97 protein-coding genes, 14 pseudogenes, 3 riboswitches and 3 other annotated features (2 of these 117 only partly in view) are annotated in these 115343 nt (G+C 40.8%); of the genes and pseudogenes, 69 read left to right on the top strand and 42 right to left on the bottom strand.

Translation table 11 applies throughout. The features are described from left to right. The 5 genes from CJ483_RS01960 to solA all read left to right on the top strand — a co-directional run. On the top strand, positions 1 to 149 hold the end of the coding sequence (locus CJ483_RS01960; RefSeq protein WP_120031430.1) for a CdaR family transcriptional regulator. 772 nt of this gene lie to the left of the window's left edge; the window shows 149 of its 921 coding nt (coding positions 773-921); its start codon lies beyond the left edge, outside the window; its stop codon occupies positions 147 to 149. Continuing rightward, positions 68 to 436: a PucR family transcriptional regulator gene (locus CJ483_RS25630; RefSeq protein ID WP_120031428.1), complete on the top strand. Its 369-nt coding sequence runs from the start codon at positions 68 to 70 to the stop codon at positions 434 to 436. The genes CJ483_RS01960 and CJ483_RS25630 overlap by 82 nt, the downstream gene beginning before the upstream one ends. A gap of 181 nt (positions 437 to 617) precedes the next feature. After that, positions 618 to 1868: an NAD(P)/FAD-dependent oxidoreductase gene (locus CJ483_RS01950; protein ID WP_120031426.1), complete on the top strand. Its 1251-nt coding sequence runs from the start codon at positions 618 to 620 to the stop codon at positions 1866 to 1868. A gap of 30 nt (positions 1869 to 1898) precedes the next feature. Beyond that, on the top strand, positions 1899 to 3350 hold the full coding sequence (locus CJ483_RS01945) for a sodium:solute symporter family protein (RefSeq protein ID WP_120031424.1): 1452 nt from the start codon (positions 1899 to 1901) through the stop codon (positions 3348 to 3350). Between the two features lie 426 nt (positions 3351 to 3776). After that, positions 3777 to 4922 carry an N-methyl-L-tryptophan oxidase gene (gene solA / locus CJ483_RS01940; protein WP_120031422.1) on the top strand — a complete coding sequence of 382 codons (1146 nt, stop codon included), beginning with the start codon at positions 3777 to 3779 and terminating at the stop codon, positions 4920 to 4922. Between the two features lie 595 nt (positions 4923 to 5517). Here solA and CJ483_RS01925 read toward each other — a convergent pair. Then, on the bottom strand, positions 5518 to 5985 hold the full coding sequence (locus tag CJ483_RS01925) for a hypothetical protein (protein ID WP_120031416.1): 468 nt from the start codon (positions 5983 to 5985) through the stop codon (positions 5518 to 5520). Between the two features lie 327 nt (positions 5986 to 6312). Here CJ483_RS01925 and CJ483_RS01920 point away from each other — a divergent pair, with 327 nt between their 5' ends. The 6 genes and pseudogenes from CJ483_RS01920 to CJ483_RS01900 all read left to right on the top strand — a co-directional run bounded on the left by CJ483_RS01920 (position 6313) and on the right by CJ483_RS01900 (position 11223). Further along, positions 6313 to 7185, top strand: coding sequence for an AraC family transcriptional regulator (locus CJ483_RS01920; RefSeq protein WP_120031414.1), 873 nt, complete (start codon positions 6313 to 6315; stop codon positions 7183 to 7185). Positions 7186 to 7418: 233 nt separating this feature from the next. Beyond that, positions 7419 to 7505: riboswitch (cyclic di-GMP riboswitch) on the top strand. Positions 7506 to 7525: 20 nt separating this feature from the next. Continuing rightward, positions 7526 to 7900 (top strand): annotated as a pseudogene (locus CJ483_RS25625) (PAS domain-containing protein); the annotation flags it as partial. Positions 7901 to 8011: 111 nt separating this feature from the next. Then, positions 8012 to 8326, top strand: a pseudogene (locus tag CJ483_RS25620) (methyl-accepting chemotaxis protein); the annotation flags it as partial. Positions 8327 to 8664: 338 nt separating this feature from the next. Then, positions 8665 to 9042: an SDR family NAD(P)-dependent oxidoreductase gene (locus CJ483_RS01910; protein WP_259455536.1), complete on the top strand. Its 378-nt coding sequence runs from the start codon at positions 8665 to 8667 to the stop codon at positions 9040 to 9042. Between the two features lie 335 nt (positions 9043 to 9377). Beyond that, positions 9378 to 10025, top strand: coding sequence for a DsbA family oxidoreductase (locus CJ483_RS01905; protein ID WP_120031410.1), 648 nt, complete (start codon positions 9378 to 9380; stop codon positions 10023 to 10025). Between the two features lie 64 nt (positions 10026 to 10089). Next, positions 10090 to 11223 (top strand): NADH:flavin oxidoreductase, encoded by a 1134-nt coding sequence (locus CJ483_RS01900; RefSeq protein WP_120031408.1) that lies wholly within the window; start codon positions 10090 to 10092, stop codon positions 11221 to 11223. Positions 11224 to 11640: 417 nt separating this feature from the next. Here the strand turns inward: CJ483_RS01900 and CJ483_RS01895 are convergent, their stop codons facing one another. After that, the gene (locus CJ483_RS01895; protein WP_120031406.1) at positions 11641 to 13089 is read right to left on the bottom strand and encodes a serine hydrolase domain-containing protein; all 1449 of its coding nucleotides are present in this window, start codon (positions 13087 to 13089) and stop codon (positions 11641 to 11643) included. 441 nt (positions 13090 to 13530) lie between these two features. Here CJ483_RS01895 and CJ483_RS24305 point away from each other — a divergent pair, with 441 nt between their 5' ends. Beyond that, entirely contained in the window at positions 13531 to 13701 is a 171-nt protein-coding gene (locus CJ483_RS24305; RefSeq protein ID WP_182916933.1) for a hypothetical protein, read from the top strand. A gap of 167 nt (positions 13702 to 13868) precedes the next feature. Here the strand turns inward: CJ483_RS24305 and CJ483_RS01890 are convergent, their stop codons facing one another. After that, entirely contained in the window at positions 13869 to 14093 is a 225-nt protein-coding gene (locus CJ483_RS01890; RefSeq protein WP_120031404.1) for a helix-turn-helix domain-containing protein, read from the bottom strand. 167 nt (positions 14094 to 14260) lie between these two features. On the opposite strand from CJ483_RS01890, the pseudogene CJ483_RS01885 reads away from it, so the two are divergent. Together CJ483_RS01885 and CJ483_RS01880 are read left to right on the top strand one after the other, a co-directional pair. Continuing rightward, positions 14261 to 14533: pseudogene (locus CJ483_RS01885) on the top strand (MFS transporter); the annotation flags it as partial. A gap of 314 nt (positions 14534 to 14847) precedes the next feature. Continuing rightward, a complete protein-coding gene (locus tag CJ483_RS01880; protein WP_120031400.1) occupies positions 14848 to 16068 on the top strand; it encodes a C40 family peptidase in 1221 nt (406 codons plus the stop codon). A 486-nt stretch (positions 16069 to 16554) separates the two neighbouring features. On the opposite strand, the pseudogene CJ483_RS24830 reads toward CJ483_RS01880, so the two are convergent. Then, positions 16555 to 16680, bottom strand: a pseudogene (locus tag CJ483_RS24830) (site-specific integrase); the annotation flags it as partial. Positions 16681 to 16843: 163 nt separating this feature from the next. On the opposite strand from CJ483_RS24830, the gene CJ483_RS01870 reads away from it, so the two are divergent. Continuing rightward, positions 16844 to 17299, top strand: coding sequence for a PH domain-containing protein (locus CJ483_RS01870; RefSeq protein ID WP_120031398.1), 456 nt, complete (start codon positions 16844 to 16846; stop codon positions 17297 to 17299). Between the two features lie 463 nt (positions 17300 to 17762). Here CJ483_RS01870 and CJ483_RS01865 read toward each other — a convergent pair whose 3' ends face one another. The 3 genes from CJ483_RS01865 to msrA are packed head-to-tail and all read right to left on the bottom strand — an operon-like array spanning position 17763 to position 20881. Then, a complete protein-coding gene (locus tag CJ483_RS01865; protein WP_120031396.1) occupies positions 17763 to 18833 on the bottom strand; it encodes a DUF3900 domain-containing protein in 1071 nt (356 codons plus the stop codon). Positions 18834 to 18862: 29 nt separating this feature from the next. Next, a complete protein-coding gene (pdxR, locus tag CJ483_RS01860; protein WP_120031394.1) occupies positions 18863 to 20284 on the bottom strand; it encodes a MocR-like pyridoxine biosynthesis transcription factor PdxR in 1422 nt (473 codons plus the stop codon). 51 nt (positions 20285 to 20335) lie between these two features. Then, a complete protein-coding gene (gene msrA, locus CJ483_RS01855) occupies positions 20336 to 20881 on the bottom strand; it encodes a peptide-methionine (S)-S-oxide reductase MsrA (RefSeq protein WP_120031392.1) in 546 nt (181 codons plus the stop codon). Between the two features lie 186 nt (positions 20882 to 21067). Here msrA and ytvI point away from each other — a divergent pair, with 186 nt between their 5' ends. From ytvI to CJ483_RS01835, 4 genes and pseudogenes are all read left to right on the top strand, one after another. Continuing rightward, entirely contained in the window at positions 21068 to 22099 is a 1032-nt protein-coding gene (gene ytvI / locus CJ483_RS01850; RefSeq protein ID WP_120031390.1) for a sporulation integral membrane protein YtvI, read from the top strand. A 292-nt stretch (positions 22100 to 22391) separates the two neighbouring features. Next, positions 22392 to 23134: pseudogene (locus CJ483_RS01845) on the top strand (metal ABC transporter ATP-binding protein). Then, positions 23135 to 23992, top strand: a complete 858-nt coding sequence (locus CJ483_RS01840; protein ID WP_120031388.1) for a metal ABC transporter permease — start codon at positions 23135 to 23137, stop codon at positions 23990 to 23992. A gap of 21 nt (positions 23993 to 24013) precedes the next feature. Next, the gene (locus tag CJ483_RS01835) at positions 24014 to 24976 is read left to right on the top strand and encodes a metal ABC transporter substrate-binding protein (RefSeq protein ID WP_120031386.1); all 963 of its coding nucleotides are present in this window, start codon (positions 24014 to 24016) and stop codon (positions 24974 to 24976) included. Positions 24977 to 25107: 131 nt separating this feature from the next. Here CJ483_RS01835 and CJ483_RS01830 read toward each other — a convergent pair. From CJ483_RS01830 to CJ483_RS01820, 3 genes and pseudogenes are all read right to left on the bottom strand, one after another. Continuing rightward, positions 25108 to 26588, bottom strand: a pseudogene (locus CJ483_RS01830) (sodium:solute symporter family protein). Continuing rightward, a complete protein-coding gene (locus tag CJ483_RS01825) occupies positions 26585 to 26791 on the bottom strand; it encodes a DUF3311 domain-containing protein (protein ID WP_120031384.1) in 207 nt (68 codons plus the stop codon). The pseudogene CJ483_RS01830 and the gene CJ483_RS01825 overlap by 4 nt, the downstream one beginning before the upstream one ends. Positions 26792 to 26829: 38 nt before the next feature. Continuing rightward, positions 26830 to 28026 (bottom strand): amidohydrolase, encoded by a 1197-nt coding sequence (locus tag CJ483_RS01820; protein WP_120031382.1) that lies wholly within the window; start codon positions 28024 to 28026, stop codon positions 26830 to 26832. Between the two features lie 266 nt (positions 28027 to 28292). On the opposite strand from CJ483_RS01820, the gene CJ483_RS01815 reads away from it, so the two are divergent. Together CJ483_RS01815 and CJ483_RS01810 are read left to right on the top strand one after the other, a co-directional pair. Then, positions 28293 to 29696 carry a sigma-54 interaction domain-containing protein gene (locus CJ483_RS01815; RefSeq protein ID WP_120031380.1) on the top strand — a complete coding sequence of 468 codons (1404 nt, stop codon included), beginning with the start codon at positions 28293 to 28295 and terminating at the stop codon, positions 29694 to 29696. 78 nt (positions 29697 to 29774) lie between these two features. Beyond that, a pseudogene (locus CJ483_RS01810) lies at positions 29775 to 30451 on the top strand (DUF3885 domain-containing protein). 87 nt (positions 30452 to 30538) lie between these two features. Here the strand turns inward: CJ483_RS01810 and CJ483_RS01805 are convergent. Continuing rightward, positions 30539 to 31219, bottom strand: a complete 681-nt coding sequence (locus tag CJ483_RS01805; protein ID WP_120031378.1) for a hypothetical protein — start codon at positions 31217 to 31219, stop codon at positions 30539 to 30541. Between the two features lie 263 nt (positions 31220 to 31482). Between CJ483_RS01805 and CJ483_RS01800 the strand changes: the two genes are divergently transcribed. After that, a complete protein-coding gene (locus tag CJ483_RS01800) occupies positions 31483 to 32058 on the top strand; it encodes a nitroreductase family protein (RefSeq protein ID WP_120031376.1) in 576 nt (191 codons plus the stop codon). Positions 32059 to 32229: 171 nt separating this feature from the next. Here the strand turns inward: CJ483_RS01800 and CJ483_RS01795 are convergent, their stop codons facing one another. The 3 genes from CJ483_RS01795 to CJ483_RS01785 form a co-directional block, all read right to left on the bottom strand. Then, positions 32230 to 32835 carry a hypothetical protein gene (locus tag CJ483_RS01795; protein ID WP_259455535.1) on the bottom strand — a complete coding sequence of 202 codons (606 nt, stop codon included), beginning with the start codon at positions 32833 to 32835 and terminating at the stop codon, positions 32230 to 32232. Between the two features lie 130 nt (positions 32836 to 32965). Continuing rightward, the gene (locus CJ483_RS01790) at positions 32966 to 33304 is read right to left on the bottom strand and encodes a spore coat protein (protein ID WP_120031372.1); all 339 of its coding nucleotides are present in this window, start codon (positions 33302 to 33304) and stop codon (positions 32966 to 32968) included. Positions 33305 to 33327: 23 nt separating this feature from the next. Continuing rightward, positions 33328 to 33603 (bottom strand): ferritin family protein, encoded by a 276-nt coding sequence (locus CJ483_RS01785; protein WP_120031370.1) that lies wholly within the window; start codon positions 33601 to 33603, stop codon positions 33328 to 33330. 237 nt (positions 33604 to 33840) lie between these two features. Here CJ483_RS01785 and CJ483_RS01780 point away from each other — a divergent pair, with 237 nt between their 5' ends. Together CJ483_RS01780 and CJ483_RS01775 are read left to right on the top strand one after the other, a co-directional pair. Further along, complete coding sequence (locus CJ483_RS01780) at positions 33841 to 34575, top strand: SDR family NAD(P)-dependent oxidoreductase (protein ID WP_120031366.1); 735 nt, start codon at positions 33841 to 33843, stop codon at positions 34573 to 34575. A gap of 229 nt (positions 34576 to 34804) precedes the next feature. After that, entirely contained in the window at positions 34805 to 35191 is a 387-nt protein-coding gene (locus tag CJ483_RS01775) for a VOC family protein (protein ID WP_120031364.1), read from the top strand. A gap of 196 nt (positions 35192 to 35387) precedes the next feature. Here CJ483_RS01775 and yfkAB read toward each other — a convergent pair whose 3' ends face one another. Continuing rightward, positions 35388 to 36500, bottom strand: coding sequence for a radical SAM/CxCxxxxC motif protein YfkAB (gene yfkAB / locus CJ483_RS01770; RefSeq protein ID WP_120031362.1), 1113 nt, complete (start codon positions 36498 to 36500; stop codon positions 35388 to 35390). 246 nt (positions 36501 to 36746) lie between these two features. Between yfkAB and CJ483_RS01765 the strand changes: the two genes are divergently transcribed. Further along, entirely contained in the window at positions 36747 to 37661 is a 915-nt protein-coding gene (locus tag CJ483_RS01765) for a hypothetical protein (RefSeq protein ID WP_120031360.1), read from the top strand. 233 nt (positions 37662 to 37894) lie between these two features. Beyond that, the gene (locus CJ483_RS01760) at positions 37895 to 38224 is read left to right on the top strand and encodes a hypothetical protein (protein ID WP_120031358.1); all 330 of its coding nucleotides are present in this window, start codon (positions 37895 to 37897) and stop codon (positions 38222 to 38224) included. A 49-nt stretch (positions 38225 to 38273) separates the two neighbouring features. Here CJ483_RS01760 and CJ483_RS01755 read toward each other — a convergent pair whose 3' ends face one another. The 3 genes from CJ483_RS01755 to CJ483_RS01745 form a co-directional block, all read right to left on the bottom strand. Continuing rightward, on the bottom strand, positions 38274 to 39515 hold the full coding sequence (locus CJ483_RS01755; protein WP_120031356.1) for a glutamate-5-semialdehyde dehydrogenase: 1242 nt from the start codon (positions 39513 to 39515) through the stop codon (positions 38274 to 38276). Between the two features lie 22 nt (positions 39516 to 39537). Then, positions 39538 to 40653, bottom strand: coding sequence for a glutamate 5-kinase (gene proB, locus CJ483_RS01750; RefSeq protein ID WP_120031354.1), 1116 nt, complete (start codon positions 40651 to 40653; stop codon positions 39538 to 39540). Between the two features lie 292 nt (positions 40654 to 40945). Beyond that, positions 40946 to 41608 (bottom strand): NUDIX hydrolase, encoded by a 663-nt coding sequence (locus CJ483_RS01745; protein WP_120031352.1) that lies wholly within the window; start codon positions 41606 to 41608, stop codon positions 40946 to 40948. A 185-nt stretch (positions 41609 to 41793) separates the two neighbouring features. Here CJ483_RS01745 and CJ483_RS01740 point away from each other — a divergent pair, with 185 nt between their 5' ends. The 8 genes and pseudogenes from CJ483_RS01740 to CJ483_RS24825 all read left to right on the top strand — a co-directional run. Beyond that, positions 41794 to 43275, top strand: coding sequence for a PAS domain-containing sensor histidine kinase (locus CJ483_RS01740; RefSeq protein ID WP_120031349.1), 1482 nt, complete (start codon positions 41794 to 41796; stop codon positions 43273 to 43275). A gap of 144 nt (positions 43276 to 43419) precedes the next feature. After that, positions 43420 to 43950, top strand: coding sequence for a GNAT family N-acetyltransferase (locus tag CJ483_RS01735; protein WP_120031347.1), 531 nt, complete (start codon positions 43420 to 43422; stop codon positions 43948 to 43950). A gap of 155 nt (positions 43951 to 44105) precedes the next feature. Further along, positions 44106 to 44333 (top strand) — a binding site (T-box leader). Between the two features lie 45 nt (positions 44334 to 44378). Beyond that, positions 44379 to 44606 (top strand) — a binding site (T-box leader). Between the two features lie 45 nt (positions 44607 to 44651). Beyond that, positions 44652 to 44879 (top strand) — a binding site (T-box leader). Between the two features lie 47 nt (positions 44880 to 44926). Further along, positions 44927 to 46849 carry a threonine--tRNA ligase gene (gene thrS / locus CJ483_RS01730; RefSeq protein ID WP_120031345.1) on the top strand — a complete coding sequence of 641 codons (1923 nt, stop codon included), beginning with the start codon at positions 44927 to 44929 and terminating at the stop codon, positions 46847 to 46849. A 206-nt stretch (positions 46850 to 47055) separates the two neighbouring features. Beyond that, a complete protein-coding gene (locus tag CJ483_RS01725; RefSeq protein WP_120031343.1) occupies positions 47056 to 48018 on the top strand; it encodes an ABC transporter ATP-binding protein in 963 nt (320 codons plus the stop codon). After that, positions 48011 to 48640 (top strand): annotated as a pseudogene (locus tag CJ483_RS25615) (ABC transporter permease); the annotation flags it as partial. The gene CJ483_RS01725 and the pseudogene CJ483_RS25615, both read left to right, overlap by 8 nt. A gap of 77 nt (positions 48641 to 48717) precedes the next feature. Beyond that, a pseudogene (locus tag CJ483_RS25610) lies at positions 48718 to 49526 on the top strand (glycine betaine ABC transporter substrate-binding protein); the annotation flags it as partial. A 154-nt stretch (positions 49527 to 49680) separates the two neighbouring features. Further along, a complete protein-coding gene (locus tag CJ483_RS01715; protein ID WP_120031341.1) occupies positions 49681 to 50772 on the top strand; it encodes a branched-chain amino acid aminotransferase in 1092 nt (363 codons plus the stop codon). 229 nt (positions 50773 to 51001) lie between these two features. Beyond that, a pseudogene (locus CJ483_RS24825) lies at positions 51002 to 51163 on the top strand (GNAT family N-acetyltransferase); the annotation flags it as partial. A gap of 184 nt (positions 51164 to 51347) precedes the next feature. On the opposite strand, the gene CJ483_RS01705 reads toward CJ483_RS24825, so the two are convergent. Both CJ483_RS01705 and CJ483_RS01700 read right to left on the bottom strand, forming a co-directional pair. Continuing rightward, positions 51348 to 51689 carry a DUF3243 domain-containing protein gene (locus CJ483_RS01705; RefSeq protein ID WP_120031339.1) on the bottom strand — a complete coding sequence of 114 codons (342 nt, stop codon included), beginning with the start codon at positions 51687 to 51689 and terminating at the stop codon, positions 51348 to 51350. Positions 51690 to 51766: 77 nt separating this feature from the next. After that, on the bottom strand, positions 51767 to 52261 hold the full coding sequence (locus CJ483_RS01700; protein WP_120031337.1) for a L,D-transpeptidase family protein: 495 nt from the start codon (positions 52259 to 52261) through the stop codon (positions 51767 to 51769). A 379-nt stretch (positions 52262 to 52640) separates the two neighbouring features. Further along, a riboswitch (TPP riboswitch) is annotated at positions 52641 to 52742 on the top strand. Between the two features lie 70 nt (positions 52743 to 52812). Here CJ483_RS01700 and thiT point away from each other — a divergent pair. The 4 genes from thiT to CJ483_RS24300 all read left to right on the top strand — a co-directional run bounded on the left by thiT (position 52813) and on the right by CJ483_RS24300 (position 58088). Next, positions 52813 to 53379: an energy-coupled thiamine transporter ThiT gene (thiT, locus tag CJ483_RS01695; RefSeq protein WP_120031335.1), complete on the top strand. Its 567-nt coding sequence runs from the start codon at positions 52813 to 52815 to the stop codon at positions 53377 to 53379. A gap of 425 nt (positions 53380 to 53804) precedes the next feature. Continuing rightward, entirely contained in the window at positions 53805 to 54248 is a 444-nt protein-coding gene (locus tag CJ483_RS01690; RefSeq protein WP_120031333.1) for a DUF1801 domain-containing protein, read from the top strand. A 49-nt stretch (positions 54249 to 54297) separates the two neighbouring features. Continuing rightward, positions 54298 to 57921 (top strand): dynamin family protein, encoded by a 3624-nt coding sequence (locus tag CJ483_RS01685; RefSeq protein WP_120031331.1) that lies wholly within the window; start codon positions 54298 to 54300, stop codon positions 57919 to 57921. Continuing rightward, complete coding sequence (locus CJ483_RS24300) at positions 57918 to 58088, top strand: hypothetical protein (protein ID WP_182916932.1); 171 nt, start codon at positions 57918 to 57920, stop codon at positions 58086 to 58088. Before CJ483_RS01685 ends, CJ483_RS24300 begins: the two co-directional genes overlap by 4 nt. A gap of 51 nt (positions 58089 to 58139) precedes the next feature. Here CJ483_RS24300 and CJ483_RS01680 read toward each other — a convergent pair whose 3' ends face one another. The 3 genes from CJ483_RS01680 to nagA are packed head-to-tail and all read right to left on the bottom strand — an operon-like array spanning position 58140 to position 60788. Then, positions 58140 to 58877 (bottom strand): SIS domain-containing protein, encoded by a 738-nt coding sequence (locus tag CJ483_RS01680; protein ID WP_120031329.1) that lies wholly within the window; start codon positions 58875 to 58877, stop codon positions 58140 to 58142. Between the two features lie 13 nt (positions 58878 to 58890). Further along, positions 58891 to 59613 carry a GntR family transcriptional regulator gene (locus tag CJ483_RS01675; RefSeq protein WP_120031326.1) on the bottom strand — a complete coding sequence of 241 codons (723 nt, stop codon included), beginning with the start codon at positions 59611 to 59613 and terminating at the stop codon, positions 58891 to 58893. Then, positions 59610 to 60788 carry an N-acetylglucosamine-6-phosphate deacetylase gene (nagA, locus tag CJ483_RS01670; RefSeq protein WP_120031324.1) on the bottom strand — a complete coding sequence of 393 codons (1179 nt, stop codon included), beginning with the start codon at positions 60786 to 60788 and terminating at the stop codon, positions 59610 to 59612. Before nagA ends, CJ483_RS01675 begins: the two co-directional genes overlap by 4 nt. Positions 60789 to 60992: 204 nt before the next feature. Between nagA and nagE the strand changes: the two genes are divergently transcribed. From nagE to CJ483_RS01630, 8 genes are all read left to right on the top strand, one after another. After that, the gene (nagE, locus tag CJ483_RS01665) at positions 60993 to 62879 is read left to right on the top strand and encodes an N-acetylglucosamine-specific PTS transporter subunit IIBC (RefSeq protein WP_120031322.1); all 1887 of its coding nucleotides are present in this window, start codon (positions 60993 to 60995) and stop codon (positions 62877 to 62879) included. A 156-nt stretch (positions 62880 to 63035) separates the two neighbouring features. Beyond that, on the top strand, positions 63036 to 64379 hold the full coding sequence (locus CJ483_RS01660; protein ID WP_120031320.1) for an MATE family efflux transporter: 1344 nt from the start codon (positions 63036 to 63038) through the stop codon (positions 64377 to 64379). 146 nt (positions 64380 to 64525) lie between these two features. Continuing rightward, positions 64526 to 64843: a DUF3870 domain-containing protein gene (locus CJ483_RS01655; RefSeq protein WP_120031318.1), complete on the top strand. Its 318-nt coding sequence runs from the start codon at positions 64526 to 64528 to the stop codon at positions 64841 to 64843. Between the two features lie 95 nt (positions 64844 to 64938). After that, entirely contained in the window at positions 64939 to 66102 is a 1164-nt protein-coding gene (locus tag CJ483_RS01650; RefSeq protein WP_120031316.1) for a DUF819 family protein, read from the top strand. A gap of 15 nt (positions 66103 to 66117) precedes the next feature. Further along, positions 66118 to 67200 carry a dipeptide epimerase gene (locus CJ483_RS01645; protein ID WP_120031313.1) on the top strand — a complete coding sequence of 361 codons (1083 nt, stop codon included), beginning with the start codon at positions 66118 to 66120 and terminating at the stop codon, positions 67198 to 67200. Positions 67201 to 67229: 29 nt separating this feature from the next. Continuing rightward, entirely contained in the window at positions 67230 to 68231 is a 1002-nt protein-coding gene (locus CJ483_RS01640) for a C40 family peptidase (protein WP_120031311.1), read from the top strand. 488 nt (positions 68232 to 68719) lie between these two features. Next, a complete protein-coding gene (locus tag CJ483_RS01635; RefSeq protein ID WP_120031309.1) occupies positions 68720 to 69481 on the top strand; it encodes a class I SAM-dependent methyltransferase in 762 nt (253 codons plus the stop codon). Between the two features lie 191 nt (positions 69482 to 69672). Next, entirely contained in the window at positions 69673 to 70197 is a 525-nt protein-coding gene (locus CJ483_RS01630; RefSeq protein WP_120031307.1) for a hypothetical protein, read from the top strand. 44 nt (positions 70198 to 70241) lie between these two features. Here CJ483_RS01630 and pdxR (CJ483_RS01625) read toward each other — a convergent pair whose 3' ends face one another. Further along, positions 70242 to 71645 (bottom strand): MocR-like pyridoxine biosynthesis transcription factor PdxR, encoded by a 1404-nt coding sequence (gene pdxR / locus CJ483_RS01625; protein WP_120031305.1) that lies wholly within the window; start codon positions 71643 to 71645, stop codon positions 70242 to 70244. Between the two features lie 116 nt (positions 71646 to 71761). Between pdxR (CJ483_RS01625) and CJ483_RS01620 the strand changes: the two genes are divergently transcribed. Both CJ483_RS01620 and CJ483_RS01615 read left to right on the top strand, forming a co-directional pair. Next, entirely contained in the window at positions 71762 to 72718 is a 957-nt protein-coding gene (locus tag CJ483_RS01620) for a proline dehydrogenase family protein (RefSeq protein ID WP_120037739.1), read from the top strand. Next, the gene (locus CJ483_RS01615; RefSeq protein WP_120031304.1) at positions 72711 to 73640 is read left to right on the top strand and encodes a DMT family transporter; all 930 of its coding nucleotides are present in this window, start codon (positions 72711 to 72713) and stop codon (positions 73638 to 73640) included. The genes CJ483_RS01620 and CJ483_RS01615 overlap by 8 nt, the downstream gene beginning before the upstream one ends. 313 nt (positions 73641 to 73953) lie before the next feature. Here the strand turns inward: CJ483_RS01615 and CJ483_RS01610 are convergent, their stop codons facing one another. From CJ483_RS01610 to CJ483_RS01600, 3 genes are all read right to left on the bottom strand, one after another. After that, the gene (locus CJ483_RS01610) at positions 73954 to 75177 is read right to left on the bottom strand and encodes an amidohydrolase family protein (RefSeq protein WP_120031302.1); all 1224 of its coding nucleotides are present in this window, start codon (positions 75175 to 75177) and stop codon (positions 73954 to 73956) included. 3 nt (positions 75178 to 75180) lie between these two features. Next, complete coding sequence (locus tag CJ483_RS01605) at positions 75181 to 76110, bottom strand: hypothetical protein (RefSeq protein WP_259455534.1); 930 nt, start codon at positions 76108 to 76110, stop codon at positions 75181 to 75183. Positions 76111 to 76544: 434 nt separating this feature from the next. Further along, on the bottom strand, positions 76545 to 77138 hold the full coding sequence (locus tag CJ483_RS01600; protein WP_120031300.1) for a dienelactone hydrolase family protein: 594 nt from the start codon (positions 77136 to 77138) through the stop codon (positions 76545 to 76547). Positions 77139 to 77289: 151 nt separating this feature from the next. Between CJ483_RS01600 and CJ483_RS01595 the strand changes: the two genes are divergently transcribed. Beyond that, positions 77290 to 78531, top strand: coding sequence for an acetyl-CoA C-acyltransferase (locus CJ483_RS01595; protein WP_120031298.1), 1242 nt, complete (start codon positions 77290 to 77292; stop codon positions 78529 to 78531). A gap of 60 nt (positions 78532 to 78591) precedes the next feature. Here the strand turns inward: CJ483_RS01595 and CJ483_RS01590 are convergent, their stop codons facing one another. From CJ483_RS01590 to CJ483_RS01575, 3 genes are all read right to left on the bottom strand, one after another. Then, entirely contained in the window at positions 78592 to 79047 is a 456-nt protein-coding gene (locus CJ483_RS01590) for an AraC family transcriptional regulator (RefSeq protein WP_120031296.1), read from the bottom strand. Between the two features lie 479 nt (positions 79048 to 79526). Beyond that, complete coding sequence (locus CJ483_RS01585; RefSeq protein WP_120031294.1) at positions 79527 to 80057, bottom strand: hypothetical protein; 531 nt, start codon at positions 80055 to 80057, stop codon at positions 79527 to 79529. A 210-nt stretch (positions 80058 to 80267) separates the two neighbouring features. Beyond that, on the bottom strand, positions 80268 to 80459 hold the full coding sequence (locus CJ483_RS01575; RefSeq protein WP_120031290.1) for a DUF2975 domain-containing protein: 192 nt from the start codon (positions 80457 to 80459) through the stop codon (positions 80268 to 80270). Between the two features lie 392 nt (positions 80460 to 80851). Between CJ483_RS01575 and CJ483_RS01570 the strand changes: the two genes are divergently transcribed. The 9 genes from CJ483_RS01570 to CJ483_RS01530 all read left to right on the top strand — a co-directional run bounded on the left by CJ483_RS01570 (position 80852) and on the right by CJ483_RS01530 (position 91255). Next, on the top strand, positions 80852 to 82597 hold the full coding sequence (locus CJ483_RS01570; protein ID WP_259455532.1) for a SulP family inorganic anion transporter: 1746 nt from the start codon (positions 80852 to 80854) through the stop codon (positions 82595 to 82597). 17 nt (positions 82598 to 82614) lie between these two features. Next, on the top strand, positions 82615 to 82950 hold the full coding sequence (locus CJ483_RS01565) for an ArsR/SmtB family transcription factor (RefSeq protein ID WP_120031286.1): 336 nt from the start codon (positions 82615 to 82617) through the stop codon (positions 82948 to 82950). A 613-nt stretch (positions 82951 to 83563) separates the two neighbouring features. Further along, positions 83564 to 86140, top strand: a complete 2577-nt coding sequence (locus tag CJ483_RS01560; protein ID WP_120031284.1) for a DEAD/DEAH box helicase — start codon at positions 83564 to 83566, stop codon at positions 86138 to 86140. 83 nt (positions 86141 to 86223) lie between these two features. Next, positions 86224 to 87078, top strand: coding sequence for a dimethylarginine dimethylaminohydrolase family protein (locus tag CJ483_RS01555; protein ID WP_120031282.1), 855 nt, complete (start codon positions 86224 to 86226; stop codon positions 87076 to 87078). A 130-nt stretch (positions 87079 to 87208) separates the two neighbouring features. Then, complete coding sequence (mug, locus tag CJ483_RS01550; RefSeq protein ID WP_120031280.1) at positions 87209 to 87739, top strand: G/U mismatch-specific DNA glycosylase; 531 nt, start codon at positions 87209 to 87211, stop codon at positions 87737 to 87739. Between the two features lie 5 nt (positions 87740 to 87744). Further along, positions 87745 to 88227, top strand: a complete 483-nt coding sequence (locus tag CJ483_RS01545) for a DUF456 domain-containing protein (RefSeq protein WP_120031278.1) — start codon at positions 87745 to 87747, stop codon at positions 88225 to 88227. Positions 88228 to 88346: 119 nt separating this feature from the next. Beyond that, positions 88347 to 89378 (top strand): Delta(5) desaturase DesA, encoded by a 1032-nt coding sequence (gene desA / locus CJ483_RS01540; protein WP_120031275.1) that lies wholly within the window; start codon positions 88347 to 88349, stop codon positions 89376 to 89378. 144 nt (positions 89379 to 89522) lie between these two features. Then, positions 89523 to 90653, top strand: coding sequence for a sensor histidine kinase (locus tag CJ483_RS01535; protein WP_120031273.1), 1131 nt, complete (start codon positions 89523 to 89525; stop codon positions 90651 to 90653). Between the two features lie 2 nt (positions 90654 to 90655). Further along, a complete protein-coding gene (locus CJ483_RS01530; protein ID WP_120031271.1) occupies positions 90656 to 91255 on the top strand; it encodes a response regulator transcription factor in 600 nt (199 codons plus the stop codon). 114 nt (positions 91256 to 91369) lie between these two features. On the opposite strand, the gene CJ483_RS01525 is transcribed toward CJ483_RS01530, so the two are convergent. The 6 genes and pseudogenes from CJ483_RS01525 to qoxA all read right to left on the bottom strand — a co-directional run bounded on the left by CJ483_RS01525 (position 91370) and on the right by qoxA (position 95940). After that, positions 91370 to 91495 carry a small acid-soluble spore protein P gene (locus CJ483_RS01525; RefSeq protein WP_120031269.1) on the bottom strand — a complete coding sequence of 42 codons (126 nt, stop codon included), beginning with the start codon at positions 91493 to 91495 and terminating at the stop codon, positions 91370 to 91372. After that, on the bottom strand, positions 91495 to 91662 hold the full coding sequence (locus CJ483_RS24295) for a hypothetical protein (RefSeq protein ID WP_182916931.1): 168 nt from the start codon (positions 91660 to 91662) through the stop codon (positions 91495 to 91497). Before CJ483_RS24295 ends, CJ483_RS01525 begins: the two co-directional genes overlap by 1 nt. 448 nt (positions 91663 to 92110) lie before the next feature. Further along, the gene (gene qoxD / locus CJ483_RS01520; protein ID WP_120031267.1) at positions 92111 to 92392 is read right to left on the bottom strand and encodes a cytochrome aa3 quinol oxidase subunit IV; all 282 of its coding nucleotides are present in this window, start codon (positions 92390 to 92392) and stop codon (positions 92111 to 92113) included. A 1-nt stretch (position 92393) separates the two neighbouring features. Then, entirely contained in the window at positions 92394 to 92990 is a 597-nt protein-coding gene (gene qoxC, locus CJ483_RS01515; protein ID WP_120031265.1) for a cytochrome aa3 quinol oxidase subunit III, read from the bottom strand. A 3-nt stretch (positions 92991 to 92993) separates the two neighbouring features. Then, positions 92994 to 94936, bottom strand: a pseudogene (gene qoxB, locus CJ483_RS01510) (cytochrome aa3 quinol oxidase subunit I). 74 nt (positions 94937 to 95010) lie between these two features. Further along, on the bottom strand, positions 95011 to 95940 hold the full coding sequence (qoxA, locus tag CJ483_RS01505) for a cytochrome aa3 quinol oxidase subunit II (RefSeq protein WP_120031263.1): 930 nt from the start codon (positions 95938 to 95940) through the stop codon (positions 95011 to 95013). Positions 95941 to 96361: 421 nt separating this feature from the next. Between qoxA and CJ483_RS01500 the strand changes: the two are divergent. Then, positions 96362 to 98040, top strand: a pseudogene (locus tag CJ483_RS01500) (formate--tetrahydrofolate ligase). 157 nt (positions 98041 to 98197) lie between these two features. Beyond that, a complete protein-coding gene (locus CJ483_RS25605; RefSeq protein ID WP_481747706.1) occupies positions 98198 to 98554 on the top strand; it encodes a putative holin-like toxin in 357 nt (118 codons plus the stop codon). A gap of 187 nt (positions 98555 to 98741) precedes the next feature. Here the strand turns inward: CJ483_RS25605 and CJ483_RS01495 are convergent, their stop codons facing one another. Further along, a complete protein-coding gene (locus tag CJ483_RS01495) occupies positions 98742 to 98987 on the bottom strand; it encodes a YkuS family protein (protein ID WP_120031261.1) in 246 nt (81 codons plus the stop codon). A gap of 208 nt (positions 98988 to 99195) precedes the next feature. Then, complete coding sequence (locus CJ483_RS01490; protein WP_120031258.1) at positions 99196 to 100020, bottom strand: aldo/keto reductase; 825 nt, start codon at positions 100018 to 100020, stop codon at positions 99196 to 99198. Positions 100021 to 100226: 206 nt separating this feature from the next. Here CJ483_RS01490 and CJ483_RS01485 point away from each other — a divergent pair, with 206 nt between their 5' ends. From CJ483_RS01485 to CJ483_RS01470, 4 genes are all read left to right on the top strand, one after another. Next, positions 100227 to 101843, top strand: coding sequence for a thiamine pyrophosphate-binding protein (locus tag CJ483_RS01485; RefSeq protein ID WP_120031256.1), 1617 nt, complete (start codon positions 100227 to 100229; stop codon positions 101841 to 101843). A gap of 20 nt (positions 101844 to 101863) precedes the next feature. Then, on the top strand, positions 101864 to 102097 hold the full coding sequence (locus CJ483_RS01480) for a hypothetical protein (protein WP_120031254.1): 234 nt from the start codon (positions 101864 to 101866) through the stop codon (positions 102095 to 102097). Between the two features lie 226 nt (positions 102098 to 102323). Then, positions 102324 to 103244, top strand: a complete 921-nt coding sequence (locus CJ483_RS01475; RefSeq protein ID WP_120031252.1) for an HNH endonuclease — start codon at positions 102324 to 102326, stop codon at positions 103242 to 103244. Positions 103245 to 103389: 145 nt separating this feature from the next. Continuing rightward, positions 103390 to 104262, top strand: coding sequence for an AraC family transcriptional regulator (locus CJ483_RS01470; protein ID WP_120037735.1), 873 nt, complete (start codon positions 103390 to 103392; stop codon positions 104260 to 104262). A gap of 89 nt (positions 104263 to 104351) precedes the next feature. Here CJ483_RS01470 and CJ483_RS01465 read toward each other — a convergent pair. After that, positions 104352 to 105697 (bottom strand): annotated as a pseudogene (locus tag CJ483_RS01465) (aminotransferase-like domain-containing protein). Positions 105698 to 105863: 166 nt separating this feature from the next. Here CJ483_RS01465 and blaOXA point away from each other — a divergent pair. From blaOXA to CJ483_RS01445, 4 genes are all read left to right on the top strand, one after another. After that, a complete protein-coding gene (gene blaOXA / locus CJ483_RS01460) occupies positions 105864 to 106661 on the top strand; it encodes a class D beta-lactamase (protein WP_259455766.1) in 798 nt (265 codons plus the stop codon). A gap of 418 nt (positions 106662 to 107079) precedes the next feature. Further along, positions 107080 to 108702 carry an amidohydrolase gene (locus CJ483_RS01455; protein WP_120031250.1) on the top strand — a complete coding sequence of 541 codons (1623 nt, stop codon included), beginning with the start codon at positions 107080 to 107082 and terminating at the stop codon, positions 108700 to 108702. A 179-nt stretch (positions 108703 to 108881) separates the two neighbouring features. Continuing rightward, on the top strand, positions 108882 to 109073 hold the full coding sequence (locus CJ483_RS01450) for a DUF3311 domain-containing protein (protein ID WP_120031247.1): 192 nt from the start codon (positions 108882 to 108884) through the stop codon (positions 109071 to 109073). After that, complete coding sequence (locus CJ483_RS01445) at positions 109073 to 110569, top strand: sodium:solute symporter family protein (protein ID WP_120031245.1); 1497 nt, start codon at positions 109073 to 109075, stop codon at positions 110567 to 110569. The genes CJ483_RS01450 and CJ483_RS01445 overlap by 1 nt, the downstream gene beginning before the upstream one ends. Before the next feature lie 1598 nt (positions 110570 to 112167). Here CJ483_RS01445 and CJ483_RS01435 read toward each other — a convergent pair. From CJ483_RS01435 to CJ483_RS01425, 3 genes and pseudogenes are all read right to left on the bottom strand, one after another. Further along, on the bottom strand, positions 112168 to 112563 hold the full coding sequence (locus CJ483_RS01435; RefSeq protein ID WP_259455530.1) for a sporulation protein: 396 nt from the start codon (positions 112561 to 112563) through the stop codon (positions 112168 to 112170). Between the two features lie 33 nt (positions 112564 to 112596). Beyond that, positions 112597 to 113911: pseudogene (locus CJ483_RS01430) on the bottom strand (TrkH family potassium uptake protein). 149 nt (positions 113912 to 114060) lie between these two features. After that, a riboswitch (cyclic di-AMP (ydaO/yuaA leader) is annotated at positions 114061 to 114201 on the bottom strand. Between the two features lie 343 nt (positions 114202 to 114544). After that, complete coding sequence (locus tag CJ483_RS01425) at positions 114545 to 115147, bottom strand: LysE/ArgO family amino acid transporter (RefSeq protein ID WP_120031239.1); 603 nt, start codon at positions 115145 to 115147, stop codon at positions 114545 to 114547. Positions 115148 to 115245: 98 nt separating this feature from the next. Between CJ483_RS01425 and CJ483_RS01420 the strand changes: the two genes are divergently transcribed. Beyond that, on the top strand, positions 115246 to 115343 hold the beginning of the coding sequence (locus CJ483_RS01420; RefSeq protein WP_120031236.1) for an aminotransferase-like domain-containing protein. The gene runs 1330 nt beyond the window's last position; only the first 98 of its 1428 coding nucleotides appear in the window; the start codon lies at positions 115246 to 115248; its stop codon lies off the right edge, out of view.

The raw sequence follows: 115343 nt of genomic DNA, 5'->3' as shown, positions 1-115343 counted from the left end.
CCGCCTCTATCGGAATTGGCGCCATTGCAAAGAATATGAATGAATTAAGCCAATCCTATAAAGATGCATGGAGAGCTTTGAAAATTGGAAAAAAGCTACATGCTTCTTCAGGTGTTTTTTTATTCAAGATTTGTTTTTTGAAGACTTAGTATCAAGCATCCAAAAAGATCTATCGAAGCGCTACATATTAAGTATGTTAACGTCTTTGAAGGAACAGTCTGATTGGGAAGATTTATCCAAAACAATTTGTGCATGGTGTGAATCTGGATTCAACCAGAAAAGTGCCGCGAATAGGTTATTTATTCATAGAAATACACTGCAATATCGCTTGAATAAAATTTATGAAATTAGCGATATCGATCTTAAAAATTACAAGAATGCATTTATGCTCTATCTCGCTGTAATGATGGAGAATATGGGAACATCGGACATGTAGGCAGGCTGTATAAAATGACTGAACAAAGTATGACTGTGCAAAAAGTAAAAAGTTTCTTGTGAAAAACTTCTGAATATTAGGCACATGAAACAATGTACAATTCCGCCACTAATAATAAAATTAAATAAAATTATCAGAAAATTCAAATGAATTGCTGGTGAATGGAAAGGAGCATTTAGATATGAAAGAGAAAGTAGTTATTATTGGAGGCGGTGTCATTGGTCTTAGCAGTGCCTATTATTTAATACAAGCAGGCTACGATGTGACTGTCGTGGATAAAGGAGAATTTGGAGAGGCGTGTTCAAGGGGAAATCAGGGGTGGATCTGTCCAGCTTTACACGAACCCGTCCCAGCCCCCGGATTAATGACAGAATCATTTAAAATGCTGCTCCAAAAAGACAGTCCTTTGTATATTAAGCCATCCGCACTTCCTCAGTTATCCGGATGGATGAGCCAGTTTATGAAGTATTGTAACGAACGCGATTTTGAAGATGGAGAAACAGCCTTGTTAACACTGAGCCAATCGACATTGAAATTATTTGATTCACTTCAGTCTGAAGGATTGGACTTTGAATTACACAGAAAAGGAATCTTATTCGCTTTCTTGCATCAAGAAAATCTTAACAATAAAATTAAGCGGCTGGAAAATGGAGCGGCTGTTCATGGACACGAATCACCAGTTGCCCTGAGTGCTGCAGAAGTGAGAGACCTAGAACCCAACCTGTCTAATCAAGTAATTGGAGGAATTTTACTTTCAAAACAATATCATATTCGACCAGAATCTTTTTCTAAAGCGCTTACAAGAAAGCTGGCCGCTTCCGGTGCAGAACTATTGCCCCACACAGAAGTCATCGACATGGAAAGACAGGGACATGAAGTGATAGCCGTACACACAAAATCAACTCGGATTGAAGCAGATCACTTCTTGTTAGCAAATGGAGCATGGTCTGGCACTTTAGCCAAGAGAATTGGTTATGCTCTTCCCTTAACTGCTGGAAAAGGTTATAGCATTACCGCCACTAACCCAAAGATTCATATCCAGCGGCCCCTTTATTTGGGGGATGTCAAAGCAGGAATCACACCATTTGATGGTGCGGTAAGAATGGGTGGCACGATGGAATTGTCGGGAATTAACACGAAACTTGATAAGAAGCGGCTGCAAGGAATCCGCTCCGCTGTCTCAGGTTACTTAAATGAAGATTTAACGGGTGATATGGAGGAAGAGTGGACAGGAATGCGGCCGATGACACCGGATGGCTTACCTGTTTTAGGGAGAGTTCCAGACTATAAAAACCTGTTTGTTTCAACCGGACATGGCATGGTCGGCATGGCCATGGCGCCTGCTACAGGCAAGATAATGTCAGATTTAATTCATTCCGGGCAAACCGAATTTAATATACAGCCATTTGAACCGAATCGCTTTGCTGTATGAGTAACGATAAATGAAAATACAGGAGGGATTATGATGCTAAGTGGGCTGGACCTTACCATACTAGTTGTTTATATGTTAGTTGTTTTATGGATCGGTTATTTCACAATGAATAAGATTACATCCTTCAGTGATTATTCTGTCGCAGGGAGATCTATGCCATTTGCTTTGATTTTTGCGACTATCGGGGCTACATTAGCCGGCGGTGGGGCAACAGTTGGCAGAGTTTCTTTCGTTTATGAAACTGGTATTGTTGTTTTCTTGGCACTTCTAGGAGTGGTCATCAGCCAAATTCTGATTGGATTTTTCGTAGCACCGCGCATAAGTAAGATGGAAAATATATATACGATTGGCGATATTATGGAGTTTTATTTTGGAAGGTCAGGCCAGCTTATAGCCAGTATTATTGCATTCTTGTTTATGGCAAGCATGTTTGGTGTTCAGGTTTTGGCGCTCGGTCGTATTTTAGAGCCGGTTATCGAGTTGCCCTTTATCACTTTAACCATTATTGGTGCGTTAATAACAATCATTTATACATGGGCGGGAGGGATGCTAGCAGTTATATATACGGACGCTATTCAGTTTATTATTCTTGTGGGCAGTATGGCTACAGCCGCCGTCATAGGTGTTAACAAAATGGGAGGCATGACACAGATTATTGATCAAGTAGGTGCCATTGATACAGAGCATTTGGTCTTTTTTGGAGGACCTTGGACAGTTGGTATATTTATTGCAACATTCTTAAGTTTTTTATTAGGAGAGGCGCTAGCGCCGCACTATATCCAGCGATACGCATCTTCTAAAACATCCAATATTAGCAAGTGGAGCACTGTATCTTTTGCCGTTATGTACATTTTTCTTACCATCGTAATCATGGTAATCGGTCTGATTGGATTTGTTGAATTTCCAGGTTTAAATGGAGATGTGGTATTTGTTACTTATGCACAGGAGTATTTACCGATCGGCATTGTGGGGTTAGTATTTGGTGGATTGCTTTCAGCTGTCATGTCGACAGGAAGCTCTATCTTAAATACGGCAGCCGTTATTTTTACAAGAGATATTTACGGCAAGATTATTAACAAGAGTGCTGATGACAGCAGCTTGTTAAAATGGACAAAATACTCCACTTTGATAGTTGGAATTGGCGGGATTATTGTATCGTTATTTATCCCTAGTGTAATGGGGCTCATGTTATACGCTTTTCAGCTATGGGCTCCATCGGTCTTGCCACCACTATGTATAGCTATACTTTGGGAAGGGCCTTCGGAGCGCAAAGTATCTCCATATGCTGGGCCGCCAGCCATTGTAGCGGGCCTGCTTGTCACGATCCTATGGCTGAACATTTTAGGAGAACCTTTTGGCATTCCGGCCATTGCAGTAGGGATCGTCGTAAATTTAGTTGTTTTTTGGGTTACTCACTTTATGACGTTGCATAAAATGCCGCGAAATTATCAAAACATGCCTACGGAGAAAGTAGATGCATAAACAAGAACAGCGGAAATAGCGAAAAATCTAATTACTTACTGAAAGAGGGGGTCACACAATGGGTATATGGGATTTTATCGTTTATTTTTCAGCTAGTGTTTGCTATATAGCAGCAGCAACAGTAATAGTGGGCTGGGTAAAGTATGCCAGAGGCAAATAGACTTATTTTACATTCTTTAAAAAGTATTTCCTTCTCCTCTCATTCCCGGCTCCTTTAGTTGAAGGGGTAGAGTAAGACAATCCAGGAAGGAAGAGGACAAATGCGAGGGAAAGGTTTAGCATCCTTTCTGTGACGTTTTTTATCTTAACCATGTTGTTTTAGCTTTGGTTTGGGGATTGTTGCTTACAAATAGCCCGCAAGTTCATGATGTCTGGGAAATGAGAGTTCCAGAGTATTGATCAGAATAGAAAGGGAGACTCTCCGCTATGAAAAAGCATTACAGTGTCGTTATTGTTGGTGCCGGCTCTGTCGGAATGGCCACAGGCTGTTATTTAGCTAAGAAGGGGATCGATACTTTATTAATCGAGGCGTTTGATCCTCCACATGGCAGGGGAAGCCATCATGGGGAAACTCGGTTAATCCGCCATGCCACTGGGGAAGGCGGCCATTATGTAAGCCTCGTTCTCAGAGCACAACAGTTGTGGAAGCAGTTAGAAGAGGAAGTGGGTCAGATGCTTTTCATTCCATCTGGTACTCTGATGGTGGGAGAAGATGATGCTCCCTTTATAAAAGAAACAGTCAAAAGTGCTACAGAGCATTCTTTATCCTTAGAAAGGATGAGGGCGAATGAAATTCAAAAAAGATGGCCGGGTTTTTCAATTCCTGAACATCTTGTTGGCTACTTTGAATCCTCCTCTGGAGCTCTTCTTAATGAACAATGTATCCTTGCATACAAACAGTTAGGTCTAACATATAATATGTCACTAAAGAATAATACAAAAGTAGAATCCATTGATTTTTCAACTAGTGGAGTGGCTGTAAAAACCACAAATGAGACTGTTTATGCTGATAAAGTGGTGATTTGTGCAGGAGCTTGGACAGGTAAACTTCTTTCGTCATTAAGGTTGCCGTTACAGCCAATGCGTAAAACATTAGGATGGTTTGAAGCGAATAGTAAGAATTATGAACATCCTTTGCTGCCTTGCTTCTATTTTAATGTAGAAAATCAAAAATACTATGGGTTTCCAAATATAACAGGTGGTGGTGTGAAAGTTGGCCGGAATGATTCGGAGAGAGAAACAGATCCAGATGCAATGAGTCAGGACTTTGGCAAATACCTTAATGATGAAGGAGATTTAAGAAACTTTTTGGAAAAGTTTTTGCCAGGAGCAGCCGGCAAACTTATAAAGGGCAGCTCCTGTATGATTACAAAAACCCCCGATAAGGACTTTATTATAGATCAGCACCCTGGATTTTCGCACGTGATGATTGCCGGTGGGTTTTCGGGACACGGCTTTAAGTATAGTAGCGTTTTAGGAGAAGTACTAAGCGAGATAATCATTCATGGGCAAACGATTCATGATATTTCAATGTTTTCCATTTCAAGACCAGCATTAGCGACTGTAAGATGAAAAGTTGTTTTCTCATTTGATAGCCTAGAACTTGTTAGTTTAAAATAGATACGGATTAAAAGTAGTCTATAAATATTGGTTTAAAAGAAAAAACTCATTTGTATTCCAAATGAGTTTCAGAATGTAGACAAACTTAATGACATTAGAGCTGAACGGGGACTGTTGATTTCCATTCCAGACGCTTCGCTTTCCGCGGGGCGGGCGGTGAGCCTCCTCGTCGCGAAAGCGCCTGCGGGGTCTCACCTGTCCCGCTGATCCCGCAGGAGTCTTCGCGCCTTCCATTCCAATCAATAGGGCTTGCAAAATTAGGGTAGCCGTACAACTATACTTGCTTTAAGATGAACTTGGAGAGGGATATCTTTCTCTCGAATGGCTTTAAAACTAATGAAAAATCAAAAGGGGTTCAGAATAAGACCATTCCGAACCCCTTTTGTTGATAAAATGAAACTCATTCATATCCAAAATGAGTTTTTTGTGTTGTTGAAAAACAACTTGGCAAAGGAAATTCCTGTTAACTTTCACAGAGATTTTTATGTTTTTTTGTTTTTAGAATGAATTAAAGCTTCTTGTTGAAATATTGATTTTAACATTTCTATTACTGAGTTAAGTGTTTAAAAGAATTCCTACTGATTTTTGGAACAGTAATTTCTTTATTTGCTCTCTCTACTAAATAACTTGCAAATTCACTTACCTTCTCGAATTCATTAGGATAACCAAACTCCAGTTCTTTATCAATAGTGTAAACATCCATAAAATAAGTGGTATCTGGTTTATAATCTAACATGCCGTCAACAAAATTTAATATTTGTCGAAATTCACTATCATATTTCTCATGGTGAGTTTCAAAATACGAAAAGAACAAGACAGCAATATGATTAGCTCTAGCATAATCTTCAAATTCCTCCTCACTCATCCCACTTTCGGATAAAACCGTATTATCACTTAAGACAGTTTTCCGGTGAGTATCATAAAATATTAAGTATCCTACATCATCAAAGTCAGGAGTAATAACTCTATAAAATTCAAAGTCTTTGCTGGCTATTAATCTTTGAAAAGTTAACATTATCATCTATCCCTTTCTTCATGGAATGGTTACGAACGCTTTTCATTGTGCAAAAGTTCTAGTAGCATCAGTTTTGTAGTGTTGCATGAGTCTATCTTCTATAAAACATCCAGTTGTCGACTTACAATAAAGTCGTTTAATTATAAGTAAAGATGTTACATTAAAGATAAAGTTATTTGAAAATTCTTCTTCTGTTATTCTTCAATTGGACTATTTTGTTGAATAACACGTTTTATTATCTATAAATTAACCCTACATAATTGTGCACGAAAAGCCGGATGGATGCATTTGATTCTTGCTATTCTTTTGATAAAGGAGGTCATATCAATGGATTTGCTTAAAGACATGAATGGCGCATTACAATATATTGAAGAAAACCTTACGAATGAGATTGATTTTAAAGAAGTAGCAAGACGGGCTTTCTGCTCCGAATATCACTTTAAAAGGATGTTTTCCTTTCTTTCAGGTGTTTCATTATCAGAGTACATCCGGCGCAGACGGCTTACTCTTGCCGCGTTTGAGCTTAAAGACAGCTGCGCAAAGGTCATTGACATTGCCGTAAAATATGGATATAATTCCCCCGATTCTTTTGCACGGGCTTTTCAAAATTTGCATGGCATCACACCTTCAGAGGCTAGAAGTAATGGCCATTCACTTAAAGCTTATCCACGAATGACCTTCCATTTATCAATCAAAGGAGGAAATGAAATGAACTATCGAATGGAAGGAAAAGAGGCATTTCGCATCGTGGGTATGAAGAAAAGAGTTCCTATTATTTTCAACGGAGTTAATCCGGACATTGCCTCTATGTGGAAAAGCTTAGATGGTGAAACGATAAATACTCTAAAAAAACTTTCTAATGTCGAACCTATAGGACTTCTTAGTGCATCCACCAACTTTTCTGAAGGCAGGATGGAGGAAAAAGGGGAACTTGATCACTATATTGGCGTGGCAACAACGAAAGCGTGTCCTGATCATCTAACACAGCTTGAAGTTCCTGCTCTATCGTGGGCTGTATTTGAAGCCATCGGACCATTTCCGGATACGCTGCAAGATGTATGGGGACGCATTTATTCTGAATGGTTCCCATCCTCAAATTATGAACAAATAGAAGGTCCAGAAATCCTGTGGAACGAAAATAAAGATGTAACTTCACCCACTTTCAAAAGTGAAATATGGATACCAGTTTCAAAAAAGTAATGATAATCAATTAGAAAATCAGCGTATCAGTTATCTTTCAAGCGCAGTAAAGCATCTTCTATCGAATTACCCCCGTTCTGAAGTCTGAACGGGGGTATGCTTGTTTGACGTTATAAAATGAAATAACTTTATTTTCATCTTAAAGCAGTAGCCTGACAGTGATTTTTTTATTTTCTACAAAATTTTACAACATTGCCAATAAAAAGACTTATAATATAACTATTACTTATTAAAAATGTGAAAAGCAAACTTGTCGAAAGATTAGGACGCAAAGCCGACAGGTCTAAAACCAAATGGGTTATGATGGCTGGGCTGCCTCTACAATGAGAGGGGTAAAATAATGACTTCGCAAGTATTAAACGAAGCAGCTGTTGTAACGGCATTGGAGTCCAACTTAGCAATGATAGAATTTAATTTGAACAGAGAAGTGATTTGGGCGAATGAAAACTTTGCAAAGACTTTGGACTATACAGCCAGTGAAATGAAAAATATGAAGCATGAGCAATTTTGCAGGCCAGCGTTTAGAAACAGCAGGCAGTATGAAGACTTGTGGATGAACCTTGGAAAAGGAGTCAAATTCCAAGAGAAAATTCAGAGAGTAAGCAAGCGGGAAAATTTACTATGGTTCGAAGCGACCTATATTCCGGTTCGAGATGCGGACGGGGAAGTGGAAGCTGTTCTAAAAATCGCCACTAATATTACAGAACGAGAAAATTATACAAGGGAAATCATTTCTCAATTAAAAGATATGCCCGTAGAATTAGTCAATATAATTGTCACCAATTCTTCTGAAAAAATTCAGGCCATCGAATCATTAAAAACGCAAACAGATCTAATCAGTGAGATATCTAAACTTATACGCAATATTTCCTCACAAACGAATATGCTAGCCTTAAATGCAGCTATTGAAGCTGCCCGGGTGGGAGAACATGGACGAGGTTTTAAGGTGGTCGCTGATGAAGTGCGGAAATTGGCTGGTCAGGTTGATCATGCCGTTAAAAATATGAATATGAATGTAGAAAACATTTCAAACGAAGTAAGAAGGATTAGCCAAATAACCGATGATTTACAGCAAATAATCATAGAAACGCAATCCGAATTTAATAAGGGTATTGAAGAATTCGAGAATATGATGAAATAAAAAACAATTCGTCGATCGTCATAAGAACAGATCACAGTTAGTAGAAAGGGACAAACCAAATAACGTCTAATTGGTTTAACGTTTGTTAAAAGATTTCTAATACTAAAGAATCTGGAAAAGATAAGAATAGAACTATGGAGAGGATGACTTGAGAAAAGCGATAGTTGTAGGTGCAAGTTCCGGAATAGGCGAAGAATAGGCGAAAATTTTATCGAATAAGGGATATATTGTCGGGTTAGCCGCTAGAAGGGAAGATAAGCTCCTTGCTCTCCAAGAACAACTAATACATAAGTCGATTGTCAAAGGAGGCAATAGATGAGAATGTTTCAGGTTTTGTAATGACAGTGAACGTGGCATATCAGCATTTTCTAGCGAAAAATGCAGGTCATTTATTCGGCCTATCATCGGTTGGAGCATTAATGGCTAATCCGGTTGCTCCTTTATACAATGCCTCAAAAACTTTCGTATCCAACTACTTGATGAACATCCGAAAAAAACTAAAAATGCAACAGGAAAACGTGTTTGCCACGGACGTTAAATGCAGATTCATTGATACGGAAATGGCTAAAGGCGAACCTGATAAACTGTTTTGGGCAGCATCTCCAGAAGAGGCTGCTTTGCAAATATATCATAGTATCAAAAAGAAGACAGTATATGGAACTAAACGATGGCGGTTTATTGCTTGGGCGTTAAAAATTCTTTCTTTATCCAATTAAAATTCCTCAGAAATGCGCTGAACAGCTTAACAAACCGTTGAGCTGTTTTTTATGCTAATCAGCTAAGACTATAAATTTTTAACTAATTACACATTGTGTAAAATTCAAATAAAAAATTTATAAAAACATACAAACAAGATACCTTACTTGAAAATACACATATAAGCAATGATTAATGAGTGTAAAGGTGCATATGGCGATGTTTAGAAAAATGCACAACAAAATAAAATACAAAAGTAGGTGGAGAATAATCGAATGTGTGATGAATTTCCTTCACAGTCAAGGGAATAGGTCAGATGTGCGACACAATCATGCAAGAAAAGGAGAAGATCGCAATGATTATAAAGATTAAGGTATATTCAGATTATGTATGTCCTTTTTGTTTCTTGGCAGAAAAACCGTTAAAAGAAGCGATCAAAGGGAAGGATGTAGAAGTAGAATGGATGCCTTTCGAGCTGCGTCCTTATCCAAATGAAACGTTAAAGCCTGAGGGAGATTATTTGCAAAGTACCTGGAAGCAATCGGTCTATCCGTTGGCTGAGCGTATGGGAATTTCTATCGTCTTGCCAAGCATATCACCACAGCCATACACACATCTGGCGTTTGAAGGATATCAATATGCAAAAGAGAAAGGAAAGGGCAACGAGTATAATGATCGGATGCTTCGTGCCTTTTTTCAAGAAGAACAAGATATTGGGGACATTGATGTGCTAACAAAAGTAGCTGGAGAAATTGGGCTTAATGAGTCGGAGTATCGGACAGCCTTGGAGAGAAGAACCTATAAAGAAGCACACCAAAAGGCGCTAACACATGCCTATGAAGAAGTGAACATTACGGCCGTGCCAACATTCGTCATTGGGAACACGACTATCGGAGGAATACGATCTAAAGAAACGCTTGAGCAAGTTATAAATGAAGAGATTCAAAAGAAAAAAGCAGCTATTTCAATCGAAGGCATGTCTTGTGATATGGATGGGTGTTAACGAAAAAATTTTATTAAGTGGAGCATACTGATAAGTGACTTTATCGAGGAAAGGAGTTTTAAATTTGAGAGACACCCAGTTATTATTTGAAACAGTAACGGTAGGCAACATCACACTAGATAACAGGGTAGGAGTGGCCCCGATGACGCGTACAAGTGCCACCTCCGAAGGACTGGCAACTGAGCAAATGCTCTCCTATTACACATCATTTGCCCGCGGCGGCTTTGGGCTCATTATTACGGAGGGCATTTATCCGGATGAACAGTATAGTCAAGGGTACTTAAACCAGCCGGGCATTGCTAACGGCGAACAAGCACAAGCATGGAAGAGAGTAGTAAACTCTGTCCACCAAGCGGGCGCAAAAATAGTTGCCCAGCTGATGCATGCGGGCGCCCTTTCTCAAGGAAACCGTTTTGTAAAGGAAACCATCGGACCTTCTGTTGTTCAGCCAAAAGGAGAGCAAATGGAGTTTTACGGAGGAAAAGGTCCGTTCCAAACACCGAGAGAAGCAACAAAGAAAGAGATAACAGAAGTCATCCATGGATTTGTGAATGCGGCTAAACGCGCCAAAGAGGCGGGATTCGATGGTGTAGAAATTCACGGGGCAAATGGGTATATACTCGATCAATTCCTGACGGATTATACAAATGAGCGCACAGATGAGTACGGCGGCTCTACTGAAAATAGGGTACGTTTATTAACGGAAGTATCAAAAAGTGTCCGGGAGGCGGTTGGACAAGATTTTACGGTTGGCATTCGCATCTCCCAAGGAAAAGTGAATGATTATGAGCATAAGTGGGCAGGAAAAGAAAAAGATGCAGAGATTATTTTTGGACAGTTAGGTCAGGCTGGTCTCGACTTTATCCATGTGACGGAGTATGAAGCATGGCAGCCCGCATTTCCAGAAGGAGAGGGGACCGTTGCTACTGATTCAGCCTTTGGTGATGGTGGTCCCTCCTTAGCAGCCTTAGCAAAAAAGTATGGCAACGTTCCGGTTATCGCTAACGGCCATTTAGAAGATCCCGAAAAAGCAAAGGAAATCATTGAAAAAGGCGAGGCCGACGTTATTACCTTAGGAAAGGGCGCTCTTGCCAATCATGACTGGGTCAATAAAGTAAAAAATGGCGAGCCGTTAGCAAAGTTTAATCCGGAAAAGGTATTAAGCCCGGATGCTAAGATAAAAGATTTTGAAGCCTAATTCTTATACTGGTTATCCCGGCAAAATTGAATCAGATGGGCTGCCAAACGTTTTACCTTTTAGTTCAGAGCCAAAGATTGATTCTTATCATAAAGGAGACTGAAACAAAAAAGCTCATGCCGGATGAGCGGATGAGCAAACAGTGACAAGCCGTGATCCCTTTTCATCTGAACTGATGGGAAAAGAGCTGGTAAATGTGTTTGAGAAAAGAAATAAATAATTTACAATAAAGTCATTTAAAAAATAATATAGTTGTTTAAAAATCCTTCTTCTACTAACGGGGCAGGTTAGTGAAAGAAATAGCAAGTGGGTTTAACTAGGAGAAGTGTCGATGACATTAAAGAAGACACCGAGGTGTCTTCTGTTTTTTAAATTAAGAATATCGATAAATTGGGATTTATTTACTTAACATTATACCTATTTTCGGACCGGGGCATCTAATCGATGAGTATATACAAACCAAGTAATGCTTGCTGTTAATAATGTTGACGAAATTAAAGCTGTAAGAACACTATATGTTTGCCAAATAAGTATCGTTGACCAATCGAAGGCAAAAAACATTATACACTGGGCAATCGTAGCGATTAGGAAAATAATTGTTACGATTGTTCTCTTTTTTGTCATTGGCAGCTGCTCATTCGTTTTCCTTTTTCTTAATCCTAAGAGAAATAACAGAACGGCCAATAGGCAAAGAATAATTGTGGTAGACGACAAAATGATGTCCAAAAGCTGTGTGCCGCTTATCTCATATGACTGAGTTAGATTGCCGTTTAATATATTTTTAACTTTTAGTACCAGGTTTATATTGGTATTTGCGCCGTTGCTCAGTAAGCAGATGGCTGTTCTTTCATTTGGCAGTATGGCTACTTCGGTACTAAAATTTGGATTACCCCCAGTGTGTTCTATAAACGTTTGTTCGGCGTTTACCAACCAACCTGCCGCATAATACATATCATTGACAGCCGAAACAGACATATCACCCCTATGTGATTTTTCGATAACCCTGTGAAATATTTCGGGTATGTCCTGCACGATACCCATCTGTATGCCCATCCAACGCGCCATATCTTTTGTATTAGAAATGATATAGCCGGCAGGTTTATTCCCAGCATAATCCGGAGCGTTAAATGGAGTTGTTATAAAAAAGGAAGAACGGTAGCCCTGTGCTAACTGTTCAGTGGCTTGAGCATCTTCTTTATAAACATACGTCTGGTGAAGACCTAAGGGTAGAAATACCTGTTCCTTCATAAAGTCTTCATAGCTTTGTCGTGATACAATCTCAATAACCAAACCCAATACGTCATAATTAACGGTTCCATAGTTATATTGTTCACCGGGAGAGAACGCCAATTCTGCATCTACCAGCGTTTTCACAGTCTTTTGCAACATATCAGGCGTATTACCTTGTGGAATATTTTGAATATGTCTAATATTTGTTAGGCCGCTGGTATGGTGAAGAAAGTTATTTAATGTAAGGTTTTGCATATCAACAGGTTTACCTTGATACTTTAACGTAAACCAAGGTAAATATTTTTGGATAGGGTCAGTCATTGATAGCAGCCCTTGCTCTTCCAATAGCAAAATCCCCATACCAGTAAAAGCTTTACTCACAGAAGCCAACTCATAGAGTGTATTTTCACTTGCAGACAACCCCTTTTCAAGATCTGCATACCCAGAAGAAAAGTAGAACACTTCACCATCAGCAAGTATTGAGATTGACATTCCAGGCACACCTGATGTACGACAGGCATCATCTAGCAATGCTTGTATTGCCACAGATTTCGAATCTGACAACGCATAACTTTGTGTTGTGAATCCTGAGAATAATATAAATATCGTTAATACAAAAACAATAGTCTTTTTCATACACTCTCCTTTTTGAAGAATTATAAGGGTATAAATAACTTATTTTTATAACTATAAACTAAACTCTAATTTATCTTTCTATTTACCTATATAATATGAAATAATTGTGAAGAGTTACACTTAAACTAACGGGGGCGTTAGTTCAATAAGAAGTAAACAACTTTATTATTCATTTTTTAAGTATTACATAAGCAGATGGATATAATTTGAAACAACTTTAAAGAGCCTTGCTGCATATAGAATGTAGTAAGGCTCTTATCTTTTTGAATCAAAATTCAATAACTTTATTATCACTATACACTAAAAAAACAGAGAGCCACTGTATAAACATTCTGTTTTTGATTAGTCATTACTTTGTTGTGCAAATTTTAGTTAATAAACAACTCAAAGTATATTTTTGTTCTCGTTACAAACCATATATTTATATCGGAGGTGAAGAAAGTGAAAAAAAGTAATAACAATGAGAGCATTAACTTTGAAGATGGCCATACGCCTCAGGATAAAATTATGAATAGAGTGAATCAAACTTTTGATGACATGGTGCAAGAAGTGAGAAGTATGATTAACGAAAATAACGAGGCGGTTAACAAGGAACAGTCCGAACGCTCATAATGGCGTTTTTTAAAGGGTTTTCTGTACCAAGAAGTACGGAAAAAATATTAAAAAAGAGAAAACAGCCGTTTTATAAGCGGCTGTTCTTATAGTATTCCTTCTTGGGGAAACAACAAGGAAGAGGCAGCAGGCAGCCTATTGGAGATCCAGTAGTTGCCCGCTATTTTTTATCCCCTTAGATTTATCCCATATTTTCGAATACGTCTCATCAATAAAGATTGGGTAATCCCCAGTTCATCTGCTGCTTTTCTTGTCGTTTTACATTCAGCATAAGCCTCTTCAATAATTTCCTGTTCAACACGATGTTCGGGTTTATTCCTACTTATGCCTTGCATATTGGCCTGAAGGTTAGCGACATCGGCTTCATCGTTTGTTCTTTTATGATTCCTCATGCAGCGGCCACTTTACTAAGCGGAGGCCAGCTTGCACCAAAACTTGGCGAGTGGAAAACTTTGCAGCTCGCGTTTGGCGCAACAGCGCTTTTCACACTGATCATCCCATTCATCGAAACAAAAGTTTTACTCTGTGTAGTCTTGGGACTTAACGGCTTTTCAATGGGACTGCTTTTTCCGCTTTTTTAGGAATGGCCATAGAAAGTATTTTGCCAGAAAAACGAGGAACAGCCATGGGCCTTTATCAAGCGGTGTATGCGATTGGCATGTTTGTCGTTCCGTTGATAGCCGGCATCCTGAATTCTTCTATTGGCATTGCAGCTGCTTTTTATTTTTCAGGCCTCTTGGCGCTAACCGCTTTATTCCTCATGGTCATATGGAATCTAGCTCTCAGAAAAAAGGAAACAGACTACGTCTGGCAAAGAAAACAAGTGAAATAGGCTCTTGCACTATTGATTGGCTGTAGCAGTGAACGAAATTTTATAAATAAAAAGACAGTGAGTACATATAGGCTCACTGTCAGTTTGTCGACAAACTGAAGGTTCTGCTTAAGCAGAACCTATATAAATATCTCTTTTCATTTTTGAAGACATAGTTTATTCTTAAATACGTTGATTAAAAGCTCTGGCATTACAGAGCTTTTTCTTTTTTGACAATTATTACAAATTTGAAACATCAAACACTAAACCTGTTGTTTTTAGTCGAGAAATGCCATACTCTATTGTATAGAAAATAGAAAAGAGGTTACAAGAGATTGAGGAAGAAGTCATTTAAATATACAGCATCCCTGGCTATATTAGCCACTTTTATACAAACAACAACTGTCTTTGCAAGTCCAGTAACAGAGGGGCAAATTAATAAAACCAAAGGACAGATTCAGTCTACACAGCTTCAAATTGATAATTTGGATACAAAGATTCAACAACTGGACGACAAAATCAGTGTATCAATGGATAAAAGTTCAAAACTTGATTCAGAGATAAAAACACAGCAAGAAAAAATTAAAAAAACAAAAGCAGAAATCAAAGAAGCCCAAAAAACGTTTGATGCTCATCAAGCTGTCTATTCTGAACGATTGAGAAGTATCCAAAAGCAAGGGCAAAAACCACTTCTCACTTATGCAGAGGTTTTAGTTTCTTCTCAAAATCTATCAGATTTTTTTAGCCGGGCTACCGCTGTTTCATCTATTCTTCAGAGTGATTCAGACTTAATGACTGGCTTAAAAGAAAAAGGACAAGAATTAACAGATACAAAAGAGAAATTAGATAAGCAAATGAAGAGTTTAAAACGTAAACAAGACGAATTGGCTTCTGAACAAGTAATGATTGAAAAAAATAAAAAAGAAGTCCAAAAACAATTGGCTGATTCAAAAAACACCTTAGAAGCACAACAAAGTCAACTTGTTCAACAACAAACCCAATTACGGGAACAAGAGCAAGCTCGATTAAAAGCTCAACAAGAGGCTCAACGTCAGGAGCAACAAGCTCGGCTAAAAGAACAACAACAAGCTCAACTTCACGAACAACAAGCGAAGTTAAGAGAGCAACAAGAGGCTCGACTCAGTGAACAACAAGATCAATCAGGAGAACAACAACCAGCTCAAAAATCACCAACAGCCTTTAAAACACCAAAAGTTCAAACAGCCCTTACTGATGATGACTCTAACCTAACAACTTCTTCGGATAAAGTTGAAAAAGTTATTGAGTATGCTAAGAAATATATGGGAGTTCCTTATGTATGGGGTGGAACCACGCCAAAAGGATTTGATTGCTCTGGATTTACTTCCTATGTTTTTAGAAACACCGCTGGAATCGAGCTTCCAAGGATATCAAGAGATCAACAGGATGTTGGGAAAAGAATTCCAACCAATCAAGTACAACCGGGAGATTTAGTGTTTAGAGGTAACCCTGCCTACCATGTGGGTATTTATATTGGAGGGGGAAATATATACACGCCCCACATACAGGGGATGTAGTGAAGATTTCAAACTATAATCCTTCAAGTTTTTCAACAGCTTCGAGAATACTAAATTAATGGAATGCTATACGGGTGGCTATTCATCTAACACACAAGTTTCCATTAGCATAAATGCAGATAAGACCTTCTATTGAAGGTCTTTTGCTATGTTAAAGAACGGTTTCGCAAGTGGATGGAATTATACAATTATTCAGTTCGATTTCCTTTATGAACGAGATTTTTATAAGAGTGATTCATCATTTTATAAACGCTCCTTTATTCACTTATAATATAAGGATTTTATATAAAGCAGGTGGATTTTTTCTACAGTGTTATATAACGATGTTTACAAAAAACTCATCGACTATAAAAGGAAGAAACTTGATGGATTTTTAGTTTGCCTTCTTCAATTATTTCTTCTTGGGGCAGAAGTACATCGCAAGTGATAAGAGGGTTGATATAGTAAGGCTGACGGGACTTTACAAGTCTGTGGTCATATAAATGGTCAAATGCCAATGATCTTTTCCAATTCATCTGAAACAGATTTCTGCATATTAGGCAAAACATGACTGTAGGTATTGAGTGTTGTTTCAATATGGGAATGTCCAAGCCGCTCCCATATAAGTTTCACATACGGAGCAGGTTACTGAAACAAAAATTATTAACAGTAAAAGTGATGTAAATCTTTTGATATAAATGTTTATTCTTCCATATGGGAATCTCTCCTTACATTCTAACAAAAAGGTAGTATACTAAAGTTTTGTAAGATAAGGAATTTGAGTGGAGGATATAAGGTGAGTAAGATAAAAGTAGAAATTACAATTATGGGAGAATACTCTACATTTGATGGATTAGTCAGCGAAGCGGAGAAGCTCCCTAAAACAAGCAGGGAGCATTATAGGAAAGTACTTGATTTGATTAAGAAAGAAGCGAAGGACGAGAAGTTTTACTTCCTTTCCACAGGAGCATTCAAAAACACAACCTTCGGATACTTATTCTTTACGGATACAAAGGTGATCCTCATTGAAGTGAAACCACCATTTGGTAAGTTAAAGACTCATGTATATGAGTATAAGAACTATAACGAAGTGGACTACGATATGATGAAGGCTCTGGGTATTACCAACAATATGATCTACCTTAACAAATCAGGATTATTTGGCAGCAAAAAAGATAGAGTCACACATATCTCTTCGCCAAACTTCATGGAAATATATGAATTTGTGAAAATGCACATTATAAATTTATGAATCCGCCCTCTCTTGTGGTTTAAATATAGTGACCAACACTCCACACATGTGGAATGCGGAAACAAATAGATTCAGAAGATTTTACACAAATTTTACACATGGCATCTATAAATCCCTATTAAATCAATACGTTAACCGTTATTTCGACCCCGGCCACCGGTATTAACTTTTAACTAAAACCCGCTTTTTCCGCGGTAAAACACGGATTATGAGTGTAGTCATTTGAATGAACACAATGAATGGAAAATCTTTAGAGCAGCCAATATAAAGTCATATTAATATAAATAAAAAGACAGCGAACCTATATTCACTCGCTGTCTTTTCTATTCAAAACTAAGAGATATAACTAAAGGAACTCCTTATCGACATGTTTAGAACATAAATTTTGATCACATTTTTGATCACAGAAACGACTACAAATGCATTAATAACGCTCTTTTTAATAGAAGTAGCGATCACATTATCACCTTGAAAAGCTCCCATGCTTCTCCCGAATCCGCTCAACGACCTCATCCAACTCCTCAGGCTTATGAAACTCAATAGGAGAGAAGCCTTTTTCAAAGATCACTGAATCAGCTTCCATCAGAACGACATAGCGGTCACCGATTTTAGCCAAATGAACCGATTCTCCAAAGTCCGACAGCATGGCTTTGACGCCCATATGGTCGAGCTTCATCTTCAGCTCCAAGTCAGGTGTATGCTCGACCATGCGGCTGGCGGCTTCGACAATCTCTTCTGTTGAAAACCGCTCTTGCAGTTCCCGTTTCGGACTCTCTGCCCAAATTTCCATCGCTTCTTCAAACTTCGCACGTTCAGGACTTTCATCTTCCAAGTCTTCAATGACCGTTTCCCTTACGAAATCCATGACTTGTGTTTTCACGATTTCAGGCATCGATTGTTCGTAGCCGACGTATTTTAAGAAATCCTCAAAGTAGCGGGCGTGGGAAGCCTGATGGATTTTCAGTTCGCCTTCTTCGATCATTCCTTCTTCGGGCATGTAGGGATATTGGATCGATTTCATATTTTTCGTTGTAATCGCCAGCTCGACGTGCTCGATGAGGGAGGAGGCGTCGGAGATCGAGGCCACCTTCGGTTCAAAATCGCATTTTAATACGAAGATAAAGGCATCATCGAAATATTTTCTTAGCTGTGCTTTGGCGACGATGAAGACACCGCCGCGGGCGGCACTTGTTTGTGTGTAAAGCGTGGCGAATTGTTCACTCGCTTCTTGAAACTCTAACAAGGAAAAAGCGGCCCGGGCTTTGGCAAAAAGGTTGTAGTTCGGGTTTGATGTTAAGTCATGGCCCGGTTCCGCTGTGAAAAAGCCAATTTTGGTAGGAACTTGTTCGGCTTTCGGATGACGCTCGGCCTTGCGTTTGACGATTTTCGTAAATTCTCCGTCAAGAAAGTCCCTGAGCGGGCTGCTTTCATATTCTTCTTCATTCAATGTACGAAAGTGCTGCGCCCGCTTGTTTTCTTCTTTGTCATCCACCCGGATTAAAAAGAAAGATAAGTAGTGTATTTTAAAATCCATTATTATCACCTGTTTTTTCAGTCAATCTTCTATTTGTTGTCTTCAAGGATGATTTGCCGCAGTTTTCTAATGCCTTGCTCAAATTCTTCAATGGACGCGTAACCGTAGGAAAGGCGGATCGCCTGAACCGATTCCTCTGTGTAAATACTTCCCATGTTCAAGGAAATACCTGCTTGATATGCTTTGGCATAAATGTCTTTTAACTGAATATTTTCTTTCATGCGCAGCCAGATTAAAAACCCGCCGGCAGGCACGTCCCATTCAGCCAGGTCGCTCATATGCTCATTCAATGATTTCAAGGCAGCCGCCCGGCGCTTTCTTAATTCTTCACGGACGAAGGACAAATGCTGCTCGTACAGGCCGCTTGAAATCCACTCAGCCGCCACCAGCTGCGAAAGGGAGCTGGAGCCGTAATCGGTCTGCTTTTTTATTTCCGCTAAACGGTCAATGACCTGTTCTGATCCTGCGATCCAGCCAATGCGCAGACCGGGCGTGAGCGTTTTGGAAAAGCTGCCGATATAGAGCACATGCCCGTTGGAATCAAGTGACTGGAGTGTCGGCGGTGGCGGGCTGTCAATCCAAAGCTCGCGATAAATATCATCTTCAATGACGGGCAGCCGTTTTTCCGCACAGACATCGAGCAGTTCTTTCCGGCGTTCCTCAGACATTAAGATGCCCGTAGGGTTATGAAAACACGGAATCGTATAGAGAACGGAAGAAGGGCCGTCCAGTGCTTTTTTCGCAAGGGAAGCGGGCTGTAATCCTTCTCCGTCCATCGGCAGGCCAGATAAGTTCATGCCGGCTGACTGGAAAATATGAAGAGAGTAAAGGTAAGACGGCTTTTCCAGGAAAACGGTTGACCCTTTATGCAAAAGTCCAGCCGATATTAACTGCAGTCCTTGAATCGCTCCTGATACAATTAATATCGAGGAGGGGGACACGTCTGTTCCTTGCTTTTTCATATAATCACTGATCGCCTGTCTCAGCGGCAGGTATCCTTTTGGTTCTTCGTAGCCGAACGGCTCCAGACTTTGAGCAAGCCGCATCATGACTTGCTGCATATTATCCTTTGGAAAAATATCCTGGGCCAACTCGCCTTTACTCAGTTCAATTAAATGGTCCGGCTCCTTTGTGTCATCGGTTTCCGAATGTGGGGCAGACACCGTTTTAGGGAAAGAGAGCAGGGCCGCTTCATCCCAGGACGGCGGGCTTGCGGCAAGCAAAGTCCATGTGTTGTTAACAACGAGGGTTCCTTTTCCCATGACACCCTCGATCAATCCTTCTGCTTTTAGCTCTTCAAGCGCTGTAACAATGGTTGAACGGTTGACCGACAGCTGTTCGGCCAGTTTGCGCTGGCTCGGGATTTTACTGCCGATTGGCCATTCGCCGCTGGAGATGGCTTTTTTTATATAATTCATCACTTTTTCATATTTTGCCAGGTTTGTACCCATCGCTATTTCAATCTCCCTACTATTGTGCTGCCTCTATCATATCATCCTGTTTCATTGCTTACTATCTTCTTCTGTCCAGTGTTCTTCAATAAATTCATCGCGCCCTGATTGCGCGCGGTCTGCTTGATATTCATCCGGGTTTTTCTTATAAAAATCCTGATGATAGTCCTCCGCCGGGTAAAACGGGGCCGCAGGCAGGATGCGGGTAACGATCGGCTTTTGAAATCTTCCGCTTTCCTCAATTTCTTGCTTGGAGGCCTCCGCCAGCTCTTTTTGCTCCGGTGTATGATAAAAAATAGCGGTGCGATAAGAATCGCCGCGGTCCTGAAACTGCCCGCCATCATCTGTCGGATCAATTTGCGGCCAGTACAGATCCAACATGGTTTGATAAGAAATAATAGACGGGTCATATGTGATTTCAACCGCCTCTAAATGGCCGGTTGTCCCGCTTTTTACCTGTTCATAGGTTGGATTGGATGTTTGACCGCCCGTATAACCGGAAATAACTTTATAGACACCCTCCCACTGGTCAAATGGCTTCACCATGCACCAGAAGCATCCCCCGGCAAATGTGGCTTTCTCTAATTTTTTATTCATGGATGTCCCCCGTTATATAGTTGAAATAATAGTTCATATTATCACTTATTCTCTTGGTTTGTCACGGGCCAATCAACAGGAAAAACACTTTTTCTGCAGCCTGAAAAGTGACTTTGCGAAGGAGAATAGTTTATTATAGAAATTAATACATAATGAGATATGAAGTGAGGAGCAGTAGATACGACAATGATAAAGAGATGGATTATTACAATCGCACTAATAATCATAACAATCTATTTAATTCCCTATTCACTGCCTTTTTTGCTGGCATTGATCACGGCCATCCTGCTGGAGAATTCCGTTAAATGGTTTATGATGCGTTTTAAATGGCCGCGTTTTCGGGCAGTGCTTGCCACCTTTCTGCTCTATGTCCTGTTTATTGCCTTGTTCATCTGGTTCATTGTGAAGCTGGTCATCGATCAGGCAGTCACACTTGCGGAGAAGGGGCCATCCTTTGCTAATGACTTTTACAAAGAGTCACTGAAGGGCTTTTTCGATCAGTCGCAACGGTATTTTAAATCACTGCCGGTTGATGCGTTCCAATCCTTTGAAAAAACCATCGAAAACACGTTGCAGTCAGTGACAAATATGCTGCAGGGAATCGTTGAATGGCTGTTTGGACTGGCCGCAGCGATACCGGGATTTTTAATTGAGTTTCTAGTATACTTAATTGCCGTCTTTTTGTTCAGCCTGGAGCTGTCACGATTGCGAATTAAAGCGGAGAGGCATTTGAGAGAGAGCACGAAGGAGAAGCTTTATTTAATTACTGCGCAGTTAAATCGCGCCGGAATTGGTTTTATTAAAGCGCAAATTTTCCTGAGCATTGTCACCTTTTTCATGTCATTTGTTGGACTAGCCATTTTAAAAGTGCCGTATGCGCTGCTCTTGTCCATATTAATCGTTTTTGTTGATATTCTTCCGATCTTAGGGACGGGATCTGTGCTCGTGCCGTGGGCCATCATCTGTTTTTTCCAGGAAAATCAATTTCTTGGCTTTGGATTGATTGTGCTGTTTATCGTTATCACTGTTGTCCGGCGGATATTGGAGCCAAAGGTGTTTTCAAGCAACATGGGCATTTCGCCATTAGCTGCTTTAATCAGCTTGTTTATTGGATTTAAGCTGCTTGGCTTTATCGGATTTTTCGTGGGGCCGGCTATCGTGATTATATACGATACATTAAGAGAAGCGGGCATCATTAAAAGCAGATGGAAAATTTAACAGACATACAACAAGCCAGTCGCCTCGAGCGCTGGCTTATTTTAATCACAATTTCCTTGACATAACCTGACTTATACTTTAATTTTTGTATTAAGGAAACTTTATTGGTTGTACGCATATATCATTTTTAAAATGGCTGCATACAGTAGTTTTAGAAACAATCTTTTTTTTGCTCAAAAATTTGCCTTAAGGAAACACTTTGTCTGCAAGCAAAAAAAGAGGCCTGGGATTTTTAAAAGAGAAGCCAACTCTTTTTGTTAGTAACTATGAAAACAAGTAAAGGAGAATCAAGATGGATAGTGCCCTTACAGTAAGAGATTTATTTGTATCCTATCATGGAAATGAAGCAGTAAAAGACATTAGCTTTTCTATTGATCCAGGAACTTTAGTGGGGATCATCGGACCAAATGGAGCTGGGAAGTCTACTTTAATAAAAGCCTTGTTAAATTTGATACCAAAAGATAAAGGGGATGTACAAATATATGGAAAAAGCGTGAAAGAATTAAGAAAATCGGTTGCTTATGTGCCCCAGAGAAGCAATATTGACTGGGATTTTCCTATTACAGTGTTAGATACTGTCGTCATTGGATCCTATCCGAAGCTGGGATTGTTTAAACGACCGAAGAAACAAGAAAAAGAATGGGCTCTGCAATGTCTGGAGAGGGTCGGGATGGGAGCGTTCAGCAAGCGCCAGATCGGAGAGCTCTCCGGCGGTCAGCAGCAGCGTGTCTTCTTGGCAAGGGCTCTTGCACAAAAAGCACAGATTTTTTTCTTGATGAACCATTTGTGGGGATTGACGCCGCGAGTGAAGAAACGATTATTAACCTCTTAAAAGAATTAAGAGAAAGAGGAAAAACGATTCTCGTTGTTCATCATGATTTAAGCAAAGTAAATGACTATTTTGATCAGCTTATCCTATTAAACAAAGAACTCATTGGGTTTGGAGACATTCATCAAGTATTGCAGGCTGACATCCTGTCCAAAGCTTACTCAGGTCAGTTCTCGTTTCTTGACAGATTGGGGGTACACGCATAAATGGGATTTATTGATGCTGTTATTCAATACGGTTTTTTGCAAAAAGCTTTGTTAACTTCGATTATGGTCGGAATCATTTGTGGAGTTGTCGGATGCTTTATCATTCTAAGAGGCATGGCGTTAATGGGGGATGCGATTTCCCACGCTGTTCTTCCCGGAGTGGCCATCGCCTATATGCTTGGCATTAACTTTTTTATCGGTGCCGTTGTTTCAGGAGTGGTGACGGCTGTGGCGATTGGGTTTGTCAGCCAGAATAGCCGCATTAAGAATGATATTTCCATCGGTATTATGTTCACGTTTGCTTTTGCCTTGGGGATCGTCCTGATTACGTTGATGAAGAGCAGCACAGACCTTTATCATATATTGTTCGGCAATGTTTTGGCTGTTCGTCCATCCGATATGTGGATCACGCTTGGAATCGGCATTTTCGTTCTTGCGTCTATCTATTTATTTTACAAGGAACTGCTTGTTACTTCCTTCGATCCGACAATGGGGGCAGCTTATGGATTGCCAATCAAAGGTATTCACTATTTCCTGATGACACTGTTAACAATGGTCACTGTTGCTTCCCTGCAAACGGTAGGCATCGTGCTTGTCGTAGCTATGCTGATCACACCAGCGGCCACAGCTTACTTATTAACCGATCGCTTGTGGATCATGCTTTACTTGTCGGCAGGGCTCGGGGTGATTTCGTCTGTTGTAGGATTGTATTTCAGCTTTACTTATAACTTAGCTTCTGGTGCAACGATTGTATTAGTCGCCACTGTGCTGTTTTTATCAGCATTCACTTTTTCACCAAAGCGGGGTGTGTTATGGCGGTTTATTAAAGCAAGAAGAAAGAAAGTATCTTTAATCTAGAAGACGGGGGGAGATTGAGTAATGAAACAACTATTAAAATTTTTAGCTGCGGGTGTTATGGCGGTTCTAGTTCTTGCAGGTTGCGGAAGCGGGGATAAAGCAGGAGAGCAAACAGGAGCATCAGCTGGTGGTGGCAAAGATGATAAGTTGCAAATTGTCACTACATATTCCATTTTATATGACATCGTAAAAAACATTGGCGGTGACCGTGTAGAGATTCACAGCTTAGCACCAGTAGGTTCGAATCCGCATGAATATGATCCGCTGCCATTGGATATTCAAAAAGCAACAGATGCTGATGCGATATTTTATAACGGCTTAAACTTAGAAGCAGGAAACTCCTGGTTTGAAAAACTACTAGACACATCTGGAAAATCCGGAGAGGATGCACCTGTTTTCCGTCTTAGTGAAGGGGTAGAAGCAAAACATTTAACGACAAAGGGGAAGGAAGGGGAAGAGGACCCTCATGCCTGGCTGGATATCCGCAATGGCATTAAATATGCGGAAAATGCAAAGGAAGCTCTTATAAAAGTAGATCCTGAACATAGAGAAGTATACAAGAAAAACGCGAAAGAATATATTGCCCAGCTCGAAGAACTTCACAAAGAAGCAGTAGCAAATTTCAATAAAATTCCAAAAGAAAAACGCTATTTAGTAACGAGTGAGGGTGCCTTCAAATACTTTAGTGCTGCCTATGATTTTGATGCTGGCTATATTTGGGAAATCAATGCAGAAAACCAAGGTACGCCCCAACAAGTAAAACGAATTGTTGACATAATTAAGGAAAGAAAAGTGCTGGTTTTATTCGTTGAAACAAGTATTGATCCGCGCAGCATGGAAATGGTTTCAAAAGAAACAGGCGTGCCGATTGGCGGAAAATTGTTTACAGACTCTCTCGGCAAGCCAGGGGAAGATGGAGACACTTACATTAAGATGATGGAATCGAACATTAAGGTGATCCTTGATAATTTAGAAGAAAAATAAGAGAAGTCTTCTTCATCATCGTAATAAAAACTGAAATTATTAGATTCCACTCCCTATGCTCTAATGAGATGTTTTATATAAGAAAAGGCAGGATTTTTCACTTAATAAGAGTGAGAAATCCTGCTTTTTTGTTAGATCGCTTTTTCTTTGCTTTCTTGTCCAGCAAGAGAAGAATTTTTGGGCGGCACAGCACTAACGATGCTCATTGAGATCATATTTATGACTAACGCTAAAACACCAATATTCAAATCTTTCATCACCTGCGGCATGTGAGGGAAAAGAGTTCCCATTGTCTGCTGTGTAATGGTTGTATACAAAACAACGCTAACACCAAGGGTAATGCCGACAAATGCTCCCTGTGTGGTGAAGGGGTTCTTTTTAAACAGACTGGCAAAAAAGCTGGAAACAATTGTGTGACGATGCTAAAGCCCGACAGAAACAGTACGGTTAAGGAATTACTGTTTCCCAGGGTGAAATATAAGCATAGTAAGGAGACGAGCGGAACGCAGAGCTTCGCTATTTTTCCTACTTTAACACTGCTGGCGCCAGGATCAAATAATTTATAGATATTGTTGGCTAAAATCGTTGAAGTGGTCATCAGCAAAATCGAGCTTAGCACTAGAGCGCTTAACAATCCAGCGGCTCCAATCAATCCAACAAACCAAGGGCTGAACGTTTGTACAGAAATTCTGAGCAGAGCGAGATCGCCTTCGGCCCCAACGAGTCCAGGGACTTTGAGAATGGCGGCAAAGCCCACAAAGAAAACAAACAGCAGCATGAGTGTATAAGCCGGCATCATAATGGCGTTCTTTTTAAAGGTCTTCTCATTTTTAGCGGAAAAGACGGGAACGAGTGAATGAGGCCACATATAAAGACCAAGAACGGATAAGAGAACGGTTGAAATAAACCAGGATATACTTAATCCAGACTCAGAAAAAGTAAGGAAATCTGGTTTGGCTGCACTGACTGCTTCAAACATCGGCTGCAGCCCGCCGTAATAATGATAGGGAAGATAAATCCCCAGGAAGGCAATAATAAAGAATACAAGGATATCCTTTATAACGGCCGTCCAGGCAGAACCGTGGATTCCAGATATCATTACATAAATCGTTATACATATCATCCCGATGATAACGGAAAGCGTGGGCGAAATGGTTCCATAAGACGTTTCAGACACAATGATGCCTAATCCTTTAAATTGGATAATAATATAAGGAATCATGGCAATAATGCCCACGACAGCAGTCAGCGCTCCCAATGATTTGCTTTTATATTTATAGGTAAAGAAGTCTGGTTGGGAGACAATGTTATGTTCTTTCGCGTAGCGCCAAATAGGCGGCAGCAGCCAGTAGCCAATAGCAAATGCCAGAGCCGTATAGCTGAGAACATAATAGGCAGGGACACCTTTTGAATAAGCCCAACCGCTCGCGCCAAGCATCGTGAAAGTAGAGTATCCTTCACCAGCCATTAAAATAAAGACAAACATGTAGCCAAAACCGCGGCCGCCTACAGCCCATTGCTCCATATTCATTTCTTTTCCTTTTTTCGCTTGGATTCCTAAAAAAAGACAGAAAAGGAGAAAAGCCAAAATGATCATCGTTGCTATATTCATTCCCTATCACCTTCCTTGTCTCTATTGCTTTGATCAAATGTATAGATCGTTAACATAATAAAAAAGGTGAGAACGATCCATAAAACAATCCAAAAGTGAAGAAAGGGCATTCCAAGAACGTAGGGTGTTTCTCTATTAGCGAAGGGAAGTCCGCCGAGCATTCCGATAAATGGCAACATGCCTAGTAAGTGAATGTTTTTCATGTCATGTTCTCCTCTTGAAAATTTATCTAGTGAATGAATCAATCTAACAATTTAAAGACCGCATGGAGAAAGGCTTGTACCCCGATTGGCAAGGCCTCTTCATCGATGGCAAACCGTGGGTGATGATGCGGATAAATGATCCCTTTTGCTTCATTTCCGGCGCCAATGTAAAAATAAGCGCCAGGTGCCTTTTGAAGGTATTCAGAGAAGTCTTCTCCCGGCATGATCGGTTTTGCTTTATGGACTGCTTCTGCACCAAACGCTTCTATCAGTGCTTCCTCGACAAGGGAAGCGATTTGCTGATCATTGACAACAGGGTGATAGCCTTGTTTGTATGAAAATTGATAGTTTGCGCTGTGTGCATCCGTAATTCCTTTTATGATGCGTTTCATTAAAGCAGGGATGGAGTGTAAAAGCTCCTCATTAAAGCATCTCACCGTGCCACCAAGCTCCAGTGCATCAGGAATGACATTATAAGCCGTATCCCCCTCGACAGCTCCCCCATGAATTTTGGTAATCGATAAGGCAACCGTTTCAAACGGATCAATGTTTCGTGATACAATTTGCTGCAGATTCGTCACGACCTGGGCAGCAATGGTTAAACTGTCTATCGTTTCGTGTGGAGAGGCGCCGTGTCCGCCTTTTCCTAGAATTTTAATGTCAAAATTACCTAAAGCGGGATGGAGGGGGCCGGAGTTAATAGCCAATGTCCCGACTTCCATGGTCGAGATGAGATGTAAACCAATCACCATGTCAACCCCATCCATCACACCAGCTTCGACCATTTCGATAGCGCCCCCCGGCGGGACCTCTTCGGCATGTTGGAATAGAAATCGAATTTCTCCTTTAATTTGGTTCTTCAAGCCGGATAAAATCTTAGCGCACGCCAACAGCATAGCCGTATGGCCGTCATGGCCGCAGGCGTGCATGATGCCTGGATTTTTAGAGGCAAACTCATAGCTAGTTTCTTCTTGAAGAGGCAAGGCATCCATATCCGCCCGGAGCGCAAGTGTTTTGCCGGGACGGGAGCCAATTAATCGGGCCATTACACTTGTTTTTGTCGGACGAGTAACCTCTAGACCGCCAAAGGACTGTAAAGTATCGAACACAAATTGGGAGGTCTTTTCTTCCTGGAACGACAATTCAGGGTTTTCGTGCAAATAACGCCGCCATTGCACCATGTCTTCTTTCATGTGATCAGCCAAGCATGAGAGTTGTTCAAAAGTAGTTGTCATTTTTTTACTCACCTTTCTTTATTTTGGTTCAATTTTTCATATTGCAATTTCTGTGCCTGCTTTTAATCGCTTACATGTTAGAATAGTGTGTAAATTTTAATAAATTAATACAAACTCTCAAGGGATTCATATATAATTGAACCAAATTTGGTTCAATTTTCTTGTGATTGATTTATATATGGTTCGATCGTTTGAAGGTTTTGATGGAGTGTGAAAATTCGAACCAATAGAGACTCATTTTTCACAGAAAAAAGGGGGAATGGTGAATGAAGACAGAAAACATATCAATCAGCTCAAATGATTTTTTCAAAATTTTTGATTCTTTAGATGACGCCATTTATATTGCGGATAAAAATGGGACGACTTTATGGATGAATAAAACAAGCAAAGAGTCGTTCGAAGGAATGGACATTATCGGTAAAAATGTAAAAGAACTCGAAAAGGAGAAAGTATTTCAACCGTCCATTATTAAACAGGTCATCGAAACAGGAGAGCGGATTACAAAGGTACAAACCTTAGTAAACGGAAAAAAACATATGACTACGGGACATATTATTCTGGATGAAGAGGGGGAGATCAAGTATGTGATTGCTCACGGCAGGGATATGAGCAAATTGGCTTCCAGTACCCCTCAGCTTGAGTTTGAAGAAATTAATGCACTTCTCAACCGTTACATTCAAGAATTTAGGAAACTGCATTTACATCAATTGTTCAATCAACAGGAGCTTCCTTTTATTGAACAAAGTCCGTCATCCATTCGACTTTCTCAAATTATTGAAACAGTCGCGAGTGTCGATACAACTGTTTTAATCACGGGAGAAACAGGGGTGGGAAAAAATGTAGCCGCCAAAAAAATTCACCAGCTCAGCGAAAGACATAATAAACCATTTATTTATGTAAATTGTGCTGCTATTCCGGAAACATTGATCGAATCCGAACTGTTTGGCTATCAAAAAGGGGCATTTACAGGGGCCAACACGCAGGGGAAGGCAGGACTCGTAAAGCTTGCTGAAACCGGCACGTTGTTTCTTGATGAAATTAGCGAGCTTTCGCTTCCGTTGCAGTCTAAACTCTTACAGCTATTGCAAGATAAAACGTATCGTCCAATAGGGGCTGCTCAAATCCAAAAGGCAAATATTCGAATCATTGCAGCAACAAACAGTGATTTAGAGAAGATGGTAGACGAAGGCACCTTTCGCAGTGATTTATTTTACCGCCTTAACATTCTGCCTATTGCCATCATTCCTCTTAGAGAAAGGAAAGAAGATATTTTTCCTCTCTTGCATTTTTATTTAACGCGATTTAACGGATTACATAAAAAAGCGCGATTTTTCTCGAACGAAGTGATTGACATTCTGCGAAATTATCAATGGCCTGGAAATATAAGAGAATTAGAGAATTTAGTAGAGCAGCTCGTGATTTTAGCAAAACAAGATGAAATTCTTACAGCTGATCTTCCGAAAAAATATCAACAAAAGACGAGGCCAAATACGGACTCACTTCTATCCCTTAATCTTATGGAAGAGTCTCTACAGGGCATCTTGGACCAGGTTGAAAAAGAAGTCATCCTACAAGCCTACAACCATCATAAAACCACAAGAAAAGCAGCGAAAGCATTAGGCATTAGCCAGTCTTCATTCATGAGAAGATTAAAAAAGTACAAGGGATAACTTTCTCATCAAACCGGCTATTTATGTAGAAACAAACACACCTTAGTAAAACACGATAAACAGGAAGGAAGATGAGGAATGGACGTAGCAGAATACCTTAAGAAAAAGTTCCCCCTGTCGAATTAGTCCCAAGCATCTATAATCAATGGGACATTGGCATTCATTTTTCACTTGGTACGGAAATCTATCAATTTAAAGAGAACGGCGGGCTCAATCTTGAACGATTTCGAGTGGTCTATAAGCAAGCCTTCACCATTTTTAATGAATTATTCGAACGAGAGGACGATTTGCTTCTAGTAACCAATATTTATAAGCACAAAAACCAAAAGCAACAAACCAAAAAACTGAAGGTCTATCAACCATTTTTGAAGTGTAAAAACGCTTTAAAACGAATTCAGGTGAGAACATATCCTTATCCGTTTGAGTCGGACGAAGCGAAGGATTATGAAAGGCAGCAATTTTCATTGCTTTGTAAGCGAGAGGACATACGTATGAATGAATTACTGAAGGCAGCATGTAACGAAGACTTTCCGCTGAAACCAAAGTTTGGAGAGGACTTCATTCATTATCCGGATGTTTTCTTTGTGAATACGACAAAAGATATTATTTTCTTTGTTTATGATGATCGGGGATGTGAAGTGATAGCTCGTGAAGCAGATCGAATCCGGCCGCTGTATGAGAACTATTACGATTGGATAGAGGAAGTAGATAGAAAGAAGATTGAAGAAGGACTAGGAAGGCCGGGAATGAAGTAACCAGGACAGATTGTAAAAGCTCATGTTCCCGTTCGTGCTCCTTTGCTTGTCTATCTACTTCATTCCCCAACAAGCTCTAATTTTCTTTTACTGATAATAAAGGGTCCCGCTATTCAGATAAGTCATGCTGTCTGCAGTATCATTATGGATAAGTTGAATTTTATAATTGCCAGATCCGAGTGCATGTTGAGCGATGTCCGCGAGCGGAACATTCACACTGGCGCGAAAATTTCCGATCTTGATGCTTCCTGAGGGTGTTGAATAACCTTCTTTGTATGTTTGAATGGTCAGGACATTCACTTGTTGTTTTGGAGTGACGGTGATGCTTTGAGGATTTTTAAAGTATCTTTCGCTAGCTATCGTCACACTGTTTCCGAAAGTCGTTTCATCATATCTATACACCAGATACCCTGCAGCCTTAACTTTTGCTAACGCTGCTTGTTGGGCTGTTACCGCTTTTGCATTCGATGAACCTATTAAGAGATTGTTTTCATCATAAAAATGAACATAGGAACTTTCATTAGTGTTTTTTGGTTCTGTGTTTAATAAACGCTCTGATGTCTTTGCTTCTTTCATAAGCAGTTCAATTTCTTTACTAGAGTAGGATTTACTTAGATTGCCTTTAGCATCATATTCTTCAATATAAGGCTCTTCTTTCTTTGTTTCTTGTCCAGAGGCTCTAGCCGTCTCTTGTGCAATACTTGTGGGCATGAACATGATTGAAGAGAAAAAAATGACAGCTAGTTTCGTCCACAGATTGTTTTTCATTACATACACTCCTATAACAAATTATTTATCATTCAAATTTTACCATATATGGAATAAATACTATATAAATTAAATTTCGGATAAAAGAAAATCCTCGTACAGTGAGATGGGATTTAGCGTTATATCTATCGCTATTGCGTGTATGATTAGGAGATTACTTGCAATCATGCTATACTAAGAAATAATGTAATTGAGAATGTTTTTCATGTAGGTCGATCAATTACATATACTTTTACAAAAGCTATGTAAGGGGGATGTGTAAGATGAGCCATCAAGAAGGAATAAATGCTGTTGAAGAAAACATTATAAATCGTAGAACGATTAAATCTTTTAAAAAGGAACCGATTAGTCCTGAAGTGATTATTGAGTTATTAAACGTGGCCAAGTGGGCACCCAATCATAAGTTAACAGAGCCGTGGCGATTCCAGTTATATGTAGATGAAGGAAAAGAAAAATTTATCCAAGCCTACATTCATTCACAGCCAAAAGTGGATGGTGACGTTTCAGAAAAAGTGAAGAGGAAAGCCCAATATTTCCGGGATATCCCCGTACACCTTGTCGTTATTATGCCTGAAGATCCTCGCCAAAGAAGGTGGGATGAAGATTATGGAGCGGTCTCCTCGCTCATTCAAAATTTTCAACTGGCTGCATGGGAAAGAGGCATCGGCATGATTTGGCGTACGAATGATTGGATTTATGACCCCGCATTTAGAGAGGAAATCGGTGTCGCGCCTGGGGAAAAAATAGTAGCTACGTTGATGATTGGCTACCCCCAACATGTACCGACTGCACGACCACGTACAGATATCCGCGAGTGTCTAACGATTATCGATAAGTAACACCCTGGCCCGATTGCTGACCGGGAAAAATTCTGTCCACAACACATGGCTACACATGGCTTTTTATCAAACTTTATGTCAAAGCCACACTTGTTCTACTAAAGGATCTTCAAATCGAAGATCCTTTTTCGATCTGGACAGCAGAGATTGCCTAACTCATTCTTTATCTGCCTATTCACATTTGATCACATGGGTGTCTGAAGGGAAGGAATGGCTAATAGATTCAATCGATGAAAATAACTTTTCATTTGAAATAGAAATTATGGACTGCCCGTCATAATCAACCCAGAAGACTGTATCCTTTTGTTTTAAAGAGATAACAGGCAGCTGTACTTTTTTAAGGCCGAAGAGAGTGTTCATTTCTCGCTTATCAAAGCTGAAGAGATCTTGAGAAAGAGACCATGCAGCAAAAAAATTCATGCTTCCTTGCCCGTATAGATAAGGCATAACCACTTGCAATTGAGATAAATTTGTTAACTTTGTTTTTATAAATAATTCTTTTTTAAAGTTAATATGGAGCCTTTCAACCTTGGCCAATGAAAACTCTTTTTCTATCTCTTCTTCCTGATAATCCATATATTCAAAAACAGCATAGATGGGAAAACGGTCTAATTTTTTCATCCAATCGCATAAAAAATTCTCAAATTCTTCATCAATGCTTTGATAATCTATAACATATAGAGCCTTTCCATCTATAGAAAAAGGAAAGTATCCACCTGCATCTGGTATATCTCTTATACAATTTTTCGGAAGAAAACCCACTTCAAGATCCATCATGCCGTCTCCTTTAAGAATGAATGTATTTTTAATTATAATCTATCCATTCACCCCTTTGTTTTTTTTGACATAGAGAAATTTGCTGGTTAAAAGAAAGATCCCGGCAAACTAAATGGCCGGGATCTTTCTTTTAATAGGGAAACTGCGAGGAGTAATTACTGAATTGCTTATAGGCTTGATCAATTTTTTGCTGATCCTCAGCCTCAAGCTTATACCAGCCATTTTGAAACATTAATTCGTAAAGCTCGCGGCAGCTTTGATGGGTTTCTGAAAGAATTTGAAGCATGTCCGAATACAGCTGTTCGTGGCTTGCTTCACGCACAGCAATGTTCAAGCTGTCAGTTAAGTATTTACATGTGCTGAGACCATCATTAATAAAGTCACGATCATTCATCTCTGGACTTTTGACTTTCGGCAATTGTCCTGTTTGCGGATTGGCAATTTGATTGGGATTTTGCTGATTTGACATTTCATCGACCTCCTTTTGGTTCTTTACGAATGCTGTCCCTGTTGAGGAGTAGGCAAGCTGGCTAATGCAGCATTGTTATCTACTTGCAGATGGGTAAGCAATTTTTGAAAGTGATTTTGATGCATTCTTCCTGCTTTTTCGAGCGCTTGCTGGATTTCTGGATTGCTCACCTGTTGAGCGAAAAAATGAAGCTTTTTAAATGCCAGAAGTTCCCATGATAATGCATCTTTTAAGTAAAGCAAGTCTTTCGTTGTAAGAACTCTTGGTGGGTTCGGAATCGGTGCTTGTGTATTCTGCATGAAAAGACTCCTTTCGTTTTGTCGAGTATCACAGTGTAGGATGAGCAAAGAATCGTCCTCTTATGCGCAAAAAGTGTATATACTGATTTACAGCAAAGCCCTATAAAAAAATCTTCCGTTATTTTATTTAATCATCTGTCCACGCTGCACAATAAGCGATGATAAAATAGTTTATACATTCAGTTTTTAATTTACAGGAAGGATTCGTTTAAAAGTGAGAAGAGGGGGATTTATAGAGTGTTAAAAAACAGGAAGATCATCATAACAGGTGCGGCTTCTGGTATTGGAAAAGAAATGGTGAAACAATGTTTGCAGGAAGGAGCTGCAGTCATTGCCTGTGATATAAATGAAGACTCCTTACATGAGTTAAAACAGGCCATGAATGGCCATGAATTTCTTTACACCTATCCGTTAGATGTAAGCAAATATGAAGAGGCGGTCTCATTTTTTGCCTATGTGGAGTCAGAGCATGCTGATGCAGATAGTTTAGTGAATAACGCAGGCATCTATTTGGCGAAGAATATACTGGATTATCAAGAAGATGAAATTGATCAAGTGTTAAATATAAATGTTAAGGGATTTATTTACTTCACACAGATGTTCGGCCAGCAGTTGTTCTCCAATCAGCGTAAGGGAGTGATCGTGAATATGTCTTCAGTATCAGGGATAGAAGGCAGTTCAGATGCAATTTACGGAACATCAAAAGCGGCCATACTAGGCTTAACTAAAAGCAGTGCCATGAATTTCTCACCGTATATCCGAGTGAATGCAGTCGCTCCTACGATAGTGAACACGCCGATGATGGGAGTGATACCTGATTGGAGAAAAAAAGAGTATGTAACTCACCAGCTCATTAATACGCCTGTGATGCCTGAAGATGTGGCCGATACGGTTATCTTCTTATTATCAGATAAGTCCAAGCATTACACAGGAGCAACATTCGATATAAATAATGGGGGCTATTTAAGGTAGTTTCAGTCACATTTAGCCGATACTTTGCTCCGAGAACTAAGTGCCTTGCGGTGAGAATTAAATAACTATATTTCACCCCGTTTTAAGCCTGAAACGGGGTTTTACTTGTTTAAGATTTTACACTCAAACGGCCATTCGTACAAAGTTTAGAGAAGTGCGAATTAGAAAGGGTTATCCGCACCCGTTGTAGAATTAAATATGGATATCAAACATGCAGGAGGGAAAATGAATGATTCATAAGATCGGTCAAATCATGTTATATGTAAACAATCAGGACGAAGCAGTAAATTTTTGGACGGAAAAAGTGGGATTTCATGTGATTTCTGAAGAAAATAACGGCCAAGGAATGAGATGGATTGAAATCGGTCCAACAAAGGAGGCAGAAACGACTATCCTTCTGCACAATAAGGAATTCGTGGCCAAAATGTCACCTGGATTAAATCTGGGCACACCTTCTTTAATGTTTTTTTCAGAAAACCTCGATACGTTACATAGCGACTTATTAAATAAAAAAGTTACAGTCGGAGACATTGTAAATATGCCCTCTGGCAGAGTATTTAACTTTGCAGATAGTGAAGAAAATTACTTTGCCGTCATGGAAAAAGTAAATAACTAACGTTAATCAAGCCTTATTCTAAAGAAACCACCTACTCATTTTTTTATGGGCAGGGAGAACCGTTTGCATGGCATTAAAAAACTAAAACCGCCTGACAAAATGAGCTCTTGTGGCGGTTTTAGCAATCTTCATACAGAACGGAGAGAAACAATGAAGAATAGATATTTTCTAACCTTCTGCAGGGGCTAATGCTTTCTTATTTAGCAAAAACAGCTTTTTTATTTGTAAAATCAACGTGTGGATAATAAGCATTTTTAACTAGAATATTAGGACCTAAACATTGAACGCCTGAACAATGACAATTGAGATCAGCAGCGAGCTTGGATTGATTCCATGTTTCATAAGATTTCTGCAAGGTAGTCGTCTGAACATTTCCTAAAGGCGGCGCATCCCCAAAATCTGTGACGATAATCTCCCCCGTAAAGATATTAATATTCAAGCGAGAACGGCCATCAGGATCGTTACGAACGGTCACATTCTTTTCAGTGCGCAGCCGTTTGAGCAACTGCTGTGTGCTTTCATCCGAGCTACAAGCATAAAAAGGAAGAGTACCAAACAGCATCCATACATCTGGATCACGTATATCAAGCAGGTGATGAATGGCCTCCCTGATTTCATCAAGAGAAAGCGACTCAAGCGCACTTGCGAAGTCGCTTGGGTACATAGGATGAATTTCATGGCGAGCACATTCCATTTCTTCTACGACCTGTCGGTGAATCTTTTCTAGGTAAGGGAGCGTGCTTTTATTTAACATGGTTTCAGCTGATACCATGACTCCCATGCGAGACAATTCGCGGCTGTTATCAATCATTCGCTGGAACAAAGCTTCACGCTGCTGCAATGTCGGCTTCCGCGCCATATTGGCAAAGCCTACTTCTGCAAATTCTTCTGTTGTGCCCCAGTTATGGGAAATATGTAGAACGTCTAGGTACGGAGCAATTTCCTCATAGCGAGAAAGCTCCAGCGTCAAGTTAGAATTAATCTGTGTGTATACATCCCGTTCGTGGGCATATTTTAATAACGGCAGCACATAGTTGCGAACAGAAGCTTTTGACAGCATAGGCTCGCCGCCAGTAATACTTAAGGCCCGCAAAGCAGGCACTTCATCAAGCCGCTGGATAAATAGATCGAGCGGTAAGGCATCAGGGTCTTTCGTTTGCAGCGTGTAACCCACTGCGCAGTGCGCACATCTCATATTGCAAAGAGTCGTTGTCGTGAACTCTACGTTTGATAATTGTATATGTCCAGCTTGCTGTACATCGAGGTAAGCTTCCCATGGATCAAATACAGGTGTAATCGTTTGTTTCATGTTTAACCCTCATTTCTTTATACAACGAACTATTATACTGTTATTTTCTCAATAAATGAACAGGGAAAATGAAAGGAAGCCGCCTCCCAAGGGAAACAGGGAGGAATTTTATTATGTTCTCAGAATTTGAAAATTCTCTCAGGCCGGAGTCCTATTTTTTCTATTTATTATGTAAATAGTTAGCGAAAAATTCCATGTATGTTACAATGTAGGCTGTAAGAGAAGTAAGTGAAGGGAGAGTTATCTATGAAGAAATGGTCTGCAATCCTGGGAGCTGTTTTGCTCACTGGAGGAATATTAGGGGCTTGTTCAGAAAAAGAAACGAAAGAACAGTCTACAGAGAAGCCTGCAGATAATTCCGCAGAAGAAACAACAGAGAAGCCGGTAGATAAAGAGGTAACAACTCAATCGCCAGAACCGGCAGAGGAGCCAGCGGACAATACAGACAAAACAGACAATGCGGATAATGCGGACAAGCAGCCAGCTGCACCCAAAGAGCCAGCTGCTAATATAACGGAAGCGACAGGTGTATTTAATGGCATGGCCGATCCACATACGGTAGAAATTGAGGTGGATGGACAGCCGCAATCCTTCCAGGTTGCCCCTGACAGTGACATGATGAAGAAATTTGATCAAATGGAAGAAGGGACAAACGTCACGTTCACCTATAAAAAAGAGGGGGAACAGCTGATCCTTCAAGAATTGAAAAAGATTACCGCTAAAAAAGACAGCGCCAGCACAATTATTGAAGCAAAAGGAGTGTTTAACGGTGTCGCTGATCCGCATACAGTGGAAGTTGAAGTAAACGGACAGCCACAATCCTTCCAAGTAACTCCTGGTAGTGACATGATGAAGAAATTTGACCAAATGGAAGAAGGAACAAACATCACGTTTACTTATAAAAAAGTGGGGGAACAATTGGTGTTTCAGGAGTTAAAAGCGGCAAGCAGCAATGACACAAACACTGAAGCAAAAGGAACTTTCAATGGCATGGCCGACCCACATACGGTAGAAATTGAAGTGGATGGACAGCCACAATCCTTCCAGGTTGCCCCTGACAGTGACATGATGAAGAAGTTTGATCAAATGGAAGAAGGAACAAGCATCACGTTCACTTACAAAAAAGAGGGGGAACAGCTAATCCTTCAAGAACTAAAATAAAGAGAAACCAACGGACAGAAAAAGGGAATTCCCTTTTTTTGTCCGTTTTTCTATTATGGTTCTTATGAGGGAGGCTCCGATAACGCTCAGCGACTGGAATGTATATCCACACGCCTAATGAACAAACCTTCTGTTTTAAAGAAAGTAGGTTCACTTGGATTAAAAGGCCTCTGAGAGGGAATAGGAAGTTTATATAGTTCATGACAATAATAAACAGGAAATGGAGGAGTTCGATGAATACTTCTGGGATGCTTAGAGGCTATCTAGCAAAGATGATGAGTAATGAGAGCTACTTTTACCATGTGATAAATTGCATGGATGTACAATTGAATGATTGGGGACAAGAGGCTATTTTGCTGTTTGACTGGAATGAGTATGAAGAAGTCATTTATGCATCTTTTATCATTGAGGACTATTTATATACATTCTCGCTTGACAAAGAAAAGGCGGCCGAATTACAGGAAAAGAGTCCTTATTCACTGGATCGCTATATGTGGGAAGCGCTCGTTAAACAGGGATTTCATTTACAGGAAAGCAACTACATTCATATGGCCTTCCTGTAAATGGAGAGAAAAAACCGGCAGCCCAAAATTAGAGCGGCCGGTTTTTTCATCAATGTCTAATTTGTCCGGTTCCTTCTACGAGTGACTTTACTGTCGTAAGGGCTCTTAACCCCATTGGCCCACGGGCATGAAGCTTTTGGGTACTGATGCCGATTTCTGCTCCGTATCCAAATTGTTCACCGTCTGTAAAACGAGTGGAAGCATTATGATAAAGAACTGCGGCATCAATCGCCCGGAAGAATGTTTGCACATGTTCTCTGTTCTCTGACACAATCGCTTCTGAGTGTTTCGTTCCATATGTTTGAATATGAGTAATAGCCTCTCGGACACCTGTCACTGTTTTTACAGCAAGAATCGGAGCTAGATACTCAGTGTGCCAGTCTTCTTCTTCTGCTTGTTTAACAAATGAAAATTCCTCTGCCAAATCAGCCGATCCGCGCAGCTCAACGCCTTTTTCGGCGATTGTGTGCAAGAGCTCTTTTCGGTAAGGCCAATGTATATCAATCAATAACGTTTCAGCTGCATTGCAGACAGAAGGTCGATGGAGCTTCGCATTTTCTGCAATGGCAATGGCCATATCTTTCTCTGCGCTGCCATCAATATAGACGTGGCAATTCCCTACACCAGTTTCCAACACAGGTACGGTCGCCTGTTTGATCACAGTCTGAATTAAGCCTGCTCCGCCCCGTGGAATGAGCACATCCAAGTATTCATTTAAGCGGAACATTTCAGTCGCTGTTTCTCTGCTTGTGTCTTCCAGCAATTGCAGTGCATCTTCTGGAATCGAAGAAGTTTGCAAAGCAGCTTTCATAACTTTTACCAATGCAAGATTGGACCGAGCTGCAGAGGAACTCCCGCGGAGCAGGACTGCGTTGCCTGCTTTTAAGCATAGAGCTGCGGCATCAACCGTAACATTCGGCCGTGCCTCATACACCATGCCGATCACGCCGAGCGGCACGCGGACTGTCCGAATATTTAATCCATTTTCAAGCGTCCACTGTTCTGTTGTTTCGCCAACCGGGTCTTTTAGCTTAATTAATTGTCGGACGCCATCAGTCATTTGGCCGATCCGTTCCTCCGTTAACTGCAGTCGGTCTAGTAAAGGTGGAGCAAATCCGGCAGTTGTTCCATCTTCCATGTCCCGGGCATTTTCCTGTAAAATAAAATCTGCATTGGCAAGCAACGCTTGAGCTATTCTTTCTAGCGCCTCGTTTTTTTCTGCTTCATCCAACATAGCCATTTGATAAGAAGCCGTCTTTAATAGCCTTGCTTTCTCCAGTAATTCTCCCATTATCTCCACTCCGTTCTCTTTGTTAAATAAATACTTTTGTAGTTACCCAATTATCACGATGAATGACCTCAGCCCGTTCATTGATAGAATAATGACGCGCTTGTGCACCAGCCTGGCCTTTCACTTTTTCAAGGTCTGCAGAAGAATAAAAAACCTGTCCTTTGCCGAGCACTTCTCTTTTTTGATTTAAGACCGTGACCACGTCCATGGCATGGAACAAGCCTTCAACAGATAGAACGCCAACGGGCAGAAGGCTTTTTCCTTTTGAAAGAATCGCCTGCTCGGCTCCTTCATCTACTACGATCGCTCCGTTTGTTTTTGCATGATGGGCCAGCCACTGTTTTTTCATTTGCATATGACTTTTGAAGGGAGCGCCAATGTATGTGCCTGCTCCTTTTCCTTCAAGAATATCCATCAGCTTCTCCTTGCCTGTGCCGTTGCCAACAAACACTGGCACTCCAAGAGATAGCGCTTTTTTTGCTGCTAAGAGCTTTGACCTCATTCCTCCGGTACCAATAGAAGTGCTGCTGTCACCAGCATACGACAACAGGTCATCTGTCACTTCAGGAATAAAGTGAAACCGTTTTGCTTCGGGGTTATGAACAGGGTTGCTGTCATAAAGCCCATCAATGTCGGTAAGGATAATCAAGGCATTCGCCTGGGTAAAACCGCTCACAAGTGCAGACAGCATGTCGTTATCCCCATAAGTAAGCTCCTCAATGGAAATAGAATCATTCTCGTTAATAATCGGAACAGCGCCTGCCCGCAATAATTCCGACATCGAAGTATAAAAATTATGAAAGCGACCGCGGCTGTAAAAGTCTTCCTTCGTTAACAGCATTTGAGCAGCAACGAGGCCAAAAGGAGCAAGCAAGGAAATATACTTCTGAATCAGCAAGCTTTGCCCAACCGCTGCCGCTGCCTGCTTGGCGGCTACTGCTTTAGGCCGAGAGTTATAGCCAAGAGACCGGAACCCCGCGGCAATGGCTCCAGAAGAAACGACTATGACTTCATGCCCATTTTCACGAAGCTTTGCGATTGCAGACACATGGTCTTGAACTTTTTCTTCCACAATATTTCCTTGTTCATCCGTCAGGGAACTGCTGCCGATCTTCACAACAACCCGTGATTTCTTCACAATCCATCATCCTTTTCTCGTATATAAAAAAAACAGCATGCCCCTCCTCCTTAAAAAGGACGGAGGGCATGCTGTTCCGCGGTACCACCTTTATTGGCGCATAGAAGCGCCCGCTTTAAACCCCGTAACGAGGGAAAACGGCTTATGTTGTCATAAGCGATGCTTAATAAGGGCAGGTTCAACAGCTGCCGGCGAGGAACCTTTCAGCCGGTGGGTCCCACTCTCTGGCGCCTTTCACGTGTTTACTAATCCCTTGATCGTTTAAGTATTCATGACTATTCATAATTATCTATTATTTTTTTGATTTGTCAAGAGGAGGAGGAGGCTCACAAAAGACTCCGGACTTTTTGACTATATCTAGGAAATGTTTAAGAATGCGTGCTGTTAATCCCCAAATAATCCGGTCTTCATAAAAATAAAAATATTCATCCATTGGGCGTGCCTGCCAATTATAATCTTTCCCCCCGATGATGAGATCAAACGGAAAGCCTTCCTCCGGTACCACTTTAAAGTTAATCGAGTGGCAGTCTGGGACAGCTTTCAATAAATAATCCAGCGGGACAGTGAACACCTCTTCTACTTCCTCTGGATTAGTATTTAATTGGCTGGTCGGCAACGCTCCCACAAATGGAAAGATAATAGTACCAAAAGGGGATAGCATAAAATCAAGCGGAAAAGTATGGTGTATATCTGAGGGTATAACGCCAAGTTCTTCTGCCGTTTCGCGTATTGCAGTGAAGCGCTCGTCTTCATCTTCCGGATCGCACTTTCCACCCGGAAAGCAAACTTCTCCGGGCTGCCGGCGCATCTTATGTGAGCGCACTTCAAACAGGACATGGATGTCTCCTTCTTTTTCAACAAGGGGAAGAAGAACAGCAAACTTCGTAAAATTTTCACTGCCTAAAATGGCTGGCGTCCGTTCTTGAAAGTATTCAAATAACTGCTTTATTTCCATAGCGGCACCTCTTCTTTACGATATGTTTGTCTTTATTATAGTTCATTCGATGAGAATTGTGTAAAAAGGAATCTGGGCACCTACATTCATACTGGAAATTGTCATAAAAACTCGCCATTTGTTGAAAGGTTTTTGATGAAAAATAAAAGAATTTTAGACATAGTAATAAGGGGGAGAGGATAGAAGTGAAAACCAATGAAACAGAATCCATTTTATCAAATCATTTGCCAGTTGAATGTAATAGTTGGCGTAACGCTTTTTTAAAAGCAGTTTGTGATCCTCTATGTGTCTTTGATCAGAATGGGAAAATTATTGCTGTAAATGAGGCATTTGAACAAGAATACGGCTGGAAATTAAATGAAATACAGGAGGACCTTCTGCCAGTCGTTCCCATACATTTAGAAGGTGAGTTTAGCTTTTTAAAACAAAAGCTCATGTCTGGAGAAACCGTCCACCATTTTAAAACGATTCGCCGGCACAAAGAGGGTTCTTTTCTTCATATGAAAATTTCTATGTCACCTGTATTGGATGCCAATGGACAATTCACCGCTGCGGTTTGCGTCACAAGAAATATTACTCGAAAAATTGAAACAGCCCTCTTATTAGATCGAAAAGTAGAAGAATTAAAAGAAAACGAAAAAAAATTCCTCGACATCTCAGAAAATATTAACGATATTTTTTGCGTATACGACCGTTTTACGAACCGGCTCCTTTATATCAGCCCTTCTTATGAAAAAGTGCTAGGACATCCAAAAAGTAAGATCTATCAAGACCTCAGCTCCTTCATATCAGTTATTCATCCGGAAGACCAGGAGAGATTTAAAAAGTTTGCCAGAGAAGAAGTTTACGGAGAACGAGCAGAAATTGAATACCAGGCTATTCACAAAGATAGCTCTGTTATCTGGCTTCGATCGCGTAAGATCATTGATGAGCGCTTTGAAAACCGGGTCATTGTGATCACACAAGATATTACCAGCTTAAAAGAGAAAGAAATCTTATTGAATAAGAGAGATAAATTAAGTGCAGTCGGACAACTTGCGGCTGGCATTGCTCATGAAGTAAGAAACCCCTTAACCGCTATTAAAGGCTTTACTCAGTTGTGGGGACAAGAAACTCATCATCAATACAGCCAAATTATTCTTTCCGAGCTTGATAGAATTGAGTCAATCATGCAGGAATTTTTAATGCTCGCCAAGCCAAATCAAGAAATGTTTTTTACCGAAAAGGACATTAACAGCATTTTAAGAGATACGATTGCCTTCATGGGGCCCGAAGCTGTACTCTATGGGGTAGAATTAGTTCCCATGTTAGCAGAAGGGCTGCCTTTAGTCAGAGTCGAAGAGAAGCAGATGAAGCAAGTCATTTTAAATTTAATTAAAAATGCCATTGAGGCAATGCCTGATGGAGGAAAGGTAACCATTTGTACAAAACAGGCGGCCAATGGTTCTATTTGCATTGAAGTATCCGACAATGGCATTGGCATTTCTCAAGATCGTATCCCGCATCTGGGAGAACCGTTCTATTCTAATAAAGAAAAAGGAACGGGCCTAGGATTAATGGTTAGCTTCAAAATTATCGAGCATCACAAAGGCAAAATCTTCTTTGAGAGTGAGGAAGGAAAAGGCACAAAAGTAGAAATCCGGCTGCCAGGCACTGATCTTAAATAGTGTCTTGAATGTCTTTTAGATGGTTTTTATGGAATAATCCGTAAAAACCTGTATAATAATCAAGGAATAAGCAGAAGGGACTGAATTATGCGCAGATATCAATATTTTTAACTCACCGACAATTTACCTTAGGAGGGAAAAGTATTGATTAAAGATTTGTATACAGAACGGTTACATTTAAGAAAAATGACGATTGCCGATTCATCAAGCTTATTTAAAATATGGGCTGATCCTGAAGTAACTCAATTCATGAATATCCAGCATTTCACCAATGAAGACGAGGCGAAAGAAATGATTACTTATCTTGAAAAGTTATCTCAAGATAATCAAGCGGTTCGTTTCTCTATTGTTGAGGTGCTATCCAATGAAATTATCGGCTCTTGCGGTTACAATTCCTTGGATTTTGATAATGCCAAAACTGAAATTGGTTATGACATAGCTAGAATGCATTGGGGCAATGGCTATGCAACAGAAGCCGTATCAGCCTTGATTGATTACTCCTTTAACGCGTTAAACTTTAACAGGGTGGAAGCTAAAGTGGAGCCTGAAAATGTCAATTCTATTAAAGTGCTAAAAAAACTAGGTTTCACTTTCGAAGGAACACTGAGACAATGTGAGAAAGTGAAAGACAAATTCGTCGATCTTAATCTTTATTCTAAGTTAAAGTCAGATTAACTTTTTATTTCGGTATTGGGGAAATCACCCGTCGTGTGTCCGAATGAGGCTTAATGAAAAAGGTCGAGAGACTAGAAATTTAAAATTATAGTGTTGCCATTTATGATCATTTGTTGTAGTATGTAACATAATTTCAAATGAACTGTTTAAATTTGCGAAAAGCACTGACAAGGACATGGGTTACTTTTACGGTTTTCAGAGAGGGAAGAGCAGGCTGAAATCTTCCTAACGCAGGAAAGTAGCTTACCGCCTTTGAGCTGTATTGGGGAACTTGAAGTATCCAATGCCGTTTATGCTACGTTACAGCACCAGAGCCATAAGCCATCCATTGAGCTTATGGGAAGTTGGGTGGAACCACGGGTTAATGCACACTCGTCCCTTGTTGAGGGATGAGTGTGTTTTTTTATTTTACCAACAAAAAAATAAGGATTACTGCGATGAGAAGGACACGAATTATTTTTACGGCTTTCAGAGAGGGAAGAACAAGCTGAAATCTTCCTAGCTTAGGGAAATAATTTACCGCCTTTGAGCTGTATTGGGGAACTTGAAGTATCCAATGCCGTCTATGCTACGTTACAGCACCAGAGCCATAAGCCATCCATTGAGCTTATGGGAAGTTGGGTGGAACCACGGGTTAATGCACACTCGTCCCTTGTTGAGGGATGAGTGTGTTTTTTTATTTTACCAACAAAAAAATAAGGATTACTGCGATGAGAAGGACACGAATTATTTTTACGGCTTTCAGAGAGGGAAGAACAGGCTGAAATCTTCCTAGCTTAGGGAAATAATTTACCGCCTTTGAGCTGTATTGGGGAACTTGAAGTATCCAATGCCGTCTATGCTACGTTACAGCACCAGAGCCATAAGCCATCCATTGAGCTTATGGGAAGTTGGGTGGAACCACGGGTTAATGCACACTCGTCCCTTATTGAGGGATGAGTGTGTTTTTTATTTATTTTTAAAAGGAGTGTTTAGGATGATAGGCAAGGAAAAAATCAAAGTTACACTTTCAGACGGAAACATAAAGGAATTTGCGAAAGGCACAACAGTGGAGACTATAGCCAATTCCATCAGCCTCTCCCTGGGGAAAAATGCAGTTGCAGCAAAGGCAGATGGGGAATTGGTAGATCTAAGTCATCATCTGCAAAAAGATGTGGAGCTTTCTATTTTAACACTGCACTCTAAAGAAGGATTGTCTATTTTGCGGCATACATCGGCTCATGTATTGGCACAGGCAACGAAAAGACTTTATGGAGAGGTGAAATTAGGAATAGGGCCAGTCATTGAAAATGGTTTTTACTATGATATGAAATTAAATCATAGCTTGACTCCAAAGGACTTGCTTGCGATTGAAAGAGAGATGAAGAACATTGTAAAAGAGAATTTACCAATCAAGCGAATCGACGTGTCTTACAAAGAAGCTGAAATGCTGTTTAAAGAAAGAGAAGAACCATTCAAGTTAGAAATATTAAAGGAGATCGGACAGGGTGAGAAGATCACTCTTTACCAACAAGGAGAGTTTATTGACCTTTGCCGTGGTCCGCACCTTCCTTCTACAGGATTGATCAAGGCATTCAAACTAACTCATGTCTCGGGAGCTTATTGGCGGGGCGATAGTCAAAATGACGTTCTCCAACGGGTGTACGGTGTAGCATTTAACAGAGAAAAAGAGGTAGAGGAGTATTTGAATTTCTTGGAAGAAGCAGAAAAGCGAGACCATCGCAAATTAGGAAAACAGTTGGAACTGTTTATGTTTTCTGAAGAAGCACCCGGCATGCCGTTCTATCTACCAAAAGGCCAAATTGTCAGGAATGAACTAGAGGCATTTTTGCGGGAGCTGCAAAAGAGTGCCGATTATGACGAAGTGCGCTCACCATTTATGATGAATCAGCGGGTGTGGGAACAGTCCGGTCACTGGGATCATTATCACGAAAATATGTGTTTTTCTGAAGTGGATCATGCTAGATTTGCTCTGAAACCAATGAATTGTCCGGGTCACATGCTCATTTTTAAAAATAACCTATACTCTTATCGAGATCTGCCCATTCGTTTCGCTGAGTTCGGTCAAGTCCACCGACATGAATATAGTGGTGCCTTAAACGGAATGTTCCGAGTCCGTACGTTTTGCCAGGATGATGCTCATATTTTCGTGCGAGAGGATCAAATCGAGAGTGAGATTAAGCAAGTATTTTCTCTGATTAACAAGGTATATCGCACGTTTGGTTTTGAGTATTCAGTGGAGCTTTCCACTCGTCCAAAGAATTCACTCGGCACTGACGACCTTTGGGAGATGTCTGAGGGAGCATTGAAAAATGTCCTCGAAAGCTTAGAGATTCATTACGAGATAAATGAAGGGGACGGAGCGTTTTATGGACCAAAAATTGATTTCCATATCAAAGACGCCTTGAAGCGAAGCCACCAATGTGCCACAATCCAGCTGGATTTCCAAATGCCAGAGAAATTTGGTTTAACCTATATTAATGAACATAACGAGAAGGTCCGTCCCGTTGTGATTCACCGTGCTGTGTTTGGCTCCATTGATCGTTTCTTTGGCATTTTAATTGAACACTTTGCAGGTGCTTTTCCTGTTTGGCTTGCACCGACTCAAGTCGAAATTATCCCCGTTTCATCGGTTCATCTCGACCATTGCTTGAAAGTTGAATCCGAATTAAAACAATCAGGAATAAGAGCGAGAACTGATAAAAGCGAGGAAAAAATCGGATACAAAATAAGAGAAGCCCAGATAAAGAAAACTCCATACATTCTAGTGCTAGGAGACAACGAAGTGAAAGAGAAGACAGTAAACGTCAGAAAGTATGGAGAGCAACAATCGAAAATGGTTTCGTTGGCTGACTTCAAGAAGACAATTCTGCAGCAAATAAAAGAACGCAGGAAATAAGAAAAGAGCAAGGACATTTGAGAATAAAAAAGTCGATCCCTTTAAGGAAGTCGGCTTTTTTGTTCTTACATTTGCTTACCTGATCATGCGGGACATTCATCTTACTTGATTGCTTGCAGCGGGCCTTTTCATTTGATGAAAAAGAAGAGTTTGTTAGTATGAATAGTTAGGGAAATAATTAGGAAAAAGAGAAAAGAGGAGTGAATATGATTCAATTTGAAAAGGTCTCAAAAAAATACCCTGATGGGACCATAGCTGTTCAATCTATTGATTTATCCATACGCAAAGGAGAGTTTCTTATTCTGGCCGGCCCAAGCGGCTGCGGAAAAACAACGACTTTGAAAATGATTAACCGGTTAATTGATGCGACAGAGGGCACGATTGCTATCAACGGAAAAAATATAAATGATTATAATATTCATGAGCTCCGTTGGAACATCGGTTATGTTCTTCAGCAGATTGCTCTGTTTCCACACATGACAGTCCAAGAGAACATTGCTGTGGTACCGGAATTAAAAAAATGGAGCCGGCCCCAAATAAAGAAGAGGATAGATGAGCTTTTACTCATGGTAGGACTGGACCCCCATACATATAGAGATCGAAAGCCAACAGAATTATCGGGCGGCCAGCAGCAGCGAATAGGTGTGGCTCGCGCCTTAGCCGCCGATCCGGACATCTTATTAATGGACGAGCCATTCAGCGCTTTGGATCCAGTCAGCAGGGAGAAAATGCAGGATGATATAGTTGAGTTGCAAAAACGCATTCATAAAACCATTGTGTTCGTGACCCATGACATGCAGGAAGCCTTTAAGCTGGGAGATCGAATTTGTTTAATGAAAGAGGGAGAAATTGTTCAGATCGACACCCCGGAGGCGATCTTTAACGATCCGGCCAATCAGTTTATTGAACAGTTTATCGGTACAGCTCGCCCGTTCACACTGGGAACACTCACAGCTGAACAGGCTCTTGAAAAACAACTCGTTCTTGTAAAACAGCCAGGGATCCGGACGATTCAGGCAACCTTGCCGTTAGAAGAAGCGATTGACCTGTTGCTGCAAGCCGAACAGGTCCAAGTCGAAAAAGACGGGAGAATTATTGGCGTGCTTACGAGACAATCAGCCCTTGCTTATTTATCGGACAGGCTGAAGGAGCGACGGACACATGGATAACTTTATCGATGTTTTTAATGAACGCAAGGCGGACATGCTGCACTCGCTGCTTGAGCATGTACAACTTTCTCTGATTTCCCTGTTTTTCGCGGTACTGATCGCTATTCCCCTTGGCATTTATTTAACGAGGCATAGAAAGGCCGCAGAAAGTATTATCGGCATGACTGCCGTTCTTCAAACCATTCCATCACTCGCTTTGCTTGGATTAATGATCCCGATATTTGGAATCGGTCGGCTGCCGGCCATTATCGCTCTGGTTATTTATGCTCTGCTTCCCATTCTTCGTAATACATACACGGGGATTACCGGGGTTGATCCCTCACTTTCTGAAGCCGCCAGAGCGATGGGAATGAAAAACCATCAACAGTTAATCAAAGTGGAGCTTCCACTCGCTATGCCGGTGATGATGGCAGGCATCCGGACAGCCATGGTGTTAATTGTCGGAACGGCCACATTGGCAGCTTTAATCGGAGCAGGGGGCTTGGCGATATTATTCTGCTCGGTATTGACCGCAATAATGCCTCCTTGATCGTTCTTGGAGCTGTCCCAGCCGCGTTGCTTGCTATCTTCTTTGATATTGTGCTGAAGGCCGCAGAGAGAGCTTCATTTAAGCGCTCACTGATGGTGACGGGGATAGCTGTTCTGGCAGCTTGTGTGCTCCTGCTGGCCCCATCCCTCATGAAAAACAAGCAGGAGACGCTTGTTATTGCTGGGAAATTGGGCAGTGAACCTGAAATATTAATGAATATGTACAAACTGCTCATTGAACAAGATACCGATCTGCAAGTGGAATTAAAACCAGGGCTCGGGAAAACATCTTTTGTCTTTAATGCTCTGCGCGCGAAAGAAATTGATATTTACCCGGAATTTACAGGAACGGCTCTTTCTGAATTTTTAAAGGAGGAAGCAAAGAGCACAGATCGGCAAGCGGTGTATCGACAAGCGCAAACCGGTTTGCTTGAAAAGTATGATATGGTACTGCTCCGCCCGATGGCTTACAATAACACTTACGCATTAGCCGTGCCGGATCAAACAGCACAAACATTGAGCCTAAAAACAATCTCGGATTTAAAAAAAGTGGAAAAACAAATGAAGGCAGGGTTTACATTAGAGTTTTCTGACCGTGAAGATGGCTACCGTGGCATTCAAAAAAATACAATCTCCATTTTCCATTCGTCAAAACGATGGAGCCCAAGCTGCGTTACCAGGCTATCAAGTCGGGAGATATTAATTTAATAGATGCTTATTCTACAGATAGTGAGCTGCAACAGTTCCATTTAACAGTGTTAGAAGATGACCTCCATCTATTTCCACCATATCAAGGAGCCCCATTGTTAAGAGAGGAAACATTGAAAAAGTATCCGGAGGTTGAACAGACACTAAATAAGCTGGCAGGAAAAGTGACCGATGAGCAGATGCGAGAGATGAATTATAAAGTGAATGTAGCGAATCAAGAAGCAGAAAAGGTGGCGGAGGAATTTTTAAAAGAGGAAGGACTTTTGAAATAGAAAAATCTGGTTGGACAAAAAAATGAAAATGTTTTACAATAATTTTGCACTAAACTATTGTGAAAAGATTCTAAAAAATTGTAAAATGGTACGTATATAATTATTTATCCCTTTACTTTTCACCAAATTCATATACAGCAAGGAGACAGTGCGAATGAAAGAACATACTATCCAACTCAACTTAAGTCCTGAAAGAAAGCCAAAGCCACAAGGAGAAGAACTGGGCTTTGGAAAAATATTCACGGACCATATGTTTATTATGGATTATACGGAAGGGCAAGGTTGGCACGATCCACGTATTGTTCCCTACCAACCACTTTCATTAGATCCAGCCTGCATGGTCTTTCATTATGGGCAGACTGTGTTTGAAGGATTAAAGGCGTATCTTACTGAAGACAATCGAGTGCTATTATTCCGTCCTAAGAAAAATTTTGAACGCTTGAATCGCTCCAATGAGCGTCTTTGTATTCCTTCGGTGGATGAAGACTTTGCTTTGGAAGCGTTAAAGCAATTAATCTCAGTAGAAAGAGACTGGATTCCGAGTGCAGAAGGCACGTCTCTCTATGTTCGCCCATTCATCATTTCTACCGAGCCGTTTCTTGGAGTAGCGCCATCAAACCACTATAAATTTATCATTATTTTATCGCCGGTTGGTGCTTATTACAAAGAAGGCATTCATCCGGTAAAAATACTGGTTGAAAGCGAATATGTTCGTGCGGTTGCCGGAGGGACAGGAGAAGCGAAAACAGCCGGTAACTATGCTTCCAGCTTAAAGGCGCAGGAAGTGGCTGAACGTCAAGGATATACTCAAGTTTTGTGGTTAGATGGCTTAGAAAAGAAATACATTGAAGAAGTAGGCAGCATGAATGTCTTCTTTAAAATCAACGAAGAAATTATCACACCTGCTTTGAATGGCAGTATTTTAGAAGGTGTCACAAGAAACTCTGTCATCGAGCTTTTAAAATCTTGGGGACTGACAGTAACCGAACGCCGCATTGCTATGGAAGAAATTCGTGAAGCATATAAGGCTGGACAGTTAGAAGAAGCCTTTGGCACAGGAACAGCAGCGGTTATTTCTCCAATCGGAGAATTATTCTGGAATAATGAGAAGATGGTCATTAACGAGGGTGTAACTGGTCCAATCGCTAAAAAGCTGTACAGCTCTATTACCGGTATTCAAAACGGCAAGGAACAAGATCCATTCAACTGGACAGTTGAAGTAGAACAGTATGCCGAAGTAAAATAAAAATTTTCCCAAAAACTGATAGAGTTTGATAACAAAGAAAAACTAAAGGATCGGTACACCTTAAAAGAGAAGCGATTCGCTTCTCTTTTTTTATTGCTCTCTATGCCTCAGCTCATATAGCATTAAATAGGGAGACGGGTTTCAAACTCATTCGAGTAAACCCAAGCTGTCACGAGGGAGAGGCCCTTATTACATTCTTTTTGAAAAAGTTTCTTTGATCGCTGCTCCTGACAATACAAAGAGCAGAAGCCTTCCTGAACGGTTAGGGTTTGTAGAAGAGGGGACGATCCGACAAGCCGAATGGTTATACAATCATTATGGAGGCCATGTTATTTATGGAATGTTAGCTAGTGAGTGGAAAGAGAAGAACTCATCCCCATATCAAAAGTAAGAGACAACATGCCAACCTGATTAAAGCGCTTTTCTTCTAAGATTTGAAGGGAGAAGAAGGATCAGAAACAAATGAAAAAGCCCCTGAATGCATAGAGGCTTTTTCATTGACTGTTAAATATAAGATTGCTCCATATCAGGCTTTTATCGTAAATAGTGCTTCGTTTGCACTAAAGAGAACCACTCTATTCTTGATCCACAAATTTAACAAGCATATGAGCTAGGTGGTGACGCTCATCCTGTGTCCCGACATTCCAAAGCTCTTGAAGAAGCTTCTCTTCTCTGTTTTTCGGCTCGGCATGATCAGCCAGATAGTCGGCAATTTTTTCTGTAGCAATCGCCAGTTGCTCTTCATTTAAACCGATCTTTTCAGCGAGTTCTATTCTTTTTTTCAAATAAGATTTAAAGGAATTGAAATTCTCAAGAATGCTGTCCATTCTTTCGGGGCTTATCCGTTCAAGTGTATCATCCACCATATCCGGCTGCAGTTCCCCGTCTTTATGAATCGCGTGATTTTCTTCTGTCATCAGTCATTCCTCCTTTACTGTTTCGTTATGCCCCCTTTGCTTGTTTTCAAACCTGCAACAGATGAATTTTCAGCGATTTAAGGTCTAATGCGAACTGGAGTACCGATTGGAATGGTTCTAGCCAGTTCTTCTACATCACGGTTATACATGCGAATGCAGCCTTTAGAGACAAACTTGCCGATAGAAGAAGGATTATTCGTTCCATGAATGCCATAAGATTTCTTCGATAAACTCATCCACATCGTTCCGAATGGGCCGCCTGGGTTTGGTGCTTTATTAATAATAACAAAATCTCCAGTTGGCGTTTCAGTCAGCATTTTACCAACCCCCACCGGATAGACTTTTTGTACTTTCCCCTGACGAAATAAGGTTAGCCTGCGCTGTGACAATGAAACGCTAATTGAATAAGGAAGAGAAGAAGGATCAGGAAGTCCCGGGATACGCAGCTGCTGGCCGGGATAGATAGAATGAATATTGATCCCCGGATTGGCTGCAATCAGTTGAGAAACAGGAATGCGGTAATCCGCTGCAATAGACGTCAATGTTTCACCGCTCTTAACAATATGATTCATCGGCTCACCTGATTTTATATATTTTTAAAACAAGTATTTATGAAAAGATGCTTCTCCTGATATTCACTTACGTATATGAAATAAGAGAGTAAGATATACGCTTTAAATAAAAAGAGTCAGGCACATCCAAAAGAGGGAAGAGAATATGAATAGGCCCTTATAAGATTGTATCGTTTAGTCGAAAGAATCCTTTCATATGGAACAGACAGTAACACAACTAAGCCGAGAGGCAGAGTCCAGTTTTTATGAAATCGCTGAGAAGATGGATAATTTCCTATGAAAGTCACTCTAAAAATCTAGCCATCTTTTACTACTGTAAAGCACCGGAGATGATTCCCCGTATTTCATTTTCCTTATAGTTATGCTATAGTAAGAGCAATAAGTCCACTAGGGGTGTCGTTAGACTGAGAGAGGAACCATCCTCAACTCTAAGAACCTGATCTGGTTAGTACCAGCGTAGGGAAAGTGTGACAGATACAGGAAATATTCGCATGAGCGGAAGAATCCGTTGTATCCGTACACCCCTTTGGATAAGAAAAGGGGGATTTTTTATGGAAAGAAACAAACTGGTTACGATGATCGAAATTGCTGTCATGGCAGGATTATCGCTTATATTAAGCTATGTCGAGTTTGGCGCTCTTTGGGCATTCGGGGGTTCTATCTCCCTTGTCATGGTGCCAATATTCGTCATGGCCTTTCGCCGCGGCTGGCAGGCTGGTTTTATTACAGGTCTGTTGGTTGGGCTGATCAGCTTAATGACAGGTGGATACGTTGTGCATCCAGTGCAGCTCGTGTTGGATTACCCTCTTGCTTATGCTGTACTCGGACTCGGAGGCCTTGCTGTTTTCCATAAACCAGTTACAACGGGCCGTATTTTTGCCGGTCTATTGTTAGGTACTGTATTTCGTTTTATCTGCCACTTCGTTTCCGGCGTCGTCTGGTTCGGCAGTTCGGCACCGGAAGGAACACCGGTCGCCGTTTATTCTTTCTTGTACAACCTTTCTTATTTGCTTCCGGAAATGTTAATTACGTCAGCTGTACTACTATTTTTGAAAAAGACAGCGCCGCGCTTTTACAAACAGTCCATTCCTGTTGAAAATAGTTCGGCCAGTTACTAATAAACACATAAAACAGGAGCTGATCCATTAAATTCAGCTCCTGTTTTTTTGTGCAGAGAGAAGATTTGCCGAAACCGGCTTTTTATTCTTATATTTATAGAAGAGCTGCGAATCTGTTCAGAAAATTTTTTATTAAGGGCTGCTAAAATACCAAGCCGGTCACGTTGCCATTTACAACAGGGCGTAGAGAACGTTTGATTCTTTCCTGCTTTCTCATATAGACTGTTAACTTGAGAATTTGCGCTTAATAAAGGAGTAATAAAGATTGATAGAGAAATCTTTATCGTAGCGCACTGGAAATTGGAGATGATATTTCTGATTACGTTAGTTTATTAATTTACAGCTGGTGTAGTTAAGCGACCTGCACTTCCGCAGTTATACTTGCTTTGACTGTATAAAAGTTGAAAATATAGGAGTGACTCTATATGTATGAGTTAAAAACAAAGGAAACGGATAACAGTGTGATTGAGTTTATTGAAGCTATTGAAAGCCCCAAAAAACGGGAAGATGCGTATAAATTACTAGATATTTTTACCGAAACGACGGGTTTTGAAGCAAAAATGTGGGGGCCGAGCATTATTGGATTCGGTTCGTATCATTATAAATATAAATCCGGCCATGAAGGAGACGCACCGTTAGTTGGCTTTTCACCTCGAAAAGCTAAAATAAGTTTGTATTTTGCACCGGGTGACACAAAGCGTGAGGAACTGTTAAATAGCTTCGGAAAACATACTACTGGGAAAGCATGCGTGTATATTAATAAATTAGCCGATATTAATGTTGATGTTTTAAAAGTATTAATCAAACAATCCGTAGCATTTTTAAAAGAAACCTATCCAGGAATAGGCAAAGAAGCCGAGATTACATAGGGGGAGTGCGTAAATAAAATACCGCTGAAAGCAGAAAGGAGGATGCTGCATGTTAACCGAGAAATTAAAAAACTGGCTCGCTAACCAGAAACCAACCCGGGCCTTGCTTCTGCCAAAACTAGAGCAGCTTCATGCTTTATTTTTAAAGTACGGTGACCAGCAAAGTGCCTATATATGTGCCGAACTGATCGAAAAACTGGAAAACATGGAGTATATCATCGCCTTTTATGGCCACTTTTCAGCCGGAAAATCTTCCATGATCAATGAATTAATGGGAGAAAGTTTGCTGCCATCCAGTCCGATTCCGACAAGCGCCAATATTGTCAAGGTAAAAGAAGGAGAGCCGTATGCGAAGGTTTGGTTTAAGGATGGGACTATAAAAGTGTTCCCTTACCCTTACGATATCCGTGACATTCAAGCATATTGCGTCAACGGCAATATAGTAGAAGAAGTGGAAATATCCCATCGTACAGGCCAGTTGCCTGAAGGGGTTGCCATATTTGATACGCCTGGAATTGACTCAACAGACGATGCTCACCGGGTAAGTGCTTTGTCCAAGGTTCACTTGGCCGACCTTGTTTTTTACATGATGGACTATAATCATGTGCAATCTCCTGTAAACTTTGAATTTAATCGCCAGCTTGCGGAGAGAGGAAAAGAAAACTATTTAATCGTTAACCAAATCGATAAACACATAGCAAGTGAACTGTCGCTTACTGAATTTTTAAGCCGTATTCAGCAATCATTTGTTGAGCATCGCCTTTCATATAACGTCCTTTATTTCACTTCTTTAAAAGAGGCAGACCATGCTTATAACCAACTGAGCGAATTGAAAGCTCTTTTGTCGGGAAAAATCGCTGACCGGCAACAGCAAATCACGGCTCATGTACTACAGGAAGCACTAGTCGTTGCCATGAGCTTTTTTCACAAGCAGCGGGAAAAAACAAGAACCGAGCTTGAGGAATATGATGAGCGGCTTATAGGTACGGCTTCTTTTCAGCAGCTTCAAGAAGAACGCCGAGAGTTCAATGAGCGAAAAGAAGCGATAAGAGAGCGGGACAATCTGTTTATTCCGCTGTTTGATCAAATGCTGTCAACTGTTTTTAACAATGCCAAGCTTTTAGATTATTATGCGCGCGTGTTTGTGCGCCAATTTTTAGAGTCCCGTGAACTTTCCTTTCAGGTGCGCGGCTTCTTTTCCCGCAAACGAACAAAAAAAGAAAAAGAATGGCGCTTGCAGCAGCTGTTTCAAACACTAAACGAGAATAGGCTTTCTTACATTGACATCCCCTTTAAAGAAGAGGTTATCAAGCTGCTAACCTCATTTGATGTAATAAACGATGAGCTCAGAGAGAAAGTTCGCCAATGCGAAGTGCAGTTTTCTCCAGATTTGCTCGTAAAGCTCGTCAAAAGTGGAGCAATGCTTACAGATGATTACGTATTAAACTATGCGAAGGACGTCACTTCCGAAATGAAGACCCTGTACCGCCAGGCATTTGCTGCTTTCGTTGAACCGCTGGAAGCACAGGCAAAGGAAAATAACCGCAAGAAGCGGGTTCTGCTTGCTAAAGAAGAGAAAGAGATATATCAAAAAATGGAGGATTGGAAAAAGAGGGAACAGTTAAAAGCAAACGAAACAGAGTTGTATGAAAACATCTTTTCTATCCTCGCTGTACGCGGCCAGGAAAAAGTAGAGAAAAAACCTTTTCAGGCTTTTAAAAAGACAAAACCACTAGCCAGTCAAAAAAGAAAGCCATTCGTTTCTATTGGTGAAGCCGCTAAAGAGTGGAGCAGCCGATCTGAGGAAACGGCTTTTGTTTCTATTAATCTAGACGAGCGGATTAAGGAGGTAAAAAGAAAAGCCCACCTTTTGTCGCAGGCTAATTACATGGAACAGAGAATGGAAAAGCTTCATCAGCGAATTGAGCGTTTGGAAAAAAATGAATACACTATTGCTTTGTTTGGCGCGTTTAGTGCTGGCAAATCATCATTTGCGAACGCTTTGTTAGGTGAGCGGGTTTTGCCAGTGTCCCCCAATCCGACGACAGCGGCGATCAATGAAATTCGTATGCCTGATGCCGAGCATTCCCACGGAACAGTCATACTGTTGTTTAAAACAGAAGACCAGCTGCTTAAAGATATAAATCAGGCGCTAGAGCTAAGCGGAAAAACGGTTGGCAGCATAGAAAGTCTACAGTTGCTTTTACAGAAGCATGATGAGCTGGTAGAAAAGAAGCTGACGCCGGGAAAGGAGGCGAATGGAGAGGGGGAAGAAGAGGACGAGTGGTTCAGCCCGCTTACCGCTTTGCCACTTGAACAGTTTGCCTTTCTGCGTGCCGCTCTCGCGGGCTATAAAGAAATGAAACAGTATCTCGGACAGACAGCACACAGAACGGCAGAGAGCTACATTGAATTTGTCAGCATGGAGGAAAAGGCCTGTTTTGTTGAACGTATTATTCTTTACTATTCCTCTCCGCTAACAGAGCAGGGGATGGTTCTTGTCGATACACCTGGCGCGGGTTCCATGAATGCCCGGCATACAGAAATGGCTTTTAATTATATAACGAGTGCAGACTCTATCGTATTTGTTACCTATTATAATCATGCTTTCTCGCGAGCAGATCAGGCTTTCTTAACACAACTCGGCCAAATGAAGAATTTTATCGAGAAAGATAAAATGTTTTTTATCGTTAATGCTGCTGATCTTGCTGCAACAAAAAGCGACTTATTCGATGTGCTTCACCATGTAGAACGAAATTTAGAAAAGAATGGAATTCGGCAAGCGCGCATCTTCCCAGTGTCAAGTCATTTGGCATTGCTGTCCAAAAGAGGGGCCGCTCACTCTTTAACGGCAGAAGATAAAAAACAGTATGAAGCTCTTTTGAATTTATCGGAAAATGAATATATGCCGGTTGAGCAGGCACTGGAATTATCGGGTTTCTCTTTGTTCGAGCATTATTTTTACCCTTTTACAAAGCAGGCACTGGCCGTTGCCGTACTGCATCAGGCAGAGTTGGATGCCGACGAGGCCGTGATCGAGTTGAAACGGCGGCTTCGGCTCGCTGAAGCAGACGAAACAGAACAACAAAATTATCGCCAGCGACTTTCCCAACAATTGACGGAAGCACTTCTTTACTTAAAGAATCGGTCGTTTACAGCCGAGCAGGAGGCTTTTCAACAAGAAATTAAAGAGCTGCTGTTTTATGCAAGACAGCGCCTCTTCTATCGCTATAATGATGAATTTAAGCTGATCTTTAGTCCAGCGGCTTTTGATGCTTTTGATGACACGTTCACCGCGTTGCACCGAATGACGAATGAAATCATTCGATTTGTTGCCGGGGAGATGACGCAAGAAATGAGGACTGCTGCTTTTCGATTCCAAATCTTTATGCAAAAAAGGATGGATGAGCTTTATCGATCGCTTGAGAAGGAAATGAAACAGCTGCTGCCATCGGTTGACTTGAAGGAAACAATTGTAGAAAAAGCGCCGGATTTATTTTTGAACCCGGTCTTCAAGAAATACATTCAGGCTTATTTACTTCTTTGTTTAAGGAATACAAAACGCCTCTGCAGTTTTTTGCAGAAGATGGAAACAAACAAATCAGGGATGAAATCGAGAAAACACTTATCCCGCCTGTTCACCAGTATATCCGCGAGGAAGAGGAGCATATGAAAGCAAGCTTTCTCCCGTTCTATGGCAAGCTTTTAGAACAGGCGAGAAAGGATATAGAAGAGCAAATAAAAGAGCAAGTAGCAGGAAGATTGGCGGCGCTTGCCGGAAAATCGGAAGCCGCTCACTACAAAAAACTGATTCACGAGCTGAAAATTGGACTTTTCTGAATACTAAATCAGGCTGTTCTGAAAACAGACATATTTTCAGAACAGCCTGATTTAATTTTCGAATAGTTTTATAACCGGTGAATAGCGCTGAATTAAAAAGTGATTATGCTCTTTTGAGTCTCCGGCATTGCTGCTTTTAAAAATAGGTGGCTTATAGTTATTGTCAGCAAGTATAGAAATAACTTCAGCCATAATCCCATTTAATAATGCGGCTCCCATGACAGTTGAAACAGGGGCAAACTCTGCATCGGCATGCGGATGCGCAAGAATCGCATCTCCATAAGGAGCACTATTATCAATGACCAGGTCGGCCACCTCAAACAACTTGATGCCTTCTTTATGCCTGGAAGACGCCTGCTCAGAGTAAGCAAGCGATGTCAGTGCCAGTGTTTCAGCTCCTTTTTTCTTAGCATAAAGCAGTGCATCAATTGGAACGGGGTTGATGCCCGACGTAGACACAGCAATGAAAACATCGCCTTGCTGGATCGGAATATCCTTCATAAATGAGAAGGCGAAGTTCTGCTCCTGCTCTAACGAAGAAGAACGGACGGCATCCTTATGAAGCATTAACTCTTCGATAAAAATTGGATTGATGCAAGCAAGTCCGCCGGCACGATAGAAGAGTTCTTCAGCAAGCATATGTGAATGACCACAGCCGAACACATGAATGATCCCGCCATTTTTTATAGAGGAGGCAATCGTGTGAGCAGCTTGCCGAGCACTGTCTGCTTGTTTTTGGGCAGTCTCCTGTAACAAATGTGCTACTTTTTCCATATAAGCAAGAAACATTGCACTCATCCTCTTATCGTTTAATTTCAATCATAAATTTATACCGGTCTGCCCGATAAGATGATTGTACATATTCTAATGGACGGCCGTCTTCCAGAAAAGTGTGCCGAGCCATCAGCATAACAGGCACGTCTTTTGAAACCTGCAAATATTCCCGCTCTTTTTCACCAGGAGAAATCGCTTCTATCGATTGAAGGGCATGACCGATCTTTAAGTTCAACTTTCCCTCCACATATTCGTACAAAGAGCTGATGACAATCTCTTCATTCAGATCCTTAACGAGATCTGTGGAAACAAACAGTGTCTCTAAAGCCATCGGCACATCATCTGCCAAGCGAAGACGGGTAACCTCGTATATAGGCGCGCCTTCTTTAATTTGCAAACGGCCAGCAATTTTCTTTGGGGCCGGCGCTATTTGAAATGTAAGCAATCGGCTTCCTGGCGTAAGGCCTCGCTTTTTCATATCCTCTGTGAAGCTTGTCAGGCCAGAGAGATGCTGCTCCATTTTATTCTCAGCGACAAATGTGCCACGCCCTTTCTCTCTGTATAGAAGACCTGCTATGACAAGATTCGTAATAGCTTGTCGGACAGTCATGCGGCTAATGCCGAATTCTTCCGCATAGATTCTCTCAGAAGGAAGAGCCTCTCCCGGTTTTAGCTCGCCACGTTCGATCTGCTGGCGGATCATCGTTTCAATTTGAAAATAAATAGGCAAGGGGGACTGCTTATTAATCATAAAAAATCCTCCTGTAAAAAAGCCGTTTCACCGCGGCAAATGGTCCACTGGATATCTAAATCTTCATTATATACGACTAGATCCGCATCTTTCCCCAAAGCAATACTGCCCTTACGATCAAATATTCCAATTTGGCGAGCGGGATTTTCGGCTGTCATTTTTATAATATCGCGGATCGAGCAGCCAGTATAGCTCATCATATTCTTGATCGCCTGATTCATCGTTAGCGTACTTCCCGCTAGCGTACCATCGGCTAAAGTAGCTTTTCCTCCCTCGACAGCGACAGGCTGGCCGCCAAGCTCATATTGCCCGTCTTTCAGCCCCTTTGCCCGCATAGCATCGGTAATCAGCACAGTTTTGTCAGCGGTTTTCTGGCGAAAAGCAAGCCGGACCATTTCGGGATGAATATGAATGCCATCGACGATCATTTCTATAAACAAGCTGTCGATGAGCAAAGCCCCGCCAGCTGTTCCAGGCTCTCTATGATGCATGCCCCGCATGCCATTATATAAATGGGTAACGTGCTTAACACCAGCACACTCAGCTTCAAGCAGCTGTTCATATGTCGCATCTGTATGTCCGGCAGATACGGTGATGCCGGAATGTACAAGGGATTGAACAAAGCTGATAGCACCAGGTTCCTCCGGAGCCATTGTTACCAGCCGAATCCGGCCGTTTGCCATCTGTTGCCATTGATCAAACAAGGAGGCGTCAGGAAGCATAATCGCTTCTTTTGGCTGGGCGCCGGGATGTTTTTTTGAAATAAAAGGCCCTTCCAGGTGAATGCCAACCATCTCTGAATAGCCTGGACGATCAGGTCGAAATGTTCCTGCATTTTGTAAGGCCTTTTGAATAGCATCCTGTGATTGGGTCATGGTTGTTGCCAAAAAGGAGGTGGTGCCTTCCTTTGGCAATTCTGACGATATCGTTTGCAAGCATTGTTCCGTGGCATCCATCGCGTCGGCTCCTCCAGCTCCATGAATATGAATATCGACCGCCCCTGGAATGATCAGGCTATCTTTTGGAAGCTGAATGACTGGCATTTCTGGGGATTGTTCGCCATCATTGCAGCGGCCAAATGAAGCAATTTTTCCGTTAGTTACACGGATAAAGCCATCAGAGATAGTCTCGTTCTCTGCAAAAATTGTCGCCCCCGTTAAAATATAATCGCTCATGTACGTCATCCTTTTCTATAAAGAAGTTCATTATTAATGTACCTGTTCACCATAATTTTGTCTAAATTGGTCATAAAGAATGAAAAAAAGCACATTCTAATATCATAATAAACCGCAAAATTGGTATAGACAACTATAAATGTTTTGTGATACAGTTTTCCCAACAAAAGCGTTTTCATTCATTTTAAAAGGAGATATGAATATATGCTGAATTTTTTACAAAAACTAGGCAAATCGTTAATGCTGCCGATCGCTGTTATGCCAGCCGCAGCATTAATGCTGCGGCTTGGCCAAGATGACTTACTAGGAATTCCATTCGTCGCTGCCGCTGGTGATGCCGTATTTGCTAACTTAGCCATTTTGTTCGCGATCGGCATTGCGATTGGCCTTTCGAAAGACGGAAGCGGGGCCGCTGCGCTAGCTGGTGCTGTTGGTTATTTCGTCTTGTCGAATGGGACAGAGGCTATTAATAAAGACATTAATATGGATGTGCTTGGCGGAATTATTTCGGGGATTACGGCTGGGCTTTTATATAACCGATTTTCCGGTATAAAGCTCCCAGAGTGGCTCGGTTTCTTTGGAGGCAAGCGCTTTGTGCCTATCGTTACTTCTTTTGCGATGATCATTCTTGCCGGTATTTTCGGTGTGATTTGGCCCCCAATTCAGGAAGGCATTAATAATGTAGGAGAATGGATTACAGGCGCTGGTGCCCTTGGAGCCGGTATTTTTGGTTTCTTAAATCGCCTTCTATTGCCAGTAGGGCTTCACCATGTCTTAAATAGTCTTGTTTGGTTTGTGTTTGGTGAGTTCAATGGGGCAAATGGAGACTTAAAGCGCTTCTTTGCCGGTGATCCGACAGCGGGAGCCTTTATGACTGGATTTTTCCCTATTATGATGTTCGGGCTTCCTGCAGCAGCGGCGGCGATGATTGCTGCTGCTAAGAAAGAAAAGCGAAAAGCAGTAGCCGGCATGCTCGGCGGCTTAGCTTTAACTTCCTTCTTAACTGGTATTACAGAACCGATTGAATTTCTATTCATGTTTCTCTCGCCGCTTCTGTATGTCGTCCATGCTTTATTAACTGGTTTGTCCATGGCAATTAGTGTGATGCTCGGCATTCATCATGGCTTCGGTTTTTCCGCGGGAGCAATTGACTACTTTTTAAACCTTGGTATCGCTCAAAAACCGCTTTTCCTTATACCAATAGGGATTGTATATGCTGTTTTGTATTTTGTTATTTTTTACACATTAATTAAAAAGCTCGATATTGAAACACCAGGAAGAGAAAAAGAAACCGCTGATTCAGAAAAAGAAGGACTAGCTGTTCAAGGTGACGGAACAACTGGACACAAGGCGGCTGCTTTCATCGAAAATCTAGGCGGAAAGGACAACATCACGTCTCTTGATCATTGTGCTACTCGTCTTCGCCTGACAGTAGCCGATAGCGAAAAAGTGAAAGATCAAGCTTTAAAAGCAAATGGAGCTCGTGGTGTAATGAAGCTTGGAAAAACAGGCGTGCAAGTCATCGTCGGTACAAATGTGCAATTTGTATATGAAGATATGAAAAATATCATGTCCGGACAACAACCTTCTGCTCCTTCAACGGAAAATACAATGACTTCAGTGAACCATCCTGGATCACTGACCGATTTTTCTTTGCCGATTGCCGGCCGTGTAATGCCGCTTTCAGAAGTGCCTGATGAAGTATTTTCTAATAAATTAATGGGGGATGGTTTTGCGATAGAACCAACAGGAGACGTAGTGGAAGCTCCGTTTAACGGAGAAATCGTTACTATTTTCCCTACCAAGCATGCCATTGGTCTTCGTTCAGACGAAGGGCATGAAGTATTGATCCACGTCGGCCTTGATACAGTTCATTTAAAAGGAGAGGGGTTTGAAGCGCTTAAAAAAGATGGGGATCGAATCCGACGAGGGGAACCTCTCTTGAAAGTCGATTTAGATTATATTCATGAACATGCTCCTTCAGCTGTAACGCCGGTTATTTTTACTAACCTCGAAGAAGGACAGGCGATTGAACTGAATAAAACAGGGGAGATGCGCACAGGCACCTCGGACCTCATTAAAATTGTATAATACAGATAGGCCCAAATAATCATTAGTCATCACCCGACACCGTCTAAACCAGACGGTGTTTTTTCAGCTGCCAAACATCTTGCTTTCTCTTTTGGAAGCATTTTCAGCACACCTTCCATTGTTTTTCGTTATGATAGAACAAAAAGGAGTACAAGAATGAAACAGCATGATTTCACGACAGGGAACATCTGGAGGCAGTTGCTTACCTTTTCTCTGCCAATTTTGCTGACCAACCTTTTACAGGTGTCTTATCAATTCATTGATAGCTTGTGGGTAGGAAATTTACTCGGTGCGAATGCACTAGGGGCAGTAGCTGTTTCCAGTACCGTCATCTTTACAGTGTTATCTTTTATCATTGGCATTAACAATGCCACCTTGACCATTCTGTCGCAGTTAAAAGGCAAAGATGACACTGAGCATTTAAAAAGATACGTAAATGCTTTTATTGTCCTTTTAACTTTTTTGTCCATTAGTCTAGGTATAGCTGGCTTTTTTGGGGCAGAAGATATTTTACGATTGCTGGATACGCCATCCGTCATGGTTCCTGAAGCGGTCAGTTACTTACAAATAAACTTTATTGGCATTCTTTTTTTATTCGGTTACAACTTTATTGGCACGGTTTTTCGTGCGCTCGGAAACAGCAAGACGCCTATCCGGTTTGTTTCCATGGCAGTTATATTAAACGCTGTTCTTGATCCATTATTTATCCGTGTATTAGACATGGGCATTGACGGTGCCGCCTATGCCACCATTTTCGCTCAAGGTGCCGCTTTTTTGTATGGTCTAGTAGTTAGCATTCGGTTTAAATTGATTCCGTTCACCATTCCTTCGATCCCTGCCAAAAAAGAAGTAACTCTGATCTTAAAACAGGGGATTCCAGCTGGGTTGCAAATGACGGTCATTTCTGCAGGGATGGCCGCTATTATGAGTGTGGTTGCTTCGTTTGGTGGATATGCCGTTGCTGGTTTTGGTGCTGCTCAGAGATTGGACAGCCTGTTAATCTTACCGGCCCAGGCTCTCAGCACAGCAGTCAACAGTATGGCTGGTCAAAACATCGCCGTCCAGCAGTGGAAGCGGGTAAACCAAATTGCTCTCTACGCCGCTTTGTTAAATTTAGCTATTATGCTGTTGGCCGCTCTATTTATCTTCTTATTCGCTGACTGGAGCATCCGCCTGTTTATTACTGACAAGCAAGCGGTAGCATTCGGAAGTGAATATGTAAAAATGGTGGCGTTTTTCTATCCTTTCCTCGGTTTGAATTTTGTATTAAATGGCATCGTGCGGGGAGCAGGAGCCATGTTTCAAGTGTTGGTATTGAACTTCATTTCTTTTTGGGTGTTGAGATATCCACTGACGGAATGGTTTGCAAACTGGATAGGAGAACGCGGCATTGCTTTTGGCATGGGGGCAAGCTTTATCATTAGCAGCCTTTTTGCCTTCGCCTATTTTCACTTTGGAAAATGGAAAGAAAAAAAGCTGTTTACAAAAGAAGGAGTCTAACTATTGTCTTTGAAACAAAATATTTTTAATATTGCAAATAGCGGACGGATATATTAAGATAAATGTACCATGCTTATTACGGCGAACATTTGCATGCAAAACATGTGAATGCCCCGCGTAATATCCGAATGGCAGGAGGATCACTCGTGTTTCATAAAGATACAATCTATGTAATTGGGGATAGTAAAACGGCTTCTAACAATCCGATTATGCAGCAGTTTAATTCCTATTTTATCGGACTCGTCATCGATCGGAGCAATCATAAAATATTAGAAGCTGAGTGCTCTTCAACCATTTCATTAACATCTAAATTTGTTCAATCCATTTTTAGCGGGCGATCCATGATGGAATTCGAGGATATTATTGCCGATATTGAATCCCGTTATTTTGGCGCATCACAGAAGGCTTTAATTGTGGCATTTAAGAATGCCCATATTAAATACAACCAAATTATTAGCAATTAGCTGCTTCATTTGTTTACGCATTTGAAATCCAGCTGTTAAAGGGGCTACTCTCCTTTGGCAGCTGGATTTTTTATTTTTTAAAGGAGGAATTATAGATGATTCAAGATGGTGTTATGTTTGTTTGTTTTTTGCTGACATTTACGGCTGTCATTGCCATTGCAGAAAAAACGATTGGTGGGAAGTTCTTTAAGTATGTGCCCGGCATTGTTCTCATTTATATTGGAGCTGCTTTAATGAAAACTTTTGGTTTCTTCTCTGCTAGTGAGTCTGTTGAAACCGCTTACGGGACCGTGCGCGGTTTACTGTTGCCAGCGATGCTTATGCTCATGCTGCTTCACTGTGATTTAAGAAAAATTATCCGCCTAGGACCAAAAATGCTGCTGACATTTTTCGCTGCATCGCTCAGTATTATCGCTGGATTTACCATCACTTATGTGCTTCTTCAAGGATTTTATGCCGAAGGAACATGGAAGGCATTTTCTGCACTCAGTGCGAGCTGGACAGGCGGATCAGCCAATATGGTCATTCTTCAAGGAATTTTAGATGTTCCGGAAAATATTTTTGGGTACGCCCTGATCATGGATACCGTCAATTATTCCGTTTGGGTTATGTTCTTATTCTGGCTTGTGCCGTTTGCCTTAAAGTTCAACAAGTGGACGAAAGCGGACACTTCTTATATTGATGAAATTACAGCTCAGCTGGAAGCAGAAGATAACGGCGACAAACAGCCGATCGGCTTTGTAGAGTTAATTGGCTTTCTGGCACTCGCCTTATTCGTCTCCGCAGCTGCAACGAAAATAGGAGACAGCCTTCCTGAACTCGGGGCTGCTGTCAATGCAACTACGTGGACAATCATTATCGCCTCTGCTGTTGGCCTTATATTGGCAATGACGAAGGTAGGCAAACTGCCGGGCTCTATGGAAATTTCGAAAGTAATGCTCTACATTGTCATCGGGTTGATTGCCTCCCATGCCGACTTTTCGCAATTGTTCCAGGCGCCAGTTTACATTATCTCCGGTTTCATGATTATGTTCTTCCATGGTGTAATTATGGTTATTCTGGCGAAAGTCTTTAAGTTAGATCTATTTACAATGGGAGTCGCTTCACTTGCCAACATTGGCGGTGTCGCTTCGGCACCAATCTTAGCCGGTTCCTTTAACAGGACACTGATCCCGGTAGGTATTTTAATGGCCGTGCTCGGTAGTTTGCTCGGCACATATTATGGAATTTTCACTTCTTATATTTTATCTGCGCTGTAAGGAAAGGATGTCATCATGTATATTAGCAAACTAGCTGTTTCTGTAGAAAAACTTTCATTGGTCAAACCTTTTAAAACAGCTTTACGCACAGCAACAGAAATTGACAATATCTTTGTCACAATTCAATTGGAAAATGGCCTGACAGGAGTAGGAGCGGCTGCACCAACAGTCGCTATTACGGGAGACTCAACAGAAGGGATCTCAAGTGTCATTGAACAGATAATCGCTCCTCAATTGATTGGCCAGAGAATCACCTGCCTTAATAGGCTTTCAAAAATCATTCAGCAATCATGTGCCGGGAATACAAGTGCAAAGGCAGCTGTTGAAATCGCTGTATATGATGCAGCTTGCCGTTACTGGAATATTCCTCTATACGAACTGCTCGGCGGCGAGACGAATCAGCTGCACAATGATATGACCGTCAGCATTGCCGGTGAAGCTGAGATGGTCAATGATGCGTTGAGAATTATCAAAGATGGCTTTTCCATTTTAAAAATTAAAGCGGGAAAAGACTGGGAGCAGGATGTGGAAAGAATCAGTGCCATCCGCCAGGCGGTCGGCAGTAAAATCGCTATCCGTGTGGACGCGAACCAGGGATGGTCGGTCAGCGAGGCGATCCGGACTATCAGAGAACTTGAAGATCGACAACTTAATATTGAACTGGTCGAACAACCGGTAAAAGCCTATAACATTGCCGGTCTAAAAGAAATAAAAAATAACGTTCACACATCTATCATGGCAGATGAAAGCCTCTTTTCACCGGTTGATGCTATGAAACTATTATCCGAGCAAGCAGTGGACTATTTAAATATTAAATTAATGAAAACAGGGGGGATTCGTCGGGCAGTACAAATTGCTGATATGGCAGAAGCAGCAGAAGTAGAATGCATGATTGGCAGCATGATGGAATCAATCGTCAGTGTTTCAGCCGCCATCCATCTGGCCGTAGCCCACCCGAATATAACAAAAATTGACCTGGATGCACCGCTCTGGATCAAGCAAGAGAACTTCGAAGGCATTTCTTACGAGAAAGATCTGATCAAGCTCGGAAATGCTCCAGGACTGGGGATAAAAAGGAAAGAAAACCTTTCCTTTTAAATAAATAAAAGAAAGGATGAACATTCATTATGTTAAAAAAGTGGTATGCCATTGTGTTAGCTCTTGGAACATTATTGCTTTTGTCAATCAATTCAGCAGAAGCAAAAGAGAAAGAGACAGATACTTATTATGTTGATGTATCAGCGGCGACTTTGTGGACGGCTCCAAACCTTTTACGAGAGGTGGACAAGCCTTCCTCCACTAATCCGGTTGATCTAAGAAAATGGACCACCAGCATGACTTACGAAGAAAAACTCGGCCTTGTCGGGAAACTAGAAACACAAGCCTTATACGGATCAAAAGTAACGGTACTTGAGCAAAAAGGGGAATGGGTTAAAGTGGTCGTTCATAATCAACCAACACCAAGAAATGAACAAGGCTACCCGGGCTGGATGCCGAAAGCCCAGCTTGTAAAAGGGAAAAGCTTTGAAAACAAATTGAATCGACCGTTTGCACTTGTCACGTCTCCAACAGCTTGGCTGTATGAAAACAAAAAGGGCAATCATGCGTTTATGGAGATCAGCTTTAACACTCGCCTTCCAGTTATAAAAGAATTCAAACATGAAGTGCTCGTTGCGACACCTGGCGATGGTGCCAAATGGCTAAAAAAGAGCGATGTGGCCATTTACAAAAACGAGATGGATATCCCAGCTCCGACTGGACAGGATATTGTCAATACCGGCAAGAAGTTTCTCGGTCTTCCCTATCTGTGGGCAGGCATGTCCGGTTTTGGCTTTGACTGCTCGGGATTCACCTACACGCTTTATCATGCAAATGGAATAGTGATCCCGCGGGATTCTTCTGTACAGGCCACACATGGAACACCTGTTGAAAGAGAAAATCTACAGGCCGGAGACCTTTTGTTTTTCGCCTATGATCAAGGAAAAGGCAAAGTTCACCACGTTGCTGTCTATATTGGAGATGGCAAGATGATTCACTCTCCTAACAGCTCGACTCATGTGCGCATTGATCCGATTGAAACATCGGGCTATGGCGAAGAGTATGCGGGGGCCCGCCGATATATTCAGTAATCCAATCATCCACCCGGGACTGCATATCCCAGGTGGGTGATTTTGTGTTTCCTAAAAAGGGCCCGCGTAGAGAAGGGCAGGCAAAATAGGCTAACAAGCTATCGTTACTTTTTCTTTTGCCTCTGTTAAAGATGGATGTTGATATAATCCACAGAAGAACAATTATCAGGGGAAACGATCAAGGTGAGTAAATCGTTTAGCAACTTGTTAAAGTATATAATTCCTCGGAGAGCTATAGCTATTTTATTCACCAAAAACGATTTAGGCTATTAAAAAGACTACTCTGATTTTAGGTGTGAGTTTTGGCTCTATAAAATTATACAAAATAGTTATTGTTAACAGCGTTATTTTTAGTCCCATTAACATGCCGTTTTCGGAACCCTTTAGAGAGAATGAATTGGATAAATATGTTATGGTGGAAAAGTTATGATAAAGAAATACGCTTAAACTAATAGGTAGGATGATTAAAAAGAAGAGGGGAAAGGCATATGCTGGGTTATTATAATAAACTTTCTTCAGAAGTATATGATATAGACAAGTATATCGGTCTTTCATTTGGTGATGTCGAATTTTATAGCGATAGATTAGCGTCTTGCAAGGGCAACATTCTTGAACCAGGAGTTGGAACCGGCCGTATTCTTATTCCACTTTTACAAAAAGGCTTGAAAGTCGATGGCTTCGATGTTTCAGAAGAAATGTTAAAAATATGCCGTAACAACTGCGAACAAAGAGGACTGAAACCAAAATTATTTGAAGGAAAAATGGAGTCAGTTTCATTAGACATAAAATATGAAGCTATTATCGTGCCAACTGGCACATTCCTATTGTTACATAGAAGAGAGGACTCGATTAAAGCCTTAAAAAATTTCTATCACCATCTCTCCAAGGGAGGCAGGCTAATTTTAGATATTTTTTTACAAACAGATATATCTATTGGCAAGGTATCAACAAGAACTTGGGAATCTAAGAATGGCGATATTATCACATTAGAAAATAAAGTGGTCGAAGTTGACTATATCAACCAATACACAATATCTCATAATCGCTATGAAAAATGGGGGGATGGGGAACGAATACAAACAGAATTGGAACGTTTTCCACTTCGTTGGTATGGAATTGAAGAATTCAAAATGATTCTTGAACAGATTGGATTTGAAGATATAACCATATCAGCAGACTATCAATACGGACAATATCCAACTACATCAAGTCAAATAATTACGTTTGAAGCTGTCGCTCATAAGGAATGACATTTTTTCTTATCCAACTATCCTCCTGTAGTGTAGCAAGCTAATCAAAAAAGGTCGAACCCTTCGAATACGGGAATTCGACTTTTTTAAGTTGACATTCGTTTAGCGTACAAAGTTTCCGAAATGTTAGCTGTACTCCATCATTATTTATCGAATATGTATAAGACAAACTCTTTTTGGAGGACAAAAAAGTGATAATCAAAGCAGAAATAATCAACCAGCCTTATTCAGGACAGTACAAAGAAAAAATTTATGACATAGCAAGTTCTTGGAATTCTCAAAATTGGACTTGGATAAAGTTTGAAGAAGAAAATTTTCATGAATGGTGTGGGGAGTTTAGAGGTTCACCAAGGGCTGTTGCACTATCAAACAAGCATAACAAAATTCTGGTTCTCACTTCCGATTATTTATTTCAAGTTGACTGTTATAGCAGAGAAGTAACTGCATATGAATCCCAACCTCCATATCAATGTTTAACCGTGACACCATCAGGGGACTTCATAATTGCGGATTATTATGATATTGAAAAAATAGAGTCAACATTAAATGATAAAATTCCATTAAAAAGTCCAATTAAAATGGACACAGTTACATTTCATGGTTGGTCTAATAATAAATTATTGATTACATGCGATGAATTTCTCAACTTGGGTAACCGTGTGAAGTTAGAAATGGATGGAGACACATTTGAAATAACTATAAAAGGCCTCAATTGAAGAATGGAGGAAACCCTATTGTTAGGATTTCCTTTCTTTTAAATTTAATAGTTATATATGGCTTCATGCAATCTAATTACGCCTTCATTTATTTCTTCATTTTTTAGATGGCCGTATCCTAAAATAATCCGATTTTGGTGTTTTCCTTTTTCAATTGTATGATCTTCTACTGAATATACTTTCACTCCAAATTGTTGGATGTGTTCAAGTAATTCTTTTGAGAAATGTAGCTCATTCCATTCAACAATTAGGTGTAAGCCTGTTGAATAGCCGAAGATATTAACCTTATCCGAAAAGGTTATTTTTAAACAATGAATCAGGAAATCCCTCCGATTTTTATACATTTTTTTCATTTTTGTAATGTGTCGTTCCAAATAGCCTTCATCAATGAATCGAGCGAGAATAAGCTGATCTACAGAAGGAGTGTGTAGGTCGGAAAACCATTTTAGTTTCCGACATTTTTCAATCAGATGCGAAGGGAGAACTAAATATCCCATTCTAAGAGCAGGAGATAAGATTTTACTGAATGAACCAATATATAACACGCGTTCCGGTTCCAACCCCTGCAACGAACTTACGGGGGGGCCTTCATATCGAAACTCGCTATCATAATCATCTTCAACAAGATAACAGTTTGTCTTTCTCGAGTAATTAATCAATTGGATCCGTCGTTGAATCGGCAATGTTCCTCCTAAAGGGAACTGGTGGGAAGGAGTAATAAAGACAAACTTTGGATTTTGATTGATTGGTAGCAAGGATGTCTTCATTCCATATTCATCAACAGATACGGGATAAAGAAGAGCCCCTGAATCTTTAAAGATCGTTTGGATATCATTAGTGATGGGATCCTCCATTATTACTGTATCATTCGGTGTTAAAAGTAGTTTAGAAACAAGTGTGAGAGCTTGAGTGGCACCAGAAGTAATAACAATCTGATCTGGATGACAGTGAACCCCTCTCGTTTTAAGTAAATACCGTGATAAAACCTGCCTTAATTCTGGTCGTCCTTCAGGGATATCGTACCCAAACGAAGAAGGTGAGGTGTCATTCCACGTGGCATGAGATAACTTTGCCCATGTCTTACGGGGGAATAGATCTAATGAAGGTATACCCGACCGAAAATTAATAACGGGATCCTCTTTTCTGTTTTCTTCCCTCTCATCTGAAGAATGAAATACAGGCACCTTTTTATGTTGTTCTAAAAAAGCTCCTGCAGCAACAAAGGTGCCTGCTCCCCTCCGTGAAACTAAAAAACCTTCAGCCAGCAGTTGATCGTAAGCTTCCAAAATCACATTTCTGGACACTTTTAATTCAGATGATAGTTCGCGTGTGGATGGCAGTTTTTCTCCTGAATGTAGATGCCCATTTAAAATTTGTTCCCGTATTTGTTGATACACTTGTCTAATCAAAGGTATATCTAAGGATCGGTCAATCGGTATCCAAAGCATATGTACATTTTCTCCTTTAATAAAAGTGGTACCATTAAAAATTGTGTTTAGTGGTACTAATACAAACCATTTTATCATGATAAAGTGGATGCAAATAGAAAAGGAGATGGACAATGATGACTAATCCAGAAATCGAAGTTATTCAAGCTCTTAAATCAATTGCACGTAATGAACAAATGAAATCTTATATTCAGCAATCATCCGAACTCTATCCGTTATTGTTAAAAGCTGCTAAACGGTTTGTCACAGGCGAAAATAGCCAAGAAGGAATCGAAGTAGCAAAAAAACTAATTTCAACAGGTTATTTTATTTCGCTGGAATACATAGGAGAAAACATAACTGATTTAGAGGAGTGTCAAAAAGCAAAAAATGAGTTTCTAAACCTTATAGAAGAGATGGGCTCTCTATCTATGAAGGAAACTGTTTCGCTTGATTTGTCACATATCGGGTTATCTGTGGATCCAGATACAGCTTATAGCCATTTGCTTGAGATAGCAAAGGAAGCAAATCTGCATGGGATTTCACTGATGATCAGCATGGAAGAATCAGCAAAAACAAATCACATTCTTGATATTTATAGAAAAACAGCCGAACAGTGCCCAAATGTAGGGATAACTATACAGGCACACTTATACCGATCGGACAATGATATTCAGAAACTCATTGATTATCCTGGGAAGATACGCGTTGTCAAAGGAGCTTATCAAGAATCTGCCGATATTGCCATATCTAGATCGAAAGAATTAAATGATCGCTATCTTAAACTTATAGAGCAACTAATAGAAGCCAACCACTCGGTATCCATAGCCACACATGATGAGATTCTTATCCGCGAAATGGAACATCGTCAATACCTTAATCGTCCAGACGTAGAAATAGAAATGCTCTATGGCATACGTTCAGATTTGTTAAGTGATTTAAAAAGCAAAGGTTATAACTGTAAAGTGTACTTACCTTATGGAAAAGAGTGGTACTTGTATTTATGTCATCGAATAGCTGAATACCCGGAAAATTTATATCGCGCAGTAACGGATATCATCCATTCATTAGAGAGAAGTACTCATATTGAATGACCATTTAATCCCAAGCTTGAAAATTATGTTGGCCATGATCATTGTAGGCAGTTCAGTTGTAGCAGGTAAGCTGATGGTTCAAAGTTTCCCCGTGTTCTTGGCTTCTGAACTTAGGTTTCTTATTGCAACCATTATTATGGTTCCATTACTGATTAAGATGGAAGGGATCCCGACCATTAGTAAGAGCGATTTTTTCATCCTATTTTTACAAGCATTATCTGGTGTATTTTTATTTAATATTCTGATGTTGTATGGCCTGAAACTAACTACGGCCATGGAAGGCGGCATTATTACAAGCACCATTCCAGCAGTTACCGGGGGCCTTGCTGCTCTTTTTCTTAAAGAGAAACTAACCAAAAATGTTAGCATAGGCATTTTGCTGGCAGTTTTGGGAACATCGATAATCAATGGTTTCACCTCTTTTTCATCCATTGAGCGCGGTTCCTCTCCCTTATTGGGGAATTTACTCATTTTTGGTGCCGTTATTGGTGAAGCTTTGTTTATTATATTTGGGAAATTTGTGGCACAGCGAGTTAGTCCGCTTGCTATTTCAACGATTGTTAGTTTGTTCGGGGCTGTTTTATTTCTCCCGTTTTCTCTTTATGAGAGCTCTCAATTTAAATTTAAAGAAGTGTCCATGGCGGAATGGGGATTAGTGTTTTATTTTGGTGTAGTTGTGACTGTTATTGCTTTTATTCTTATGTACCGGGGTGTTTCAAAAGTTCCGGCAAGTACAGTTGGAGTGTTGACAGGTGTTTTACCAATTAGCAGTGTCATTCTTTCTGTGCTTTTCTTAGGTGAAAAACTCTCTTTTATCCATCTTATAGGGAGTGGATTCATATTAACAGCTATTTTGTTGATTGCTAAACACCCAGAGAAAAAAGTTATTCGTCTCGATCACATTAGAAAAGGAGACACTTGATGCTGCTCGTGTCTTTCACTTAACGCTCTCTAACAAGCTTCCTCCTATTAAATTAACTGATTCATCATTAAAATAGTAAACAATCGATCCGCGCTTCAACAAACTAATTGTCAAAAAGAGAGGAAAAAGTTGATTTTCGCTGCAGGCGGGCGCTTTCCGCTACAATCAACGGCAAAAAACATCATTCATTTTTAACCATGCTCAACTTTAAAGCCGATCTTCCTTAGCGCAAGGAAAATCGGCTTTTGGTCTCCCGAAATTGTCTTGACGTATATCTTCCGTATTTTTCTGTTAGAATGCCAAAAGAAAAGGATTAAACCAAGCGATTAATCGCTTCTATTCCTCGGAAAAATACTTTCTTTATTTGTTCCACGTCTGTTATCTCCAGGCCAGGTATGCCCGCAGATACGATAAAATTAGCGTCCATTCCTTTTTCCAGACGACCGAACTGATCTCCTTTTCCTAAAAGGTCTGCGGGGTTTGCTGTTAATAAAGCTAGAATGTCATTTTCATCAAATTGATGCTCCTTCATCAATTTCATAGCAGGTTGGGCTATGAGCATCAAAGCATCTGGTCCTTGCAGTGTACGTGAATGGAAAGGAAGCCATGAAACATTCGGATAGGGGGGAAGATAAGCATCTGTCGCAATCGATACAGCTATTTTCTTTTCTACCAACTTCATAATTTCCTTCGGAGAATTGGGCGGCAAATGAGTTCCTCCCATTGGAGTGGCTACTATTTTCATGTTCTGCTTTGCTACTTTTTTAATTTGTTCATCCGTAATTCCATGAGCATGATGCAGGACATCTATCCCTGCGGAGATGGCTAATTCAATTCCTTCTTCGCCTGCCACATGGGCGCCTATTTCCTTATTCAATTGATGATAAATATCCGTTACTTGTTTCAATTCTTGCAAACTGTACATAATCTCACCAGCGCAAGGCACTGCCTCAGCAGTAAAATTGGCAGGAGTCGCATTGATGAAAACATTTTCACCGGGAAAGCTGCTTTCTTTCGCAATTTTTCGTACTAATCGTGCATCAGACAAGCGGCTTCTTTCGATAGGCTGTGACTGGGTAATAGCTGAAAAGTGTACAGGTTCATCAAAACCAATGGATATGCTCGTCGTGGCAAAAGAAATATCAATCGGCAAATCAGCTATTGATTTTCGATAATCCTTTATTGAAAAATTGCAGTTTGGATGGCCGCAAATTTGTTCTCCGAGCGCTGTAATCCCTGAGGATAGAGCATGAAAAAGAATTGATTTTCCTGCCCATAGATGAGTGTTTGGAGAAACAGGATGCAAGGAAGAAGGCGCAAATTCTAACAAGTGAGTATGACAATCAACGAGTGAAGGCGTAATGACATATTCGGAACAATCGATCACTTTAATGGTTGAAAAGCGTTTCTTTACTTGTTCCCAAGGGCCAAGTTCTTCAATTTTTCCGTGACTGATAACGAGGCATCCATCCTCTATCGTTCCGTAATCTGATACAGTAACCAGCTTTTTCCCGCGAATTAAATACCGCTCTTCCATAGCTCACCCGACCAAATAAGGAGTTAAAAATACTCCGAGTATCCAGGCTGTAATGAAGCGGATAATCAGCCCAATGAGCGCTGCTTTTAATACTTCTTTCTCGTTTAAACTAGACGATTCTACCCATGTTGCCGGCACTTGACCAAAGATGACAGACAGCGGTAACCCTGAATTGGCAATGATAAAAGAGCCAACGATGAGACGGGGGTCGAACCCCTGGCTTAATTCAGCCAATTGAGCCACTGCAAGTGTAGGAGCTGCAAGAATAGAAACCAGACCCGTCGCCGGCTCAATGCTTATGAACGTAAGGAAAGAAGATAAACACGACTCCAGCAGTTCCCATACGCCTGCAAACTTTAAAATGCCAATAAAGAAAAAAACAGCGGCCACTGCCGGGATGATAATTAAAAACAAGAGCTCTGCTCCTTCTTTTGCTGAAGAGAAAATGGTTTGAAGAAAAGGCGTTTTCGGTGTAAAGCGTGGCAGTTCTTCTAGCTCGACTTTCTTAGTGGAGCGATAAACTGTTATTGATAACAGAAAAGGAACAACAATAATTGGAAGGAAAATAGAGAGAATCACGAGCGGAAAAGCATGAATGCCAAAGGCAGCTAAAGCTATTAATCCCAGTACAAATGTTGCGAAGGATTGGGGGGACTGAATCATTGTGGCAACAGCAATTTTTTGTTCATCTTTCGTAGCACTGGCTTTCATAAGTATTGGACCCGCAATTTTTCCAGCAGCATTAATGTCGCCAAGGACATTATAGACACTTGGTATAATAACAGCTGGATTGATTCTGAACCATTTCATAACGGGCACAAACATTCGAATTAATCCATCTGTAAATCCAAGCCGCTCTAGTAGGCGGCCCATAATAACACTCGCAATGATGGCAATACCTATCTCACTCATTAAAAAAATGTCAACAACCACAGGTTTGACTTCATTTATAATGGCACTAAAAAAGTCTGCCAGCGAATTAGGCTTAAATAACAGAAGAAGCATAGAAGATAGGACAAGAAGAAGACCTAACCCCTCATAAAATTGCCACTTGGCTCGTGAATCGTTAGTCTTAGCTTCTATTTTTTTGACATAAAAGTTGCCTCCTGCCATTTTTATTTTATTGTATGAATGGTTGTAAAATAGGTGAATAGCCCAATCTTTATTAAAATACTCATTTGACTACCAGCCATTTGCTGTTTATACACTTTACCAGGAAAGGAAATTGACTCTTCTACACAGACGAAGCATAGTATACCTGTCGAAAAGAAACATGACTTTGACGAAGAACAAGCAGGTGAGCGCAGATTATCCAATAAAGTGAAAACGTCCACCTTAAATGTTGGTGGACGTTTTCATTGAGTGACTCAGCCAATAAACTTTATTACCTCGTTAAATGCTGTTTGCGCTGACTTTGTATCGTATCTTGGAGAATAAGGATCACTAAATCCATGCTGACCGTTCAATTGATGAACTTGAATAGAGCCTGTACGCAGATGTTTAATTAACTCATCTACACTAAACGAAGGCTCTTCCTGTGGGAAAAATAGCAAGACAGGGCACTGCGGTGAGATGGACAAATAATCTCTAATCCGGGAGCCATAATAACCTATTATTCCATCAACTGATTTTTCTTCGCTGCACAACCAGGCAACTGTTGCTCCCACACTAAACCCAATAAGGAAGACTTTCTTATATTTTTTCTCCATATCTATCAATAAACGTTTCATGGTACGTGCCGCTCTAACAAAGCCTACATTCTCGATGAAATGTCGATAGGCAGCAGCTTCTTCTTCATAATCAAAAGGGGCTTCTCGTTCAAGCAAATTGGGGCAAATCACGTCAAACCCTCTTTCTGTCAATAACTCGCAAAAATCTCTCATATGGCGATTTACCCCATAGATTTCATGTGCCACAATGATGACTATATCGGACTTTTTATGTATGCTCACTCTTTTCATCTCTCCTATCCAGCTATGTAGTAAGGAGTTACGTTAAATATAACTATTAGTTTCAAATTTTTTCAGGCTTTCTCGCTGATTCAACAAAAAGTGAATCACCATTCATAATATGTTATAGTAAAAGAGAAATCCAGGATGGGGGGATCACACAATGGAGTCTGTTTATTTAGTTAGTGGGGCAAGAACACCATTTGGCGCTTTCGGCGGGGAGTTAAAAGGGGTATCTGACATTGATCTTGGAGTAACAGCAGCAAAAGCCGCCATGGAAAGAAGTTCTCTATTGCCGGAGGAAATTGAAGACGTAGTATTTGGCAATGTCATACACACAACGAAAGCGGCTTCTTATTTGGCACGTCATATTTCTCTAAAGAGCGGAGTACCTGAACGAACACCAGCTTTAACAGTAAACAGGCTATGTGGTTCGGGGCTGCAGGCTATCGTATCGGCGGCACAAACGATTCTATTAGGCGATGCTAGTACCGCACTCGCGGGCGGAACAGAAAATATGAGTCAGGCTCCGCATGTACTGCGCTATACCCGTTTCGGTTCGCCATCCGGACCGCCACCGCTGGATGATATGCTGTGGTTAACACTCACAGACCAATACATCGGCTGTGGGATGGGCATTACAGCTGAAAACCTGGCACAAAAATACGAGATCAGTCGCAAAGAGCAAGATGCGTTCGCTTTGCAGTCACATCAAAAAGCAGCAAAGGCACAAGCAGCAGGACGATTTAATGAAGAAATTGTTCCTGTTCTTCTTACAGATAAAAAGAAACGAGAAAAAACGGTTTCCAAGGATGAGCATATCCGCCCGGATACAGACTTTGGGAGCCTCAGCAAGCTAAAACCAGCTTTCATTAAAGAGGGAACAGTGACAGCGGGCAGTTCAAGCGGGATTAACGACGGAGCAGCCGCGGTGGTTCTCGCTTCGGAAGCATTTTTATCGAGACGCTCGGACATCAGGCCGCTCGCGCGTATCGTTTCATGGGGAATAACTGGAGTTGATCCGAACATAATGGGAATTGGTCCTGTGCCAGCAAGTGAAGCCGCTCTTAAAAAGGCCCATTTGACATGGAATGATATGGATGTCATTGAATTAAATGAAGCATTTGCCGCGCAATCGCTGGCTGTGATGAAACAACTAGAGCTGGACCCGCAAAAAGTGAATGTCAATGGCGGGGCCATTGCGCTTGGCCATCCGGTTGGCGCCAGCGGCACACGGATCACATACTCGCTTGCCCTAGAAATGCAAAAACGCGGAGCCAAATACGGCCTTGCCTCGCTTTGTATCGGTGGGGACAGGGAATTGCGGTCGTGCTTGAAAGGGTGTAAGTATTGTAAAGTTATATGTAATGGTAGAGTGATAGCAAAGTTGATGCATCAACAATAAAGATAGGGTGTTAGGCCGCAGTGGATTCATTTGTGGCCTAACACCTTCATTTAAATTAAACTATAATGATTTTACCGGTACGCATATTTCACAATAATCGTTGTTAATCATATCACCGCTATATCTTTCAAAAATCGGTTTGTCGTCAACTTGATATCCGTTATTCTGTAGAGCTGGAAACATTTCAGCCCATGCTTTTTGGACACTTTCGGTTGTGTGTTTGACTTTGAATACAACGTATTGTCCACCAGAAAGTTCACCTTCGTAAATGGAGTCATCTAGTTGATAATCTTTTGAAATGACAATACACGCATCATATCGGCAGTTTTCAGGAAGGGTTGTTTCGGGGTTATCTTGCGGAATTCCGAGTATAATGGCTGATCCAACGAGCAAATTTTTCTTTTTAGCCCATTTTTTTAACTTTTCCATTGCTTGAATGTTGGCAGGGCCATAGGGACCCACTTGACGCACATAGGCAAGGCGATAGTTTGGAAGCACTTCGACATTCATATTCATCGTTTCATTTTCCTTTCTGTATTGAAATATTTGATACACTTCGAATGCTATCATGATATAAAAATATAATCATGACATTTTTAAAAAATGATGAAATATATGGAGTCGCGAAGTTTATTATTTATTCAACCCTCATTATCTAATGGCTTATTCTAAAGGGGATCATTGAGAACGAATCAGAAAATGCAGTGAAGGATCTTTCGTTAAAAATTAAACAGCTATATTTTATAATAAATAGGCTCTGTTAAATGTGAATGTTGATTTTTAATCGTTGATTGTAACGGAAGGCGGCTCCAGCGGGAAAAGCGTATCCTGGTGAGACCCCGCAAGAGCGCACGCGACGAGGAGGCTCACGGACCGCACGCGGAAAGCGTCCGCCTGCAGTGATCAACTAATAAATAAAGAAGAATCCGTTTCGGTGAAATTTACCTAAAACGGATTCTTGTCTAACAAATTTACATTTTAGTTTTACCGTTTGTTTAAGCGGGAACCTTTTTTTTAGAAAATCCCGTGATAACAAAACCAGTAATAAATGCTACAGTTGAAACTATGATAGCAAAAATTAATCCAACAGCTCCCATAAAAGTATCTTCTCCCGGGTAAGAAGGTGTTAGCGTTACGAACCAATAAATAAATATCAAAATCAAAAAAACATAAAAACTGCTTCCGACAGCCCCCATCTTCAAACGGTTTCCTGCCGTTCCTTGCCAAGCCTTATTCACTAATATCCATAAATAAAGGCTTACGATTACCGCTGAAAGCATCACAAATAAATGAACAAAAGGAATAAACAAATACATCAGCACATAAAGACCCAGACAGGCAAAAGAAAATAGAAATCCATTCATAAAGAATAAGAAGAGACCAGCTAACCAGTGATTTTGAAACCATGTAGCGTTTTTTAATTTATGTACAAGCTTGTTGTTTTCTCCTGTCTTTTCTATTATTGGGCCTTTAAACAATATAAAAAGTAACACTCCAAAAACTCCAATTAATAACCATGATGACATACCATCCCACCTAAAGTTAAGTTTGTACGCTCCCTTGTTACCTGCGTAACTCTAATCATTTCAAAATTGATTTTTTCAAATATAGGGTGCAGCTTATAAAATTCCCTTTGTTCCTCCGTATCTATTCCAACCCTATATCTCCGGGCTGACAGTCTATTTTCTTCTCGCTGGCATCTATCGATATAAGTGATAATCGCCATCCTTCTTACCTCAGACCGTTAAATCATTTTCTGCTTTTATATTGAGTGCACTTTTTAACAAATTCTGAAGAACCGCAGCAAAGGTAATTATAAACCCGATTATTGCTAATCCAGGGTACAACGCATTTTGGGATAGAGGGAATGTATCGCTTGTGACATATAAAACAAAACAACGACCTTTAAAAATAGCGTTATTCCTCATTCAATGAAAACACCTCAATGGTTTATCGGTAATATAAGTTTAATACGATATTTATCGTTTTTCAATAAATTTTTATCTCTTTATAATTCATTATTATTGTTTCTGATAACTTTCTCTATGTTTTTCTTTAAATAAAATAGAATATATCTTCTTTTCGGTACGAAGATTTTGATTATACTCTTTTAAAAAGTTGAACTTCATTTTTAACGGTTCCATTTTTTATAGTGGAACTTTACTTCAAAGCCGAAACTATTTGTAGTTGTGATTTTTAATTTTTTGTCGTCACTTTACACGGAGTCTTTTTTATCGTTGTAAATATATATTTTTGTTATATAATATCAATATATTCAAATATTTGAATATATTGATTAACAAGAAAAGAAGGGATGACGGTGAGCAAGCTATTGGGCTCTTTGAATAATTATTCCATTCATCATCTCCGGAAAGATTTACTCGCAGGCGTTATCGTTGGAGTCATCGCACTGCCACTTGGCATGGCTTTTGCTATTGCTTCCGGAGTAAAGCCTGAGTACGGTCTTTATACGACCATCATTGCTGGGATTCTTATTTCTATTTTTGGCGGTTCCAAATATCAAATTGGCGGACCAACAGGTGCCTTTGTGCCTGTCCTGCTCGGGATTGTTATGGCTTATGGCTATGAGAATCTGCTGATTGCCGGATTTATGGCGGGAGTCCTGTTGGTTCTAATGGGCATGCTTAAATTGGGGGCGTTGATACAATTTATTCCGCGTCCAGTGATTATCGGCTTCACTTCAGGTATTGCCGTTATTATTTTTACCGGACAGGTTGCTAATTTTTTAGGATTGAGCGATATTGAAAAGCATGAAGACTTCTTTTCCAACATGAAAGAAATGGTTATTCATCTGAATACTATCAATGTATATAGTGTAGCAACTGCATTGATTTGTTTCTTCTTTATCGTTGTGACACCTAAATTTTCACCCAAAATTCCAGGTCCCTTAATCGGCCTTCTGGCTTCAAGTGTTATAGCTACTTATCTTTTCCCAGGTCACGTAGAGACCATTGCTTCTACATTTGGTGAGATTCCTAATTCCTTGCCTCATTTCCATATGCCGCAGTTTACACTGGAAAAGATTCAGCTGCTGATCGGTCCAACTTTTACTATTGCTATTCTTGGAGCGATTGAATCTTTGTTATCAGCGGTTGTGGCTGACGAAATGACTGGAACAAAGCATAACAGCAACCGCGAATTGGTGGGTCAGGGGATTGCTAACATGATTACTCCTTTATTTGGCGGGATTGCAGCTACTGGAGCCATTGCCAGAACAGCAACTAATATTAAAAACGGGGCAGTATCCCCTGTTTCAGGTATTATTCATGGGTTAGTTGTACTGTTCGTACTCGTGCTTTTTGCCCCTTACGCTTCTGCTGTCCCTTTAGCAAGCATGGCACCTATTTTGATGGTTGTTGCCTGGAATATGAGTGAACGCAAAGCATTCTCGCGCATATTACTGACCAAAACGAGCGATTCATTTATTTTACTTACTACGTTTTTTCTTACAGTGTTTGCTAACCTAACAATTGCTGTAGAAGCAGGGCTGCTTATGTCCTTCATCCTCTTTATCAGACGGATGAGCACCTCCTTTAAAGTTAATCAAGTGCTTCCTGATCCGGCAGATAAAAAGGTACGGCCATTGCTAGATGAAGAAAAAAGTGGCTGTCCGCAAATTAGCTTGTGCACCGTGGAAGGACCGCTTTTTTTTGGAGCCGCTCAGTTGTTTGATCAAACAATCGCGGAAGCCATCCATTACCGGCCGAATGTGTTAATATTGAGAATGAGCAAGGTTCCATATATGGATATAACTGGGGAAGCGATATTAGCTAGCATAGTGAAGGATTTCCATAAACAGGGTGGGCTCATTTTACTCTCAGGTATGCAGCACCAGCCAACAGACGTTATAAAGCGGACAAAGCTATTTGACTTAATTGGAAAAGAACATGTCTTTTCTCATACCGGAGAAGCGATAGACTTCGCCCTTACTAAGCTAAACAAAAATAAATGCCTCGGCTGTAAGCAATACGCTTTTCATGAATGCCTGGAACTTTCTAATAGCAATGAAAAAGAGAAAAAGCCAGACAAAAGTCTTTTAGCTTAAAAGAATGGAGAAAAGAAATGAATACAGATCTACAACAATTTAAAGCTGATTTCTTTAAAGCTCTTTCCCATCCGTTGCGTATACGCATTTTAGAGCTGTTAGCGGAGGGAGATAAAAACGTGAATGAAATTCAGGCGGCGATCGGCTCTGAAGGCTCCTCTGTCTCGCAGCAATTAAGTGTGCTGCGTAGCAAAAATATTGTATACGGCACAAAGGATGGCAATCGCGTGGTTTATTCATTGAGAGACCCAATGATTATCGATTTGCTTCGTATTGCCCGTCAAATATTTAACAACCATTTAATTAATACAGTAAGTATGCTGGATCAATTAAGTGAGGGGAGAAAAGAATAAATGAAAAAGCTCCGGCAACTTGTCATTGTCGGAGCTTTTTTCAATGGTTAAATTTTACGTGCGTGCTTCATACTAAGTATGAAAAGGAGATATTTTCACTCTAGGATAAAATAGATATGTTCGGTATGAATACAAGGTAATAAATTGATAATTTATTCAAGAATTTTAAAAAAACGCCACACAAGAACGTGTGTTCTTCTTATCATTGTGTTATAATTAAACTAGCAATAGAATAGGCTTCTCAAGGGTGGTCGGCACACTCCTCCAATGGACAAGGAGGGAGGTGATGCCGTGTGACAACGTTTGAAACACTTATGTTTGCAATAGCTTTTGCGGGATTAGTCGTGTCAATTTTGTCATTTCATAAAAAGACTAAAACCGCCCTTGAGTTTACCCGGCTCCGGCGGTTTTAGCATGTTAGATGCTGATCTCCTAAAAGGGACCTGCTATTGCATAGCCGTTTCGATGTGTCCAGCATCGAAGCGGTCTCTTTAAAAATATGTGTTTTCTCCTAGATTATACCCCAACGTTTGAGATTTGCCAATAAGAACGATTTTCTTCCTCCTTTTATCGCCTCTATTTCTTAAAATAAACAACATGAAAGGAAACGATCATGAATTATTTTTCTGATGTCTATTTACAGGCTATTTCCCATACAAAACAAAAAGTTCATGAAGATCTCTTTACTTATCTTGGCAGGCAGGAAAAGATGCCTTTTTTCGAAGAATATATGAAAGATCGAGAACGGTACATTCAGCAATTGTGGTTAAATGTATGGCTGAATAAAGCCTCCAATGAATTAACCAGTAAAGAAAAACGAACTTTCTTAAGAGAACAGGGGTTCGTTACAAAAGATGTGGCTCGGAAATTGATCAATCAGTTATTCCGTAATGAGATTAGAAACTATCACCCATTTGATACAGAGAAATGGCTTGATGAAAAGTATAAAAATCTTTCCCCAGGAGCCTGGCAAGCCCTATATGAAAAAGCACGTCTGCATTTTCTTGCTGATCAGGAAAAAGAACACCGGGCAAAAGAACGAGAAAAAATTTATTCGCTCATTGAAGCAGAGGCAGCTAAGATTATAAAAGAAAAGAAGAAATTACTATACTTATCCTTCAGACACTCCGTAGCTAGTCGTCTTCAGAAAAATATGCAGGAACAAACAAGATTCCACCCTATAGATCCGGCTGCTCTGGAAGAGGAATTAATAGTAGATGGGGAGTTTGATCCAGAAGACTACGAAACGGTGGGAGATTTTTTCACCGAATTAACTGGACACATAGAGCAGACGCGGCACTGGGAATTCGAATATGAAACTTATTACTCCGTATATGAGCAGTATGCGGCCAATTATATATTCGATGCTGCCTTGCAGGAGATTTTAGACAGCCTTCCTGAACAGGTAAAGGAAAAATACCAACAAATAAACGATAACCCACTAACAACAGACAGTCTTCATGACTTAGTGGATCATCTGATTTCGGGAGTCGTATGGGAGTTATTTGAAGAATTAACGGAGGAGTTATTGGACCATCTGTTAGTTATTTCTTCTTCGCCATATGAGGAGGCAGTGCAAAGAAAGTTGTATCAGCAGCAACGAGCAGAGAGAGAAAGAAGAAAAGAGGAAAGACTGGCTGAAATAAAGCGCAGGCAAGAAGAGGAGCAAAGACAGATTGAAGAGATTTTTGGCCAGGCGTATCGCCCGCCTGCTGAAAGAAACGTGCACTATATTCTCCATATCGGTGAAACCAACACAGGCAAAACTCACCGGGCGTTGCAGAGGATGAAGCAGGCGAAAAGCGGCCTTTATCTTGCACCGCTCCGCCTTTTAGCGCTTGAGGTATACGAAAAGTTAAATAAAGAAGGCATTCCGTGCTCCTTGAAAACCGGAGAAGAAGAGAAAGTACAACCCGATGCGCGACACTCCTCCTGCACGGTGGAAATGTTTCACGAAAATGATCCGTATGACATTGTTGTCATCGACGAGGCACAAATGATTGCTGATAAAGATCGCGGCTTTTCCTGGTATAAAGCTATTACAGGTGCCCGTGCTGCTGAAGTACACATTATTGCCAGCAGGAATATGAAAGAAATGCTTATTCAGCTTCTCGGGGATAACGAATATGATTTATTTGAATATAGCCGTGATATCCCTCTTCAAGTAGAACCTGTTCCATTTAAATTATCCGATACAGCCAAAGGGGATGCACTCGTTTGCTTTTCAAGAAAAGAAGTGTTGGAAACGGCAGCGAAACTGAAGAAGAATCGCTTTTCTGTGAGCATGATCTATGGCAGCATGCCGCCGGAAACGAGAAAAAAGCAAATGAAGCAGTTTATCGAGGGGAAAACATCTGTCATTGTGTCTACAGACGCCATTGGCATGGGATTGAACCTGCCCATCCGGCGCATTGTCTTCTTAAAGAATGAGAAATTCGACGGGACGCGAAGAAGAACGCTTACTTCACAGGAAGTAAAGCAAATTGCCGGACGTGCAGGAAGGAAAGGAATCTATCCTACTGGAAAAGTAGCTTTTACTGCTGATATTCAGAAGATGACCTATCTGCTCGAAAAAGAAGATGAGCCCGTAAGAACGTTTGCGATTGCGCCGACAGCAGCTGTATTCGAACGTTTTCAACGATACTATCGGGACCTCGGCACTTTTTTTGAACTATGGCAGCAGTTCAAGAGCCCAAAAGGGACAAAAAAATCTGCACTTGCTCAAGAGCGTTATTTATATGAAATCATACAGGGGAGCGAAATAGAAGCCCGCCTGCCAATGACTGATCTGTACGGCTTTTTACATCTTCCATTTTCCACAAAGGAAGTGGGAATGACGAAACAATGGGTAACTACGATGCAGTCAATCGTTAACGGCAGAGAGCTTCCCGAACCGATTATTAAAAGAGGGTCGCTTGAGGACTTGGAGCTCTCTTATAAAGCGATCGGCTTGCACCTCTTATTTTTATACCGATTGGGACGGCAAACGGAAGCGGTGTACTGGGAACGGCTTCGCCAAACAATCAGCGATGAAGTTCATAAGCATTTACAGGCCGGGGAAACCAGTAGGAACAAAGCATGCAAGAAATGCGGGGAAAAACTCCCTGCTAATTTTCAATATCGGATTTGTAATGATTGTTATTCCCACAGGCGGGGAAGAAAGTATAATCGGAACAAAAAGTTCAGCTAACAGGGCTTTGTTAATGACTAGTTTACTCCGTCCTCTTTTTGGGGAATAGAGAACATATAAATTAGGTTCTCAGGAGGAAGATCATGACATTAGCATCTAGACAAAGCGAACCTGTCACCTGTGGCAGTGAATACGAAAGACTTCACAAAGTACTTCTTTGCCAGCCACGGTATATGGCTATCAAAGAAGTGATTAATGAAACGCAAGAGCAATTTAAAGAAGAGAATATCCAGGTAAAACGGGCATTAAAACAACATCAGCGCTTTTCACGCTTGCTTCAGGAACACGGGGTAGAAGTCATAGAGCTTCAACCGCAGGCCGACTATCCTGAGCAGGTATTCACGCGCGATATCGGCTTCACAATTGGAGGTCAGGTATTTATAGCCGGCATGGCGACTGATATCCGTCAAGGTGAAGAAGCCGTGCTAAAGAATTGGCTCCAGCAGGAGGGCCTCCCTCATTTCCAATTGTCTAGCGGCCCGGTTGAAGGAGGAGATATCATTGTCAACGGCCGGACAGTTTACGCCGGGATCAGCAGCCGCACAAACGAACAAGCCATCACTGAGCTTCAGTCGCAGCTGCCTGACTATGAAATCGTTCCGATTCCTTTTGATGAAAAGTATTTGCACTTAGATTGTGTTTTTAATATTTTGTCTCCTGAAGAGGCTTTGGTCTTTCCAAAAGCACTTGGAGAACAGGAAAGACAACTCTTGGAATCCCGGTTTCGTTTGATTGAAGTATCAGAAGAAGAGCAATTTACCCTTGGAACGAATGTGCTCTCTATCGGCAACAAAAAAGTGTTCAGTCTACCGGTTAATAAAAGAGTCAATCAACAGCTGGCCAAGCGAGGATATAAGGTAATTGAAGTGGATATCACTGAAATTATTAAGTCGGGCGGATCTTTCCGATGCTGCACTATGCCGTTGTTGCGCGGATAGTAACGATCCGGGCGTTCATACGCCCGGATCTTCTTATTTGAAACGATAGTCTCCATTTAACGTATAATAAAGGAATAGAAAATTGTAACTGACTACATAAAGTGTGTATGACAGAAAAGGAAGTGAGAAATTGGAACCTATAAAAGACCATATAAAAGAAAATCTGGATATTTTGTTTGTGGGGTTTAATCCGAGTCTTCGGTCCGGTGAAACGGGCCATCATTTCGCTAATCCTAACAATCGATTTTGGACCATCCTACATAGATCAGGCTTAACAGAAAAGAAATTTCACCCGGAAGAGGATGCTTCTTTATTAAATATAGGGTACGGCCTAACCAATATTGTCGCACGTCCGACAAGAAATGCGGAAGAAATTACGAAAGAAGAATATAATAAAGGAAGAATAGCATTAAAGGAGAAAATTTCCGTTTTCAAACCAAGAATCGTTTGCTTCGTCGGCAAGGGAGTGTATCAGCAGTATAGCGGGAAGAAAAAGGTACCTTGGGGAATGCAATCTGTATCTATCGTTCCAGGAGTACGTGACTTCGTTGCTCCTTCATCAAGCGGTCTGGTCAGAATGAAAATGGATGAAATTGTTGCTATTTATAAAGAGCTAACCCGATCGATTCATGAACTTCGGGAAGCAAGAAAGGGGAAGTGATTCTGATGGAGGTTGCTGCCTGGATTGGTATCACCATTTTATTTATTACCAGCTTTGCAGGTCTAGTTTTTCCGATTATCCCGTCCATTTTATTTTTATGGGGGGGCTTTTTGCTTTATCACTTTGGCATCAATAACGATGAATTATCAGTCATCTTTTGGCTGGCGATGGCCATGTTTACCATTTTAATTATCGTTGCTGATATCTTGGCTAATAGCTATTTTGTAAAAAAATATGGAGGATCCAAATGGGGGGAAAGGATCGCTGCTCTTGCTGTTATCATTGGTTCATTTGTGATCCCGCCATTCGGTATTGTACTCGTTCCATTTGCAGCAGTAGTAGTAACAGAGATGCTCATCCAAAAGGATGCAAAAAAAGCAGTTACTATAGGCTTTGCAACATTTATCGGTTTTTTAAGCGGTACAATAGCCAAGTTTATGATCCAATTTATCATGATTATCTGGTTCTTGCTGGACACAATTATTTAAAATAACATCTTTTATATGACACTTGTCATATACCTTCATATGACGGGTGCTACTGCCGCTTTTCCTCTTTCTTTCTTATAATGAATGTATTATAAGAAAAAAGGGAAAGGGAAGACTATATGAATAAAGAAAATTCAAAATGGCTGCGTAAACAAGTAGCTCCTTACGAAAAATCAAATACAGCTGCTAGTATAAGGCAATTAGTAAATACCATTGTTCCTTTTTGCCTTATCTGGTATCTTGCCTATGAAAGCCTGGCCATCTCTTATGTACTGACACTTGTCCTAGCTGCCGTTGGGGCAGGGTTCATGACAAGAATATTTATCATTTTTCATGACTGTTGCCATCACTCTTTCTTTAAAAGCAGAAAAGCCAATAAAATTGTCGGAACCATTACAGGGATTTTAACTTTTTTCCCATATAATCAATGGCAGCACAACCATTCCGTTCACCATGCAACAAGCGGAAATCTTGATAAACGGGGAACAGGAGACATTTGGGTCATGACTGTTAATGAGTATATGGAAGCGTCCTTTTGGCAGCGATTATCTTACCGACTGTACCGTAATCCATTTGTTATGTTTATTTTAGGTCCCATTTATGTATTTTTGATTGAAAATCGTTTTAACCGAAAAGAGGCTCGCTGGAATGAGCGCTTAAATACGTATATAACGAATATAGCCATTGTTGCTATTGTTTCTCTGCTTATTTGGGCAGTCGGCTGGGAAGCTTTTCTACTGGTGGAAGGTCCCATTTTTCTCATTGCTGGCTCATGTGGCGTTTGGCTCTTTTATGTGCAACATACCTTTGAAGATTCTTACTTTAAAGAAGACGAGCATTGGAATTATGTAAAAGCCGCCGTAGAAGGCAGCTCTTTTTACAAACTTCCTAAGCCGTTGCAGTGGCTGACAGGGAATATTGGCTTCCACCACGTTCATCATTTAAGTCCAAGAGTACCTAACTATCAGCTAGAAGCGGCGCACAATCAAATGCCGCCTTTACAAAATGTGCCAACGATTACGTTAGCAACGAGTTTAGGCTCCCTTAAATTCCGTTTATGGGATGAGCAAAGTGAAAAATTCGTCACCTTCCGCGCCGCCAAAAAAGTGGCCGCTCGCAGGAAGGAAAAAAGAGCATTAAAATTTAATTAAAAAGTATAAATAAAACCATGGTTTCGCTCATTGTCCGGTAGAGTGAAAGCATGGTTTTTCATCAGATGAATGATTCACTAGCTGTTCGTATTGTTTTATACTAATAAGAAAGATTGATTTTAACATATAAACGAGGTTTTTATCATGCGGAGAAGGTATTGGCCCTTTCAGAAAAGTTCCGGGATTTCTCCATATATATGGAGCGTCCTGAGCTTGTTGCCCTTTTATTTTATTTTTCAGTCATCCTCGACAGCCAGCATCTTTACGGGGATTACGCTGACGGTTTTATTTTTCATTTCTTACCGTTTCGCCTTCCTATCAAAGAAGTGGCCGGTCTATTTATGGATGTGTATTCTCATTGGCATCTCTGTGACGATGACCATTTTGTTCCAATTTGTGTATTTTGCTTTTTATATCGCTTATTATAACGGCAATATTAAAAACCGAATTGCTTTTATTGTTCTCTATATTATCCATTTAATTAGCACGATTGTTTCTTTCAACTATCACCTTGTTCTTCAAAGTCAGTTATTTCTTAAGCAGCTGCCCTTTATTATTATTGTTTGGATTAGCGTCATCTTGCTGCCGTTTAATATTTATAATCGAAAAAAGCAGGAACAGTTAGAAGAGCAGTTGAAAGATGCGAATGATCGTATTTCTGAACTTGTGAAAATGGAAGAGCGACAAAGAATCGCCCGTGATCTTCACGATACTTTAGGACAAAGGCTGTCGCTCATCGGCTTGAAGAGCGATCTGGCAGGAAGGCTTATTGCCAAGGACCCGGAGCAAGCAAGAAATGAATTAAAGGATGTACAACAAACGGCGCGAACGGCCTTAAATGAAGTGAGAAAGATGGTCTCTTCCATGCGCGGCATTCGCTTGAAGGATGAAATTGTCCTCGTAAAACAAATTTTGCAAGCGGCCCAGATTAAATTCATTGGTGAAGAAGAGCCGAAGTTAGTAAATGTTTCTTTATTCTTGGAGAACATTTTAAGCATGTGCTTAAAAGAAGCCGTGACGAATGTGGTGAAACACAGTCATGCAACCGAGTGTGAAGTGAGAATGGAGCAATCGGAAAAAGATATCTCCATTACCGTAAAAGATAATGGAAAGGGAGTCATAACTGATACAGCATTTGAAAGAGGGAACGGCCTTTTAGGAATGAAGGAACGCTTGGAATTTGTTAATGGATATTTGGATATTTCTTCGAATGAAGGGACCACGTTAATTATCACTGTTCCGAATGATGTAAAACAAAGAGAGAAGGAGAGATGAACATGATTCGAATCGTCATCGCAGAGGACCAACGGATGCTGCTTGGAGCGTTAGGCTCCCTTCTTAGCCTTGAAGAGGACATAGAAGTAGTCGGTAAAGCATCAAATGGCGAAGAGGCGATTGCTCTTGTTCAACAAATGAAGCCGGACATATGTATTATGGATATTGAAATGCCAGGAAAAAGCGGGCTGGAAGCAGCTGAGGAATTGCAAGGATTCGGATGCAAAGTCATTATCTTAACGACATTCGCCCGTACCGGCTACTTTCAAAGGGCTTTAAAAGCCAAGGTCAGCGGCTATTTATTAAAAGACAGCCCGAGTGAAGAACTGGCCAGCTCCATCCGCAGCATCATGGCAGGAATGCGTATTTATGCACCGGAGTTAATGGATGATTTCTATAGTGAAGAAAACCCTTTAACTGAGCGTGAAAAAGAAGTGCTAGCGCTTGTGGCAGAAGGGAAAAACACAAAAGAAATTGCAGATGAGCTTCTTATCAAAAATGGCACAGTGAGAAATTATATTTCCACAATATTCGATAAGCTTCACGTGAAAAATCGGATTGAAGCCATTTCCCACTCGAAAGAAAAAGGCTGGTTTAAATAATGAAGCCCTATCGTTATAAAAGAGCCTCCATACAGCACTGGGACTTTGACATATCGAGTCCATAGTGTGTATGGAGGCTTTGCATTTGTTACGGCAGCTTAATTACAGCCATCATTACATTCCATGCCCACTGTTTTTATTCTGTCTAGAGTGATTTCTGTTTTTCACTTTGTGTGATCCGCTGAGCGGCTTAGGCTGTCCAGATTGGTTCTCCTTTGTTTTCGAAGGATTTCTGCCCATTATACTCCTCCAAGCGTCACATCAGGATTATCTGCCGTATTTTCAGTAGAAAATCGTTTTTCTTCGGCTTCAGAGTATGTCGTACGATACGGGAAACGCTCAGCATGCTGGGTAACAGAATCTTTACCTTGCTGTACAAAACGCTTAGATTTGTTTCTTTTTCCCATGATCCATCCCTCCGAAGTATTTATTGGCACAGGATGCGCTGTGCTGTTCTTATTTTGTCTCAATGGCTTATTTATATAAGATGAATAAATGAGCAAACTCATACGGAAGGAATTTTTTTCTACAGCGAATACCTTTGAAAATAACGGACATGATAATAAGGCAAGGAACGAAAACTCCAATGGGGTGATGGCTTTGGACACAGATCGTACGAACCCAGAAACGGGATTTTCTATAATCACATCATGTAAATGAGGTGTTTGTCGAAGATTAAGTACAGGCTGTACAAACCATTCGTCTCTCTTGCACAAAAAAGCGAAGAGAAAATTTTCTCTTCGCTTTTTCCCTGTAACAGAAGGGAGGGAGTCTTTTGTGTCTGTCTAACGTAAAAGAGGCTGCTTGCAGAAGCCGACGCATCGACCTCTGGGACAGCCTCTTTTAATAGGGCAATTACATATCCCAAACCATAGCTAGCAATGTTCCAAATAAAGTAACAAGAGCGATGATTAATCCGTAATAGATGTTTGTATAAATGGAGGCTCTATCCTCAGTTTCGCCAGCATGCATGAATACAACGAGCTGAAGGCCTGCTTGAACAAATGCTGTGATAAGAAGAACCGTCATTCCGCTAGCAAATGACATATCCATGAAGTAAACCAAGAGAGCCACTGCCGTCAAGATCAGTGAAAACACAAAGCCCATTACTTGTTTTGCCGGGAATAATTCTTTCATATTACATCATTCCTTTCATGTAGATGAAGCTGAAGATGAAAATCCAAACTACATCTAGAAAATGCCAGTAAAGAGAGAAAATGAAAGATTTATTAGCTGTTTCCGGCGTTAACCCGCGCTTTCTAACTTGCAGGATGATAAATAATCCCCAGAAGAACCCAAGTGTAACGTGCGCTCCGTGTGTTCCCAGTGTTGTTAATAACATGGAGGTAAATGCACTAGTTTGTAAGGCTGCCCCTTCATGTACATATACGACAAAATCGTAAATTTCGACTCCTAGGAATCCTAGACCTAAAATTAATGTTACAGCAAAAAATGTTAACATCGCTTTTTTCTTGCCAAGACGCATCGCATGAATGCCAAGGCCAATGGTAAAGCTACTTGTCAAAAGCAAGAAGGTTTCAATCAATACTGGAGTGATTTCAAAAATCTCAGCTCCAGTAGGACCGTTGCCTGTGCGATTCGCTAATGTAAAATAACCAGCGAAAAGCGTTGCAAAAAGCATGATTTCGGCACCTAGGAAAATCCAAAAGCCTAAAATTTTCAACCGATTTTCTTCTGTACTATATTCCAGAGGAAGCGAGTGATCTATTTTCATTGATTAAGCACCTCGCAATTTTTCTTCAGTTTCTTTCACTTCTTTAACCGAAATGTGACGTCCGTGATCTTTTTCAAATGAACGGTGAGTCATGCAAGCAAAAATGCCGATTGTTGCTAGGATTAATGGAATCCATAGAGAGAATACAAATGAGAAGCCCCATACAAAGAAGATCGCACTCATGATAAACGGTACGCCGCTGTTATTTGGCATATGAATTTCTTTGTATTCACCTTTAAATAACTCGTGGCCGTTTTTCTTAGCATCCCATAAAGGTTCCTCTGAATTCACTTGTGGCACAACCGCAAAGTTATATTCAGGAACCGGAGTATGAGTTGCCCATTCAAGTGTACGTGCATCCCAAGGATCCGAACTGATATCTCTTGAAGCATAACGTGTGCTGTAGTAGACGTTATAAACGAGTAAGACAAAGCCTATGGCAAGTCCTAGCGCTCCAACAAAGGAAATCATGTTTAATGGTCCAAATCCAGTTGATTCTGAATATGTGTACATACGGCGCGCTTGTCCGTCTAAGCCAGTGAAGAACATTGGCATAAACGCAACAAGAGTACTGATAGCAATAATCCATGCTGTTAATTTTCCGATTCGTTCATTCAGCATGAAGCCAAACATTTTTGGCCAATAGAAAGTGAGGCCCGCAAGCATCGCAAACACAACACCAGGAATGATAACCATATGGAAGTGAGCCACTAAGAACATTGTATTATGGTACTGATAGTCTGCGGCTGACATTCCAAGCATTACACCAGTCACCCCACCGATTGTGAAAAGCGGAATGAAAAGCATCGAATAAAGCATTGGAGTCGTAACAACGATTTTCCCTTTCCAGAGGGTGAGCAACCAGTTAAAGATTTTCACACCGGTTGGAACGGCAATCGCCATCGTTGTGATCGAGAAAATACTGTTGGTTAGTGCTCCCTGACCCATAGTAAAGAAATGGTGAGCCCAAACTAAGAACGAAAGAAGGGAGATAATAACCATTGACCAAACCATTGATTTGTAGCCGTATAGATTACGGCGAGCAAAGGTTGAAATAACCTGACTATAAATACCGAAAGCTGGCAGAATCAAGATGTATACTTCAGGATGTCCCCATACCCAGAAGAAGTTCGCCCAGAGCATATCCATTCCGCCGTTTTCTGTTGTAAAGAACTGTGTTCCAATTAAACGGTCCATTGTTCCCATTGCAAGTAATACGGTTAATACAGGGAAAGCAAAAACAATAATCGCATTAGTGATAAGAGAAGACCATGTGAACATTGGCATTTTCATTAGAGTCATGCCAGGAGCTCTCATTTTTAGGATTGTCGTCATAAAGTTAATCCCTGTCATCAATGTCCCTATACCAGCAATCTGGATCGCAATCATATAATAGTTCGTTCCGACAGATTCACTAAATTCGTTGCCTGCCAGCGGGAAATATGAAGTCCATCCAGCGTCAGGAGAACCCCGACAACGAAAGAGATGTTAAATAACATTGCACCCATAAAGAATAACCAGAAACTTACAGCATTCAAACGTGGAAACGCTACGTCACGCGCTCCAATTTGTAATGGTACAACAAAGTTCATAAAACCGATAATGAATGGCATCGCCATAAAGAGGATCATAACGACCCCGTGTGTTGTGAATATTTCATTATAATGCTGAGCATCCAGCAGCTTGCTTTCAGGAGTAGCCAGCTGGGCACGCATCATGATCGCATCTACGCCGCCGCGGAATAACATCAGTAAAGCGGAAAGCAGATACATAATACCGATTCGTTTATGATCTACTGTTGTTAACCATTCGCGCCACAGATATCCCCATTTTTTAAAATAAGTTAAGCCGGCAACGATCGCAACACTTGTAAGAACAATGGCAACCATTGAGGCATAAATCGCAGGACTTGCATGCGGTATGGCAAATCGACTAAAGAAATCCATACGTTTGTGACTCCTTTCAGGAATAAATTGCTTATCGTATAAGGCTTAGTTGATTGATTAAATGATTACTAACCTTAGTGGTGCATGCCTTCATGCTCTGAAGACATATCCATATCATCCATGTTTTCATGCTCTGAATGTTCATCCGATTTTTCAGATTCATCAGAGGAGCTATGGTGATGTTCAGGAGGCGGTGAAAAACCTAAGTGAGTGCCAGTAAAAGTAGATTTTCCAAGGTGCCCCGGCTCTAGTAAATCATTAAATTTTTCTTCTGTAAGAGGCTTAGCTGTTTCCTTTACTTCTTTTACCCAATCATCGAATTCATCTTGAGGCATGGCTTTGACATCAAATGTATTTTCAGCAAAGCCTTTACCGCTGAAGTTTGCATTTCGACCCATATATTCTCCTGGCACGTCAGCCGCTAGGTGCAAGGTGGTAATCATATCACTCATTGCATACTTTTGGCCTCCAAGTTGTGGAATCCAGAAGCTAGTGATTGGTCCGTAAGAGTAAAGTTTAAATTCAAGCGGACGGTCTGTAGGAACATACAGATAATTAACTGTCTCAATGCCTTCTTCCGGATAGCTGAAATGCCACTTCCAGTTAGAGGAGGAAGCATAAACAACTAACGGTTCTTTATTTCCGTATCCTTCCGGCTTTGCCTCCACTTTATAGTTACTTTGAACAGAGACGAAGGAGAGAAACGCAACGATTATAATCGGAATCCCTACACAAATGGCTTCAACAATAGCATTCCCTTCAATGTGAGGCGGCTCATAATTTTCAGGTTGTTTTGAAGCACGATATTTGATTAACATAAATGCTAATAGAGCGAAAACAACAATGACAATGATCGACATAATTCCAATCGATAACAGAATGTCTTTAGCTTGTGTTTCAGCTTGAGGTCCTTTAGGGTCTAAGACCAGTAATCGATTATCGCAACCGGCAAGCACAGTAGCAATAGTAAAAAGTACAGATAATACGACCCATTTGAATTTCATAAATGTAACCCCTTTCCTGTAGAAATTTGAAAGCATCGCAGAATTACAGATTGTGAACAAAATGTGAAAAAATTCACAAGAAATTTCAATAAGTTCAACACATATTTCCTGACTGCTTCATCTGCTTTTATATTAGTACCGTTAACCTAAAAAAACAATTGTTATTCGCCCATGTCACAAAATGTTCATTCTCCTTGTGGAAAATTAGGGGGGCGCAGGTTGTTTTTCAATTAATTGTAAAAAAAATCTATGGTAATTATATAAAAAGAAAAATATTTTGAAATAATAAACTAATTCCATACTTATGCTCGATTCTTTTGTTCACTACATACATAAAATGGCTGGGGCAATGGTATAGTTAAACTGATACTGTTTTTTGTATTTTCAGATTATAATAAAGAAAAAGAAAGTAGGGAGAGGCATGACAAATATTCAAACTCCATCAACAGATCTTGAAATTGCCATGAAAGCTAAAATGCATCCCATCGAGGACATTGCCAAAAATGCAGGCATCCCAGATGAAGCAATTGAACCCTATGGAAGATATAAAGCAAAAATAGATGTTTCTAAATTGCCGAAAAGAACGGAAAATGGAAAAGTCGTTTTAGTGACAGCGATTAGTCCCACACCAGCAGGAGAAGGGAAGTCAACAGTTACAGTGGGATTGGCAGATTCTTTGTCTCGCTTAGGGGAGAAAACGATGATCGCTCTCCGTGAACCTTCTCTTGGCCCGGTCATGGGAATCAAAGGGGGAGCGACTGGCGGTGGGTATTCGCAAGTGCTGCCAATGGAGGAGATTAACCTTCATTTTAACGGCGATCTTCATGCGATTACAGCAGCTAACAATGCTCTTAGTGCTCTGATCGACAATCATCTTCACCAGGGAAACGCACAGCAAATCGATCCGCGGAGAATTACATGGAAACGAGTACTTGATCTGAACGATCGGGCGCTGCGCAACGTGACAATCGGGTTAGGCGGACCCACTCATGGAGTGCCGCGGGAGGATGGTTTTGATATTACGGTTGCTTCTGAGATCATGGCGATTTTTTGCTTGGCAACTGATTTGGCAGACCTGAAGGAGCGGCTGGCACGCATCGTTATCGGTTATACATATGACAAGAAACCTGTGACAGTTCGGAATTTGGGTGTAGAGGGCGCGCTGACTGTCTTGCTTAAAGAAGCATTTAAACCGAACCTCGTTCAAACAATTGAGGGGACACCAGCTCTTATTCATGGCGGGCCTTTTGCGAATATTGCCCACGGCTGCAACTCTCTTACAGCGACTAACACTGCACGGCAGCTGGCTAATATTGTTGTGACCGAAGCGGGATTCGGTGCAGACTTAGGGGCAGAGAAATTTATGCATATTAAATGCCGGCAAGGAAAATTCTCACCGGATGCGGTTGTGATTGTGGCAACCGTGCGGGCTTTAAAAATGCACGGCGGCGTTCCGAAGCAGCAATTAAAGGAGGAAGATGTGAAAGCCGTACGAGCAGGCATTCCAAATTTAGAGAAGCATATTGATACCATTCGCCGCTTTGGGATCGAGCCGGTTGTTGCAGTTAATCGTTTTATTTCTGATACACAGGAGGAAATCAACGAAATTCTTAACTGGTGTCAAGCAAATAATATTGCTGCAGCGATAGCGGATGTATGGGAAAAAGGGGACAAGGCGGATTGGAGCTGGCAGGCCTTGTTCTGAAACAATTGGACAAACCAGCTCACTTCACACCTCTCTACGATATGAATGATAAAGTCACCGACAAAATACGAACGATTGTGAGAGAAGTGTATGGTGGAAAAGATGTACAATTTACTGACAAAGCCCTGAAACAGCTTGTTGATATTGAGCAAAATGGCTGGGATACACTGCCGATATGTATGGCAAAGACACAATATTCATTTACTGATGAACCAAGGTTAACGGGACGTCCAGAGGGATTCACTATTACAGTAAGGGAGATTGTCCCCAAATTAGGAGCCGGGTTCCTCGTCTGTTTGACTGGTGACATTATGACAATGCCCGGACTGCCTAAACAGCCGGCTGCATTGAATATGGACATTGACTCTGCTGGAAATATTATCGGATTAATGTAAGGGGCACTTTCCACTTCATTCACAAAAACGAACGCTCCATACCGATTATGGAGCGTTCGTTTTTCCCTTATTATTACTTGCTCGCAGCAATGAGCAACCATGTAATGTTTACTATCTTTCTCTTAATTTTTTTAGATTTCTGCCTTTAAATAATCTCATGCACATACTAAAAAGGGCTTCTACAGTGGATTTCACCTCCATGTTCTTTTTCTGGAAGCCCAATCATTTATCCCCTAGCATGTTTTCCCTCCTTTATTTAAAAGAAGATTCTTTTATTTACCTTGATATGTGGGTATGTAAGACTGTTTTAACCAAACTGTATTTTAATGCTGCAGCAATATGCTATAATAACGGAGGCAATAGAATAGGTTTCTCAAGGGTGGTCGGCGCACTCCTCCAAGTGTTTAATTTACAAGGAGGGAGGTGTTGCCGTATGACAGTCTATGAGGCGTTAACTTTAATGATCTCGTTCGCGGGATTGGTTGTGCTAATTCTGTCAAACAAAAAAGACTAAAACCGCCCTTGAGCTTAGCGGACTCGGGCGGCTTTGGCCTGTGTAAGCGCTGATCCCCTTAGAGGGAACCTGCTATTGCATGGCCGTTCTCAATGTTACCAGCATTGGGGACGGCATTTTTTATTATTTGATGATTTAGTTTCATTATACCCGAAAGCGCCAAATTTGAAAACATTCGTACCTTATTTTACTGTATTCTTTCTTCTATCTCCTGGCACACTTCATCAGCGGATAAACCGTTGGCTTCGATAACAGGTGCTTCTGTTAAGGTATCATGAATACCCATCACATTAGAATCGATTCCTGTTATTACACAAGCTGCGCAGTTTTTTAAATCTCCAGCGGCTTTTAAATCAACCACATCATATCCTTTGGCCTGGAGTGCCTGAGTAACATTTGTAAGCGACTGTTCCACAGCAATTCTCTTTGTCATTTTACACCCTCCTTAGATTCATGACCGATTGGTTTCGCTGCCCATTAGCGGGGAAGCTGCCCGCTAATGGAAGCTTCACTTTGTAGGTTGTCTGTTTCTATTGATTTTATGCGGCATTTTTTAGAAAGGGGAAGGCATGTCAAAGGATAAAGGGAGAAAAAATACATAAGGCGCTAAAAGGAAGATCCTTTTAGCGCCACAGCTTATTTTAACGGATATTCATTTCGCTTGGTGCTGGCCCTTTGCGACGGTTGCGGTTCAATCCACTGATCTCTCTCATTTCATCTGGAGACAATTCAAAGTCAAATACATGGAAGTTTTCCTCTATCCGGGAAGGAGTGACGGATTTAGGAATTACTATTGTATTATTTTGTATATGCCAGCGCAGCACAACTTGAGCTGGTGATTTGCCATGTGCTTCAGCAATTTGCTGAATAACAGCATCCTTCAGCACCTCGCCGCCTTGCTCTAGCGGACTCCATGCTTCCACAAAAATATCATGCTTCGCACAAAATTCTTTCATTTCGGTTTGTGCAAGATATGGGTGACACTCCACTTGGTTAAGGACAGGTTTTACATCGCACTCTTTTAGAAGGCGTTCCAAATGCTCAATGTCAAAATTACAAACCCCGATTGCTTTTACACGGCCGTCATGATAAAGCTTTTCCAGCGCTTTGTATGTATCTACGTACTCATCATATTTTGGAGTCGGCCAATGGATCAAATACAAATCAACATACTCAAGACCCAATCGTTCCAAACTCTCCTCAAAAGCGCGGAGTGTATTCTCATAGCCTTGATCGCTATTCCATACCTTTGTCGTTATAAACAGCTCTTCACGAGGTACGGAAGATTGTTGAATCGCTTTTCCGACACCCGTCTCGTTTTGATAAACCATTGCTGTGTCGATCGATCTGTAACCCACTTCAATCGCTTTGGCTACAGCAACAGTTGCTTGATCGTCTTCCACTTGCCAAACACCAAATCCAAGCTGGGGCATCTTTAAGCCGTTGTTTAATGTCACAAAATTCATTAGGCATGTCTCCTTTATATGAAATATAAATGGCTTCTCCATTTCAGGTACAGTACTAAGAATAACAAGAGGAGGGATTATTTTCAATTAAGGCAAACCGGCAGACAAAAAACAAGCTTCTTTGAAATATAAGTTTAGTTATGAAGCTTTAGTGAAAGAATCAATGTAATAAGGAAACTAAAAATAAAACTGGGGGTTGATGCTTTATGGAAAAGACGACACGAACAGTAGCCGAATTGATCCTTGACCAGTTATCTTTATTCGGCGTCAAGCGGATTTATGGAGTAGTTGGGGATGCTATTTTTGGCCTTATTGATGCAATGGCCAAGCAGGATAGAATTAAATTCATCGCAGTCAAGCATGAATCAACAGCAGCCTTTATGGCATCAGCAGAAGCAAAGTTAACAGGCAATCTGGGTGTCTGTATCTCTACAATGGGTCCGGGAGTCGCTAACCTATTGAATGGGTTAGGAGACGCCTATGCTGATCAGGTACCCGTTCTTGCTATTACCGGACAAGCCCCCACTAATAAGATCGGGACAGCTTATAAGCAATATGTAAATCAGCAGGAGCTGGTGAAGCCATTTGCCTCTTACTCTGCAAACTTAGCGAACCAGGATGCAATTATTGAACTTTTACAAAAAGCAGTGCAAACCTCTATGGGCCAGCGAGCTGTGAGCCACCTTTCTGTTCCAAAAGATCTTTTAGACAAAACGACTGTTGTTAAACCAAGACAACTGCCGGCTGTGATAGAAGGAGGGGACACTTTCACTCAGGAAAGCTTGGATCAGGCAGCGGCCATCATGAAAACAGCCAAGCGCCCAATGATCCTTGCAGGTGCTGGTGCATCCACCGATCCAGAGGCAATTGAACAACTCGCTGAACAGTGGGGGGCAGGTATTCTTGTTAGCCTGGGCGGCAAAGGGTTATTGAACGAATCCTCTCCGAACCTTTTGCAGGGGATCGGCGAAGGTGGAAATCCTTATGCGCCAGAAGTATTCAAAGAAGCGGATGTTGTACTGCTTGCCGGCACTACATGGTGGCCTGAAGGATATGTGCCAACTGATGCGCGGATTATTCAAATCGATAAGAATTTTGATAAAGTGGAAAAAGGCATCCCCGTGGAGCTCGGAATTACTGGTAAAACAGAGGAAGTTGTCCCACTGTTAATAAAGAGCCTTCAAGGATTTTCACATTCTGCCGACTGGTTAGCTCGCTGCCGTGAAGCTAAAGAAAAGTGGGCTCGTCAAAATGAACAGGAAAGTCATACTTCCGGCTCTCCAGTTTATCCTTCGACCATTGTCCGGGCGATCGAACAGACAGTAGATGCAGATGCTATTCTTACACTCGATACAGGAAATGTCACTGTCTGGATGAACCGTAACCTACGGCAAAAAGACCAGACTGTTCTCTTTTCAGGGTATTGGCGAACCATGGGCTTCGGCCTTCCAGCTGCTATGGCCGCGAAGCTTGAGAAGCCGGAGAAACAAGTAGTAGCTGTTGTTGGGGATGGCGGACTGGAAATGACGCTGGCCGATCTCTTAACAGCTACACGCTATGAGCTCGACATTACTGTCATTGTAATGAATAATCATGCCCTGCAAATGGAAAGAGATAAACTGAAAGCAGCCGGTGAGGAGGAGGTAGGCGTGGAGCTGACCAACCCGGATTTTGTTAAAATAGCTGAAGCCTGTGGCTGGAAAGGTTTTCGTATCGAATCAGATTCGAACTTAGACGATGTTCTTCAGGAAGCATTCAATACGCCTTCCCCTACATTAGTAGATATTCGTACAGAGCAAGCTGTCTTCCCGGGCAGTAAATAACGAAAAGCTGTGGCCATCCATTGCCACAGCTTTTTGCTTTGAAAATAATTATTTATGATACTCCTCCTTCGGATTATCACCCATTTCCTGATAAAAATCTTCTACCCCAAGATATTTATGGAAATAGACTGCCTCAAGACCGGGCGATGTCCGCTTTCGTTCAAACCATTACAAATGTGACTTATCTAGAATCCATCGGCCGTATTAACATGCGAGAGGACAATGGAAAAATCTATTATTATCGAGAGTCTTAAGGCGATCGGAGAGATAAAATTTACTCCGTTAAGCATAAATGACACGATACTTTTGGCCGTTACTTTCCCCATGAGTCGTCCGGAGAGACTTATGAGCTTTTTGGTCTGCACAAAACTAAAGAATAGAAGGTGCCTGAAAGAGAACAGTTAGAAAGTAAAAGGAGAAATGATGTATAATCGAATGTAAATGAATTTTTTAATTTACCTATAGAATTGAGGATATCGTATGAATAGCTTTATTGTCATGCAAGGCCACACTTATCAAGAAGAAAAAGAGCAAGGTATTATTTGGTCTCCTCAAAAAGATAAAGGAGGCAATACCCCGCATTCATGGTTGCGTATGACTGAAGTGAAAGAGGGTGACAGAGTCTTTCATTACGTAAAAGGAGAGATCGTTGCGATCAGTGTTGCCTCATCAAATTGTCAAGAAGCGACCAAACCAGTTGCTATGCAAAGTTTTGAGCAATGGGGAGAAAACGGCTATTTAGTGCCGCTTCATTATCATGAATTAGAAGTACCTTTAAACATACGTACGAGTTTCGATGCATTGCGTCCTCTGCTGCCGCTTAAATATTCACCTTTCCAACAAGATGGCAACGGAAATCAAGGGTACTTATATCCATGCAATGAAGAGTTAGCCATTAAACTGTTAGAACTTATTAGCGACCTTAATATTTACGAAGTAGAACTCGAACAGCTTGAATTAGCCATGGGCATCGTTCGTCAAACAGAGCGCAATACGATTGTACCGATGATTGCTGAAACGGAAGCAGAAGCAAAAGCGAAAATTCGTTTAGGTCAGCAAAAGTTCAAACGTGAATTATTACCATTATGGGAGCATAAGTGTGCACTTTGTGGCATCGAACTTCCTGCATTATTACGAGCAAGCCATTCGAAACCATGGAAAGACAGCACTGATATAGAGCGGCTAGATCCGTTTAATGGCGTGCTTTTATGTTGCAATCATGATGCTTTATACGACAAAGGCTATATTGCCTTTGATGGCCGGGGGCGTCTGCATATTTCACCGCAAATACCCGAAATAGATTACGATAATTATAGGCTTCACCCTAAAATGAAAATTGCTCGCTACGAAGAAAATAAACCCTATTTTAGATGGCATAAAAAGAATGTTTTTCGGCAGTAACATGCTAACAGAAAAGGTATAGAGGAATTGGCCTCCTTATGCCTTTTGCTTGTTCTACATAACAACCCTGTCACAACAAAGCATGAAATGACCGGAAAAGAGTTTCTGAAATGAATAAGATGGAAGCAAGGGAGTGATGGACATTATGGCATGGATCGTATCGCTGCAGAAGGCAATCGATTATATTGAAGAGCATTTGCTCGATAGTGACCTTTCAATCGAAAGGGTGGCAGAAGAAGCGAATGCGTCTGCTTATCATTTCCAGCGCACATTCGCCATTTTGACGGATATGGCAGTTGGAGAGTATATCAGAGGCAGACGTTTGACACTGGCGGCACAGGAGCTGACCCAAACTGACAGCAAGGTCATTGATCTGGCCTACAAGTATGGATATGAAACTCCCGAATCCTTTGCTAAAGCTTTTCGCAGGCAGCATGGCATGACGCCAACTGAAGCAAGAAACTTTAGAGGAAAGCTGAAATCTTATAACCGCCTGACAATTCAGGTGAGTCTGAAAGGAGCAGAACCCATGCAATATTCAATTGTAAAAAAAGAAAGTTTCCACGTGACAGGGGTAAAGAAGGAGTTATCTTTAGAGGATGGAAAAAATCTTATCGCCATTCCAAAGATGTGGGATAAAGCGAACAATGACGGAACGGCTGACAAACTTCTTGAATTAAATGACGGCGATATTAAAGGGATTCTTGGTATATGTGTAGATAAGCGCAATACAAAGCCTGACAGCATGGAATACTGGATTGCTGCTGCTTGTGAAGGCCATGCATCTGATAAGCCTGGCAACTTTTTGAGCATGGAAATCCCGGCAGCCAAATGGGCGATATTCGAAGTGCATGGCCCTATGCCTCATTCCATGCAAAATGCTTGGAAGCAAATTTTCTCGGAATGGTTTCCCTCCAGCGGCTATGAGCATGCGGGTGCGCCAGAATTAGAAGTCTATTCAGCTGGAAATCCAACAAGTCCAGATTATTACTCAGAAATTTGGATTGCGGTCAAATAAGGAAAGAAAAAAGATTGCTGTTAAGCAATCTTTTTTCTTTCTAGTTTATCAACACTACGTACGCCTATGTTCGACGAAATTGATTGAAGCTAGCTTTTACCTGAACTTACAAGCAAACCTATTTCCTCTCCAATCTTCCTAATCCCGTCCTCAATCTTTTTATCCTCTACTTGAGAAACACTCAAGCGGATGACATTCTCCTTTTTATACAAGGGGAGATACATTCCGGTCGCATCTTGGACAAGCACATTCTTTTTCTTGAGGCCATGGACGAGGTGTGCTGCTTTCATATGAGAAGGCAATTGAATGGTAGAATAAAAACCGGAGTCAGCACCAGTGAATACTACCTCGTTTGGAAGATAGTTACGAAACGCTTGTTTAAGTATCTTTCCTTTTCTTTTATAGACTTTCCTAAGCCCTCAATGTGAGCATTATACATCCCGCTTTGAAGATAAATTTCTAATGCACCTTGGGTCAGTACAGGGGTATGAACATCCGCAGCAAATTTAGCTTTCGCAAATAATCCTAGAAGGGCATCTGGCAGGACGGCTGCTCCCAGTCTCAAGCCGGGTAATAGGACTTTTGAAAAACTTTTTGTATAAATAACTCTACCGGACGGATCATACGCAAACATAGGATCAGCCTTTTTTCTTGTGTCAAGATCTCCCATGTAATCATCCTCAATGATGAATACATCATATCTTTGTGCCAATTCCACAATTTTCTTTTTTTCCTTGTTCGTATAGCTGTATCCAGTAGGATTTTGAAATCTAGAGACGGTATAGAAAAATTTAATTGGCCTTTCTTTGAATACTTTTTCTAAATATGCTAGATCAATACCATCCCTTGTCATCTCTATTCCAATTGCCTGTAAGCCACGGGAGCAAATAGAATCAATAAAGCTGAAATGGGTCGGCTGCTCCACACAGATTTCCTCTTTTCCATTTGGAAAGGGGAGAGCTACAAGAATATCAAGAGCCTGCTGGGAGCCAGAGACCACACAAATTCTTTCCGGGGGCGTGAAAACTTGCAGCTCTTGCAGCTGCCTGGAAAGCTGATAGCGCAGTGACGGTAGGCCAAGAGGTTCTGCGTATTGAAACATTTCTTCCTTGTATAGTTCAATGGCCTGGTTAATACAGTGCTGATAATCGCGGTAAGGCATCTGCCATTTATCAGGACCAGCGGATGAGAAATCAATGAATTCCTGCGGAGGATTAGACGCCAAGTTCTGGCTGCCTACAAGAAAATAACCACTTTTGGGAACTGAATAAATTTTATGCGCTTTTTCTAGTTCATTGTAGGCTTTAATAATTGTGTTAATGCTACAGCTAAACTCTTCTGAAAGTGAACGAATAGAGGGCAACTTCTCACCAGGCTTAAGCCGGCCATCGGCTACTCTACTCTGAATTTCATTTATAATCTCTTCGTATTTCATCTCTATAAAGCCCTCCATCTTCGCCATCTGTATGGGCACAGATGACATTTTTAGCCTCTACCATGAAAGAAGATTTCCCTATAGTATAAATTACCAGAAGGGGCATGTAACTTCAGTAAAAAAGGAGGAAATCACATTGAAAATGTACGACTCTAAGAAAAGGCCAATTAGAAAGTTTATTCATCTAGCCATACTCTTTTTCGTCTCCGCCATGTTGGTTTTCACAGGTGCATCAAAAGCAGCGAATGCGGAAGTTCAAAAAACAAAGAAGCTGGAAATTGAAGAATTGTTTAATGGCAAAGACGGCACAATGGTACTTAAGAACTTAAAAAACAACCATACTTACGTGTATAACAGTAAAAGAAGTACAAAAAGACTGACACCTGAATCCACCTTTAAGGTGCCTAACGCTTTAATCGGACTAGAAACAGGCGCTGTAAGGGACGAATATGAAGTAAAGCGCTGGGATGGAGTGATCAGAGAATTTGAAAGCTGGAATCGGGACCACTCGTTAGCTTCAGCCATGCGAGAGTCAGCTATCTGGTTTTATCAGGACTTGGCGAGAGATATCGGTGAAATGAAGATGCAAGAAAACATTAACCGAATCGGATATGGAAACAAGAATCTATCAGGAGGTATTGATAGATTCTGGCTTGATAGCACATTGAAGATTTCAGCAATGGAGCAAGCTGAATTTATAGAAGACCTTGTAGAAGAAAATCTGCCATTGAAGAAAAAAAACCAAAAAACAGTTAAACGAATCATGATACAGGATGAGCAGGACCATTACACGCTTCATGGGAAAACAGGAACAAGGCTTTCGGACATGGGATTGGGCTGGTATGTGGGCTTCATAGAGACAAAAAAAGAAACTTGGGTATTTGCCGTTAACCTCAGCGGATCAGGTACAGAAGCTAAAAATATTGCTATTGAAGCATTGAAGCAAGTGAACATTATCAGATAAGAGGGTTGATAATGATGCATGAAAACTTAATTTAAAAGGATTGAAAGAGCCTATCATAAATTAATATAGGCTCTTTCTTTTTCATCTAGCTTCTGTCAAGTTATCGTCTATAATCCGATTTAATAAATATATTAATAAAATAATATCCCTGTATAAACCCGTGATTTTTTTCATTTTCCACTAATTAAATTATACAAAGATAACTATATTGTAGTATTTATGGTGAGTTCATCCAAAATAATAGGTGTTAGCTTCAGCGTGTATTCTAATGTTTAGATTCATTCTCCTCATTAACAAATTGTCCAATTAATAGGAGAAACAACCTTACCTTTTGGGTATTATCTTCCCTATCATTTCATGCTATATTTTTCAAATTACCAATAATTGATAGAATGTTTCAAAAAATAGGAGGGATTCGATGAAGGCAGATATCGTTTTTTTGAACGGTGAGGTCATGACTGTAGATGAAAAGGATTCTATTCAACAAGCCATCGCAATCAAGGGAAATAAAATTTTGGCTGTTGGTTCTAATGAAGAGTTGCAAGCATTTGCAAGCGAAGGAACACGAGTAATTAATTTGAATGGAAAGTCATTGCTTCCCGGTATCATTGATGCTCACTTGCATCTCATCCTGTACGGCGTTTTCCAATTGAACTTAAGCTGCAAAGAGCCAGACATGCAGTCAATGGATGCCTTATTGACTGCGTTAAAGAAAAGAGCCGCTAATACACCAAAGGGCCAGTGGGTGCGGGCCTGGGGCTTCAACGAAAGAACGATAGACGAAAAACGCTACCCGACTCTAGAAGAACTCGACTCCATTTCCACGGAACACCCGGTCGTGATCACCAGAACGTGTGGCCATATCGGTGTCGCCAACAGCTATGCCCTTCAGTTAGCCAATATAGATGCACATACAATCAATCCCCAAGGTGGCAGCATAGAAAAAGATACGGATGGCAACCTTACAGGACGCCTTATCGAAACCGCTTATATGAAAATGAATGAAACCGCCAGATACACTCCACAAGAAATCCAGCAAGCTATTTCTATCGCTCAGCAGCATTTTATAGAGGCAGGAATAACAAGCGTACATGAAGCAGGAACCTTTAATCAGGAAAGCTATCGACTCCTCCAGCTTGCCTCCCACAGCGGTGACCTAAAAATCCGTGTCTATGCCATGATCGGCACGTTGAATGACTGTAAACAATTCACCTTGAATATGATGGAGGCCGGTGTCATCACAGGTACGGGAAATGAGTTTTTCAAAATCGGTCCGGCCAAGCTTTTCACAGACGGCAGCAGTACAGGGCCAACAATTGCGACTAGGGAAGGGTACACGAGCAATAAACAAGACCATGGCATACTGTATTACTCGGAAGATGAGATCTATGAAGTATTAGGAGAAGCCCATAAGCGAGGCTATCAAATAACTGTTCATGCTCAGGGAGACCGCGCCATTGAGATGTACTTAAATGTTGTGGAAAAGGCGCTGCAAGAAGTTCCCCGGGAAAATCATCGGCATCGCATCGAACATGCGGGCATTGCAAGCCCTGATCTGCAAGAGCGAATGAAAAAGTTAAATATAATCCCTGTGCCGAATCCGCCATTCCCGTATGAATTTGGAGAAAGTTATCTACATAACTATGGAAGCCGTGTGAATTACATGTATCCAGCCCGTGATTTTATCGACGCAGGAATTGTAGCTGCCGCTGGATCCGATGCTCCGATTACGACCTGTAATCCATTTATCGGCATCTATACAGCCGTTAACCGCTGCATGAAAAACGGCACTTCGTTCGAAGAGGCTCAAAAAATAAATTTGCTAGAGGCGATTCGTATGTATACCTATAACGGCGCATACGCCAGCTTTGAAGAAACCATCAAAGGCAGCTTAGAAGCGGGTAAACTGGCTGATTTGGTTGTCTTAGACCGCAGCATCTTGAAAGAATCCGAGGAAAATCTGAAAGATATTCAGGTCGAACTAACGATGATAGATGGTGAAATTGTTTTTGAGCGGACAAAGGCAACTGCACGTTCATAATTAAAGGCTCGATACCCAACAGATTGGGCAAAACAGCTAATAACAGGACTTGTCATCAGCCAAAGACCATCAAGGGGAAAATGGAGCGACAACCATGTTCCGAACAGAGAAAGAAGGAAATACTTCTATAGACTAAAAGCTCCTATGGACAGCGCACTATCAATAGGAGGAGTGGAATTATGATTAAACTATTGCTCATTGTGCCTTTCATCGGAATATGCTTCTTGCTGCCATTTGTCAATAAAATTGAACCGTATGTATTGGGATTGCCATTCCTGCTGTTTTGGATCGTATTATGGATGATTTTGTCATCAGCTATCCTGGCTATCGTCTATAAGTATGATCCTGCTAACCAGGGAGGCGAAGAATAATGAACATCGCATTGATTATCATATTCGCCTTCGCTGCGATTGCTCTCTTTCTCGGTATTCGAGCAACACATGGGAAGAAAATGAATGTAGATGAATTTGCCGTTGGAAACAAAGGGTTCGGTACCCTTTTTGTTTTCCTGCTGATCGCTGGTGAGGTATATACAACTTTTACCTTTCTGGGTGGCAGCGGATGGGCGTATTCAAAAGGTGCAGCCGCATTCTATGTCCCTGCCTATATTTGTCTGGCTTACGTCGTTTCGTATTGGATCGTTCCGAACATTTGGCGCTATGCTAAACAGCATAACATCATCTCTCAGCCTGACTATTTTGCTTCAAAATTTAACAGTCCCATATTAGGTCTGGTAGTGAGCTTTATCGGAACGATCGCGTTGATTCCCTACATCGTCATCCAGCTCAAAGGTCTGGGAATCATCGTCTCAGAAGCGTCTTATGGAAGTATTAGTCCGCTTGCAGCAAGTACGATAGGAGCTGTCATTGCTACTATATATGTCGTTATTTCAGGAATTCACGGATCCGCCTGGACTGCCGTTCTTAAAGACATCATGATTTTGTTTGTTATCGTTTTTCTTGGACTATATATTCCTTTCCATTACTTTGGTGGAATTCAGCCTCTATTCAAAGCGGTAGAAGCACTCAAACCTGAAAGTCTCGTTTTATCAACTGAAGGGTTGAGCATTTCTTGGTTCGTGTCTACGGTGATCCTAAATGCCTTCAGTTTTTATCTATTGCCGAATTCCTTTTCCGTTGTTTTATCCGCCAAGGGAGAGAAGTCATTGAAAAGAAATGCGATCACCTTGCCTTTATATACCTTGCTCCTGTTATTCGCATTTTTCATCGGCTTTGCAGCTATCATACAGATCCCGGGGTTACAAGGAGCGGATGGAGATTTATCTTTACTGCGTTTAACTCTTCAAACATTTGATCCATGGGTGGTGGGCATTGTCGGAGCGGCTGGCTTGCTCACAGCCTTAGTTCCAGTCTCTGTGATGTTAATGTCTGCTTCCATTGGATTAATGACGGGATTTTATAAATTGATAGCCCCCAAATCTTCTGATCGTCAGCAGTTGATTGTTTCCAAAGTCTTCGTTTTAGTCATTATCGTCATTGCGTTCGTTTTCACGATTACAGGCGGCAATGCTTTAGCAATATTGAATATTATGTCTTACAGTTTAATTGCCCAACTTGTTCCGGCATTGTTATTCAGCTTTTTCAACCAGCGTGCCATGAATAAGTTCGGTGCCATGGCAGGAATCATTACGGGAGTTGCCATCGTTTTATATGCAACGGTTACATCCGCTAAGCTGGTTGATTTCTTCCCGTCTATTCCTCCGGTCCTTAACGATATCAACACAGGAGCCATTGCAGTAGCGGTCAATGTCATTGTAGCCATAATTATCAGTCTAGGGACCAATCATTTGATCCATTCTGAAACAGAACCCGTCTACCAAGAACCGGCAAAAAATCTTATGAAATAAAGGAAGGAGGCGATCCGCTATTCAGGATCGCCTTTATATGCATTTATGTAGGTATATAGGTTAAAAAATGATAGTACGACAAGAAAGGAAGGTGGTATAAAGCGGCGATTGTCATAGTATTATCCATTACTATCATTGTTGGCAGCATTGATCATATGGTATTTGTTTCCGCTCATTTTCTTGATCGGACTTATTATGTCTTTAAGAGAAAACGAGTGAAACAAGAGGGAGGAGGCACTCTTGTTTCTTTACCTAGACCCGGAGTATTCAAATGGCTGTAAACAACCTGGGCAGCAAATAATTCCACTTACATACTTACAGAAGTAGATTGGCTTTTAGTATGCGTTAGAAAATAGAATAGTCTCTGTAATTATGTAAACTAATAATTCTTTGTCTACTTTAACGATTCAACGTTTTCTCTCAAAGGATAAATACAAAAATTTCCCAAAACATGTATCCATGATGTTTAATGTTCTCTAAATTCAAGGAGCAGCAGAAGTTCATCCAAAAACACCTCAAAGGATTGTCAAACAAACACATACCCCCAGAGCGCATTTTCTGCGTGACTATTTCGGAGGTTCGTATTAAAACGCTGCAAAGAAAGAGGTCGAACTTAAATGAGTCGAATTGTATGGATTATCATGAATGTTGTGACCGGATTATTTGTTGCTTTTTCTAGTTTTATAGGCTTTTTAATTAGCGGAATAGCAGACACGGATGAGCCCACAAATGATTATCGCATACTGATCTGGTTACTAGTTTGGATTATTGGCTTAGTTTTGCAGTATAAGTTAGAAACTAGATTACTCGGCATAATTATTTCACTCATTCCCGCAGTGTATTTCATATACGTTTATATTTCTGTGATATATGTAGCGCCAAGCTAAGGTGAAAGATCGGCAGTTAGTGAGACAGTCATGCGCGAAGTAGAAGTATACAAGGATTATGTAAAATTTGCGAGATAATAATTATTAGGAGGACTAAAGGGGAGAAGATTAGTTAGACCATGTTATTTACGTTTTATTTTAGTTAACATAATATAAATTATAGGAAGTTAAATCATTTTATCTCATTTTAAAAGTATACTATTAATATTGAGATATTTTAAAAATAAAACGAGATGCTTTTTAAGCTGATTTTTTATACTGATTTTATTGATTGATCATTAAACACGACTTATTAAGCCGACGGTCATATTCTTTTGTAAACATGCCGCTTAATAATCCATCTTTTTTTAAATTTGAATGTGATCTATATAAAAATAAAATAAAAAAGTTATTTGCTAAAGCTTTTGCTGCGCTATTGCTTGTTGTAAAATTTTTTATCCTTTTAATCCGTTATAGAACGTTCATTTTTAACATTCTTGATTGATTGGATCTTTTTTTATCCAAACCATCTCCCTTGCCGATAATTCATCCTCTGACAAAATTATGAAAAAATACGCAGAAGACATAATTAGGAACTGAAACAATTTTATGATGAGTTACCTCCCTCTTATCCACTTCCCTTTTTTAACCATTTCATGATTTTGCCAAAAGCAAAACAAGGCATCTTCCTGAACACTCAGGGATGCCTTGTTTTCGTCGCTGTTAATGCATTTATCTTAAAATTTTAATTTCATCGTGTTCCATGCTTTTGGCTCCATTGCTAAAAACGACTCTCGTGTGAAAACGATATGAGCGGCTATCAGATGAAGAATCTAATTCAGCTGGCAACAGGAACGTGAATGGGATTTGATCTGATTCTTTGGAGACAATTGATTTTGACATCAGTCTTGTCACAGCCCCTTCAACCAGTTGCTCCGTTTGCGTCTTGCTGTCTGTGACGACTAAATCACATTCAAGCCTCTTAATTTCCTGTTCAAACCACCCGCCTTCAAGAGAGAAGTATCCAGTCACTTTTTCTCCTGGAGCAAACTCTCTCTTATCTAAAACAAGGTGAATGTGTGCTGAACCAATACGTGAAAAGCATTGGCTGATTAATTCTCTAATCACGATCCGTAAATCCTCCTGCATAATGGCATAAACTTATCCAATCATTATTTTTTCTTCTGTATAACGGAACCGATCAGGCTGACGGTTCAGCGTAAGTGCTACTGCTAACGTTAAAGGGCCTAATCTTCCTGTAAACATGGCGAGTATGATGACCACCTTGCCGATAGGAGTTAAATCCGGTGTCAATCCCATCGATAGCCCTGTTGTGGCAAAAGCTGACGTAGCTTCAAAAACAATCATCAAAAATCCCTTGCCTGTTTCCGTAATCGTTAAAATCATTGTTACAATAACAACAACTGATAGGCTGCTTAATATAATCGTAAGAGACTTATAGATTAATTTATAATCAATTCGTCTTTCAAAAAAAACAACCTCTTCCTTCCCTTTAATCTGGGACATGACCGCTCCAACCAGCGTAGCAAAAGTCGTTGTCTTAATCCCTCCACCTGTAGAACCAGGAGAAGCACCAATAAACATTAAAAGATAATCAAGAACAAAGATGTATCTGTCAAATCAGCAATATTTAGTGTGTTCGATCCCGCTGTACGCGCTGTTACTGATTGATACAAAGCGCCTAAAAACTTCCCCGTCCACGATAAAGGCTTCAATGTTTTTGTATTGTGAAATTCCAACAAGAAAATTAAAACCGTTCCTACTCCAACTAGCAAGAAGGTTGTCACCAGAACAATTTTTGTGTGTAGAGATAAGTTTTTTCTCTTCCGGTAGTCATACAATTCGTTCATGACGACAAACCCGATGCCTCCCATAATGATTAACGAGCAGATCACTAATACAACGATTGGATCATCTACATAGCCGGTTAAACTTCTAAATTCACCCATAAGGTCGAATCCTGCATTATTAAAATTGGAAATAGCATGAAAAAATCCATAATACATCGCTTTCCCTATCGGCATATCAAAAGAGAAACGAATGGTAAGCAATATCCCCCCGATAAACTCACAGGCAAGCGTGAAAAGCAAAACCCGCCTTACGAGTTTAACAATCCCTTCAATGGCCGGGGAATTAAAAGCTTCCCGTAAAATCAATCGTTCTTTCAAGGAAATTTTTCTTTTCAACAAAAAAGCAAACAGCGTTGCAACCGACATAAAGCCTAGCCCCCAATTTGGATGAGGCCCAAAATAACAAGCTGGCCAAAGGTGGAAAATGTGGTGCCTGTATCAACAACAACCAGGCCCGTTACACACGTGGCAGACGTGGATGTAAAAAGGGCATCTAAAAAGGATAGGCCCTCTCCGTTTTTTGTCGCCGCTGGCAACGTCAAAAGATAAGCTCCTAACAAAATAACAAGAGCAAATCCGCCTGCTAAGATCTTAGGGGGATCCATAAAATGATTGGATTTGCTGTTCACGATAGTATCTCCTTCACTTCTCAATCCTAAATTTTTCTTAAAGGGCAATGGACTAATGTTGAAAGCAGGGCAACAAAAAAACACTAAGAAGCCCTACTTAGTGTTCTTTACACAACACAAAGCAAACCTCCTTTCAAAACGCTGATGGGGTTAGCTGTCGGACTCGGGCCTTGAAAGTAGCCCTACCTTCTAACGAAGGATTCACCCCAAGTGCTATGCACAAAAATGGGTCCCCCACTTCCTCAAGAATTAAGCGATATTAGGTATGATTTAATGTAAACATTAAATTGATAATAGCTACTATACTCTCGGAAAAACCATTTGTAAAGATAGAATTTGCAAATTAAAAGTCCTGAACCTGCCTGCTTTACCATTCAGTACAATAAAACAGGCACCACCATAAAAAAAGCCTGCATTTTTTGCAGGCTTCCTCGCTTTTTGATAAATGAAATGGCTCTTATATTTATGGTTCATGATCGACAAGAAGATGAAATAGCCTCTTTCTATGTATCCATATATATCGTTCAAATTCTAACTAGTATTCTCATTGTGACAAACGATAAAAGAAGAGTCTTCACTAGACATAATATTGTTATTGTTTGCTGTTTGTCATATCAATCCAATCAACAGATAAACGGCAGTTCCCCAGATAAATAGACCAGAGCATTTGTTGAATATATTCATTAACCCTCCTGTACCATCAAGCTTTTTCATAATCGCACCTGCAATCGTCAATCCCAAAAACCAAATCCAAGACACTGTCACACAGGCGATTGTAAAAAAAACTTGCTCTGTGCCAACATATCTTAATGCACTTGTCCCGATCACTCCCACTGTGTCTAAAATAGCATGAGGATTTAGTAAAGAAACAGATAAAGCGAAAATAATTTGCCGCCGGATTGATAATGCTTTATTCTCTTCCGTATCCATTGGCGCAGACCGCCAAATAGCGTACCCCATGTAAAGCAAAAATAAAATTCCGACGATCATGAGACTAACCCGTAGCCATTCAAATTGTAAAACAATCACGGATAGACCAAACACGGCTAAGATAATTAAAAGTGTATCGCACAATGCAGCTGTAATAGCCGCCGGCAGTGCTTGAAACAGTTTTGGCTGTGTGGCTCCTTGCGAAAATACAAATACATTTTGCACGCCTAAAGGCAAAATAAGACCAAAGGCTAAAATGATCCCGTGGATAATGGCATCCATGTCATCAACTCCCTTCCAATTACTATCGTACTATGATACAACTAAAAGAAAACAGCCAATTGGATGGTTTTTATCCACCCAATTTAGGAGGGGATTCAATGAATTGGAAACCCAACCGTCATTCTCATTTAACCATCCAAGAGCAAATTGTAGATTGGATAAAGATTCAGATTGAACGAGGGGATTGGACAGTTGG

The organism is Bacillus sp. PK3_68 (assembly GCF_003600835.1).
In the GTDB taxonomy this organism is placed as follows: Bacteria; Bacillota; Bacilli; order Bacillales; family Domibacillaceae; genus Pseudobacillus.
The sequence above is the reverse complement of the archived record's forward strand: the minus strand, read 5'-3'. Positions and strand labels throughout refer to the sequence as shown.

Bases quoted from the DNA above. Each gene is read 5' to 3' on its own strand.
- CJ483_RS01560 (WP_120031284.1), top strand. From the start codon at position 83,564: ATGAATTATTTTTCTGATGTCTATTTACAGGCTATTTCCCATACAAAA.
- CJ483_RS01765 (WP_120031360.1), top strand. From the start codon at position 36,747: ATGAAGAAATGGTCTGCAATCCTGGGAGCTGTTTTGCTCACTGGAGGA.
- CJ483_RS01445 (WP_120031245.1), top strand. From the start codon at position 109,073: ATGAACATCGCATTGATTATCATATTCGCCTTCGCTGCGATTGCTCTC.
- CJ483_RS01545 (WP_120031278.1), top strand. From the start codon at position 87,745: ATGGAGGTTGCTGCCTGGATTGGTATCACCATTTTATTTATTACCAGC.
- CJ483_RS01760 (WP_120031358.1), top strand. From the start codon at position 37,895: ATGAATACTTCTGGGATGCTTAGAGGCTATCTAGCAAAGATGATGAGT.
- CJ483_RS01575 (WP_120031290.1), bottom strand. From the start codon at position 80,459: ATGAGGAATAACGCTATTTTTAAAGGTCGTTGTTTTGTTTTATATGTC.
- CJ483_RS01475 (WP_120031252.1), top strand. From the start codon at position 102,324: ATGAATAGCTTTATTGTCATGCAAGGCCACACTTATCAAGAAGAAAAA.
- CJ483_RS01805 (WP_120031378.1), bottom strand. From the start codon at position 31,219: ATGAAAAACAATCTGTGGACGAAACTAGCTGTCATTTTTTTCTCTTCA.
- CJ483_RS01890 (WP_120031404.1), bottom strand. From the start codon at position 14,093: ATGAGGAATCATAAAAGAACAAACGATGAAGCCGATGTCGCTAACCTT.
- CJ483_RS01835 (WP_120031386.1), top strand. From the start codon at position 24,014: ATGAAACAACTATTAAAATTTTTAGCTGCGGGTGTTATGGCGGTTCTA.
- thrS (WP_120031345.1), top strand. From the start codon at position 44,927: ATGATAGGCAAGGAAAAAATCAAAGTTACACTTTCAGACGGAAACATA.
- nagE (WP_120031322.1), top strand. From the start codon at position 60,993: ATGCTGAATTTTTTACAAAAACTAGGCAAATCGTTAATGCTGCCGATC.
- CJ483_RS01795 (WP_259455535.1), bottom strand. From the start codon at position 32,835: ATGATGGATCTTGAAGTGGGTTTTCTTCCGAAAAATTGTATAAGAGAT.
- CJ483_RS01535 (WP_120031273.1), top strand. From the start codon at position 89,523: ATGCGGAGAAGGTATTGGCCCTTTCAGAAAAGTTCCGGGATTTCTCCA.
- CJ483_RS01785 (WP_120031370.1), bottom strand. From the start codon at position 33,603: ATGCAGAATACACAAGCACCGATTCCGAACCCACCAAGAGTTCTTACA.
- ytvI (WP_120031390.1), top strand. From the start codon at position 21,068: ATGATAAAGAGATGGATTATTACAATCGCACTAATAATCATAACAATC.
- qoxA (WP_120031263.1), bottom strand. From the start codon at position 95,940: ATGAAATTCAAATGGGTCGTATTATCTGTACTTTTTACTATTGCTACT.
- CJ483_RS01530 (WP_120031271.1), top strand. From the start codon at position 90,656: ATGATTCGAATCGTCATCGCAGAGGACCAACGGATGCTGCTTGGAGCG.
- CJ483_RS01905 (WP_120031410.1), top strand. From the start codon at position 9,378: ATGATTATAAAGATTAAGGTATATTCAGATTATGTATGTCCTTTTTGT.
- CJ483_RS01840 (WP_120031388.1), top strand. From the start codon at position 23,135: ATGGGATTTATTGATGCTGTTATTCAATACGGTTTTTTGCAAAAAGCT.
- CJ483_RS01645 (WP_120031313.1), top strand. From the start codon at position 66,118: ATGTATATTAGCAAACTAGCTGTTTCTGTAGAAAAACTTTCATTGGTC.
- CJ483_RS01495 (WP_120031261.1), bottom strand. From the start codon at position 98,987: ATGACAAAGAGAATTGCTGTGGAACAGTCGCTTACAAATGTTACTCAG.
- CJ483_RS01700 (WP_120031337.1), bottom strand. From the start codon at position 52,261: ATGAATCATATTGTTAAGAGCGGTGAAACATTGACGTCTATTGCAGCG.
- CJ483_RS25605 (WP_481747706.1), top strand. From the start codon at position 98,198: ATGCACATACTAAAAAGGGCTTCTACAGTGGATTTCACCTCCATGTTC.
- CJ483_RS01920 (WP_120031414.1), top strand. From the start codon at position 6,313: ATGGATTTGCTTAAAGACATGAATGGCGCATTACAATATATTGAAGAA.
- CJ483_RS24300 (WP_182916932.1), top strand. From the start codon at position 57,918: ATGAAAGCAAGCTTTCTCCCGTTCTATGGCAAGCTTTTAGAACAGGCG.
- CJ483_RS01525 (WP_120031269.1), bottom strand. From the start codon at position 91,495: ATGGGCAGAAATCCTTCGAAAACAAAGGAGAACCAATCTGGACAGCCT.
- CJ483_RS01490 (WP_120031258.1), bottom strand. From the start codon at position 100,020: ATGAATTTTGTGACATTAAACAACGGCTTAAAGATGCCCCAGCTTGGA.
- CJ483_RS01725 (WP_120031343.1), top strand. From the start codon at position 47,056: ATGATTCAATTTGAAAAGGTCTCAAAAAAATACCCTGATGGGACCATA.
- CJ483_RS01585 (WP_120031294.1), bottom strand. From the start codon at position 80,057: ATGTCATCATGGTTATTAATTGGAGTTTTTGGAGTGTTACTTTTTATA.
- CJ483_RS01565 (WP_120031286.1), top strand. From the start codon at position 82,615: ATGAATACAGATCTACAACAATTTAAAGCTGATTTCTTTAAAGCTCTT.
- CJ483_RS01800 (WP_120031376.1), top strand. From the start codon at position 31,483: ATGAGCCATCAAGAAGGAATAAATGCTGTTGAAGAAAACATTATAAAT.
- pdxR (WP_120031305.1), bottom strand. From the start codon at position 71,645: ATGCTTTGGATACCGATTGACCGATCCTTAGATATACCTTTGATTAGA.
- nagA (WP_120031324.1), bottom strand. From the start codon at position 60,788: ATGAGCGATTATATTTTAACGGGGGCGACAATTTTTGCAGAGAACGAG.
- yfkAB (WP_120031362.1), bottom strand. From the start codon at position 36,500: ATGAAACAAACGATTACACCTGTATTTGATCCATGGGAAGCTTACCTC.
- CJ483_RS01595 (WP_120031298.1), top strand. From the start codon at position 77,290: ATGGAGTCTGTTTATTTAGTTAGTGGGGCAAGAACACCATTTGGCGCT.
- CJ483_RS01945 (WP_120031424.1), top strand. From the start codon at position 1,899: ATGATGCTAAGTGGGCTGGACCTTACCATACTAGTTGTTTATATGTTA.
- CJ483_RS01910 (WP_259455536.1), top strand. From the start codon at position 8,665: ATGACAGTGAACGTGGCATATCAGCATTTTCTAGCGAAAAATGCAGGT.
- CJ483_RS01600 (WP_120031300.1), bottom strand. From the start codon at position 77,138: ATGAAAAGAGTGAGCATACATAAAAAGTCCGATATAGTCATCATTGTG.
- CJ483_RS01675 (WP_120031326.1), bottom strand. From the start codon at position 59,613: ATGATTAATAAGCAGTCCCCCTTGCCTATTTATTTTCAAATTGAAACG.
- pdxR (WP_120031394.1), bottom strand. From the start codon at position 20,284: ATGGGTACAAACCTGGCAAAATATGAAAAAGTGATGAATTATATAAAA.
- CJ483_RS01865 (WP_120031396.1), bottom strand. From the start codon at position 18,833: ATGGATTTTAAAATACACTACTTATCTTTCTTTTTAATCCGGGTGGAT.
- CJ483_RS01715 (WP_120031341.1), top strand. From the start codon at position 49,681: ATGAAAGAACATACTATCCAACTCAACTTAAGTCCTGAAAGAAAGCCA.
- CJ483_RS24295 (WP_182916931.1), bottom strand. From the start codon at position 91,662: ATGGGAAAAAGAAACAAATCTAAGCGTTTTGTACAGCAAGGTAAAGAT.
- CJ483_RS01590 (WP_120031296.1), bottom strand. From the start codon at position 79,047: ATGAATATGAATGTCGAAGTGCTTCCAAACTATCGCCTTGCCTATGTG.
- CJ483_RS01660 (WP_120031320.1), top strand. From the start codon at position 63,036: ATGAAACAGCATGATTTCACGACAGGGAACATCTGGAGGCAGTTGCTT.
- CJ483_RS01555 (WP_120031282.1), top strand. From the start codon at position 86,224: ATGACATTAGCATCTAGACAAAGCGAACCTGTCACCTGTGGCAGTGAA.
- qoxD (WP_120031267.1), bottom strand. From the start codon at position 92,392: ATGAAAGAATTATTCCCGGCAAAACAAGTAATGGGCTTTGTGTTTTCA.
- CJ483_RS01815 (WP_120031380.1), top strand. From the start codon at position 28,293: ATGAAGACAGAAAACATATCAATCAGCTCAAATGATTTTTTCAAAATT.
- CJ483_RS01635 (WP_120031309.1), top strand. From the start codon at position 68,720: ATGCTGGGTTATTATAATAAACTTTCTTCAGAAGTATATGATATAGAC.
- CJ483_RS01485 (WP_120031256.1), top strand. From the start codon at position 100,227: ATGGAAAAGACGACACGAACAGTAGCCGAATTGATCCTTGACCAGTTA.
- CJ483_RS01680 (WP_120031329.1), bottom strand. From the start codon at position 58,877: ATGTTTCTTGCTTATATGGAAAAAGTAGCACATTTGTTACAGGAGACT.
- CJ483_RS01745 (WP_120031352.1), bottom strand. From the start codon at position 41,608: ATGGAAATAAAGCAGTTATTTGAATACTTTCAAGAACGGACGCCAGCC.
- CJ483_RS01895 (WP_120031406.1), bottom strand. From the start codon at position 13,089: ATGAAAAAGACTATTGTTTTTGTATTAACGATATTTATATTATTCTCA.
- CJ483_RS25630 (WP_120031428.1), top strand. From the start codon at position 68: ATGGAGAGCTTTGAAAATTGGAAAAAAGCTACATGCTTCTTCAGGTGT.
- CJ483_RS01650 (WP_120031316.1), top strand. From the start codon at position 64,939: ATGATTCAAGATGGTGTTATGTTTGTTTGTTTTTTGCTGACATTTACG.
- solA (WP_120031422.1), top strand. From the start codon at position 3,777: ATGAAAAAGCATTACAGTGTCGTTATTGTTGGTGCCGGCTCTGTCGGA.
- CJ483_RS01455 (WP_120031250.1), top strand. From the start codon at position 107,080: ATGAAGGCAGATATCGTTTTTTTGAACGGTGAGGTCATGACTGTAGAT.
- desA (WP_120031275.1), top strand. From the start codon at position 88,347: ATGAATAAAGAAAATTCAAAATGGCTGCGTAAACAAGTAGCTCCTTAC.
- CJ483_RS01790 (WP_120031372.1), bottom strand. From the start codon at position 33,304: ATGTCAAATCAGCAAAATCCCAATCAAATTGCCAATCCGCAAACAGGA.
- CJ483_RS01620 (WP_120037739.1), top strand. From the start codon at position 71,762: ATGACTAATCCAGAAATCGAAGTTATTCAAGCTCTTAAATCAATTGCA.
- msrA (WP_120031392.1), bottom strand. From the start codon at position 20,881: ATGAATAAAAAATTAGAGAAAGCCACATTTGCCGGGGGATGCTTCTGG.
- CJ483_RS01640 (WP_120031311.1), top strand. From the start codon at position 67,230: ATGTTAAAAAAGTGGTATGCCATTGTGTTAGCTCTTGGAACATTATTG.
- CJ483_RS01610 (WP_120031302.1), bottom strand. From the start codon at position 75,177: ATGGAAGAGCGGTATTTAATTCGCGGGAAAAAGCTGGTTACTGTATCA.
- qoxC (WP_120031265.1), bottom strand. From the start codon at position 92,990: ATGAAAATAGATCACTCGCTTCCTCTGGAATATAGTACAGAAGAAAAT.
- CJ483_RS01470 (WP_120037735.1), top strand. From the start codon at position 103,390: ATGGCATGGATCGTATCGCTGCAGAAGGCAATCGATTATATTGAAGAG.
- CJ483_RS01450 (WP_120031247.1), top strand. From the start codon at position 108,882: ATGATTAAACTATTGCTCATTGTGCCTTTCATCGGAATATGCTTCTTG.
- CJ483_RS01755 (WP_120031356.1), bottom strand. From the start codon at position 39,515: ATGGGAGAATTACTGGAGAAAGCAAGGCTATTAAAGACGGCTTCTTAT.
- CJ483_RS01820 (WP_120031382.1), bottom strand. From the start codon at position 28,026: ATGACAACTACTTTTGAACAACTCTCATGCTTGGCTGATCACATGAAA.
- CJ483_RS01685 (WP_120031331.1), top strand. From the start codon at position 54,298: ATGTTAACCGAGAAATTAAAAAACTGGCTCGCTAACCAGAAACCAACC.
- CJ483_RS01825 (WP_120031384.1), bottom strand. From the start codon at position 26,791: ATGAAAAACATTCACTTACTAGGCATGTTGCCATTTATCGGAATGCTC.
- CJ483_RS01775 (WP_120031364.1), top strand. From the start codon at position 34,805: ATGATTCATAAGATCGGTCAAATCATGTTATATGTAAACAATCAGGAC.
- CJ483_RS01925 (WP_120031416.1), bottom strand. From the start codon at position 5,985: ATGTTAACTTTTCAAAGATTAATAGCCAGCAAAGACTTTGAATTTTAT.
- CJ483_RS01950 (WP_120031426.1), top strand. From the start codon at position 618: ATGAAAGAGAAAGTAGTTATTATTGGAGGCGGTGTCATTGGTCTTAGC.
- CJ483_RS01705 (WP_120031339.1), bottom strand. From the start codon at position 51,689: ATGACAGAAGAAAATCACGCGATTCATAAAGACGGGGAACTGCAGCCG.
- CJ483_RS01690 (WP_120031333.1), top strand. From the start codon at position 53,805: ATGTATGAGTTAAAAACAAAGGAAACGGATAACAGTGTGATTGAGTTT.
- CJ483_RS01425 (WP_120031239.1), bottom strand. From the start codon at position 115,147: ATGGATGCCATTATCCACGGGATCATTTTAGCCTTTGGTCTTATTTTG.
- thiT (WP_120031335.1), top strand. From the start codon at position 52,813: ATGGAAAGAAACAAACTGGTTACGATGATCGAAATTGCTGTCATGGCA.